The sequence below is a fragment of the Pseudomonas gingeri genome (assembly GCF_013386115.1).
Classification (GTDB): domain Bacteria; phylum Pseudomonadota; class Gammaproteobacteria; order Pseudomonadales; family Pseudomonadaceae; genus Aquipseudomonas; species Aquipseudomonas gingeri.
Genome location: NZ_JACAOR010000016.1, coordinates 1 through 88,113, shown reverse-complemented (window position 1 = coordinate 88,113; position 88,113 = coordinate 1). Strand labels below are relative to the sequence as shown.

Annotated in this window: 82 protein-coding genes, 1 tRNA gene and 1 pseudogene; 51 read left to right on the top strand and 33 right to left on the bottom strand. The window is 62.4% G+C overall.

The features are described 5' to 3' along the window. On the bottom strand, window positions 1-634 hold a 634-nt coding region (locus tag HX881_RS30620; protein ID WP_177088311.1), incomplete at its 3' end, for a filamentous hemagglutinin N-terminal domain-containing protein. 123 nt (window positions 635-757) lie between these two features. After that, window positions 758-1,297, bottom strand: a complete 540-nt coding sequence (locus tag HX881_RS30615; protein ID WP_177088309.1) for a GNAT family N-acetyltransferase — start codon at window positions 1,295-1,297, stop codon at window positions 758-760. A gap of 129 nt (window positions 1,298-1,426) precedes the next feature. Between HX881_RS30615 and HX881_RS30610 the strand changes: the two genes are divergently transcribed. Beyond that, complete coding sequence (locus HX881_RS30610) at window positions 1,427-2,050, top strand: trimeric intracellular cation channel family protein (protein WP_177088307.1); 624 nt, start codon at window positions 1,427-1,429, stop codon at window positions 2,048-2,050. A 3-nt stretch (window positions 2,051-2,053) separates the two neighbouring features. Here HX881_RS30610 and HX881_RS30605 read toward each other — a convergent pair whose 3' ends face one another. Continuing rightward, window positions 2,054-2,338: a hypothetical protein gene (locus tag HX881_RS30605; RefSeq protein WP_177088306.1), complete on the bottom strand. Its 285-nt coding sequence runs from the start codon at window positions 2,336-2,338 to the stop codon at window positions 2,054-2,056. Window positions 2,339-2,546: 208 nt separating this feature from the next. Between HX881_RS30605 and HX881_RS30600 the strand changes: the two genes are divergently transcribed. Beyond that, window positions 2,547-3,125: a DUF4337 domain-containing protein gene (locus HX881_RS30600; RefSeq protein WP_017123897.1), complete on the top strand. Its 579-nt coding sequence runs from the start codon at window positions 2,547-2,549 to the stop codon at window positions 3,123-3,125. 130 nt (window positions 3,126-3,255) lie between these two features. Here HX881_RS30600 and HX881_RS30595 read toward each other — a convergent pair whose 3' ends face one another. Both HX881_RS30595 and HX881_RS30590 read right to left on the bottom strand, forming a co-directional pair. Next, window positions 3,256-4,578 carry an ABC transporter ATP-binding protein gene (locus HX881_RS30595; protein WP_177088304.1) on the bottom strand — a complete coding sequence of 441 codons (1,323 nt, stop codon included), beginning with the start codon at window positions 4,576-4,578 and terminating at the stop codon, window positions 3,256-3,258. 14 nt (window positions 4,579-4,592) lie between these two features. Next, entirely contained in the window at window positions 4,593-6,341 is a 1,749-nt protein-coding gene (locus HX881_RS30590) for an ABC transporter permease (RefSeq protein WP_177088302.1), read from the bottom strand. A gap of 198 nt (window positions 6,342-6,539) precedes the next feature. Here HX881_RS30590 and HX881_RS30585 point away from each other — a divergent pair, with 198 nt between their 5' ends. From HX881_RS30585 to HX881_RS30575, 3 genes are all read left to right on the top strand, one after another. Next, window positions 6,540-7,229 (top strand): response regulator, encoded by a 690-nt coding sequence (locus HX881_RS30585; RefSeq protein ID WP_177088300.1) that lies wholly within the window; start codon window positions 6,540-6,542, stop codon window positions 7,227-7,229. Then, complete coding sequence (locus tag HX881_RS30580) at window positions 7,222-8,517, top strand: ATP-binding protein (RefSeq protein WP_042934456.1); 1,296 nt, start codon at window positions 7,222-7,224, stop codon at window positions 8,515-8,517. Before HX881_RS30585 ends, HX881_RS30580 begins: the two co-directional genes overlap by 8 nt. A gap of 112 nt (window positions 8,518-8,629) precedes the next feature. Then, window positions 8,630-8,863: a hypothetical protein gene (locus tag HX881_RS30575; RefSeq protein ID WP_177088299.1), complete on the top strand. Its 234-nt coding sequence runs from the start codon at window positions 8,630-8,632 to the stop codon at window positions 8,861-8,863. Between the two features lie 36 nt (window positions 8,864-8,899). On the opposite strand, the gene HX881_RS30570 is transcribed toward HX881_RS30575, so the two are convergent. From HX881_RS30570 to HX881_RS30550, 5 genes are read right to left on the bottom strand one after another with little or no spacing between them, the layout of a single operon-like run. Further along, window positions 8,900-9,664 (bottom strand): ABC transporter permease, encoded by a 765-nt coding sequence (locus HX881_RS30570; protein WP_017123891.1) that lies wholly within the window; start codon window positions 9,662-9,664, stop codon window positions 8,900-8,902. Then, entirely contained in the window at window positions 9,664-10,863 is a 1,200-nt protein-coding gene (locus HX881_RS30565; RefSeq protein WP_177088297.1) for an ABC transporter substrate-binding protein, read from the bottom strand. The genes HX881_RS30570 and HX881_RS30565 overlap by 1 nt, the downstream gene beginning before the upstream one ends. Next, window positions 10,829-11,671 (bottom strand): ABC transporter ATP-binding protein, encoded by an 843-nt coding sequence (locus tag HX881_RS30560; RefSeq protein ID WP_017123889.1) that lies wholly within the window; start codon window positions 11,669-11,671, stop codon window positions 10,829-10,831. Before HX881_RS30560 ends, HX881_RS30565 begins: the two co-directional genes overlap by 35 nt. Then, the gene (locus tag HX881_RS30555) at window positions 11,668-12,738 is read right to left on the bottom strand and encodes an acyl-CoA dehydrogenase family protein (protein WP_177088295.1); all 1,071 of its coding nucleotides are present in this window, start codon (window positions 12,736-12,738) and stop codon (window positions 11,668-11,670) included. The genes HX881_RS30560 and HX881_RS30555 overlap by 4 nt, the downstream gene beginning before the upstream one ends. Before the next feature lie 49 nt (window positions 12,739-12,787). After that, window positions 12,788-13,348: a carboxymuconolactone decarboxylase family protein gene (locus tag HX881_RS30550; RefSeq protein WP_177088293.1), complete on the bottom strand. Its 561-nt coding sequence runs from the start codon at window positions 13,346-13,348 to the stop codon at window positions 12,788-12,790. Between the two features lie 104 nt (window positions 13,349-13,452). Here HX881_RS30550 and HX881_RS30545 point away from each other — a divergent pair, with 104 nt between their 5' ends. Further along, the gene (locus HX881_RS30545) at window positions 13,453-14,367 is read left to right on the top strand and encodes an AraC family transcriptional regulator (RefSeq protein WP_177088291.1); all 915 of its coding nucleotides are present in this window, start codon (window positions 13,453-13,455) and stop codon (window positions 14,365-14,367) included. Between the two features lie 126 nt (window positions 14,368-14,493). Here HX881_RS30545 and HX881_RS30540 read toward each other — a convergent pair whose 3' ends face one another. Further along, window positions 14,494-15,054, bottom strand: coding sequence for a hypothetical protein (locus HX881_RS30540; protein WP_177088289.1), 561 nt, complete (start codon window positions 15,052-15,054; stop codon window positions 14,494-14,496). A 67-nt stretch (window positions 15,055-15,121) separates the two neighbouring features. Continuing rightward, entirely contained in the window at window positions 15,122-16,993 is a 1,872-nt protein-coding gene (locus HX881_RS30535; protein WP_177062697.1) for an ATP-binding protein, read from the bottom strand. 255 nt (window positions 16,994-17,248) lie between these two features. Here HX881_RS30535 and HX881_RS30530 point away from each other — a divergent pair, with 255 nt between their 5' ends. Then, entirely contained in the window at window positions 17,249-18,556 is a 1,308-nt protein-coding gene (locus HX881_RS30530) for a family 8 glycosyl hydrolase (RefSeq protein ID WP_343054871.1), read from the top strand. Beyond that, the gene (locus HX881_RS30525) at window positions 18,556-18,765 is read left to right on the top strand and encodes a hypothetical protein (protein WP_017123882.1); all 210 of its coding nucleotides are present in this window, start codon (window positions 18,556-18,558) and stop codon (window positions 18,763-18,765) included. The genes HX881_RS30530 and HX881_RS30525 overlap by 1 nt, the downstream gene beginning before the upstream one ends. Window positions 18,766-18,775: 10 nt before the next feature. On the opposite strand, the gene HX881_RS30520 is transcribed toward HX881_RS30525, so the two are convergent. Next, a complete protein-coding gene (locus tag HX881_RS30520) occupies window positions 18,776-19,738 on the bottom strand; it encodes an NAD-dependent epimerase/dehydratase family protein (protein ID WP_177088287.1) in 963 nt (320 codons plus the stop codon). Between the two features lie 95 nt (window positions 19,739-19,833). Between HX881_RS30520 and HX881_RS30515 the strand changes: the two genes are divergently transcribed. Continuing rightward, the gene (locus tag HX881_RS30515; protein WP_177088285.1) at window positions 19,834-20,739 is read left to right on the top strand and encodes a LysR family transcriptional regulator; all 906 of its coding nucleotides are present in this window, start codon (window positions 19,834-19,836) and stop codon (window positions 20,737-20,739) included. Between the two features lie 47 nt (window positions 20,740-20,786). On the opposite strand, the gene HX881_RS30510 is transcribed toward HX881_RS30515, so the two are convergent. From HX881_RS30510 to HX881_RS33080, 3 genes are all read right to left on the bottom strand, one after another. Continuing rightward, complete coding sequence (locus tag HX881_RS30510) at window positions 20,787-22,025, bottom strand: hypothetical protein (protein ID WP_177088282.1); 1,239 nt, start codon at window positions 22,023-22,025, stop codon at window positions 20,787-20,789. A gap of 213 nt (window positions 22,026-22,238) precedes the next feature. Beyond that, the gene (locus HX881_RS30505) at window positions 22,239-23,057 is read right to left on the bottom strand and encodes an alpha/beta fold hydrolase (protein WP_177088280.1); all 819 of its coding nucleotides are present in this window, start codon (window positions 23,055-23,057) and stop codon (window positions 22,239-22,241) included. Window positions 23,058-23,236: 179 nt separating this feature from the next. Then, window positions 23,237-24,169 carry a class I SAM-dependent methyltransferase gene (locus tag HX881_RS33080; protein ID WP_177088278.1) on the bottom strand — a complete coding sequence of 311 codons (933 nt, stop codon included), beginning with the start codon at window positions 24,167-24,169 and terminating at the stop codon, window positions 23,237-23,239. A 198-nt stretch (window positions 24,170-24,367) separates the two neighbouring features. On the opposite strand from HX881_RS33080, the gene HX881_RS30495 reads away from it, so the two are divergent. The 3 genes from HX881_RS30495 (at window position 24,368) to HX881_RS30485 (ending at window position 28,119) form a co-directional block, all read left to right on the top strand. Continuing rightward, the gene (locus HX881_RS30495) at window positions 24,368-25,972 is read left to right on the top strand and encodes a tyrosinase family protein (protein WP_177088276.1); all 1,605 of its coding nucleotides are present in this window, start codon (window positions 24,368-24,370) and stop codon (window positions 25,970-25,972) included. A 272-nt stretch (window positions 25,973-26,244) separates the two neighbouring features. Next, the gene (locus HX881_RS30490; RefSeq protein WP_177088274.1) at window positions 26,245-27,645 is read left to right on the top strand and encodes a glycerophosphodiester phosphodiesterase family protein; all 1,401 of its coding nucleotides are present in this window, start codon (window positions 26,245-26,247) and stop codon (window positions 27,643-27,645) included. Between the two features lie 213 nt (window positions 27,646-27,858). Continuing rightward, on the top strand, window positions 27,859-28,119 hold the full coding sequence (locus HX881_RS30485) for a hypothetical protein (RefSeq protein WP_177088272.1): 261 nt from the start codon (window positions 27,859-27,861) through the stop codon (window positions 28,117-28,119). Window positions 28,120-28,226: 107 nt separating this feature from the next. Here the strand turns inward: HX881_RS30485 and HX881_RS30480 are convergent. Next, window positions 28,227-28,314: transfer RNA gene (locus tag HX881_RS30480), tRNA-Ser, on the bottom strand. A gap of 122 nt (window positions 28,315-28,436) precedes the next feature. On the opposite strand from HX881_RS30480, the gene HX881_RS30475 reads away from it, so the two are divergent. From HX881_RS30475 to HX881_RS30445, 7 genes are all read left to right on the top strand, one after another. Further along, a complete protein-coding gene (locus HX881_RS30475; protein ID WP_177066249.1) occupies window positions 28,437-29,108 on the top strand; it encodes a Bax inhibitor-1/YccA family protein in 672 nt (223 codons plus the stop codon). Window positions 29,109-29,219: 111 nt separating this feature from the next. Next, entirely contained in the window at window positions 29,220-29,612 is a 393-nt protein-coding gene (tusD, locus tag HX881_RS30470; protein WP_017123865.1) for a sulfurtransferase complex subunit TusD, read from the top strand. 1 nt (window position 29,613) lies between these two features. Then, on the top strand, window positions 29,614-29,976 hold the full coding sequence (gene tusC, locus HX881_RS30465) for a sulfurtransferase complex subunit TusC (RefSeq protein ID WP_017123864.1): 363 nt from the start codon (window positions 29,614-29,616) through the stop codon (window positions 29,974-29,976). Continuing rightward, complete coding sequence (gene tusB / locus HX881_RS30460; RefSeq protein WP_017123863.1) at window positions 29,976-30,275, top strand: sulfurtransferase complex subunit TusB; 300 nt, start codon at window positions 29,976-29,978, stop codon at window positions 30,273-30,275. The genes tusC and tusB overlap by 1 nt, the downstream gene beginning before the upstream one ends. Then, a complete protein-coding gene (locus tag HX881_RS30455) occupies window positions 30,272-30,607 on the top strand; it encodes a TusE/DsrC/DsvC family sulfur relay protein (RefSeq protein ID WP_017123862.1) in 336 nt (111 codons plus the stop codon). The genes tusB and HX881_RS30455 overlap by 4 nt, the downstream gene beginning before the upstream one ends. Next, window positions 30,604-31,605 (top strand): glycosyl transferase family protein, encoded by a 1,002-nt coding sequence (locus HX881_RS30450; protein ID WP_177088270.1) that lies wholly within the window; start codon window positions 30,604-30,606, stop codon window positions 31,603-31,605. Before HX881_RS30455 ends, HX881_RS30450 begins: the two co-directional genes overlap by 4 nt. Window positions 31,606-31,693: 88 nt before the next feature. Next, the gene (locus tag HX881_RS30445) at window positions 31,694-32,692 is read left to right on the top strand and encodes a glutathione S-transferase family protein (protein WP_177088268.1); all 999 of its coding nucleotides are present in this window, start codon (window positions 31,694-31,696) and stop codon (window positions 32,690-32,692) included. A 159-nt stretch (window positions 32,693-32,851) separates the two neighbouring features. On the opposite strand, the gene cysG is transcribed toward HX881_RS30445, so the two are convergent. From cysG to HX881_RS30415, 6 genes are read right to left on the bottom strand one after another with little or no spacing between them, the layout of a single operon-like run. Continuing rightward, window positions 32,852-34,246, bottom strand: coding sequence for a siroheme synthase CysG (gene cysG / locus HX881_RS30440; RefSeq protein ID WP_177088266.1), 1,395 nt, complete (start codon window positions 34,244-34,246; stop codon window positions 32,852-32,854). Next, the gene (serS, locus tag HX881_RS30435; protein WP_177088264.1) at window positions 34,246-35,526 is read right to left on the bottom strand and encodes a serine--tRNA ligase; all 1,281 of its coding nucleotides are present in this window, start codon (window positions 35,524-35,526) and stop codon (window positions 34,246-34,248) included. The genes cysG and serS overlap by 1 nt, the downstream gene beginning before the upstream one ends. 16 nt (window positions 35,527-35,542) lie before the next feature. Next, window positions 35,543-35,917, bottom strand: coding sequence for a fluoride efflux transporter CrcB (gene crcB, locus HX881_RS30430; RefSeq protein WP_177088262.1), 375 nt, complete (start codon window positions 35,915-35,917; stop codon window positions 35,543-35,545). Continuing rightward, the gene (locus tag HX881_RS30425) at window positions 35,914-37,239 is read right to left on the bottom strand and encodes a replication-associated recombination protein A (protein WP_177088260.1); all 1,326 of its coding nucleotides are present in this window, start codon (window positions 37,237-37,239) and stop codon (window positions 35,914-35,916) included. The genes crcB and HX881_RS30425 overlap by 4 nt, the downstream gene beginning before the upstream one ends. 19 nt (window positions 37,240-37,258) lie before the next feature. Further along, window positions 37,259-37,882, bottom strand: coding sequence for an outer membrane lipoprotein periplasmic chaperone LolA (gene lolA, locus HX881_RS30420; RefSeq protein WP_017123855.1), 624 nt, complete (start codon window positions 37,880-37,882; stop codon window positions 37,259-37,261). 58 nt (window positions 37,883-37,940) lie between these two features. After that, window positions 37,941-40,415, bottom strand: a complete 2,475-nt coding sequence (locus HX881_RS30415; protein WP_370591000.1) for a DNA translocase FtsK — start codon at window positions 40,413-40,415, stop codon at window positions 37,941-37,943. Window positions 40,416-40,651: 236 nt separating this feature from the next. Between HX881_RS30415 and trxB the strand changes: the two genes are divergently transcribed. The 4 genes from trxB (at window position 40,652) to infA (ending at window position 43,454) form a co-directional block, all read left to right on the top strand. Beyond that, entirely contained in the window at window positions 40,652-41,602 is a 951-nt protein-coding gene (gene trxB / locus HX881_RS30410) for a thioredoxin-disulfide reductase (protein ID WP_177088258.1), read from the top strand. Window positions 41,603-41,611: 9 nt separating this feature from the next. After that, window positions 41,612-42,292, top strand: coding sequence for a leucyl/phenylalanyl-tRNA--protein transferase (gene aat, locus HX881_RS30405; RefSeq protein ID WP_177088256.1), 681 nt, complete (start codon window positions 41,612-41,614; stop codon window positions 42,290-42,292). A gap of 55 nt (window positions 42,293-42,347) precedes the next feature. Beyond that, a complete protein-coding gene (locus HX881_RS30400) occupies window positions 42,348-43,055 on the top strand; it encodes an arginyltransferase (RefSeq protein WP_042934459.1) in 708 nt (235 codons plus the stop codon). 180 nt (window positions 43,056-43,235) lie between these two features. Beyond that, window positions 43,236-43,454 carry a translation initiation factor IF-1 gene (infA, locus tag HX881_RS30395; RefSeq protein WP_002553999.1) on the top strand — a complete coding sequence of 73 codons (219 nt, stop codon included), beginning with the start codon at window positions 43,236-43,238 and terminating at the stop codon, window positions 43,452-43,454. Window positions 43,455-43,695: 241 nt separating this feature from the next. On the opposite strand, the gene clpA is transcribed toward infA, so the two are convergent. Both clpA and clpS read right to left on the bottom strand, forming a co-directional pair. Beyond that, a complete protein-coding gene (gene clpA, locus HX881_RS30390) occupies window positions 43,696-45,966 on the bottom strand; it encodes an ATP-dependent Clp protease ATP-binding subunit ClpA (RefSeq protein ID WP_017123850.1) in 2,271 nt (756 codons plus the stop codon). A gap of 28 nt (window positions 45,967-45,994) precedes the next feature. Then, window positions 45,995-46,357, bottom strand: a complete 363-nt coding sequence (gene clpS / locus HX881_RS30385) for an ATP-dependent Clp protease adapter ClpS (RefSeq protein ID WP_017123849.1) — start codon at window positions 46,355-46,357, stop codon at window positions 45,995-45,997. Window positions 46,358-46,584: 227 nt separating this feature from the next. On the opposite strand from clpS, the gene cspD reads away from it, so the two are divergent. After that, window positions 46,585-46,884, top strand: a complete 300-nt coding sequence (cspD, locus tag HX881_RS30380) for a cold shock domain-containing protein CspD (protein WP_244861833.1) — start codon at window positions 46,585-46,587, stop codon at window positions 46,882-46,884. 49 nt (window positions 46,885-46,933) lie between these two features. Here the strand turns inward: cspD and icd are convergent, their stop codons facing one another. Next, a complete protein-coding gene (gene icd / locus HX881_RS30375) occupies window positions 46,934-48,190 on the bottom strand; it encodes an NADP-dependent isocitrate dehydrogenase (RefSeq protein ID WP_017123847.1) in 1,257 nt (418 codons plus the stop codon). Window positions 48,191-48,693: 503 nt separating this feature from the next. Between icd and HX881_RS30370 the strand changes: the two genes are divergently transcribed. The 23 genes from HX881_RS30370 (at window position 48,694) to HX881_RS30260 (ending at window position 76,931) form a co-directional block, all read left to right on the top strand. After that, window positions 48,694-50,919: an NADP-dependent isocitrate dehydrogenase gene (locus HX881_RS30370; RefSeq protein WP_017123846.1), complete on the top strand. Its 2,226-nt coding sequence runs from the start codon at window positions 48,694-48,696 to the stop codon at window positions 50,917-50,919. Window positions 50,920-51,075: 156 nt separating this feature from the next. After that, window positions 51,076-51,522: an NUDIX hydrolase gene (locus HX881_RS30365; RefSeq protein WP_017123845.1), complete on the top strand. Its 447-nt coding sequence runs from the start codon at window positions 51,076-51,078 to the stop codon at window positions 51,520-51,522. A 60-nt stretch (window positions 51,523-51,582) separates the two neighbouring features. Then, window positions 51,583-52,713 carry a tRNA 2-thiouridine(34) synthase MnmA gene (gene mnmA, locus HX881_RS30360; RefSeq protein WP_017123844.1) on the top strand — a complete coding sequence of 377 codons (1,131 nt, stop codon included), beginning with the start codon at window positions 51,583-51,585 and terminating at the stop codon, window positions 52,711-52,713. Further along, a complete protein-coding gene (gene hflD, locus HX881_RS30355; protein ID WP_017123843.1) occupies window positions 52,710-53,333 on the top strand; it encodes a high frequency lysogenization protein HflD in 624 nt (207 codons plus the stop codon). The genes mnmA and hflD overlap by 4 nt, the downstream gene beginning before the upstream one ends. Before the next feature lie 115 nt (window positions 53,334-53,448). Beyond that, a complete protein-coding gene (gene purB / locus HX881_RS30350) occupies window positions 53,449-54,819 on the top strand; it encodes an adenylosuccinate lyase (protein WP_177088254.1) in 1,371 nt (456 codons plus the stop codon). Between the two features lie 84 nt (window positions 54,820-54,903). Next, window positions 54,904-56,070 (top strand): ribosomal protein uL16 3-hydroxylase, encoded by a 1,167-nt coding sequence (locus tag HX881_RS30345; RefSeq protein ID WP_017123841.1) that lies wholly within the window; start codon window positions 54,904-54,906, stop codon window positions 56,068-56,070. Continuing rightward, complete coding sequence (locus HX881_RS30340; RefSeq protein ID WP_177088252.1) at window positions 56,063-56,488, top strand: GNAT family N-acetyltransferase; 426 nt, start codon at window positions 56,063-56,065, stop codon at window positions 56,486-56,488. Before HX881_RS30345 ends, HX881_RS30340 begins: the two co-directional genes overlap by 8 nt. Before the next feature lie 138 nt (window positions 56,489-56,626). Further along, window positions 56,627-57,388, top strand: coding sequence for a secretin N-terminal domain-containing protein (locus HX881_RS30335; RefSeq protein WP_017123839.1), 762 nt, complete (start codon window positions 56,627-56,629; stop codon window positions 57,386-57,388). Between the two features lie 508 nt (window positions 57,389-57,896). After that, on the top strand, window positions 57,897-59,222 hold the full coding sequence (aceA, locus tag HX881_RS30330; protein WP_017123838.1) for an isocitrate lyase: 1,326 nt from the start codon (window positions 57,897-57,899) through the stop codon (window positions 59,220-59,222). Between the two features lie 502 nt (window positions 59,223-59,724). Continuing rightward, window positions 59,725-60,138 carry an NADH-quinone oxidoreductase subunit A gene (locus HX881_RS30325; protein WP_010444610.1) on the top strand — a complete coding sequence of 138 codons (414 nt, stop codon included), beginning with the start codon at window positions 59,725-59,727 and terminating at the stop codon, window positions 60,136-60,138. Between the two features lie 10 nt (window positions 60,139-60,148). Further along, complete coding sequence (locus tag HX881_RS30320) at window positions 60,149-60,823, top strand: NuoB/complex I 20 kDa subunit family protein (protein ID WP_017123836.1); 675 nt, start codon at window positions 60,149-60,151, stop codon at window positions 60,821-60,823. Between the two features lie 73 nt (window positions 60,824-60,896). After that, window positions 60,897-62,678: an NADH-quinone oxidoreductase subunit C/D gene (nuoC, locus tag HX881_RS30315; RefSeq protein ID WP_017123835.1), complete on the top strand. Its 1,782-nt coding sequence runs from the start codon at window positions 60,897-60,899 to the stop codon at window positions 62,676-62,678. 2 nt (window positions 62,679-62,680) lie between these two features. Continuing rightward, window positions 62,681-63,178, top strand: a complete 498-nt coding sequence (nuoE, locus tag HX881_RS30310) for an NADH-quinone oxidoreductase subunit NuoE (RefSeq protein WP_007970445.1) — start codon at window positions 62,681-62,683, stop codon at window positions 63,176-63,178. Next, a complete protein-coding gene (gene nuoF / locus HX881_RS30305) occupies window positions 63,175-64,530 on the top strand; it encodes an NADH-quinone oxidoreductase subunit NuoF (RefSeq protein WP_017123834.1) in 1,356 nt (451 codons plus the stop codon). Before nuoE ends, nuoF begins: the two co-directional genes overlap by 4 nt. 128 nt (window positions 64,531-64,658) lie before the next feature. Continuing rightward, a complete protein-coding gene (gene nuoG, locus HX881_RS30300) occupies window positions 64,659-67,373 on the top strand; it encodes an NADH-quinone oxidoreductase subunit NuoG (RefSeq protein ID WP_177088250.1) in 2,715 nt (904 codons plus the stop codon). Further along, the gene (gene nuoH, locus HX881_RS30295; RefSeq protein WP_017123832.1) at window positions 67,370-68,377 is read left to right on the top strand and encodes an NADH-quinone oxidoreductase subunit NuoH; all 1,008 of its coding nucleotides are present in this window, start codon (window positions 67,370-67,372) and stop codon (window positions 68,375-68,377) included. Before nuoG ends, nuoH begins: the two co-directional genes overlap by 4 nt. Before the next feature lie 11 nt (window positions 68,378-68,388). Then, window positions 68,389-68,937, top strand: coding sequence for an NADH-quinone oxidoreductase subunit NuoI (gene nuoI / locus HX881_RS30290; protein WP_017123831.1), 549 nt, complete (start codon window positions 68,389-68,391; stop codon window positions 68,935-68,937). Window positions 68,938-68,946: 9 nt separating this feature from the next. Then, window positions 68,947-69,447, top strand: a complete 501-nt coding sequence (gene nuoJ / locus HX881_RS30285) for an NADH-quinone oxidoreductase subunit J (protein WP_017123830.1) — start codon at window positions 68,947-68,949, stop codon at window positions 69,445-69,447. Window positions 69,448-69,451: 4 nt separating this feature from the next. After that, window positions 69,452-69,760: an NADH-quinone oxidoreductase subunit NuoK gene (gene nuoK, locus HX881_RS30280; RefSeq protein WP_010444593.1), complete on the top strand. Its 309-nt coding sequence runs from the start codon at window positions 69,452-69,454 to the stop codon at window positions 69,758-69,760. Continuing rightward, complete coding sequence (gene nuoL, locus HX881_RS30275; RefSeq protein ID WP_177088248.1) at window positions 69,757-71,610, top strand: NADH-quinone oxidoreductase subunit L; 1,854 nt, start codon at window positions 69,757-69,759, stop codon at window positions 71,608-71,610. Before nuoK ends, nuoL begins: the two co-directional genes overlap by 4 nt. A 40-nt stretch (window positions 71,611-71,650) precedes the next feature. Beyond that, window positions 71,651-73,183, top strand: coding sequence for an NADH-quinone oxidoreductase subunit M (gene nuoM / locus HX881_RS30270; protein ID WP_017123828.1), 1,533 nt, complete (start codon window positions 71,651-71,653; stop codon window positions 73,181-73,183). Window positions 73,184-73,190: 7 nt separating this feature from the next. Next, window positions 73,191-74,654, top strand: coding sequence for an NADH-quinone oxidoreductase subunit NuoN (gene nuoN / locus HX881_RS30265; protein ID WP_017123827.1), 1,464 nt, complete (start codon window positions 73,191-73,193; stop codon window positions 74,652-74,654). 138 nt (window positions 74,655-74,792) lie between these two features. Beyond that, entirely contained in the window at window positions 74,793-76,931 is a 2,139-nt protein-coding gene (locus tag HX881_RS30260; RefSeq protein WP_177088246.1) for a TonB-dependent receptor family protein, read from the top strand. A gap of 5 nt (window positions 76,932-76,936) precedes the next feature. Here the strand turns inward: HX881_RS30260 and HX881_RS30255 are convergent, their stop codons facing one another. Continuing rightward, on the bottom strand, window positions 76,937-78,001 hold the full coding sequence (locus HX881_RS30255) for an AI-2E family transporter (protein ID WP_177088244.1): 1,065 nt from the start codon (window positions 77,999-78,001) through the stop codon (window positions 76,937-76,939). A 154-nt stretch (window positions 78,002-78,155) separates the two neighbouring features. Here HX881_RS30255 and trhP point away from each other — a divergent pair, with 154 nt between their 5' ends. After that, window positions 78,156-79,493, top strand: coding sequence for a prephenate-dependent tRNA uridine(34) hydroxylase TrhP (trhP, locus tag HX881_RS30250; RefSeq protein WP_177088242.1), 1,338 nt, complete (start codon window positions 78,156-78,158; stop codon window positions 79,491-79,493). Window positions 79,494-79,575: 82 nt separating this feature from the next. Here the strand turns inward: trhP and HX881_RS33340 are convergent, their stop codons facing one another. Together HX881_RS33340 and HX881_RS33335 are read right to left on the bottom strand one after the other, a co-directional pair. Next, a complete protein-coding gene (locus HX881_RS33340) occupies window positions 79,576-80,331 on the bottom strand; it encodes a methyl-accepting chemotaxis protein (RefSeq protein ID WP_370590999.1) in 756 nt (251 codons plus the stop codon). A gap of 102 nt (window positions 80,332-80,433) precedes the next feature. Then, window positions 80,434-81,258: pseudogene (locus HX881_RS33335) on the bottom strand (cache domain-containing protein); the annotation flags it as partial. 294 nt (window positions 81,259-81,552) lie between these two features. On the opposite strand from HX881_RS33335, the gene HX881_RS30240 reads away from it, so the two are divergent. Continuing rightward, window positions 81,553-83,700, top strand: a complete 2,148-nt coding sequence (locus HX881_RS30240) for a methyl-accepting chemotaxis protein (protein WP_177088240.1) — start codon at window positions 81,553-81,555, stop codon at window positions 83,698-83,700. Window positions 83,701-83,719: 19 nt separating this feature from the next. On the opposite strand, the gene HX881_RS30235 is transcribed toward HX881_RS30240, so the two are convergent. Genes HX881_RS30235 through HX881_RS30220 form a run of 4 tightly spaced genes read right to left on the bottom strand, consistent with a single transcriptional unit; the run spans window position 83,720 to window position 86,317 of the window. Continuing rightward, a complete protein-coding gene (locus tag HX881_RS30235; RefSeq protein WP_017123821.1) occupies window positions 83,720-85,036 on the bottom strand; it encodes a sensor histidine kinase in 1,317 nt (438 codons plus the stop codon). Continuing rightward, window positions 85,033-85,701 (bottom strand): response regulator transcription factor, encoded by a 669-nt coding sequence (locus tag HX881_RS30230; protein ID WP_017123820.1) that lies wholly within the window; start codon window positions 85,699-85,701, stop codon window positions 85,033-85,035. Before HX881_RS30230 ends, HX881_RS30235 begins: the two co-directional genes overlap by 4 nt. After that, window positions 85,701-86,009 (bottom strand): PepSY domain-containing protein, encoded by a 309-nt coding sequence (locus tag HX881_RS30225; RefSeq protein WP_177088238.1) that lies wholly within the window; start codon window positions 86,007-86,009, stop codon window positions 85,701-85,703. The genes HX881_RS30230 and HX881_RS30225 overlap by 1 nt, the downstream gene beginning before the upstream one ends. Continuing rightward, complete coding sequence (locus tag HX881_RS30220) at window positions 86,009-86,317, bottom strand: PepSY domain-containing protein (protein WP_042934458.1); 309 nt, start codon at window positions 86,315-86,317, stop codon at window positions 86,009-86,011. The genes HX881_RS30225 and HX881_RS30220 overlap by 1 nt, the downstream gene beginning before the upstream one ends. 183 nt (window positions 86,318-86,500) lie before the next feature. Between HX881_RS30220 and HX881_RS30215 the strand changes: the two genes are divergently transcribed. Beyond that, window positions 86,501-87,580, top strand: a complete 1,080-nt coding sequence (locus tag HX881_RS30215; protein WP_017123817.1) for a hypothetical protein — start codon at window positions 86,501-86,503, stop codon at window positions 87,578-87,580. 85 nt (window positions 87,581-87,665) lie between these two features. Continuing rightward, a complete protein-coding gene (queD, locus tag HX881_RS30210) occupies window positions 87,666-88,022 on the top strand; it encodes a 6-carboxytetrahydropterin synthase QueD (RefSeq protein WP_017123816.1) in 357 nt (118 codons plus the stop codon). The last annotated feature ends 91 nt before the right edge of the window (window positions 88,023-88,113 follow it).

Sequence of the window (88,113 nt, the reverse complement as noted above, 5' to 3'; positions counted from 1 at the left end):
ACTGGTCGATATTGTTGGCGTTAAGCCCGGCGCCTTCGATGGACACGCTGCCCTGGTCGACCTGATAACCCGACACCTGGCCGTTCTCGACAATAGGTTTGCCGGTGGTCAGGGTCGCCTGCGGCGTGTTGATAAAGCCGCAGCCACTGCAACTGATGCCGTAAGGGTTGGCGACGATCACATGGGCCGACTGCCCCGCCACTTCGGTGTAGCCGCGCAACTGGCTGGGGCTGCCGCCATTGACTTCGTTGAGGATGGTGGTGGCGGCTCGGCCGTTGAGGTTGCTGTTGCCGAGGATGATGCCGCCCAGTTGCGTGGACTGGGTCCGGTCGATGGCGTTGTTGAGGATGACGCCGTTGGCGCCGACGTTGTAGTCGTGGAACTGGTTATGGGACAGGCCGCTGCCATTGGGCGCGGCGATATTGATGATGGGTACGCCATTGCCTGCCTGACCGAGCGTGGTCCCCGGCGCGCTGACCACGATGCCGTCCGCCTGGGCCCACAGCGGCTGCCAGAACATGACGTTCGCCAACAGGAACGCCAGGCCGCGCTTGGGCAATCCCAGGAAGTGCTCACGGTTTTTCAGGGCAGCAGAAGGTTGGCGCGCAAGGAAGGCGAACTGGCGGACGTCCATGTCAAAAATCTCGGCGATCCGCACAAAAAAAACGGGCGCCCTGTTTTGTCTATGAAAGACGCAGGCGACCCGTTTCCTTTGCACGAAGTGATATCAAAATGATTACAAGATATTAAATAGCCATCATTCTGGCGTCAACAACCCGTTGAGCGGCTTCAAATACTTGACCATCACACACCGCAACGCCGCCTCATGCCCCACCGCAACTTCATGCTGCAACTGCGCGACATGCTCTTCTCCAAGACTGCCCGCCTCGACCTCGACAAACCCCAGCCGGGCATAGAACGGCGCGTTCCAGCGCAGGTGCCGATAGGTCGTCAGGCTGACGGTCGCGAACTGCTCGGCCTTCGCACAAGCAATTGCCGCCGCCATCAGTTGCGCGCCGAGGCCGCGTTTCTGGTGCGCGGCATGGACGGACAGTTCGACGATAAAGAACGATCGGTCCATCGTCTCCGCCGCCAGGAAGCCCACCGGCTGGTCTGCCCCATCCACCGCGACCCACAGGGTGTGATGCCGGCATAACTGCTCCAGGTAATCACCCGGCAACGGCTCGCCCTCGGCCACCCAGGCCAGTCCGATCTCGCGGAAGATCGACGCAGCGGAACGCTCGACCGCTGCCAGGGCGGGAATATCATCGGGACGTGCGGGGCGGACGGCAGGCATCGGGCTCTCGGGTTCGGCAACAAAGGGCCAACGATAGCAAAATCACGCCGGGTTTCATCGGCAACACGACTCGCAGGGTCTACTGTTGTCGTATCGTCCAGCACGGTCCCTGACGGAAGCCCCGCCTTCATGAAAACCCGAGTCGAGCATGTGGTGTTGGTCGCGGACCTGGTCGGTACCGCCGTGTTCGCCATCGAAGGCGCGGTCAGCGCCATGCGCAGTGGCCTGGACCTGCTCGGGGTAATGGTGATCGCCTTTATCGTCGCCCTCGGCGGTGGAGTCACCCGCGACCTGCTGATCGGCGCCACTCCCCCCAATGCTGTATGCGACTGGCGCTACCCGGCGCTGGCCTTTGCCATGGGCCTGTTGGCGTTCGTCTTCCATGCGCAGGTGTTCAACCTGTCGACATCGCTGCTCATCCTGCTGGACACCGCCGGCCTGGCGCTGTTCGCCGTGGCCGGTGCACAGAAAGCCTTGAACTTCGGTATTTCGCCCTTTGTGGCGATGCTGATGGGCACTATTACCGGGGTCGGCGGTGGGGTCGTGCGCGATATCGTCCTGGCACGGATTCCGCTGGTGCTGCAGGCTGATCTATACGCGACTTCGGCCTTTACCGGCGCCGCCGTGCTGATCATCGCCCGGCGCCTGGGGGCGCCACCGGTGGCCGCCGCCCTGCTGGCTGGCGCTGCCTGCGTGGCCCTGCGCCTGCTGTCGCTCAGCGGCGGCTGGCAGTTGCCGAAAGTCATCGGCTGAACATCACCGCGCATAGCCGAAGCGGGTGAGGAATTCGGCCTCGATGCTGCTGCAGTTTTCCTGCAGTGTCGCCCGGAACTGCGGGCTGGAAAGGGTGTTCAGGCGCTGTTCGCGGCAGCGCACCAACCGTTCGGCCAGGGCTTCGCGCTCGCGATCCACTTCCAGGTTGAGACGGACGAAATACACCCCCAGAAATACCGCCGTGCACACGATGAACGTGACCAGGAAGGCAAACCAGTTCCGGCCCTGTTCAGGTTCGGGAGCGTTATGGTCAGACGTGTGGGGCATTCCAGCTTCCTGCCGAGGTCAAGCGCAACAGGCACTGCTTGCGCGGCGGCCAATGTAGCACTTCAGGACTGTCGAACGCATGTTCATCGTCACTGCGCATCGTTGCCGGATAACCGTGTATTTGAATCTTCATCTTTGAACTAGAGCCTTCTGCCAGCACTGGCCTTACACTGCGCTCCCCGCACTTTCCACCCAAAGACCAGCGTTTATGAGCGAAGCCTTCGAAGTCCCCAGCCCTCACGAAAAACACGTTGAACACACCACCGAGCACGCCCATGCCCGCGGCGACGGTTTTGCCAGTCGGATCGCGGTGATGACCGCCATCATGGCGACCATCGGCGCCATGCTCAGCTACCAGGCGGGCTCCACGGAAAGCGAAGCGGCGATGGACAAGAACAACGCCGCGATCATCAAGACCGAAGCCGCCAACCAGTGGAACTACTACCAGGCCAAGTCCAGCCGCCAGAACCTCTCGGAAATGGCCAGCCATATCCCGGGACTGGATGCCGCGCACTACAACGCCGAAGCCGAACGCTACAAGAAGGAAAAGGAAGCGGTGCGGCAGAAAGCCGAGGGGCTGGAAACCCAGAGCCGTGAATGGGATGCCAGGTCGGAGGAAGCCCTGCATCAGCATCATCGCTGGGCCCAGGCAATGACGGCCATCCAGATCGCCATTTCGATGGCGGCCATTACCTTGCTGACCCGCCGCGAATGGCTCAAGCGCCTGTCCTACACCGCAGCGGCAGCGAGCGTGGTACTCGGCTCGCTGGCCTGGCTGCATATCTGACGGTAAGTTGTGCCGGAACACCGATCTGCAGGAGCCGGCTTGCTGGCGATGAAGGCATGGAGCCTTGCATCGCCCTTGCGGACGCTATCGCCGGCAAACCAGCTCCTAGAGGTTTCGCGGCGTACGGGTATCAGCTCTCGCCCTCCACGTCGTCCAGGCTGAAGGTCTCGGTGCTGTCGTTGTAGGAGAAGATTTCGGCGTAGCGGCCCCAACTGATCACGCTTTCCAGGGTCTGCTCGACGAAGTCTTCGCTGAGGGAGTCCTCCAGTTCCTGTTCGAAACGCACCCGCGGCGCCCAGTGGCCGCGCCGCTCCTGCAGGACCTGGCGGATACGCGCCGCCAACGGCACCTGGCGCAGCAGATGGTCGGCGAACATGACCTTGCGCTCCTGGGTGCCGTACTCGGCAAACAGCTTGCCCGCCTCGGTCAGGGAGATATCGGCGCCGCGCAGTTCGGCAAAGCCCAGGTGCTCCAGCATCTCGGCCACCGGGAACAGATCGTCGACCTCCAGCAACAACCGCTCCGCCACGTTCGGCAAGCCTGCCCGACCGTGGTAGGGCTCGGCCGCCAGCGCCTCGATCAGGCCGGCCATCAGGTTGGTCGGCACTTCCTGCAGACGGCTGCCCAGTTGCAGTTCGGCCTTGCCGGTACGGGCATCGGCACTGCGCCGGTCGGTCATCAGCGCGTAGATATCGTCGACCATCTTGCGAAAGATCGGGTCCAGGCGGTTGCGCGGATGGGCAAAGGGAACCTTGATCTGCGCCACCACCCGCCCGGGGTTCGAGGACAGCACCATGATGCGGTCGCACATCAGCACCGCTTCCTCGATGTTGTGGGTGACGATCAGGATCGACTTGATCGGCAGTTGTCCGCCACTCCACAGTTCCAGCAGGTCGGTCCGCAGGTTTTCCGCGGTCAGCACGTCAAGGGCGGAAAACGGCTCGTCCATCAGCAACAGGGTCGGGTTGACCACCAGCCCGCGGGCGAAACCCACGCGCTGGCGCATGCCGCCGGACAGCTCGCGCGGGTAGGCGTTTTCGAAACCGTCGAGACCGATCAGGTCGATGGCGGCCAGGGCCCGTTTGCGCGCTTCCCTGGGCTCGACCTGCAGCGCCTGCAGACCCGCCTCGACGTTTTCCAGCACCGTCAGCCAGGGGAACAGGGCAAAGGTCTGGAACACCATGGCCACGCCCTTCGCCGGTCCGGCCAGGGGCGTGCCGTTGTAGAGCACGTCACCGGAGGTCGGCTGGATCAGCCCGGCGATGATTCGCAGCAGCGTCGACTTGCCCGAACCGGAGCGTCCCAGCAGGCCGACGATCTCGCCTTCGTGCAGGCTCAGGTCCACCTCGCTGAGCACCTGCCGTTCATCCTTGCCCTTGCCAAAGCCCTTGCTCACGTTGGTCAGCGAGTAGATTTCACGGGAAGCGCTGGTGTATTCGGTATGACTATTCATGAGACCGACTCGGGTTAATTCATACGGAGTTTGTTTTCGGCAATGGCGTACATCGGCCGCCAGACCAGACGATTGAACAGCACGACGAACAACGACATGACCACCACCCCGAGGGTGATTTTCGGGAAGTCGCCGGCGGCGGTGGTCTGGGCGATATAGGCGCCCAGGCCGTGGGCGACCACCTTGTCCTGGCCCCAGGAGACGAACTCGGAGACGATGCTGGCGTTCCAGGCACCACCGGAGGCGGTGATCGCACCGGTCACGTAGTAGGGAAAAATGCCCGGCAGCATGACCTTGCGCCACCACTGCCAGCCACGGATATGGAAGTTCGCCGCGGCTTCGCGAAAGTCATTGGGGAAGGCGCTGGCCCCGGCGATCACGTTGAACAGGATGTACCACTGGGTGCCGAGCACGATCAGCGGACTGAGCCAGATATCCGGGTTCAACTGGAAGTGCAGGATCACGATGACGAACACCGGAAACAGCAGGTTCGCCGGAAACGCGGCGAGAAACTGCGCCAGCGGCTGGATCTTTTCCGCCAGGTGCGGACGCAGGCCGATCATCACCCCCAGCGGCACCCAGATCAGCGACGCGACACCGATCAACACCACCACCCGCAGCAGCGTGATCAAGCCCAGGCCGAGTACATGGCCGACGTCGCCGAGGGTCACTTCGCTGCTGACATACAGCACGATGTGGTACAGCGCATAGAGCGTCAGCGCGCCGATACAGACGCCCCAGACCCAGTCGACCACCCGCGAGGCGGTCGGGTTGGCGGCAGCGCCCCCGGCATGGCGGCGGGGCCGGTTCAGGCTCAGGCGCAGATGCCCGAGCCGGGTGACGGCACGCACCACCGGACGAATCAGGCGCTGGATCACCCGGGTCCGCTGGATCAGCCGCAGCACCCAGGACTCCGGGGCACCGCCCTGGGACGAGGTGTCCTCCATGCGGAACTTGTCCGCCCAGGCCACCAGGGGTCGGAACAGGAACTGGTCGTAGATCAGGATCACCACGATCATCGCCAGGATCACGTAGCCCACCGCCGAGAGGTCGCGCTGGTCGATGGCCAGCGCCAGGTACGACCCGATCCCCGGCAGCGTGATGGTCTTGTCGCCGACGGTGATGGCTTCCGAGGCCACCACGAAGAACCAGCCGCCGGACATGCTCATCATCATGTTCCATACCAATCCGGGGATGGCGAACGGCACGTCGAGCTTCCAGAACTTCTGCCAGCCGGACAGTTGCAGGCTGCTGGATACTTCTTCCAGGTCGCGGGGCAACATGCGTAGCGACTGGTAGAAGCTGAACGTCATGTTCCAGGCCTGGCTGGTGAAGATCGCGAAGATCGCCGCGCACTCCGCCCCCAGCACCCGCCCGGGGAACAACAGGAGGAAAAAGGTCACCGTAAAGGAGATGTAGCCCAGCACCGGCACCGATTGCAGGATGTCGAGCACCGGCACCAGGAGCTTTTCCGCACGCCGGCTCTTGGCAGCCAGGGTGCCGTAGATAAAGGTGAAGACCAGCGCCGCGACCATGGCCGCGAGCATGCGCAGGGTGGTGCGGATCGCGTATTCCGGCAGGTTGGCCGGATCCAGGGAGATCACCTGGCTCTGCAAGGTGGAAATCGGCGCCCAGGTTTCCCGTGCGCCGATCGACAGGAACAGCAGGAAACCGACCACCAGCGGCATGGCCATCAGGTCCCAGCGATTGGGCAGCAGGCGCCGGGTGCTGGCTGGAATGTAGTGACGAAATACCTTGTTCATAGTCAGCGATTCCAGCAATGTTCCGAAGGGAGACTAGACCAGCCACATGAAATTCATGTCATTTTCGGGGGGAGAATTGCACAGCCCACCCCAACCGCGGCTGAACGATATGACGTTGTCATCACTGTGTTACATTTCCCACCGTGCTCACCCCTTCGAGCCGTGCCTGCTTTCAAAAACCCGACGACCTTGCCGACGATGTCAGACACCCTGCTGCTGATCGAAGACGATCGCCCCCTGGCCCAGCTCACGGCGGAGTTCCTGCGCTCCGAGGGCTTTGACGTGTCCATCGAGCACCGCGGCGACCGGGCCGTCCGGCGCATCCGCGAAGAGCAACCGGCGCTGCTGATCCTCGACGTCATGCTGCCCGGCCTGGACGGCTTCAGCCTGTGTCGGGAAATCCGCGCCGAGTATCCGGGGCTGATCCTGATGATGACCGCCCTGGATGAGAACACCGAGCAACTGGTCGGCTTCGATGTCGGGGCCGACGACTATGTGGTCAAGCCGATCGACCCGCTGTTGCTGCTGGCCCGTATTCGTGCCCTGCTGCGACGCCATCGCCAGGCGCCACCGCAAGGCTATGAGTTCGGTGCGTTCAAGCTGGATGCAAAAAACCGCCGGGCGTGGCTCAACGACACCGCCTTGGCGTTCTCCGCCAGCGAGTACGAACTGCTGGATATCTTCTCGCGCCAGCCGGGCGTGCCGCTGACCCGGGAAAAGCTGCTGCAGCAACTGCGAGGCCTCGAGTACGACGGACTGAACCGTTCGATCGACATGCGTGTGTCACGGCTGCGCAAGAAGCTGGTCGGCCTGGAATGCCCGGTGACCATCCAGACCGTTCCGGCCCAGGGCTATCTGTTCGTCGAAATCGGGCCGAGCCATGTTTGAACCCAGGCGCTGGATGGCCATTGTCGCCGGCCTGCTCTGGACCGCGCTGACCCTGTACCTGCTGTGGCTGTCGGCCGGTGCCTCGGTGGCCGTCAGCGAGGCCAGCTTCCGGCGCCTGATGACCGGCCCCGGCTACCTGATCGCGCAGCAACTCAAGCCACTGTCCGCCAAGCAGCGCGAGGTCAGGCTCGATGTGCTGCGCCAGCACTTCCAGTACCCGGTGAACCTGGTCGAGCGCGACAGCATCGACGTACCGCCGGAAGCGGACACCATGCTCGAACACCACGAGGCGGTGCAGGATGTCGATGAAGAGATCGCCTATTACCCGCTGGACGACGAGACGCTGATCCAGTTCGGTCCCATGTGGGTCAGCGCTTCGCTCGATGACTTTTTCGTCACGCCGATCTACTGGTTTACCGCCTTCGCCGCCGGGGCACCGGTCCTGGTGTTCCTGGGCCTGGGTTGGAGACGCCGACGCCAGCACCAGCGCGACATGACCGCCCTCGCCGCCTGCCTGGGCGGCATGGTCCGCACGCCCACCGTCACCCTGCCCCCCGTGGGCAAGGAGTGGCGACCGTTGCTGCTGACCCTGCAGCAGCATGCCCAGGACATCGCCGCCATGAGCGAGCGGCACAAGGAAGTGTCCCAGGCGGTGTCCCACGAATTGCGCACGCCGCTGGCACGGCTGCGCTTCGCCCTGGTGCTGTTGACCCGCAGCGAAGACGAAGCCACCCGCAAGCGCCTGCAGGAACGCTTGCAGGTCGACATCGAGGAACTCGAATCGCTGGTCCGCGCCAGCCTGACCTTCGCCAAGCTGGCCGGCGCACCGGCCAACCTGAACAATGAGCCGATCCTGATCCAGAGCTGGCTGCAAAACGAATTCGCCCTGCTCGACGGCAACCGGCATCGCCTGGAACTGGAAACCGATCCACCGGGACTCGAGCTGATTGGCGACAGCGCCCTGCTGCACCTGATCGTGCGCAACCTGCTGGGCAATGCCGTGGCCTATGCCCGCTCCCATGTGCGGATCAGCGCCCTGCGCCAGGGTGAAAATCACTTGGTCCTGCACGTCGACGACGATGGTCCGGGCATCCTCGCCGAAGACCGGGAGAAGATTTTCGAGCCCTTCGTGCGACTGTCCAGCGGTCCCGAACAGCCGGGCGGGTTCGGCCTGGGCCTGGCGCTGGCGCAACGGGCGGCACACTGGCATCGCGGCGAGCTGTCGGTGTCCCGTGGCCCGCTGGGCGGTGCCCGCTTCAGCCTGGTCCTGCCACTGCGGCCCGACTGAGACCACAGCCGCCGCGTTACAGCCCGTTACAGCAGCGCTTGCCGGCCATCGCTACCCTGCCTCTATCGACAGGGCACGGATGCTCTCCCTCAACCCAGGCAGGAGTGTGCGCATGGCTTCTTTCAGACAGCGACTGTTGCTTCCCTTGATCATTGCCGGACTCGGCACCGTGGCGCTGAGTGCCAAGGGCCAGCCCGTGGGCACCGAAGTCGACCGGCCCGGGCCGGCACGACACGACGCCCGGTCCCCGGTCCCCGATCTGCTACTGCCGGGAAAAAACGGCACGCTGATCGCGCTCTCGTTCAAGAGAACCTTCGGCCGACGCGCCCCGGGCAGGGTTATCTGATCGCAGGAACGCCTGGGCGCTGGCAAGCGGTAACGCTCAGGCATGCGCCCAGCGCCGATGCAGGCCACGCGCCAGGGCATCGAGGGCAAAGCCCAGCACGCCGATCAGCAGCACCATTGCCATCAGTTCCGAATAGGCCAGCCGGTCGCGGGTGTCGAGGATGAAGTAGCCCAGCCCCGCACTGACGCCAAGCATTTCGCACGGCACCAACACGATCCAGAGAATGCCGATGGACAGGCGCACGCCGGTCAGCACATGGCCCAGGACACCCGGCAGGATCACCTTGCGCAGGGTTTCCCAACGGGTGGCGCTGAGGCTGCGGCTCAACTGCAACCAGCGTGGGTCGAGCTGACGTACCCCGGCCACGGTGTTGAGCAGGATCGGCCAGACCGCCGCGAACGCCAGCAGGAAGTAGATCGGCTGGTCGCCCACGCCCATCAGCATCACCACCACCGGCATCCACGACAGCGGGGAAATCATCCGCAGGAACTGGAACGCCGGCGTGGTCGCAGCCTCCAGGTGACGATAGCTGCCGATCAGCAGGCCCAGGGGCACGCCGATCAGCAACGCCAGCAACAGGCCGACGAGGATGCGCTTGAGGCTGACCAGTACATGCTCGTACAGCTCGGCCCGACCGAGCAGTTCGACCAGGCTGGTCAGGGTCGCCTCGGGCGAGAAACGCGCCGCCAGCCCGTCCGCGCTGCCGAACAGGTGCACGCCGAGCCACCAGGCCAGCAGCAGGCTCAACAATCCGGCGATACCCAGTACCCAGTTCCACAACGGTGAAGACGCCTTGCCCATCAGAGACTGAACTCCTCGCTGCGCTCGAAGCTGTCGGGCAGACCGAACGCCTTGAGCCCACCCACGGCGGCGATGCTGTTGCGCACGAAGCGGTCGTCCACCAGGTCGCGGGCGGTCTGCTGCGGATCGAGGTTGGCAAGGAAGCCCTTGTCGCCCTCGATCAGCGTGTCCTTCAGGCGCCGCACCAGTTCCTCGGTGTAGCTGGGAAACGGATAAGGCTGGAAGTCGATGCGTTGCTCATCCCAGTTGCCATGCTGGATCGCCCCGCTGGCGAGGTAGGCATCACGCTCGACGGCGTTGGGCACCAGCACCCGGCCGAGCACTTGCGGCGTGTGCGGGGTGTAGCGGTTGGTGCCGTCCTTGGACAGCAGCCTGGCGGCCTCGGCGCGGTTGTCGCGGGTCCAGAGCTGCGCCTTGACGATGGCGTTGACCACCTTCTGCGACCAATCGGGACGGTTGTTGAGGTCCTGCTCGTGCATGAACACCACGCAGCAGGCATGGTTGCGCCAGATATCGCCGGTGAAGCGCTGGACCCGGCCGACCTTGAGTTCCTCGGCCAGGGCATTGAACGGCTCGGCGACGATATAGCCGGCGATCCGCTTGCTGGCCAGGGCCGGCGGCATGTCCGAGGGCGGCAACACCACCAGGTTGACCTCGTTGGCCGCCAGCACGCCGTTGGCGGGCTTGCTCACCGGTTGCAGGCCATGATCGCGGAACAACTGCTGCACCACCACGTTGTGGATCGAATACCAGAACGGAATCGCCACCGATTGTCCGCCCAGTTGCTTGACCTCGGTGATCCCCGGAGCCACGGTCAGGCCCGAGCCGCCGACATGGTTCCAGGCCACCACCTTGGCCGGGACCTTGCTGCCGTAGCGGGCCCAGACCGTCATCGGCGACAGCAGGTGGATCACATTGACCTGCCCGGAAATGAACGCCTCGATCACCTGGGCCCAGCTGCGCAGCAGGACCGGGCGCTCGGCCTTGATCCCTTCGGCTTCGAACAGGCCATTGTTATGGGCCACCAGCAAGGGCGTGGCATCGGTGATCGGCAGGTAGCCGATGCGTACCGGTGCGTCAGGCTCCGAGGCCGCGCGGGCCTGCAGGCTGTTGAGCAGCGGCAAGGCACCGCCAGCGGTCAGCAAGGCGCTGAGTTTGAGGAAGTCACGACGTGTGTGGGTGAAGTCGTCCAGGCACATGATCCATCTCCGACGGTTCGGGCTGCGTTGAGTTGAGGGGGTTGCGGCTCGCCCGCCGAAGGGTTTTGAGAATATCGATACGCAGGGCACCCAGTTCATCCACCAGTTCGGCACGTGGCTGCGGCAGGTCGATGCGCCATTCGCCGAGCGTCCGCGCCGGGCTGTTACCCAGTAGCAGGATGCGCTCGGAGAGCAGCAGGGCTTCATCAATGTCATGGGTGATCAGCACCGCCGCGGTGCGGTGTTCGGCAATCACCCGCAGCAACAGTTGCTGCATGTCGGCGCGGGTGACTTCGTCCAGCGCGCCGAACGGTTCGTCCAGCAGCAGCACCTGCGGGTGGCGCGCCAGGCAGCGGGCCAGCGCCGTGCGCTGGGCCATGCCGCCGGAAAGCTGCGCCGGGTACTGGTCGCGGGCGTGCAACAGGCCGACCGAGGCAATCGCATGACTGATCCGCGCCTGGCGCTGTTCCTGGCTCAACGAGGGCTGTCGGGCAAAGTCCAGGCCAAAGGCAACGTTCTTTTCCAGACTCAGCCAGGGCAGCAGGCTCGGGTCCTGGAAGGCCACCGCCACCCGCGGGTGCGGGCCGTTCAGGGATTCCCCGAGCAGGCTCACCTGGCCGCCATGGGGCGCCTGCAAGCCCGCCAGGACCCGCAAAAGGCTCGACTTGCCGACCCCGCTCGGACCGAGGATCGATACCACTTCCCCCGGTTTCAGGTCGAGATCGAAACCCTCCAGCACGGTGTGCCAACCCTGCTCACGGGGGTAACCGAGGCTGATCTGCCGGGCTTGCAGCAAGGAGGTGCTCATGCCGCCGCTTCCCGCGCCTGACGTTGCAGTTCGGCGCGCAGTTGCACCAGGCTCGGGGTGACGATCGGCACGAACGCCGACTCGCGCCAGCGCCGGGCAAAACCGCTGCCGTGCTCGCTCAGGTAGGCCTTGCCGCCGCTGGCCTGCAATTCCAGTTGCACCGCCTGGGCGGCGGACTCGGCGAGGGTGATGCGGATCTGGAACAGGTCGGCGGGACGGGTGAGGAAACGGCCATCGAGCAGACCGTTCTTCAGGGCTTCCACCGCCTGCTCCAGCACATGGCGTTGCTCCAGCAGGGGCTCGCGCAGAATCGAGCGGCCGTCCTGCAGATGGCCGGCGACCTCACTCAGGGCGCGCCGGCTCAGGCCGATCGCCATGCCGCATTGCAGGCCGAGAAACGCCGGGCGTACCGCCGGCAGAAAACGCTTGGCATCTTCGTGCAGCAACCAGTCGCTGCTCACGCTGACCTGTTGCAGGTCGATGGCCGCAGTATTGCTCGATTGCAGGCCCATCAGTTGCAGGTCGGCAGAGCGCCTGACGCCCTCCAGTCCATCTGGAATCGCCAGTACAAAGGGCACCCCGCCCTCCTCGCGCTCGATCGCCGCGGCCACGACAAACCCGCTCTTGCGCAGGTTGGTCACCCAATGCAGGCGACCGTCGAGTTGCCAGCCATCGGCCTGGGAGCGCGCACGCACCTGCAGCGACTCGATGCCCGAAAGGAACTTCATCGCGTTCGACAGCCCGGTCGCCCCGGCCAGCTCGCCACTGAGCAACGATGGCAGCAGGCGTTCACGCAGGCCACGATTCGGGCTCTGCAGCAGGTATTCGATAAAGGCCCGCTGGCCCCAGAAGACAAAGGCCGCCGCCAGGGAATGACTGGCAACGCCGGCGAGCGTTTCCACGGCATCGGCGATATCGCCACCGCTGCCACCCTGGGCTTCTTCGACACCGACGCGCAGCACCCGCGCGGCGGCCAGCCGCGACAGCACCGACTGCGGGTCGCATTGCCCCAGGTCCAGGGCCTGGGCGTGTTCGTCCAGCCATTGGCTCAATGCCGGATCAAGCATGTGGTTCTCTCCTCGAACGCGGCGCCCGGCCATTGCCGACGCCGTTGAATCATTGACCCGCCGCTTGCCAGCGGTACTTGGCCAGCTCGGGATTGAGCGGCGTGCGGGCGAAGACATTGGCGAAGTTGCACAGGGTCGCCAGACTGACGCCGAGAATCACTTCCAGGGCATTGCCCTCGGTGTAGCCGGCCGCCGTGAAGGCGCTGAAGGTCTCGTCGCTGACATTGCCGCGGGTGGCGATGACTTCCCGGGTAAAGCTAGCCAGTACTTCGAGTTTTTCCTCGGGCAGTTCGCTTTGCCCGCGCAAGGCACTGACCACCTCGTCCGGCAGCCTGGCCTTGTTCACCGCCACCGCGGTATGCCCGGCGACACAGAAATCGCAACCGTGGGTGGTGGCGGCAATCAACTGCACCACTTCGCGCTCGGCCAGGCTCAGCTCGGCTTTGCCATTGAGCCCCGATACCGTAACGTAGGTTTCCAGGGCCGCCGGTGCGTTGGCGAGCACGCCGAGCAGGTTCGGGATAAACCCGGAGTTCTTCTGAGCGTTCTCCAGAAAAGGCCTGGCCGCTTCAGGGGCGCTTTGCAGAGTGTGTAAAGTGACGCGCGACATGGCGTGGACTCCAGTTGATGAGATGTCCGGCAAGTCTGTTGGTTATAAGAATTCCGATCCATATTCTAAAGTAGCGTTTACTTGCTCCTGAGTGTTTCCATTAGATGATTTCGTCCAGCCCACTGGTTGATTGGTTATTAGAGAGCCTCGAGCTCGACACCAGCCTGTTTCATGTCGGGCGCTACTGCGGTGGCTGGCACGCCAGCACCCATGGCCTGGCGCGGGCCAGCTTCCACCTGATCGTGCAGGGACATTGCTGGCTGCATATTGATGGAGCGCAAGCCGGCGTGCGTTTGCATGCCGGGGACGCGGTGTTTCTGCTGCGCGACCTGGACTATCGGCTCTCGAGCGCCGAGGACAGCACCCGGGCCAGGGACCTTCCACGCATGGCGATGACCGCGCTGGACGGCGAGGCCCAGGATGGCGTGGGCCTGGTCTGCGGCTTCTTCCATTTCCGCTCGGGGCTGTCGTCGCTGATCATCGACGGGCTGCCGGACTGGATCGTCCTGCGCGCCGGCGATCCGTCATCGACGGCGGCCCGGGCCCTGTTCGAACTGATCCTGGACGAGTGCCAGCGGCAACCGGCGCCCTCCCCGGCATTGCTGGAGCGCTTGAGTCACCTGCTGTTCCTGTATGTCCTGCGCCAGCAGGTGGCGGGCAACCAGGACCTCGGCGGACTGGTGGCGCTGGCCCGGCACCCGGGATTCGCGCCGCTGCTGGAACAGTTGATCGAGCGCCCCGGCGAAAGCTGGTCGCTGGAAAGCATGGCGGCCTGTACCGGGATGTCGCGCTCGGCGTTTTTCAAGCGCTTCAACGAACTGGCCCGACAGTCGCCGGGCCAGGTGCTGCTGGCCTTGCGCATCCGCCATGCCTGCCAGTTGCTCAAGGCCAACAACACCGTGGAACAGGTCTGCGCGGCGGTGGGCTATCAGTCGATCGCGGCATTTACCCGGGCCTTTGCCAAGTCGGTCGGGGTGCAACCGGGGGCTTATCGCAGGCAGCATGAAGGACGGGGCTAGAGGTCGGTATAACCAGCTGAAACTTTCTGGCCAAGGTATCAACTGACGACCGCTGACGCCCTACCCTACGAGCAATTTTTTTCCAGCAGACTGGAACAACAATAACGCGGCTTGGCCTCAAGATGCTCAGTGCTCCGACTGCCCAGTATCAATTTCATCAAAAATGCTTTTTCTACGAACCTGCTTTATGTTTCTTACTTCGCCGATTTTATTGAGCGCCTCAATAAGCAGATCAGACAGCTCTATCCTGCTTACCACAAGTTTATTACTCAAGATCCAGCACACACCTTCAGGACGAGCAATAGCGACTCTTGCAATCGGTAGGTTCCCCTTGAATTTCCTTGGACTCTCAAGCTTGGCCAATGGCATTCTAACTTTCTCAAAATCCTCCACAAGCTTTCTGAACGTCTTGGCATGCGGATGCTTTCCCTCATTCAATTGCTGCCAGATGGTTCTTATCAGTTCATAGGCTCCCAACACCCATAAATAACTATGGGTATAATGATCTTTTTCACGATCACTATCACCTCTTGATACCCCTTCGGGAAAACTCGTCATCCAGTGGTCTTCAGCAACGAGCTTTGCGTCCATGCGTGCCAAGCCATTCAATACCTCATAGAACCACATATCAAACCCCTGAACATAAATCAGTGGCATCATCCATTTTTGATAGCGGCTATCATCCATCACAATACCCAATCAACCATTAAACGTTAAAATAAAAAAATACTCACATCGTGATCCCGACTATCGATCACTCAATCACGGAAACACGGCCCTGAAGCTGGTGCCGGTAATCCGCTGAACGCTGAAGCACCTCGGCGAAGCCCAGGAAGTTCGCCGGCTTGGTCAGAATATCGTTGGCACCCGCGCGTCTGAAACGCTCGATCTCATTCGAAAAAGCGCTCGCGGTGAAAGCCACGATGTAGCAGGTATCACCCGCGGGCAACTCACGAATTCTACGGATGGCTTCGAGCCCATCCATACCGGGCATATTGATATCCATCAAGATCACATCCGGGGTCGAAGTCATACAGTGGTCGAGTGCCTCAAAGCCATCGGACGCCAGATCAGGCTCATAGCCCAAGGTTTGCAGCATCGCCATGGCCACCTTCTGGTTCAGCAGATGATTCTCAACCAACAGAATATCGAGTGGGTAATCACGCGCGAAAGATGCGTCAAAAACCAAGGCGGGATGGTCCTTGGCAACGGGTATCTCAGAGACAGGGAAGGGCTCGATGGGAAGTGAGAAGGAGAAAATCGAACCGACCCCGAACAGACTGCTGAAGGACAGCACGCCATTTTGAGCTTCGATCAGGCTCTTGCAAATGGACAGGCCAAGGCCGCTCCCGGTAAAGCGTTGGTCAACCGGGCCGTTGAACTGGGTGAAGGGCCTGAATAGACTGACCTGCTGCTCCTTGGAGATGCCGATACCGGTATCACGTATTGAAAAGTCGAGCCGAGGGTCAGAGTCACTGCCATTGGCACTGATCGTAAGCGAGATCTTTCCTGTTTCGGTAAATTTCACCGCATTGCCCAACAGGTTGATCAATATCTGACGCAGGCGATCAGCATCGGTTTTGACCCACAAGGGAACATTGCTTGAAACACTGGCCTCAAGCTCAATCGGTTTGTCCTGGATATTTTGCCGGACCAGTTCAGCACTGGATGTAACCAGTTCTCGCAGGTCGAACACACGGGGCTTGAGATCCGGCTTTCCCGACTCGATCTTTGCCAGATCAAGAATATCGTTGATCAGGGATAACAGGGCTTTGCCACTGATCTGAATCGTGCTCAGCAGTTCCCTTTGCTCCGGACTCAGCGAAGTCCCGGCCAGAAGGTCGGTCGCACCGATGACGCCATACATGGGTGTACGAATCTCATGGCTCATGGAGGCGAGGAATTTGGTCTTGGAGCGATCAGCATGCTCAGCAGCACTCTTGGCCTTGTTCAAGGCCTCGTTTATCTGCAATTGACGCAAATGAGCACGCATACGCAAGGAATCGACCACGAATAAAAGGCTAAAGGCAACAAGGACCAAAATGGCCAGAACAATATGATAAAGCGACTCTTGGCCAAGCTGCTGATAATAGTCGGCCAGCCTTATCTCCGCGCCAGCGATATAAGAGCTTCCATCCTGGGATTTCAGCGGAATGAAAACAGCGCGAAAGTCCCCCCATCGATCAGAGTAGTCGATCCAGGTAGGTTCGGTCCGGTCAAAACTATCAAGCAGCGCCTGGCTGGCATCAGGGTAAGGATCGAAGAAACGCACGAAGTTCTTGTCCTGAATCTCCTGAGCCGAGGCGCTGGAACTGACCAGATAAGCGGCACCTGCCTGTTTCACCACTGTATAGATAAACGCCGTGCCCATTGACTCATTGAATCTGGAAAGACGCTGGATGGCGTTCAAGTCGTCCGCTTCCGACTTTGAATTTTTGTCGATCAAATGGTCATGATAACGATCCCCGAGAATAGCCGACGCACCCAACGCGGCATGGAGAAGTTTGTCATTGATACTCTGCGTCAGAATATCCCGGGCCTGGGAGTGCAGATAATAGATATAACCACTGACACCGAAAATATAGACAAACAATAAAATCCATATATTTCTTCTGGCTTTGAACATATGCCGCGGCCTCCATTGCCGCCAAATCAGAGTATCTGAAGCCGCGCTCCATGCGTTTTTTCAAAATATCCCAAAGACCACAGAAGGACGAATCCTGTCCCTGATATCAGGCCACTTTACCGCAGCCTCATTAAAAGCGGAAACGCTGGTTACAGCCCGTTACAGCAGCCTGGCGAGCCGAACATTACGCTGCCGCCCATCTGCAATAGCGCCAGCGGATGTCATCCGCACCGGATCAGGCTGGAGAGTCATTTCGTGCATCGCCTTACCCTGCAACTGTTCGTCCTGTTGATGGCGGCCTGCCTGGCTACCGCCGCCCTGGGCGCCGATACCCCGGCGCGGCCCGCCTTTGCCGCCGCGAGCTACTTTCCGGGCACGATCCAGCCCGACCATCTGCCCAGAGCAGAGCTGGACCGGCAACTGATCGCCTTCTACAACGACTGGAAAACCACCTACCTGACCCAGGCCTGCGGAACCGGTCGTTACCTGGTCAAGGTCGGCGCCGACGGCAAACCCGTGGGTGGCGGTACCGCGCCCGGGACCCTGACGGTCTCCGAAGCGCATGGCTACGGGATGCTGATCAGCGTGATGATGGCCGGCGCCGATCCCCAGGCGAAAACCGTTTTCGACGGCATGTTCCGCTACTTCCAGGATCATCCGGCCAGATCGGATCGCGGCCTGATGGCCTGGAACCAGGTCCATGGCTGCGGCAATGCCGGCGCCCCGTTCGGCGGGGAAAACAGTGCCACCGACGGTGACCTGGACATCGCCTACGCCCTGTTGCTGGCCGACAAGACCTGGGGCAGCAAGGGCCAGATCGACTACCTGGGCGAAGCGAAAACGGTGATAAAGGCCGTCCTCGAACACGAGGTGCATCCCCATGCCAGCCACCTGCTGCTCGGCGACTGGGTCGGCGCCGACGACAACCCGCAGATCGAGTTCAGCACCCGTTCCTCCGATTTCATGACCTCGCATCTGTATGCCTTTTTTCTCGCGACCCAGGACCGCCGCTGGCTGAGCGTGCGCGACAGAACCTACTTCATTATCAAGAGCATCCTACGCAATCATGCGAAGGACACCGGCCTGATGCCGGACTTTATCAGCCGTCTCAACCAGTCGCCGTCTCCCGCCCGCGGCGAACTGCTCGAGGGCGCGCACGACGGTGACTATTCCTGGAACGCGGCCCGTTATCCCTGGCGGGTCGGCCTGGACTACCTGCTGTACGGCGATCAACGGGCCTTCCGCGCACTCGTACCGTTCAACCGCTGGGCCCGGAACAGCACCACCAACCGCCCGAAGGCCTTTCACGACGGCTACCTGCTCGACGGCAAGCCCCTGGCCGACGAAGGCAGCAACAGCCCTGCCCTCATCGCCGCACTGGGCGTCAGCGCGATGATCAGTGGCGACAACCAGGCCTGGTTGAACGGTATATGGGATGACCTCCAGCAACAGTCGCTGTCGAGCAATGACTACTACGCCAATACCTTGAAGCTGCTGGGCATGCTGGTCATGTCCGGACACTGGCAGAAGCCCCTGACTCCCGTGTGGTTCGACAGCCCGTGATGAAGCCGGTGAACACCTTCAATGTCAGCTACCGGCTGCATCGGCAGCGCCTGTCCGCCCAGTTGAAAGCCTGCGTGCACAAGCTGTCCGGCAAGCATGCGCTGATCCTGATCTGCGCCCATCACGGTGCGCTCTTTACCGACGACACCCGGTTGGAGGAGGTCGCCCGGGCACTGGGCGTGCATGACATCAAGATCCACAAGCGTTGAGCCCCGCGGGCTAGAGACAACCCTGGCCCACCAGTGTCGCGACCACCGCCTGGTCCAGCGGCGTGTGCGGCTCCTTGCCCAGCACCGCCAGCAGCCTGGCGTTGCCCATGCGCACCGGTTGCTGCCACAGGTAGCGCATTTCCAGCAGCTCGCGGAAGGTCGGCACCACGGGCGCGGCCAGGCGCACCAGCCACCAGGGAAATGCCCGTCGCTTCACCGCCCCACCCGTGCGCTCGACCACCCGCCGGATCGCCTCGGCCATCTGGGTGCCATCGGCATCCCAATGGCCGGCGAACTGAAAGGTCGCGAAGGGGGCCAGCCGCTCCCGCCGGGCCAGCAACTCGACCATGGTCCGGGCCACATCCGGCAGGTAGGCCCATTGATGACCAACACCCGTCGCCCCCGGCAGATGAACGACCCTGACCGCCCTTCCCCGCTTGATCAGGCCCTGGGAAAACCAGGTGTTGCCGGCCCGGGGTCCGAAAAAGTCGCCCGCTCGCACCACGATCACCCGTACGCCGTCGTCGGTGGCGGCCCGCAGCCGCGCCTCGAGTTCGACACGGATCAGGCCCTTGCGGGTCAATGGCCGCTGGGGGGACTCCTCATCCAGGACGGGAAAGGCATCCGGACCATAGTTGTAGACCGTGCCGGGCAACACCACGGTAGCGCCTTCGGCCCGTGCCGCGGCGATGCTGTTGTCGATCATCGGCAGCACCAGTGTCGCCCAGTTGCGATAGCCCGGCGGGTTGACGCCATGGACGATCACACTGCAGCCCTGGGCAGCGCGCAGGACATCCCCGCGGTTCATCGCATCGCCACGCAGCCAGGTCATGCCATCGCGCTGCTCGCACTCGAGGGCCAGCCCACGCTGCAACGCCACCACCTGCCAACCACCGTCGCGCAGCTGCCGTGCCACTTCACCGCCGATACCGCCGCTGGCCCCGAGGACCAGTACCTTGTTGTTCATTGCCATGTCCGCTCTCCGGAAAAGTCGTGGTGAGCAAAGTCTGGGCCCGATCCTTCATCAAATAAATTGCACAAGAGAAGCGATCAGCCATACATTTATGCATGGACAAATCGATAGGTTGGGAGCTCTACCGTACTTTTCTGGCCGTGCTGACAGAGGGCTCGCTCTCGGGCGCGGCACGGGCGCTGGGCATTACCCAACCCACCGCCGGCAGGCATATCGCCGCGCTTGAGGCCTCGTTCAGGCAGCCGCTGTTCATCCGCTCGCAAACCGGCCTGCTGCCGACCGAAACAGCCCTGGGCCTGCGTGGCTACGCCGAGTCGATGCGCGATACCGCCGCCGCCCTGGAACGCGCGGCCACGGCCCAGGGTGCGCAGGTCAACGGCACGGTGCGGATCTCGGCCAGCGAAGTGATCGCGGTGGAGGTGCTACCGGCGATGCTCGCCCACCTGCGGCAGGTCCATCCGCAACTGAGGATCGAACTGCTGGCTACGGACCGGGTTCTCGACCTCCTCCAGCGGGAAGCCGACATTGCCGTGCGCATGACCACGCCGCGCCAGGACGCCCTGATTGCCCGCAGGGTCGGTGAGGTGGAACTGGGGTTCTATGCCCATCGCGAGTATCTGCAACGGCAAGGCACACCCCACCTCCCGGCGGATCTCGCCCGACACGCGCTGATCGGCTTCGACAGTGAAACACCCTTCGTGCGTTCCGCGAGCAAGCGGCTCCCCAGCTGGCAGCGAAAAACCTTCACCCTCCGCACCGACAACAACCTGGCGCAACTGGCAATGATCCGCGCCGGTTGTGGCATCGGCATCTGCCAGAGCGCCCTGGCCCAGCGCGATGCGAACCTGGTGCGGATCCTCGGCGAGCATTTCACCTTCCAGCTGGAAACCTGGGTGACCATGCACGAGGACCTGCGGGCCAGCGCGAGCTGCAAGGCGGTGTTCGATGCCCTGGTGCAGTGCCTGCAGGCCCACACCAGGATGACGCCCGGCGGACATTGACGACTCGCCGGGCAGCAGCCGGGCGAACCGGCAAAAGCCCGGGACCGCTAGCGGCGCATGACCGCCACCGGCGGCGATACGGCAGTCATTCCCAACGCCGCGAGCAATTGCACGCGGGGCAACGGCGTGTGATCGACAAGCAGGGCCCTCAATGCACTGGCATCGGCTTCAAGCGGCATGTCCAGCGTCCTGCGCACCGACCTGGGCAGGGCCGCCCGCAAGGCCGTGACCATATCCACCGCCTCACCCAGTGTCTGGCCCCGGCCGTTGTAGACCCGATAGCGCCCATCCGCCCGTACCAGCACCCGCTGCAACTCGGCCTGCTCAAGACCGATGCTGTCCAGCAAGGTCCCCGCGGGGCTATCCTGGCGCACCTCGATCCGCATGCAGCCGGGCCAGCAAGGCAAGGTTTCCAGGGTGTGCAGCACCAGCACATCGCTGTCCTCTCCAGCCGCCGAGGCCAGGTAGAGCCCCTCGTACGCGCGGTTCAAGCGCAACTGCTGGCGATACCACTGCGCATCCCGGAGCATCCGCGGGGGGGCCACCTGTGCCGTGGATAACTGACCAAGCTCGTCCTCGTCAGCCCGGGCGATCAGTTCCCGTACCATGGAGGTCGGCAGATCGGCAAAGAATCTTCTGACCTGCCCCACCTGGGGATCGCCCGACTGCTGCCGGAACTGATAACAGATGTCGAACACTTCGTGCCGGTGCCGGGCAAGGGCTTCGCCGGCTTTGCGCCTCAACGCCAACAGGCGGTCTGCGGCCGAGGCGTAGTCGGCCCCCAGCCACTCCCTGATCTGCTCGTCATCCAGATGATTCAGCACGCTGATCCACAGGTCGCCGGCCATCAATTGAGCCTCGCTGACCGAGATTCGCGGCAAGTTCTCGGCGCTGTCCCGCGGGTACTCGACCCGGTTGGCGGTTCCTGCTTCGAACAGCTGCAAGACCCGTGACGTGGGCCAGATCAGTTGCAGCCCCACTTGTTGCAGATAGCGTTGTACGTCGGCATCTTTTGCCGGTGTCTCGTCTTCGGGATGCTCGATAAAGCGCCTGATCTCCCGGTCCAGCCGGAAACGCTCCACGGTATCGAGCAAAAATGCCGGGGGCTGCCGTGCCTGGGGATAGACCTGGTGCAGCACAGGTTCGTCGATACCGCTGGCCACGCAAATCGGCTCGATGTCGGCGTCATCAAACTCAATGAGCAGCGTGTCGATCAACCATTCGAAGTACGCCCCCGTCTCCTCGGGAGGTTCAAGGGAAACTTCGCTGTCAGTGGATGTAGGCATGTAGGTGTGTTCTCCGCGTTTGCTGACCACCGCACTTGGCGGCCTTGCAGAACGATGGAGCAAACCGGCAACCGCGAGGGGCCACCCCACTACCACACACTGGCGGATCTTCGCTCCGTTCTGGCCGTCGACGCCCGGGGACCACCGCTGGCCCCGGGCATCAGCCGCGACCCTGGCCAGGTTGACGATGGTCACCCGCCGTGTCGCGGTGGATCAGCCCGCGAGGAAGGCCAGCAGGTCCTCGTTCAGCGCCTGCCCATGGGTCGCGGCGAAACCGTGGGGGGCGCCGGCGTAGACCTTGAGCCGCGCGCCCGGAATCATCGCGGCGGCCAGCTTGCCGGTGGCCTCGAATGGCACGATCTGGTCATCGTCGCCATGGATCACCAGGGTCGGCACATCGATCCTGGCCATGTCCGCGCGAAAGTCGGTTTCCGAGAACGCGGTCACGCAATCCACGGTGCCCTTGAGCGAAGCCATCAGGGCGATATTCAGGGTCTGGGTCAACACACCCTGGGAAACCACCTGGCCGTGGTTGGTGCCATAGAACGGGCTGGCGAAATCGGCGATGAACTGCGCACGATCCTTGAGCAGGCCGGCCCTGATGCCATCGAACACGGCTTTCGGCACGCCCTGCGGATGGTCGTCGGTCTGGATGAACAACGGGGTCACCGCCCCTAGCAATACCAGGCCGGCAACCCGGCGGCTGCCGTGGCGGGCGATGTAGCGACTGACATCGCCGCCGCCCATGGAGAACCCCACCAGCGTGACCGCTTCAAGATCGAGGTGCTCGATCAGCCCGGCCAGGTCATCGGCAAAGGTGTCGTAGTCATAGCCGTCCCAGGGCTGGCTGGAGCGACCGAAACCGCGCCGGTCGAAGGCAATGGTGCGATAACCGCGGCTGCTCAGGTACTCCATCTGGTATTCCCACATGTCGGCATCCAGCGGCCAGCCGTGGCTGAACACTACCGGTTTGCCGGAGCCCCAGTCCTTGTAATAGATCTCGGTGCCATCGCGTGTCACGAACGTGCTCATGAACAACTCCTGTTGTGCTTGCAGTCGCAGGAAGGGAAGTAGCGGGCCGCTGGCGGGAATGCCGGGGACCTGCGTCACTATCCCCGTCGCTGGACGACAGGAATTGCAGATATGTGCTGTCTGTTGCCGCCGGACGTATTCAAGACTCCGGTGGCTTGCGGGCAGAGCGTTTGATGATTCTATTGGCGCCCATCGTATTCGAACCAGAAACTGCCACCGCCACTTTCATAGCGACCGTGCATGAGGCTGTCCAACAGATCGGCGTTGAAATGCTTGTGGTAGGCACTGCCAAACAACAACCTGGCCCGCGGGTTATCAATCAACAGCGCCAGGAGAAGATATTGCTCCGTCCAATAGATCTGGTGATCGATCAGCCATCGCTGCGGCAGGCCGAATGGAAGAAAGACATCGTGAACATGCACGAATATTTTCCGGGTGATTCGGGGCAGCAGCCGAAGGTAGATGTGCAGGCAATCACTGCCGGTCTTTACCGTATGCGTGGAGTCGATAAACAGGATATCGCCATCTTCCAGAGTGGCGTTCAATGCCTCTATGGTGATGTCCTGGGCACGTTGCACCTGCAAGTCGAGTGCCCCTTCACGGCCAAGCGAGGCGATGAAAGACCTCGGAAAGGGCTCGATGCAACTCAGCGTGCCCGCGCCATTTTTCCGCAGCGCCTCGAGGGCAATCAATGATGAAAACCCGCTGCCGATTTCCACGATGCGCCGGGGCCGGATACGCCTGACGTAAGCGTAATAAGACATGGCATCACTGTAGGAAAACTGGCTGTTTTTCCAGAAGTACGCGGTGCACGTCTCCTCGTTCCCGGCTTCTACAGGGGAAAAATCGACCGCATAGGGAACCAGTTCGGCGAGCTCCATGCGCAGCTTCTGCTGATCGAATATCCCACAGGCCAGATACGGAGGATCCGGCTCACTGTATTCGTAGGAACCCAGCGTCTCGGAAATCGAAGGCGTGTTGGAGTAGAAATTGGCGGGAATGATATTGAGCGCATGCCCCTGCAACCGCTCCCTGTCTTTCTGATCGGCCCATAGCAGCTTTTGCATGACCGGCAACGCTGCGTTGAACTCCTTATCCGTCACATTGACCACTGGCGCAACTCCTGCCCACGTTGATTATCAGCACACACTGACCGTGCATGCGGGAAATCCGCGTGCCTTGGACCCGTCAATCTAACCTATCCATGACCGTTTGGCGCCCATACTGGCACGTTGCCAGATCCCGGATATGCTGCATCAGGCAGTAGTCCCCCGAAGTTTTTCGGGATACCCGGCAACAAGGAGGTCACCATGTCATCCACCCCGCGTGTACGCCGTTCTCTCAGTGATATCCAGTACGACTATGACCACGACAAGAAAGATGAACTTGAAGCCCTGATCCTTGCCTGGAAAGGCATCAAGGATCTTCCCGCCAGCCACCCCAACTCCTTCTTCTCCATCGGCGGCCTGCATGGCGAGCCGTTCCGTGGCAAAGGCAAGACCGACGCCAAATGGTGGGGCGGCTACTGCCAGCACGGCACGGTGCTCTTCCCGAGCTGGCACCGCGCCTATCTCTGGCGCCTGGAAGAGGCATTGCGCAGTATTCCCGGATGTAGCAACGTCACCCTGCCGTTCTGGGATGAATGCAGCGAGCATTCGCGGGAAAACGGTCTTCCTTCGGCCCTGACCCAGGAATCCTTCGTGATCAACGGGCAGAAGATCGACAACCCGCTGCGCTCCTTCGTGTTTCCGCAGGCCATCACCGATGAGCTCCCGGTGACACCGGACAACCCCATCATCTACAGCAAGCCCGAAGGCTACGAGACCGTGCGCTATCCGCTGTCCGGGCTGGTAGGCACCGACGCGGACCGCGCGGCCACCGCATTGCACAACGCCCAGTTCAAGGACCCGAAGAAAAACACCACCTACCTCAATGAAAACGTCAGCACCTGGCTGAGTGGCAAGATCAAGATCGGTGGCAAGTGGCGCGGCGAAGTATTCAGTCGCTTCGAAAGCTGCCTCGATGCCCCTGACTACACCCTGTTCTCCAACACGACTTCGGCAGGCGCGAAGAACAAGGCAGACCCGACGGGGCCCCACCATGTGTCACTGGAGGAGCCACACAACTTCATGCACCTCGCGGTCGGCGGTTTCGACTATCCGGGCGCAGGCGACAGCTCGGCGATTCCTGGAGCCAACGGCGATATGGGCGAGAACGAAACCGCCGGCCTGGACCCGGTGTTCTTCTTCCATCACTGCTTTATCGACTACGTGTTCTGGACCTGGCAGCGTCGGCAAGGGGCCACCGATGAGTTCAGCATCGATCCCACGGATCCCGGAGCCGGCTACAAAGACGCGCAACCTCCGGCGGGCGACGCGGGCCGGGATCCAGACGCCATATTGGGCCTGGACACCTCCCTGGATCCCTTCGTCAAGGCTGACGGCAAAGCCTTCACCACCCGTGACTGCATCAATATCGAGAAGCAACTGGGCTACGTCTATGGCAAGGGTTCCCTGGATGCCTACGCCCAGCCCGCCAAGCAGTTGCTGTTCAAGGCCGAGGCCGTGCAACCCGCCGGCAAGACGCTGCGGGTCAGCCGTATCAACCGGGCGAAAATCCGTGGTTCGTTCCTGATCTCGGCCTACGCCGAAGTCGATGGCAAGCGCGAGTACCTGGGGACCCAACCGGTGCTCAGTCGCTGGCACGTCGAAGGGTGCATGAACTGCCAGACGCACCTGGAAGCCACGGCCACCTTCAAACTGCCCCTCAACGCCGACAACTCGGCCATTGAAGACAGCAGCATCGAGGTGCAAGTGCAGACCCGCGACAAGATCCTGAAACGGCCGAAGACCGCGGACCTGCTGAGCACCGGCAACGCCGTCGCGGACACGCCGTTCCAGCTGGAAATCTACTGATCCAGGGCGGGCCCTGCCCACCCCTGGCGCGACGGCCGAAGGCAATCTTCGGTCGCTGCGCCTGACCGGCCCTGCTCCGACGCGGTTGGTGTCGTTTTTTCCAGTCGGTAACGCTCGGCAACTGCGATGTACTTTATCCAGGCCCGCAACGCCTCCCCCGATGAATCCCAGGTAACGAAGACCTCACCGGTCATACCGGTCCCGCCATGATTTCGTCACGCGCCTGCAGTACCGTTGGAGATCACCGCTCTTGCCCTCTTGAAGGACTGCACATGCATACTCACCCAGGCCTGCCCCTTGCCACAAAGTGTCTTGCCCGCTTTATCGTTGTTGGATGCAGCCTGTTGATGAGTGCCTGTAACAGTACGAACGGGAACTCGCCCGGCACCGGATCAACCGCCGCGGCTTCGTTCAAGACCCTTGACGGTGCAGCACCGCTGATCATCGGGCATCGTGGCCTGCCAGGCCTGTATCCGGAAGAAACGCGAGCCTCCTACGAGAAGGCCGCCGAGGCGGGCGCAGATTCGCTCGAACTGGACCTGCACATGACCCGGGACTGCGTCCTGGTGGCTCGACACAATCCGTGGTTGAGCGACAACACCAACATCAGCGAAGTCGCCAGGACAAACGCCGAAGTTGCCCGCCGCAAGCGCACGGTTCCAGGTGTGCTGGTCAACGTCAGCTACCCTGCCACGGCAGAAAATGGCCCATCCCGCTACCTGAATGACCTGACCGATCCCAAGGATCCGAAATCAGTCCTGAAATCCTTGGTCGTTGATGGCGAAGACCATACCAACGACTGGTCAATCAGCGATTTCACCATGGCCGAACTGCGGCAGTGGATCGGCGGCACCACGTACGATGCCCGCGACCAGCGCCCAGGCGAATTGAACGGCAAGTTGCCGATCTTGAGTTTTCAGGACGTGATCGATATTGCAAAGGCTGAAAGCGCAGCGACGGGTCGTGTCATTACGGTCTATCCGGAAAGTAAAAATCCGATCTGGAACAACGCCCAGGCCATTGCCAATGGTTGCGGCGCACCGGGCAGCCGTCCGTTCGAGAAGGCGATCCTCAAAGCCCTCGACGACAACGATCTCAATCGCAAGGAAGCCCCGGTCTTTGTGCAAAGCTTTGACCCGGCCAGCCTGAAATACCTGCGCTCCATCGGCCTGAAATCCAGGGCAGTTCAACTGGTCGATGGAAACGGCGTCAACTTCAAGACGGGCGAAACCATTTTCATCACGGACAAACCCAACACGTTCGTCAGCGGCCGCCCCTACAGCTGGACCGTAGCAGGCGACCCACGCTCCTTCGGGGCGATGCTGACGCCGGCAGGCTTGGCCGAGGTCAGGACCTACGCCGACGGTATCGGTCCGTGGAAGCCACAGGCAATGGCCCTCACCGTCGCCGGGGGGGCATCGTCCGACGCCGGCCTGGACAAGGCCGACACCCTCAAACCGACCAACCTGATCAGCGATGCTCACAAGGCCAATCTGTTCGTCCATATATTCACCTTCCGCAACGAAGCGAAATACCTGGCAGGTGCCTACAAGGGCGACCCAACGGCGGAATACCTGGCCTTTTTCCGAGCCGGGGTCGACGGCGTATTTACAGACTTCACGCCGACCGCATTCGCTGCCCGCAAGCTCTATCTCAAGGAAGTCGTGCGTTAAACGACGCGACTCCGCCCCTGCTGATGGGTGCTCATTCCCGTCCCGCCTTCATGGGGGACGTTCGGAGAAAGGCAGGTTTTTCCGTGCGGGTTGCCCGTGGTGCGCAGACACAAGGCATTTGGCGCCTCATCAAGGTCGCGACATCATCGGATAATTGGTGCACCGTGTCGCACCTACCCAGGCATCGCAGCCCCACTTTTACCCGGACGTCACATGACACCCAACGCAGAGCGCTACAACCCTTCCACCGAATATGCCGACAAGCTGATTTCGCGTATCGGACAAACACCGTCATGGATTGCCAAACGCATCGGAGTGACCGACAAGCGCATCCGATACATCCTCGATGGCGAAAGAACCGTCAAGGGCGAAACTACCCCCATTCAGATGACCTACACCGAGCAGTTTGCCCTTGAGTGCCTTGCCGCGGAGGCGGCTGCCAGGAAGAAGCAGGAACGGGTCCGGACTGAATGACGAGGCGGTACCCCGGCTGCCTAACGCGTGCGTTACCTGCTGATTGGACAATGCCTGCGCCAGAAACGACAAAGCCCCGAATTATCGGGGCTTTGTGGTGTGTAGTATGGCGGAGGCGCAGAGATTCGAACTCTGGGACCTGTTACAGTCGGCAGTTTTCAAGACTGCTGCCTTAAACCACTCGGCCACACCTCCTATGCATTGCGGGCGCCATAATACCGTAATGAAACACACTGTCAAACTCTCGTGATAGCTTGTTACAGAGCCTCTGTTATGATCTTTGCGACTGAACATTTCAAACCCGAAGGAGTTTCGCCATGCGCGAACAGGATTACGCCGTTAACAACAGCGTGCAGGCTGAGCAGCTAGAGGTTAGCCGCGTCCTGCGCAACACTTACAGCCTTCTGGCCCTCACCCTGGCCTTCAGTGGCGTGATGGCTTTCGTCGCCCAGCAGATGCGTGTCGGCTACCCGAACATCTTCGTCGTGCTGATCGGCTTCTACGGACTGTTCTTCCTCACCAACAAGCTGCGCGACTCGGCCTGGGGCCTGGTGTCCGCCTTCGCCCTGACCGGTTTCATGGGCTTCCTGCTCGGCCCTATCCTCAACCGCTACCTGGGCATGCAGGGCGGCGCTGAAGTGGTCAGCTCGGCATTCGCCATGACCGCCCTGGTCTTCGGCGGCCTGTCGGCCTATGTGCTGATCACCCGCAAGGACATGAGCTTCCTCAGCGGCTTCATCACCGCCGGTTTCTTCGTCCTGCTGGGCGCAATGCTGGCCAGCATCTTCTTCAACATCAGCGGCTTGCAGCTGGCGATCAGCGCCGGTTTCGTGCTGTTCTCCTCGGTCTGCATCCTGTTCCAGACCAGCGCCATCATCCATGGCGGCGAGCGCAACTACATCATGGCGACCATCAGCCTGTATGTATCGATCTACAACCTGTTTATCAGCCTGTTGCAGATCTTCGGCATCATGGGTCGCGACGACTGATCGCACCGCTCAGACAAAAAGCCCGCTTCGGCGGGCTTTTTGTTGTCGGCGATTTAGCTTCCTGGCGTTTCTGGCCTTATCATGACGGCAGATTTGCTGACAGAGTCCCCCATGAAGTTTGCCATTGCGCTGTTTTCCGCGCCCCACGCGCCCTCCTCCCGCCGCGCCCTGCTGTTCGCCCAGGCAGTGCTCGCTGGTGGACATGAGATTGTGCGGCTGTTCTTTTACCAGGATGGCGTGCACAGCGCGTCGAGCAATGTGGTCACCCCCCAGGACGAACAGGACCTGCCGCAAGACTGGGCTGCCTTCGTCAGTGAGCACCAGCTCGACGGTGTGGTCTGCATCGCCGCGGCGCTGCGACGTGGCGTACTCAACAGTGAAGAAGCCCAACGCTACCAACGCGCGGCGGTGAACCTGGGCGGCCCCTGGGAGCTCTCCGGGCTGGGGCAATTGCACGATGCCGTGCAGGCCGCCGACCGACTGATCTGTTTCGGAGGGCCTTGAAATGCCCAAGTCCCTGTTGATTATCAGCCGTCAGGCACCGTGGTCCGGGCCGGGCGCCCGCGAGGCACTGGATATCGTGCTGGCCGGTGGCGCCTTCGACCTGCCCATCGGCCTGCTGTTCATGGATGACGGGGTGTTCCAGCTGACGTCCGGGCAGAACGCCAAGGCCCTGCAGCAGAAAGACCTGACCGCCAACCTCCAGGCGCTGTCACTGTTCGGCGTCGAAGACCTGTACGCCTGTCGCGACAGCCTGGCCGACCGGGGGCTCTTTGCCAGCCAGGTCGCCGGCGAGGACCTGAGCCTGCTCACGGCCGAAGAAATCGTCGCCCTCGTTAATCGTTATGACCAGGTGATCACGCTCTGATGTCGACCTTGCATGTGTTGTCTCACTCCCCGTTTACCGACAGCCGCCTGGGCAGTTGCCTGCGCCTGCTGGGTAGCGAAGATGCGCTGTTGCTCACTGGTGACGCGGTCTACGCCTTGCAACCGCGCAGCCTGCCGCTCGAAGCCCTGGAAGAACGTGCCGCCGAGCTGCGCCTGTTCGCGCTCGACGAAGACCTGCTGGCCCGCGGCCTGGAATGCCCGGACTGGGCGACGCGCGTGGACTATCCGGGGTTCGTCGAGCTGTCGGTCCGCTACGACAAGGTCAATACCTGGCTATGAACACCCTGACTGTGAACGGCCAGGACATCGCCCTGGACAAGGACGGCTACCTGGTGGAGCTGAGCGATTGGTCGCCCGAGGTCGCCAGCGCCCTCGCCGCCCGGGAAACCATCGAGCTGAGCGCCGAGCACTGGGAGATTCTCGAATTGCTGCGCGGTTTCTACCAGGAGTTCGACCTATCGCCGGCCACGCGCCCACTGATCAAGTACACCGCCTTGAAACTGGGTGCCGAAAAAGGCAACAGCCTGCACCTCAACCGCCTGTTCAACGGCACTCCCGCCAAACTCGCCGCCAAGCTGGCGGGCCTGCCCAAGCCGACGAATTGTCTATGACCAATCCTGCTCCCCTGATCACCGAAACGCCCGCCGAACACCCGTTTGCGTCCTTCGTGCGAATTCTCGGCAAGGGCAAGCGCGGCGCCCGCAACCTGACCCGCGAGGAAGCCCGCGAAGCCATGGGCATGCTGCTCGACGAGAAGGTCGAGGACACCCAGCTCGGCGCCTTCCTGATGCTGCTGCGCCACAAGGAAGAAAGCCCGGAGGAACTGGCCGGTTTCACCGAGGCCCTGCGCGAGCGACTCAATGCGCCGGCCCTGCCGATCGACCTGGACTGGCCGACCTACGCCGGCAAGAAGCGCCACCTGCCCTGGTATCTGCTAGCCGCCAAGTGCCTGGCCCAGAACGGCGTGAAGATCCTCATGCACGGCGGCGGCGCCCATACCGCGGGCCGGCTGTACACCGAGCACTTGCTGGACACCCTGCAGATTCCATTGTGCCGCGACTGGCAGTCCGTCGAACAGGCCCTGGCCAGCGGCAATATCGCCTTTTTTCCCCTGGGTGACTGGGCGCCGCAATTGCAGCGGATGATCGACCTGCGCAATACCCTGGGCCTGCGCTCACCGATCCACTCCCTGGCGCGCATTCTCAATCCGCTGGGCGCCCGCTGCGGCCTGCAAAGCATCTTCCACCCCGGCTACCAGGCCGTGCATCGCGATGCCAGTGGCCTGCTGGGCGATACGGCCATTGTGATCAAAGGCGATGGTGGTGAGATCGAGGTCAATCCCGACAGCCCCAGCCATCTCTACGGGACGGCCAACGGCGAAAGCTGGGATGAAGAATGGCCCGCCCTGTCCGAGCAGCGCCATGTCAAACCGGCGACGCTGGAACCCGAGCACCTCAAGGCGCTATGGCGTGGCGACGTCGAAGACAGCTATCCGCAACTGGCCCTGCTGTCGACCATGGCCCTGGCCCTGCGCGGCCTTGGCCTGCCTCGCGAACAAGCCTTCGAACAGGCGCGACGGTACTGGGATGCCCGCAATAGATCGATTTAGTCGATCATTCACCCCGGGGATTTGCGCTATTTCTTCGAACGAATCACTTTAGACTGGACTCCAACGCACATCTGCCGAGGAGTTTCCGATGGGTCTCTTGATCGAAGGCCGCTGGCATGACCAGTGGTATGAAAGCAGCAAGGACGGCGCCTTCCAGCGCGAACAGGCGCAACGCCGTCACTGGGTCACCGCCGACGGCAAACCGGGCCCCAGTGGCGAAGGCGGTTTTGCCGCCGAGGCCGGGCGCTATCACCTGTATGTCTCCCTGGCCTGCCCCTGGGCCCATCGCACCCTGATCCTGCGCAAGCTCAAGGGCCTGGAAGCGCTGGTCGGCGTCTCGGTGGTCAGTTGGCTGATGCTGGAAAACGGCTGGACCTTCGACCGGGAGCATGGCTCCAGCGGCGATCAACTCGACAACCTTACCTTCATGCACCAGCGCTATACCGCTGACACCGCCGACTACACCGGACGCGTGACCGTGCCGGTGCTGTGGGACAAAAAGCTGCAGCGCATCGTCAGCAACGAGTCGGCGGAGATCATCCGCATGTTCAACAGCGCGTTCGACGGGCTGACCGGCAACCGGCTGGACTTCTACCCCGAAACCTTGCGCGGGTTGATCGACAGCTGGAACGAACGGATCTACCCGGCGGTGAACAACGGCGTCTACCGGGCCGGCTTCGCGACCTCACAGGAGGCCTACGAAACCGCGTTCGACGATGTGTTTGCCGAGCTCGACCATCTGGAACGGCATCTGGCGGAACACCGTTACCTGGCGGGCGAGTACCTGACCGAGGCCGATGTGCGCCTGTTCACCACGCTGATTCGTTTCGATGCGGTCTACCACGGGCACTTCAAATGCAATCTGCGGCGCATTGCCGACTATCCGAACCTGTCGAACTGGCTGCGCGAGCTGTATCAGTGGCCGGGGGTGGCCGGGACGGTGGACTTTGCCCATATCAAGGGGCACTACTACGCCAGTCATCGCACTATCAATCCCACGGGGATTGTGCCCAAGGGACCGCGGCAGGACTTTATGGCCGCGCATGATCGCGGGCGGTTGCCGGGGCGTGGGGTATGGAAAATCTGACGGACGCAACGCGAAAACCTGTGGGAGCTGGCTTGCCGGCGATGGCGTCCTCAAGGGCCCATCGCCGGCAAGCCAGCTCCCACATTGGAGCGGTGTTCGCTGCAGATGTCGTCGAGCCTGGCTCCCACAGTTGGGATTGGCATCAATCGTAAATCGGTGTCACACCTGCGATTGCGCACCTTCGAACCAGGCCAGTTTCTCGCGCAACTGAACCACTTCTCCGACAATCACCAGCGTCGGGGCATGGACTTCATGCTCCGCCACCAGTTGCGGCAGATTGGCCAGCGTGCCGGTGAATACCCGCTGATTCGACGTGGTGCCCTGCTGGATCAGGGCCGCCGGCGTGTCCGCCGAACGACCATGCTTGATCAGCTGTTCGCAGATGATCGGTAACCCCACCAGGCCCATGTAGAACACCAGGGTCTGTGCCGGTGCCACCAGGTCGACCCACGGCAGGTCGGTGCTGCCATCCTTCAGGTGACCGGTGACAAAGCGCACGGACTGCGCATAGTCGCGGTGCGTCAGCGGAATTCCGGCATAGGCCGAGCAACCGCTGGCCGCCGTGATCCCTGGCACCACCTGGAAAGGAATGCCGTGAGCCGCCAGTTCCTCGATCTCTTCGCCGCCGCGCCCGAAGATGAACGGATCACCGCCCTTCAGACGCAGCACCCGCTTGCCCTGCTTCGCCAGATCCACCAGTTGCTGGTTGATCTGGTCCTGGGGCACGGCATGATCGGCGCGACGCTTGCCGACATAGATACGGTCGGCATCACGCCGGCACAGCTCGAGAATCGCCGGGGCGACAAGGCGGTCGTAGAGCACCACGTCAGCCTGCTGCATCAGGCGCAGCGCGCGGAAGGTCAACAGGTCGGGATCACCCGGCCCCGCGCCCACCAGATACACTTCGCCTGGCGCATTGGGGGCCGCGCCATTGATCTTCTCCAGCAACAGGCGCTCGGCCTCGGCACCCTGCCCGGCCAACTGCCGGTCGGCAATCGGCCCCTGGAACACGTCTTCCCAGAATGCGCGGCGTTGCTGCACGCCGGGAAACAGGGTTTTCACCTGGGTCCGGAAACGCGCCGCCAACCCGGCCAGCTGGCCATAGGTCGAAGGAATCCAGGTTTCCATCTTGGCCCGGATCAACCGCGCCAGCACCGGCGCATCGCCGCCGCTGGACACCGCGATCACCAGTGGCGAACGGTCGACAATGGCCGGGAAGATCACGCTGCACAAGGCCGGCGCATCCACCACATTGACTGGCACGCAACGCCGATGGGCGTCGGCGGAGACCTGGGCATTGAGCGACTCGTCGTCGGTGGCGGCAATGATCAGCACACAACCGTCCAGGTCGGATTCGCCATAACCACGCAGCAGCATTTCGCCGCCACTGCCACTGATCAACTCACTCAACTGGCTCTCGATCTCGGGAGCGACCACCCGCAGCAGCGCGCCGGCATCGGCCAGCAGGCGGGACTTGCGCAAGGCAATCTCCCCGCCGCCGACGACCAGCACACGGCTGCCGCGCAGGTTGTGAAACAGCGGCAGGAACTCCATCAGCCGATGACCTCGAGGCCGCCCATGTAGGGCTTGAGCACTTCAGGCACACGGATCGAACCGTCAGCCTGCTGGTAGTTCTCCAGCACGGCCACCAGTGTGCGACCCACGGCCAGGCCGGAACCGTTCAGGGTGTGGAGCAGCTCGGGCTTGCCGGTTTCCGGGTTGCGGAAACGCGCCTGCATGCGCCGGGCCTGGAAGTCGCCGCAGTTGGAGCACGACGAGATCTCGCGGTATTTGTCCTGGCTCGGCACCCACACTTCCAGGTCATAGGTCTTCACGGCACTGAAGCCCATGTCGCCGGTGCACAGGGCCAGGACGCGGTAAGGCAGCTCCAGCAGTTGCAGGACCTTCTCGGCGTTGGCGGTCAGGCTTTCCAGGGCTTGCATGGAGGTCGACGGCTCGACGATCTGGACCATCTCGACCTTGTCAAACTGGTGCTGGCGGATCATCCCGCGGGTGTCACGGCCCGAAGCACCGGCCTCGCTGCGGAAGCATGGCGTGTGCGCCACGAACTTCAACGGCAGTTGTTTGGCATCGATGATCTCGCCGGAGACGATATTGGTCAGCGACACTTCGGCGGTCGGGATCAGGTACAGATCGGCCTCGCCTTCGCGGGAGATCTTGAACAGGTCTTCCTCGAACTTCGGCAACTGGCCGGTGCCCTGCAACGCAGGTGCCTGGACCAGGTAAGGCGTGTAGGCCTCTTCGTAGCCGTGTTCGCTGGTGTGCAGGTTGATCATGAACTGCGCGAGTGCGCGGTGCAGCCGAGCAATCGGCCCACGCAGCAGGGCGAAACGCGCACCGGACAGCTTGGCGGCGGTTTCGAAATCCAGCCAGCCGAACTTCTCGCCCAGAGCGACGTGGTCCTGGATCGGGAAATCGAAGGCGGTCGGCGTGCCCCAGCGGCGCACTTCGACGTTGCCGTCCTCATCGGCGCCGACCGGCACGGACTCGTGGGGCAGGTTCGGGATACCCAGCAGGATCTGGTCCAGCTCGGACTGGATGGCATCCAGCGCCACCTTGCCTTCGCTCAACTCGGAGCCCATGGTTTCGACACTGGCCATCAACGGCGCGATGTCTTCGCCGCGCTGCTTGGCCTGGCCGATACTTTTGGAAACCGCATTGCGCTCGGCCTGCAATTGTTCGGTGCGGGTCTGCACCACCTTGCGCTGGCTTTCCAGCTCTTCGATGCGGGCAACATCGAGGCTGAAGCCACGGGAGGCCAGACGATCCGCTACGTCCTGGAGGTTGCTACGTAACAGTTTGGAATCGAGCATGTCGGTTTCTCGTTATTCAGAGTTTGGTCAAGGACAGGCCGGCCCAGGTCGCGAGCAGCCCGCCGAATACGCTGAGGGCCACATAGCCCAGGGCCAGGAGGCCCTGCCCGCTTTCCAGCAGGCGCACCGTATCCAGTGAAAAGGATGAAAATGTGGTCAGGCCGCCGACAAACCCCACGATCAGGCCGGCGCGGATTTCAACCGGGACCTCGGGGCGCAGCAAAAACAGGCCGTAGAGCACGCCAATCACCAGGCAGCCCACGATATTAACGGCCAACGTCGCGGTATAGAAGTGCTTCGGCCAATTGGCGTTGATCAGATTGCCCGTGGCAAAGCGCACCAGGGTGCCGACGATACCGGCGACGGACACGGCAAGTACGGTACGAATCAAGTCTTTCTCCGTTGTTTCGGGCTTTTGCGATCGAGCTCGGCAAGATGGTTGAGCTTTTCGCCGATCTTCAGTTCCAGGCCACGCGGGACCGGCTGGTAGAAGGGTTGCGGTTCGAGTTCTTCGGGAAAATAGTCTTCGCCGGCCGCATAGGCGTCGGGCTCGTCATGGGCATAACGGTACTCGTCACCATAACCCAGCTGTTTCATCAGCTTGGTCGGGGCATTGCGCAAGTGCAGCGGCACTTCCAGCGAACCGTGCTCGGCGGCGCTGCGCATGGCGGCCTTGAAGCCCATGTACACCGCGTTGCTTTTCGGCGCGCAGGCCAGATAGGTAATGGCCTGGGCCACCGCCAGCTCGCCTTCGGGGCTGCCGAGCCGTTCCTGCACATCCCAGGCCGCCAGGCACAGGCTCAACGCCCGCGGATCGGCATTGCCGATATCCTCGCTGGCCATGCGCACCACGCGCCGCGCCAGGTACAGCGGATCGCAACCGCCGTCGAGCATCCGCGCGAACCAGTACAGCGCGCCGTCCGGGTTGGAGCCGCGCACCGATTTGTGCAAGGCGGAAATCTGGTCGTAGAAGGCCTCGCCCCCCTTGTCGAAACGCCGCCGGGTATCGCCCAGCAGGCTTTGCAGCAGTTCGACGCCGATCTCGCTGCCGTCCTCGGCCAGGTCGGAGGCATTTTCCAGCAGGTTGAGCAGGCGCCGGCCATCGCCGTCCGCCGCCGACAACAGCATCTTGAAACCTTCGTCGCCCAGGCTCAGCTGACGCTTGCCCAAGCCACGTTCTTCCGTCAGCGCCCGCTGCACCAGCTTGTTCAGGGCGGCTTCGTCGAGGCTCTTGAGCACATAGACACGGGCCCGGGACAACAGCGCGTTGTTGAGTTCGAACGACGGGTTTTCGGTGGTGGCGCCGATAAAGATCAGCGTGCCGTCCTCGACATAAGGCAGGAAGGCATCCTGCTGGGATTTGTTGAACCGATGGACTTCGTCGACAAACAGGATGGTGCGCTTGCCGTACTGCCCGGCCTGCTGCTTGGCGACTTCCACCGCCTGGCGGATCTCCTTGACCCCGGCCAACACCGCCGACACGGTTTCGAAGTGCGCATCCGAGACTTCCGCCAGCAACCGCGCCAGGGTGGTCTTGCCCACCCCTGGCGGCCCCCAGAAGATCATCGAATGCAGCGCGCCCTGCTCCAGGGCTTCGCGCAACGGCTTGCCCCGGGCCAGCAGGTGTTCCTGGCCGACGTACTCATCCAGGTTGGTCGCCCGCAGACGGGCGGCCAGGGGCTGAGCGATCGGGGCACGGCTAAACAGATCCATGGGCTGCGTTTGAAACCTCTTATTCCTGGATGACGTCAGCACCCTTGGGGATGTCGAACTTGAACTTGGAAGCCGCAATCGGCTCGTTGGCCTTGACCCCGGTGAACAGCAGGTTGGTGCGCTGGCCGACGCTGTCGATCAGTTGCATGTCATTGACCAGGCCGTTGCGGAACGACAGGCGCAGGCTGTCGAACAGAGTGTCCTTGGTTTTCGGCTTGAGAATGAAGTCGATCACGCCGCCGGCTTCCTTGGCGCTGATATCGAAGCTTTCGCTGATCTTCGACACATCACCGGACAACAGCAGGGCCGGGGTCTGGGTCAGGCGCAGGTCAAGCTTCTTGATGGTCACCTGTTCCAGGTCCGGGTCCCACAGGGTGACCTTCTGGCCATCGGAGATCATGGTCTGTTCCTGGGGCGCATCGGTGTGCCAGTAGAACAGGCCCGGGCGCTGCAGGGACATCTCACCGGCGGTTTCCTGCAACTGGGTGCCGCTGCCATCCAGGGTCAGCTGGGAGAACCGCGCCGTCAGGGTCTGAGACTTTTCGAGCAACTGTGTCAGGCGCGCCACATCCTTCTGGTCGGCATGGGCCGACAAGGTGGTCAACGCCAGAACCGGCAACAACAGCATGCGGATAAGACGCATGGGAGTCCTCATGGAATTCGTTTGAAAGGCATGCCGCGTGACCTCACGCGGCACAGGATCAGTCGCGCATCGGCCCTGGCGCAAGCACTTCGCGCGAGCCGTTGGTGTTCATGGCTGTCACCACCCCGGCCATTTCCATGGCCTCGATCATGCGGGCAGCCCGGTTGTAGCCGATCTTCAGCTTGCGCTGGACCGCGGAAATCGAGGCCCGGCGGCTTTCCAGGACGAACTGCACGGCTTCGTCGTACAGCGCATCGGTCTCGGCATCATCGTCACCGCCGCCACCGCCGCCATTTTCAAAGCCGCTGCCGGCTTCTTCGACGCCGTTGAGGATATCGTCGTTGTACTCCGGCGCACCGCGCAGCTTCCAGGCTTCGACCACCCGGTGTACCTCGTCGTCGGACACGAACGCGCCGTGGACCCGGATCGGCAGGCTGGTGCCCGGCGGCATGTAGAGCATGTCACCATGCCCCAGCAACTGCTCGGCGCCGCCCTGGTCGATAATGGTCCGGGAGTCGATCTTGCTCGACACCTGGAAGGCCATGCGGGTCGGGATGTTGGCCTTGATCAGACCGGTGATCACGTCCACCGAGGGCCGCTGGGTCGCGAGGATCAGGTGGATACCAGCCGCCCGCGCCTTCTGCGCGATACGGGCGATCAGTTCCTCGACCTTCTTGCCGACGATCATCATCATGTCGGCGAATTCGTCGACCACCACGACGATGGTCGGCAGCTTGGTCAGCAACGGTGCTTCGTCGTGGATGCTTTCGCGGTTGTACAGCGGGTCGGCAATCGGCTCGCCGCGCTCCTGGGCTTCCTTGATCTTGGCATTGAAGCCCGACAGGTTGCGCACGCCCATCTTCGCCATCAGCTTGTAGCGCCGCTCCATCTCGGCGACGCTCCAGCGCAGGGCGTTGGCGGCGTCCTTCATGTCGGTGACCACCGGGCACAGCAGGTGCGGAATGCCTTCGTAGATCGACAGTTCGAGCATCTTCGGGTCGATCATGATCAGCTTGGCGTCTTCCGGGCCGGACTTGAACAGGATCGACAGGATCATCGCGTTCACACCCACCGACTTACCGGAACCGGTGGTACCGGCCACCAGCAGGTGCGGCATCTTCGCCAGGTCGGTGATCACCGGCCGGCCGCCGATATCGTGGCCCAGGGCCAGGGTGACCGGCGACTTGAAGTTGTCGTACTCGGGGGTCGACAACACCTCGGAGAAGCGCACGATCTGCCGGTCTTCGTTGGGAATCTCGATACCGACGGTGGTCTTGCCGGGAATCACTTCCACCACCCGCACGCTGGTCACCGCCAGCGAACGCGCCAGGTCCTTGGCCAGGTTGGCGATACGGCTGACCTTGACGCCAGCGGCCGGCTGGATTTCGTAACGGGTGATCACCGGGCCGGGGTGGATCGAATCCACCGACACTTCGACCCCGAATTCCTTGAGCTTGATTTCCAGCAGGTGGCCGACGGCCGCCAGTGATTCCGGGGAGTAATTGAGCTGTTTCTTCTCGGCCGGGTCGAGAATCGAGATCGGCGGCAAGGTGCCTTCGACCGCGCTGTCGATGAACAGCGGCGCCTGTTTCTCTTTCTCCACGCGCTTGCTCGGCTGCGGCGGCTTGACCGGTGCCGGGGCGATCACCGGCGGAACGTGTTTCTCCCGCTCGGACATGTGCTTGCTCAAGGCCTGCTCACGCTCGATCAGTCGTTCCTTGGCCTTGGCCTGCTCGCGCTTGTCGGCGATGCTCGGAGCCACCACTTCCTCGACCCGGGTATCGACTTCCCGCAGTTGCGCCACCAGTTGCTTGCGCTCGGTACGCGCTGCCCACCAGCGATTCAGCGCGCCCTGGAACAGCTCGAAGAGGTCCAGGGTGATCTTGCCGGTAACGTCCATGACCTTGAACCATGACAGGTCGGTAAACACCGTCAGGCCGAACAGGAAAAGGGCAATGAACAGCAGCGTGCTGCCCTGGATGTTCAGGGCATTGCGGGCCAGGTCGCCCAGGCTTTCGCCCAGCGCGCCGCCAGCACCGGCCGGCAGGCCGGTCGGTGAATGGAAATGGATGTGCGCCAGCGCGGCGCCGGACAGGACCAGGAACACCAGACCGATCAACCGCCAGGAAAACAGCCAGCCGCTCCACTGCCAGGGCTCATGGCGCTGACGGAAGATCTGCCAGGTCTTGATCGCCAGCAACAGCGGGAACACGTAGGCGAAGTAACCCAACACCATGAACAGGATATCGGCGCTGTAGGAACCGGCAGGCCCGCCGAAGTTCTGCACATCGTCGATCTTGCTGTTGTGACTCCAACCCGGATCGTCCTTGCCATAGGTAAGCAAGGCCATCATCAGGAACAGGCACAAGGCACCGATGGCAATCAGCGCGCCTTCCTTGAGACGATAGTGCAGTTGCTGACGCCAGAGCGGCACGACTGCTTTAGGGGGTGTAGCGGTGGATTTCTTCAAAACGCGTCTTTTCCTGCGCCCAAGGCGCGCCCAGCTGTTGATTGACGACAAAATACTGCCCATTCGGGGCAGGTGAACAGTTCTCTGGCTCTACCTGGACTATTTTCAATATCAGTCCTTTGTATGATCGGCACTTGCCACTTCAGAAACTATCATCGTTACATGATGGACATTGTACGGGTTTACACGCCCGATGCCACGCCGTTGCCGCTTGGGTGTAGCATAGCCAACGGCGCTTTTCATGCTCTTCAATTTGAGCATGCATTCTCTTTTGTGACAAAGGCTTATGAGGTGTTTTTATGAGCGAAGCCAAGCATTCACGCCTGATCATCCTGGGCTCCGGCCCCGCCGGTTACAGCGCTGCCGTTTATGCCGCCCGCGCCAACCTCAAGCCTGTCGTCATTACCGGCCTGCAAGCCGGCGGTCAGCTGACCACCACCACCGAAGTCGACAACTGGCCAGGCGATGTCGAGGGCCTGACCGGTCCGGTCCTGATGGAGCGCATGCAGAAACACGCCGAGCGTTTCGATACCGAGATCGTCTACGACCACATTCACACCGCGGAGTTGCAGCAGCGGCCGTTTATCCTCAAGGGTGACAACGGTATCTACAGCTGCGATGCCCTGATCATCGCCACCGGCGCCTCCGCGCAGTACCTGGGCCTGCCCTCCGAGGAGGCCTTTGCCGGCAAGGGCGTCTCGGCCTGCGCCACCTGCGACGGCTTTTTCTATCGCAATCAGGTGGTCGCCGTCGTCGGCGGCGGCAATACCGCCGTCGAGGAAGCGCTTTACCTGGCCAATATCGCCAAGGAAGTGCACCTGGTGCACCGGCGTGACAAATTGCGTTCGGAGAAGATCCTCCAGGACAAGCTCTTTGAAAAGGCCGCCAACGGCAATATCCGCCTGCACTGGAACCAGAACCTGGACGAGGTGCTCGGCGACGCGAGCGGCGTGACCGGTGCCCGCCTGCGCGACAGCCTGAGCGGCGAAACCAGCGAGTTGTCGCTGGCCGGCGTGTTCATCGCCATCGGCCACAAGCCCAATACCGATCTGTTCCAGGGCCAGCTGGCCATGCGTGACGGCTATCTGCAGGTGCGGGGTGGCAGCGAAGGCAATGCCACGGCGACGGAAATCCCCGGGGTGTTCGCCGCCGGCGATGTCGCCGACCATGTCTATCGCCAGGCCATCACGTCGGCGGGTGCCGGCTGCATGGCGGCGCTGGATGCCGAGAAGTACCTGGACGATAACTGATTGAATGCCATGCTGACCTGGTTACAACGCGACTCCCTGACATTCCCCCCGCTGGCCAAGGCCATGCGCGAACCCAACGGGCTGCTGGCCGCTGGCGGCGACCTATCCGCCGATCGGCTGATCCAGGCCTATCGCCACGGCTGTTTTCCGTGGTTTTCCGAGGGCCAGCCGATTCTCTGGTGGTCACCGGACCCGCGGACCGTGCTGTTTCCCGACGAACTGCATGTCTCGCGCAGCCTGGGCAAGCTGCTGCGCCAGCAGCGCTATCAGGTTACCTTCGATCGCGACTTCGCCGCCGTCATCCAGGCCTGTGCGGCGCCACGCGCCTACGCCGACGGTACCTGGATCACCGGGGCGATGCAGAATGCCTACCTGCAACTGCATGAGCGCGGTTTCGCCCATTCGGTCGAGGTCTGGGACCAGGACCAACTGGTCGGCGGCCTGTACGGCCTGGCGATGGGCCAGCTGTTTTTCGGCGAATCCATGTTCAGCCGCGCCGACAACGCCTCGAAAGTCGGCTTCGCGACCCTGGTCAACCACCTGAAGGCCGCGGGCTTTGTCCTGATCGACTGCCAGATGCCCACCGACCACCTGCACAGTCTCGGCGCCCGGGCGATTCCCCGCAGCACTTTTGCCGACTACCTGCGCCACCATCTCGACCAGCCCAACACGGCCCTGTGGGTTTCCTAGGCGAGTTCCACAGGCTGGCTTACACTTAATTCAAAGCTTATTCCGAGGGTTGATCATGACCGAGCTGGCGCGTTTGAAGTTTTATGCCACTCAACCCCACTCTTGCAGCTATCTGCCCGAAGAGCAGGCCACCACGCTGTTCCTCGACCCTAGCCAGCCCATGGACGTGCATGTCTACGCAGACCTGTCGGAGATGGGATTTCGTCGCAGCGGCGATCACCTCTACCGGCCCCATTGCCAGAATTGCAACGCCTGCGTGCCGGCGCGCATCCCCGTGGCGCAGTTCCTGCCCAACCGCCAGCAGAAACGCATCCTCAAGCGCAACATGGATCTCCAGGTGCGGGCCGCCAAGCCCGGGTTCAGCGAAGAGTACTTCGACCTGTACCAGCGCTATATCGAGCAACGCCACGCCGATGGCGACATGTTCCCGCCCAGTCGGGACCAGTTCTCGACTTTCCTGGTGCGTGACCTGCCCTTTTCACGGTTCTACGAGTTTCGCCTGGAAGGCCGGCTGGTCGCCGTGGCGGTGACCGACCTGCTGCCCAACGGCCTCTCGGCGGTCTACACCTTCTACGAACCGAACGAAGAACGCCGCAGCCTCGGTCGCTACGCGATTCTCTGGCAGATCGGCGAAGCCCATCGGATGGGCCTGGACGCGGTCTATCTCGGGTACTGGATCAAGAACTGCAAGAAAATGAACTACAAGACCCAGTATCGCCCGATCGAACTGCTGATCAACCAGCGTTGGGTGACCCTCAGTTAACCCCCCTCCCCTCGCAAAAACACCCGCATTCCGGCGACAGACGTCGCCGGAAACGCCTGGTTATTTTCGCCGGCACCACTAACCACTTGGCGTGAAGGTGGTTTTTCGGGCACAATGCACGCCGCTTTTGCCTGGCGCAGTTGCACCGGGCCATTCACTGGACACCGAGGGCTTTACTGCATGTCGAAAGAAGACAGCTTCGAAATGGAAGGCACTGTCGTCGACACCCTGCCCAACACCATGTTTCGCGTGGAGTTGGAAAATGGGCACGTCGTAACCGCGCATATCTCCGGCAAGATGCGCAAGAACTACATCCGTATTCTTACCGGTGACAAAGTGCGCGTCGAGCTGACGCCCTATGACTTGAGCAAAGGGCGCATCACCTACCGCGCCCGCTAATCAGGTCAATACAAGACGCCCGGCACTGCCGGGCGTTTTTGTTTGCGCATTTTTTGCCCCCCCCTGAAATCTTTCTTCTGTGGAAGCCGGCTTGCCGGCGATGAGGCCTGTGAGCCTTGCAGCGCCTGATCGGCCAACATCGCCAGCAAGCCGGCTCCTACAGGATCCATGGCATTTTCAGGGTCGCGAAGACGACAAAGGCGCCCGAAGGCGCCTTTGTCTGGTACTGCATCAGCCCGGATCAGGCCATTTCAGCCGTGGTTTCGAAGTCGAAGGTCAGCTCGCCATCCTTGATGTCGATGTGTACCACACCGCCATGGTCGGACAACTCGCCAAACAGGATCTCCTCGGCCAGTGGACGCTTGATCTTGTCCTGGATCAGGCGTGCCATCGGACGTGCACCCATCGCCGCATCGTAGCCACCTTCGGCCAGCCAGCTGCGAGCCGCGTCGGTCACTTCCAGCTGTACGCGCTTGTCTTCCAGCTGCGCCTGAAGCTCGGTAAGGAACTTGTCCACCACGCTCTTGATAACCTCATGGCTGAGGCGACCAAATTGGATAATGGTGTCCAGGCGGTTGCGGAACTCCGGCGTGAAGCTCTTCTTGATCACTTCCATCGCATCGGACGAGTGGTCCTGATGCGTGAAGCCGATCGACGCCCGGGCCGCGGTTTCAGCACCGGCGTTGGTGGTCATGATCACGATCACGTTGCGGAAGTCGGCCTTGCGCCCGTTGTTGTCGGTCAGGGTCCCGTGGTCCATGACCTGCAGCAGCAGGTTGAAGACTTCCGGGTGGGCCTTCTCGATTTCATCGAGCAGCAGCACGCAATGCGGTTGTTTGGTAATCGCTTCGGTCAGCAAGCCACCCTGGTCGAAACCGACATAGCCTGGAGGCGCACCGATCAGACGCGATACGGTGTGACGCTCCATGTACTCGGACATGTCGAAACGTACCAGCTCGATACCCATCGCCTTGGCCAACTGCCGTGCCGCTTCGGTCTTGCCGACACCGGTAGGACCGGCGAACAGGAACGAACCGACCGGCTTGTCCGGAGATTTCAGCCCGGCACGGGACAGCTTGATGGCTGTCGACAGCGAGTCGATGGCCGCATCCTGGCCGAATACGGTGAGCTTCAGGTCGCGCTCGAGGTTACGCAGCAGTTCCTTGTCGGAGCTGGTGACGTGTTTCGGCGGAATCCGCGCGATTTTCGCGACGATATCCTCGACCTGGGGCACTTCGATGCGCTTCACCCGCTTCTCGACCGGCTGCAGGCGCTGGTAGGCCCCCGCCTCGTCGATCACGTCGATGGCCTTGTCCGGCATATGCCGATCATTGATGTAGCGCGAAGCCAGCTCGGCCGCCGCACGCAACGCCTCGTCGCTGTATTCGATGTTGTGGTGCTGCTCGAAACGGCCTTTCAGGCCGCGCAGGATACCGATGGTGTCTTCGACCGAAGGTTCGGACACGTCGACCTTCTGGAAGCGCCGGGCCAGGGCACGGTCCTTCTCGAAGATGCCGCGGAATTCCTGGAAGGTGGTCGAGCCGATGCAACGGATATCACCCGAGGACAGCAGCGGCTTGAGCAGGTTCGAGGCATCCATGACGCCACCGGACGCAGCACCCGCACCGATGATGGTGTGGATCTCGTCGATGAACAGGATCGCCTGCGGACGTTTTTTCAGCTCGCCGAGCAACGCCTTGAAGCGCTTCTCGAAGTCGCCGCGATATTTGGTACCGGCCAGCAGGGCCCCCAGGTCGAGGGAATAGACGACGCTGTTGGCCAGCAGGTCCGGCACCTGGTTGTCGACGATGCGCTTGGCGAGGCCTTCAGCGATCGCGGTCTTGCCCACGCCCGCCTCACCCACCAGCAACGGGTTGTTCTTGCGTCGGCGCGCAAGGATCTGCGCCACGCGCTCGACTTCCATCTCGCGGCCGACCAGTGGATCGATACGCCCCTGGCGTGCCAGCTCGTTGAGGTTGCTGGCATACGCATCCAGGGGATTGCCTGAAGATGAAGACTCACCGCCCTCTTCGTCCTGCATATCCTGCTCGCCTTCGGAGTGATCGCCGTGCCCGGGCACCTTGGAGATGCCATGGGCGATGTAGTTGACGACATCGATACGCGCAACGCTTTGCTGCTTGAGCAGGAACACCGCCTGGCTTTCCTGTTCGCTGAAGATTGCGACAAGCACGTTGGCGCCCGTCACTTCGCGCTTACCGGAGCTCTGCACATGGAATACGGCACGTTGCAGGACACGCTGGAAGCCCAGGGTCGGCTGGGTTTCGCGATCTTCGTCATGAACGGGGATCAACGGCGTGGTGGAGTCGATGAACTCCTGCAGGTCGTGCTTGAGTTTGTCGAGGTTCGCACCACAGGCCCGTAGAACGGTTGCGGCGGCCTCATTATCCAAAAGGGCCAGCAGGAGATGCTCGACCGTCATGAATTCATGACGCTTCGAACGGGCCTCCTTGAAGGCTAGATTGAGGGTGACTTCGAGCTCGCGGTTTAACATAGTTCACCTCATACCCAAGTGGTCGGCGTTAACCGTCCTTCTCGATTTCACAGAGTAGCGGATGCTGGCTTTCCCTGGCGTACTGGTTGACCTGCATGGCCTTGGTCTCGGCGATGTCGCGGGTAAACACTCCACATACTGCCCGTCCTTCTGTATGAACTGCCAGCATGACCTTGGTAGCCAGCTCGCGATTCAGGTTAAAAAACACCTCGAGCACTTCGACGACGAAATCCATCGGCGTGTAGTCATCGTTGAACAAAACCACCTTGTACATCGGCGGCGCCTGCAATGCAGGCTTTGCTTCCTGTATGGCAATGCCCGCGGAATCGTCGTCGTGGAAATCCGGGCGATCCTGATTGAATGTTAGTCGAATCTGGCTGATTGCATGCATGGAAAGAAAGGTTCTGTCAGTTGAGCTGTTGCAGTAATGGGGACGTTTCGGACAGTTTCAATACCGACCGAAAGGCCACCTTGACTATCGGCAAATCGGTGTTACAACCAATAGAGCCCACATTGGGTAATAAAGGTCCATATCGTCAACCATTTTTCTGGTTCACGTAGTGAAGGATGAACTGGATGATACTCCAGTGATGGGGTCGTTTGCAGAGGGATATGAGCATGCCGAGCGGTAAGGTCAAGTGGTTCAACAACGCCAAGGGCTATGGTTTCGTCCTGGAAGAAGGCAAGGATGAAGACTTGTTTGCCCATTACTCAGCCATCAAGATGGATGGCTACAAAACCCTTAAGGCTGGCCAGGCAGTGAGCTTTAAGATCATCCAGGGCCCCAAGGGACTGCATGCGGTCGATATCACGGCAGTAGTCGCACCCACCGTGTCGCCCCACGCACATCATCATGACCATGATCACCACCATGAAGACAACAACGTCCAGTCCAAACCGATAAAAGCCAAGGCATAAAAAATACCCGGTTCAATCACTTGAACCGGGTATTTTTTCACCGCTCGATCTACATATGCCTGATCAGCGCATCACCAAAGCCGGAAGAAGACACCAGCGTCGCCCCCTCCATCAGCCGCTCGAAATCATAGGTTACAGTTTTCGCGCCGATCGCGCCGTTGGTCCCCTTGATGATCAGGTCGGCCGCCTCGGTCCAGCCCATGTGACGCAGCATCATTTCCGCGGACAGGATCAGCGAACCAGGGTTTACCTGATCCTTGCCGGCGTACTTGGGCGCGGTGCCATGGGTCGCCTCGAACATGGCGACGGTATCGGACAGGTTGGCCCCTGGCGCGATACCGATACCTCCGACCTCGGCCGCCAGGGCGTCGGACAGGTAGTCACCGTTCAGGTTGAGGGTGGCGATCACGTCGTACTCGGCCGGGCGCAGCAGGATCTGCTGGAGCATGGCGTCGGCGATGGCGTCCTTGACCACGACATTGCGACCGGTCTTCGGATTCTTGAACTGCATCCACGGACCGCCGTCGAGCAGCGTCGCGCCGAACTCCTCGGCCGCCACTTCGTAGGCCCACTCCTTGAAGGCCCCTTCGGTGAACTTCATGATATTGCCCTTGTGGACGATGGTCAGCGACTTGCGATCATTGTCGACAACATATTGCAGGGCTTTGCGCGCCAGGCGCTTGGTGCCCTCTTTCGATACCGGCTTGACGCCGATACCGCAATCCTGGTCGAAACGGATCTTGGTGACGCCCATTTCTTCCTTGAGGAACTTGATGACCTTGTTCGCTTCCGCAGAACCGGCCTTCCACTCGATCCCGGCATAGATGTCTTCGGAGTTTTCGCGAAAGATCGTCATGTCGACATCGCCGGGCTTTTTCACTGGGCTCGGTACGCCTTCGAACCAGCGCACCGGACGCAGGCAGACATACAGGTCGAGTTGCTGGCGCAGAGCCACGTTGAGGGAGCGGATACCCCCACCCACCGGAGTGGTCAGGGGCCCCTTGATGGAAACCACGTAGTCCTTGACCGCATCGAGGGTTTCCTGGGGCAGCCAGGTGTCCTGGTCATAGACCTGGGTGGCCTTTTCGCCGGCATAGACTTCCATCCAGGAGATCTTGCGCTTGCCGCCGTAGGCCTTTTCGACAGCCGCGTCGACGACCTTGATCATCACCGGGCTGATATCGACGCCAATACCGTCACCTTCGATGAAGGGGATGATCGGGTGATCAGGAACATTGAGAGAGTGGTCTGCATTGACGGTGATTTTGTCACCGACGGCCGGAACCTGAATCTTCTTGTATCCCATGTTGTACTCCATCTATGGATTGAACATCTGGCTGCGCTCGAGCCTACCCCAGTTAAATGTAGACGGAAACCTCGACCACCCCCATTTGCGCTGAAACGTCGTCAGTTCGCGGCGTACAAGCCTGAAATCAAAGGGAAAAGCGCCAATCTCCAGCATTTGCCAGCCGCATCCGCCGCTTTTGCCAGTGCGACCTTTAGACCAATGGACGAAAAGAGTTGTTTATGAACCCTCGGCGCTTTGCCAGCAACCTATGTATAATCGCGCCGCTGACCGTAGGGTCACGACGGCCGACCTCTCCCAGCTACCGAAATGTAGCCGAGACTTTCCGCCCAGAAGCCGGGCTGTTACCGCAGTCCGACCGCTTGACGCTCGACTGATGCAACCCAACATCACCGCGAAGAAACCTCGATATTCGGCTCATGGACGACTTTGAACGAACGCGCTTATCCGGCGCATCTCGAGTTTCTGCGCATGCTTTAGCAAAGAAGAGAGTTAATCCGAATATGCCCACCCGCTCGAAGATCATCTACACCTTCACCGACGAAGCTCCCGCCCTCGCCACCTATTCACTGTTGCCTATCGTAGAGGCCTTTACCGCTTCGGCTGATATCGCCGTGGAAACCCGCGATATCTCGCTGGCCGGACGTATTCTTTCGAGCTTCCCTGAACAACTGGGCGCCAAGGCCGTGCCGGATCACCTCGCCGAGCTGGGCGAGCTGGCCATCACGCCAGAAGCCAACATCATCAAGCTGCCGAACATCAGCGCCTCGGTTCCACAACTGCAGGCCGCGATCAAGGAACTGCAAGCCCAGGGCTTCAACATCCCCGACTACCCGGAAACCGTGAGCACCGACGCCGAGAAAGACGCTCGCGCCCGCTACGACAAGGTCAAGGGCAGCGCCGTGAACCCGGTCCTGCGCGAAGGCAACTCCGACCGTCGCGCGCCACTGTCGGTCAAGAACTACGCCCGCAAGCACCCGCACAAGATGGGCGCCTGGGCCGCGGACTCCAAGTCCCACGTCGCGCACATGAGCAACGGCGACTTCTACGGCAGCGAAAAAGCCGCCCTGATCGATGCCGCCGGCAGCGTCAAGATCGAACTGATCGCCCAGGACGGCACCTCCAGCGTCCTGAAAGAGAAGACCAGCGTACAAGCCGGTGAGATCCTCGACTGCGCCGTGCTGAGCAAGAACGCCCTGCGCAGCTTCATCGCCGCCGAAATCGAAGACGCCAAGCAACAAGGCGTCCTGCTGTCGGTTCACCTGAAAGCCACCATGATGAAGGTCTCCGACCCGATCATGTTCGGCCAGATCGTTGCCGAGTTCTACAAGGACGCCCTGGCCAAGCACGCCGACGTCCTGGCCCAGATCGGCTTCAACCTGAACAACGGCATCGGCGACCTGTACGCCCGCATCAAGGCCCTGCCGGCCGAGCAGCAGGCACAGATCGAAGCGGACATCCAGGCGGTCTACGCCGTTCGTCCGGCGCTGGCCATGGTCAACTCCGACAAGGGCATCACCAACCTGCACGTGCCGAGCGACGTCATCGTCGACGCCTCGATGCCGGCCATGATCCGTGACTCCGGCAAGATGTGGGGCACCGACGGCCAGCTGCACGACACCAAGGCCGTGATCCCGGATCGTTGCTACGCCACCATCTACCAGGCGGTGATCGAAGACTGCAAGCAACACGGCGCCTTCGATCCGACCACCATGGGCAGCGTGCCGAACGTTGGCCTGATGGCGAAGAAAGCCGAAGAGTATGGCTCCCACGACAAGACCTTCCAGATCAAGGCCGACGGCGTGGTCCGGGTTTCCGACAGCACCGGTCGCACCCTGCTGGAACAGGCCGTGGAAGCTGGCGACATCTTCCGCATGTGCCAGACCAAGGACGCGCCGATCCAGGACTGGGTCAAGCTGGCCGTCAACCGCGCCCGCGCAAGCAGCACCCCGGCGATCTTCTGGCTCGACCCGATGCGCGCCCACGACGGCGTGGTGATCGAGAAGGTCCAGACCTACCTGAAGGATCACGACACCAGCGGCCTGGACATCCAGATCATGTCGCCGGTCGACGCGATGAAGTTCACCCTGGCCCGCACCCGCGAAGGCAAGGACACCATCTCGGTGACCGGTAACGTCCTGCGCGACTACCTGACCGACCTGTTCCCGATCATGGAACTGGGCACCAGCGCGAAGATGCTGTCGATCGTTCCGCTGATGAATGGCGGCGGCCTGTTCGAAACCGGCGCCGGCGGTTCGGCACCCAAGCACGTTCAGCAACTGGTGGAAGAGAACTTCCTGCGCTGGGACTCCCTGGGTGAATTCCTGGCCCTGGCCGCTTCCCTGGAACACCTGGGCGTGACCTACAACAACCCGAAAGCCCTGGTGCTGTCGAAGACCCTGGACCAGGCCACCGGCCTGTTCCTCGACAACAACAAGTCGCCATCGCGTAAAGTCGGCAACATCGACAACCGCGGCAGCCACTTCTACCTGGCGCTGTACTGGGCCCAGGCCCTGGCCGCCCAGAGCGAAGACACCGCGCTGCAAGGCCAGTTCACCCAGCTGGCCAAGACCCTGACCGAGAACGAGGCGACCATCGTTGCCGAACTCAACGCCGTGCAGGGCAAGCCAGTCGACATCGGCGGCTACTACCACGCCAGCGCCGAGCTGATCAGCAAGGCCATGCGTCCGAGCGCTACCCTCAACGCGGCGATTGCCGCGCTGGTGTAAGCGTTCAGGAAACATCACAAACCCCGGCCTGGTGCCGGGGTTTGTGTTTGCGGCCCGAGCATTCATCGATCCGTGAATACAAATCCTGTGGAAGCCGGCTCCTGCACGGGACCGCGCTCGCCTTATGATGGCCTCCCACCCAACGGAGCACTCCCTATGGAATGGCAACCCCATATCACCGTCGCCACCGTTGTCGAAGACAACGGGCGCTTCCTGCTCGTCGAAGAACTGCAAAACGGACGGGCGGTCTTCAACCAGCCGGCCGGTCACCTCGATCCCGACGAGAGCCTGAACGAGGCGGCTATCCGCGAAACCCTGGAAGAAACCGGTTGGGATGTCGAACTGACCGGCGTCATCGGCATCTACCTGTACACCGCTCCCAGCAACGGCGTGACCTACCAGCGCGTGTGCTTTGCCGCCAAGCCACTGCGGCACCGCCCCGATTACCAACTGGACGACGGTATCATCGGCCCGCGCTGGCTGACCCGCGACGAATTGCTGGCCCTGCGCCCGCAATGGCGCAGCGAGCTGATCATCCGCTGTATCGACGATTATCGGGCCGGCCCGCTGCACAGTCTCGAACTGATCCGCCCTTCTCTTTAGCCTTGCGGGCGCGGGCCTGTTAGAATCGCGTCCTTTTTCGAAGACACTCATTGAATCCCTATGCGTGATCCAGCTTCCCTCGCCCCAGAAAACCTGCGCGTCATTGTCGGCATGTCCGGCGGCGTGGACTCTTCCGTTTCCGCCGTCCTGCTGATGGAGCAGGGTTACCAGGTGGAAGGCCTGTTCATGAAGAACTGGGAGGAAGACGACGGAACGGAGTACTGCACCGCCATGGACGACCTGGCGGACGCCCAGGCCGTGTGCGACAAGATCGGCATCAAGCTGCACACCGCCAACTTCGCCGCCGAGTACTGGGACAACGTGTTCGAGCACTTCCTGGCCGAATACAAGGCCGGCCGCACGCCGAACCCGGACATCCTCTGCAACCGCGAAATCAAGTTCAAGGCGTTCCTCGACTACGCCCTGATGCTCGGTGCCGACCTGATCGCCACCGGCCACTACGTGCGCCGCCGCGATATCGACGGGCGCACCGAACTGCTCAAGGGCCTGGACCCGAACAAGGACCAGAGCTACTTCCTGCACGCCGTCGGCGGCGAACAGATCGCCAAGACGCTGTTCCCGGTCGGCGAACTGGAAAAGCCCGCCGTGCGCGCTATTGCCGAGAAACATGGCCTGGCGACCGCCAAGAAAAAGGATTCCACCGGGATCTGCTTTATCGGCGAGCGGCGCTTCAGCGACTTCCTCAAGCAGTACCTGCCGGCCCAGCCCGGCGAGATCAAGACCACCGACGGTGAAGTCATCGGCCGTCACCACGGCCTGATGTACCACACCATCGGCCAACGCCAGGGCCTGGGCATCGGCGGCCTCAAGGACGCCGGCGACGAGCCGTGGTATGTGCTGGTCAAGGACCTGGAACACAACGAGCTGATCGTCGGCCAGGGTAACGAGCACCCGCTGCTGTTCTCCCGCGCCCTGCTCGCCTCCGAGATCTTCTGGGTCAACCCGGTCGACCTGAGCAGCCCGCGCAAGCTGACCGCCAAGGTCCGTTACCGCCAGGGCGACCAGCACTGCACCCTGGAAAAAACCGCCGGCGGCTATCGCGCGGTGTTCGAGGAGCCCCAGCGTGCCGTGACGCCGGGCCAGTCCGTGGTGTTCTACGACGGGGAAATCTGCCTGGGTGGCGGCGTGATCGAAGTCGCCGAGCCCTGGACCAGCGGAGCGCGCCCATGAGCCCGACCCAGGAGCAACTGACAGCACTGGGCGGTGTGTTTCTCGCGGCGGTTCTGGTGGACAAGATTGCCAAGACCGGCCAGTCCAGCGAGGCCGGCCTGAGCTGCATGCTCGGCAGCCTGCTGATCCGTGACCCCAAGGACACCCTGGAAGTCTACGGTGGTGACGACATCAACCTGCGCGACGGCTACCGCGCGCTGATCGGCGCCCTCGAGCGCGACCCGAGCGCCCTGCAGCGCGAGCCGCTGCGCTACGCCCTGTCGATGCTCGGCCTGGAGCGCCAGCTGGCCAAGCGCGACGACATGCTGGAAATCATCGGCAAGCGCCTGCCGCAGATCCAGTCCCAGGTCGAACACTTCGGCCCGGCCCATGAAAACGTGGTGGCCGCCTGTGGCGCGCTGTACCAGGATACCCTGAGCACCCTGCGCCAGCGGATCCAGGTACACGGCGACATGCGCAACCTGCAACAGCCGAGCAACGCCTCGAAGATCCGCGCCCTGCTGCTGGCCGGTATCCGCTCGGCCCGCCTGTGGCGCCAGTTGGGTGGCCATCGCTGGCAGCTGGTGATCAGCCGGCGCAAGCTGCTCAAGGAACTCTATCCGTTGATGCGTAGCGCCTGAGGCCATCGACGGAGCTGTAAAAGCGCGATACGCCGGTCAGTTGGCAACGGACCGGCGGATTTTTTCATGTATGATACGCGCCCCATTTCGTTGCCCGACTGTCCGAGAACACCCCATGCAGCTTTCTTCGCTCACTGCGGTTTCCCCTGTTGACGGCCGCTACGCCGGCAAAACCCAGGCCCTGCGCCCTATTTTCAGCGAATACGGCCTGATCCGTGCTCGCGTCCTGGTGGAAGTACGCTGGCTCCAGCGCCTGGCCGCCCACCCTGCGATCACTGAAGTCCCGGCATTTTCCGCCGAAGCCAACGCGGTATTGAATACCCTGGCCGAGAACTTCTCCCTGGAGCACGCCGAGCGCGTCAAGGAAATCGAGCGCACCACCAACCACGACGTCAAGGCGATCGAGTACCTGCTCAAGGAACAGGCCGCCAAGCTGCCTGAACTGGCCGCCGTCAGTGAGTTCATCCACTTCGCCTGCACCAGCGAGGACATCAACAACCTGTCCCACGCCCTGATGCTGCGCGAAGGCCGTGACGACGTGCTGCTGCCGCTGATGCGCCAGATCGCCGAGGCCATCCGCGAACTGGCCCAGCGCTTCGCCACCGTGCCGATGCTGTCGCGCACCCACGGCCAGCCGGCTTCGCCGACCACCCTGGGCAAGGAACTGGCGAACGTCGTCTACCGCCTGGAGCGCCAGATCGCCCAGGTTGCCGCCGTGCCGCTGCTGGGCAAGATCAACGGCGCCGTGGGCAACTACAACGCCCACCTGTCGGCCTACCCGCAGGTCGACTGGGAAGCCAACGCCCGCGCCTTCATCGAAGACGAACTGGGCCTGGGCTTCAACCCCTACACCACCCAGATCGAACCGCACGACTACATCGCCGAGCTGTTCGATGCGATCGCGCGCTTCAACACCATCCTGATCGACTTCGACCGCGATATCTGGGGCTACATCTCCCTGGGCTACTTCAAGCAGCGCACCATCGCCGGCGAAATCGGTTCCTCGACCATGCCGCACAAGGTCAACCCGATCGACTTCGAAAACTCCGAAGGCAACCTGGGTATCGCCAACGCGCTGTTCCAGCACCTGGCCAGCAAGCTGCCGATCTCCCGCTGGCAGCGCGACCTGACCGACTCCACCGTGCTGCGCAACCTCGGCGTCGGCTTCGCCCACAGCGTCATCGCCTACGAAGCCAGCCTCAAGGGCATCGGCAAGCTGGAGCTGAACGAGCAGAAGATCGCCGCCGACCTGGACGCCTGCTGGGAAGTCCTGGCCGAGCCGATCCAGACCGTGATGCGCCGCTACAACATCGAAAACCCGTACGAAAAACTGAAAGAGTTGACTCGCGGCAAGGGCATCAGCCCTGAAGCGCTGCAAACTTTCATCGACGGGCTCGACATGCCTGCCGACGCCAAGGCCGAGCTGAAACAGCTGACCCCGGCCAACTACATCGGCAACGCCGTGGCCCAAGCCCAGCGTATCTGATCGTACGGCACCCGCTCTGAACGCCCGGCCGAGCCGGGCGTTTTTATTCCCGTATGGAAAACGCTTTTTTTCAATAGGTTACACATGAATCCTGATACTCCTCTTCAACTCCTGGGCGGCATCACTGCACGCGAATTCCTGCGCGACTACTGGCAGAAGAAACCGCTGCTGATCCGCCAGGCCATTCCTGACTTCGAAAGCCCGATCGACGCCGACGAACTGGCCGGCCTGGCCCTGGAAGAAGAAGTCGAATCGCGCCTGATCATCGAACACGGCGAACGCCCCTGGGAACTGCGCCGCGGCCCGTTCGCCGAAGACGCCTTCAGCCAGTTGCCGGAGCGTGAGTGGACCCTGCTGGTGCAGGCGGTCGACCAGTTCGTACCGGAAGTCGCCGAGCTGCTGGAAAACTTCCGCTTCCTGCCGAGCTGGCGCATCGACGATGTGATGATCAGCTTTGCCGCCCCCGGTGGCAGCGTCGGTCCGCATTTCGACAACTACGACGTATTCCTGCTCCAGGGCCACGGCAAGCGCCACTGGAAGATCGGCCAGATGTGCGATTCCGACAGCGCGCTGCTGGAACACGCCGACCTGCGCATCCTCGCCGACTTCCAGGAAACCGCCGAGTGGACCCTGGAGCCGGGCGACATGCTCTACCTGCCGCCGCGCTTGGCCCACTGCGGCGTCGCCGTGGATGACTGCCTGACCTACTCGGTAGGCTTCCGCGCCCCGAGCGCCGCTGAAGTGCTGACCCACTTCACCGACTTCCTCAGTCAGTTCCTGCCGGACGAAGATCGCTACACCGACGCCGACGCACAGCCGGCCGCCGACCCGCACCAGATCCAGCACGACGCCCTCGACCGCCTGAAAAGCCTGCTGGCCGAACACATGAGCGACGAGCGCCTGCTGCTGACCTGGTTCGGCCAGTTCATGACCGAGCCACGTTATCCGGAACTGGTGGTGGGCCCTGAACTCGAAGAAGAAGACCTGCTCGCCGGCCTGCAGGATGGCGCGGTGCTGATCCGCAACCCGAGTGCGCGCCTGGCCTGGTCGGAAGTCGATGACGACCTGCTGCTGTTCGCCAGCGGCCAGAGCCGCTACCTGCCGGGCAAGCTGCGCGAGCTGCTGAAAATGATCTGCGCGGCGGATGCCCTGCATGTCGACAACCTCGGCCACTGGCTGGACGATGAAGATGGACGCGGCCTGCTCTGCGAGCTGGTCAAACAAGGAAGCCTGGGATTTGCCGATGAATAGAATTCACGTACGTGTCGCGGACTGGCAAAAGGATAACGCCGAGATTCGGCGCATTCGTGAATCGGTCTTCATTGCCGAACAAGCCGTGCCGCCGGAACTCGAGTGGGACGCCGAAGACGCCAGCGCCGTGCATTTCCTGGCGTTCGAGGGCGACTTCCCGATCGGTACCGCGCGCCTGCTGCCCGACGGGCACATCGGGCGCGTCTCGGTCCTGCGCGACTGGCGCGGGTTGAAGGTCGGTGACGCACTGCTGCAGGCGACGATCGGCGAAGCCGAGAAACGCGGCCTCAAGCAACAGATGCTCAGCGCCCAGGTGCAGGCCACGGCGTTCTATGAACGGCATGGCTTCAGCATCGTCAGCGAGGAGTTTCTCGAAGCCGGGATTCCCCACGTCGACATGGTGCGCGGTTCCGCCTGAGACTCCCACCGATAACACTCTCCCCAAAAACGCCCCGTCTCCGGGGCGTTTTGCCGTGGGCGATTCAACTTGACCCACCAACAGCCGAGAAACTGTCAAACTCAATGCATTGCCCAGTCCAACGCGGAGATAACGGACATGTCCCTACGCACCCTCTTCAGCGGCCTGCTGCTGGCCTGTGCCTTCAGCGCCCAGGCAGCCACTGAAATCATCCCCCTGAACTACCGCACCAGCAGCGACCTGCTGCCTGTCGCGCAGAATTTCCTCGGCCAGGACGGCAAGGTCAGCGCCTATCAGAACCAGCTGATCGTCAACGCCGAGCCCGGCAAGATCAACGAACTGCGTGATTTCCTCGGCCAACTGGACAAGCCCGCCAAACGCCTGCTGATCAGCGTCGATACCAGCGAGAACAACGACCAGGGCGCCCAGGGCTACTCGATCAACGGCCAGGGCCAGACCCGCATCATCAGCCGCAGCACCGACAGCCGCGACGGCGGCATCCAGCAGGTTCAGGCCAGCGAAGGCACCCCGGCCCTGATCCAGGTGGGCCAGAGCGTGCCGCTGACCAGCAGTACCGGACAGCTCGACGCCTATGGCCGGCCACAGACCCAGACCCAGTATCGCAACGTCACCCAGGGGTTCTACGTCACCGCCAGCGTCACCGGAAACGTCGTGCACCTGGCCATCAGTACCAATCGTGACCGGATGAGCCAGGAGCGTCAGGATGTAGTGAACGTGCAAAGCACCGACACAACCGTCAGCGGACCGCTCGGCCAGTGGATCACCCTGGCGGGCGTCAACGGCCAGAGCCAGGCCGACCGCCAGGCGCTAACCCGCAGCTACTCTACCTCCAGCCGTAACGACATGACTTTGCGGGTGAAAGTCGACACCCTGGACTGAAGCCCCGAAAACTGACCGACGAGTCGTATTAGACCAAAGATGTAGTGCTTTGAAAAAAGCACTACAAAACGTTTGACGAGCCAAAAAACCGAAGGCATGATGGCCTCGCTCCCGCTAATCAGGGGCCCTGGCAAGGGCCTTCGGATCGCCGCTCTAACCTACCCACCTGAGCCGATTCGTGTCTGTACCGCCCACAAGGCGTGTTTGACGAGGTTGCGACTGGAACGAAGTTGTCCCGAGGGACGGAAGCGTAATAGGTAGAACGGCAAGAACTCCGAAGTCCGCACGAAGGCCCACGACGCCCCAATGCGCCCGAAGGATCGCCCTCGCCTCGCTCACTTTCCCCCTTGAGCCCATCGTTCAATCGTCGCCTTCCCCGCCAGACCGCACCTGAGCGCCTAAGCTTCTGGTCAGCGAGCAGCCGTCTGCACATGTCGTGCCTGCGGCGGAGCATGAATTTCCCACCCAAGAACGACTTTTTACAAAAGACGCGACGAGGTTTATCTCCATGGCACTGACACGCGAACAGCAAATTGCAGCCCTTGAAAAAGACTGGGCTGAAAACCCGCGCTGGAAAGGCGTGACACGCACTTACTCCGCCGCTGACGTGGTCCGCCTGCGTGGTTCGGTTCAACCCGAGCACACCCTGGCCCGCATGGGCGCCGAGAAGCTGTGGAACCTGGTCACCCAGGGCGCCAAGCCGTCCTTCCGTCCGGACAAGGACTTCGTCAACTGCATGGGCGCCCTGACCGGCGGCCAGGCCGTGCAACAAGTCAAGGCCGGTATCCAGGCGATCTACCTGTCGGGCTGGCAAGTGGCCGCGGACAACAACTCCGCCGAGTCGATGTACCCTGACCAGTCGCTGTACCCGGTGGACTCCGTACCGACCGTGGTCAAGCGCATCAACAACTCGTTCCGTCGCGCCGACCAGATCCAGTGGAAAGCCGGCAAGAACCCGGGCGACGATGGCTACATCGACTACTTCGCACCGATCGTGGCCGACGCCGAGGCCGGTTTCGGCGGTGTCCTGAACGCCTACGAGCTGATGAAGAGCATGATCGAGGCGGGCGCCGCTGGCGTGCACTTCGAAGACCAGCTGGCCTCCGTGAAGAAATGCGGCCACATGGGCGGCAAGGTCCTGGTACCGACCCAGGAAGCCGTGCAGAAGCTGACTGCTGCCCGCCTAGCCGCTGACGTCGCCGGCGTACCGACCATCATCCTGGCCCGTACCGACGCCAACGCAGCCGACCTGCTGACCTCCGACTGCGACCCGTACGATCAGCCGTTCGTGACCGGTACCCGCACCCAGGAAGGCTTCTACAAGGTCCGTGCCGGCCTCGACCAGGCCATCGCTCGCGGCCTGGCCTACGCGCCGTACGCCGACCTGATCTGGTGCGAAACCGCCAAGCCGGACCTGGACGAGGCCCGTCGCTTCGCCGAAGCGATCAAGAAGGAATACCCGGACCAGATCCTGTCCTACAACTGCTCGCCTTCCTTCAACTGGAAGAAGAACCTGGACGACGCGACCATCGCCAAGTTCCAGCGCGAACTGTCGGCCATGGGCTACAAGCACCAGTTCATCACCCTGGCGGGTATCCACAACATGTGGCACAGCATGTTCAACCTGGCGCACGACTACGCCCGCAACGACATGACCGCCTACGTCAAGCTGCAGGAGCAGGAGTTCGCCGACGCCGCCAAGGGCTACACCTTCGTGGCGCACCAGCAGGAAGTGGGCACCGGCTACTTCGACGACATGACCACCGTGATCCAGGGCGGATCGTCCTCGGTGACCGCGCTGACCGGTTCGACCGAAGAAGAGCAGTTCCACTGAGTGACCGAGCAAGCGGCCATTCCAGGCCTTGTAAAACCTAACTGGAATGCCTGAAAAACTGATGCCCCGACTGGTTCGGGGCATTTTTTTGCGCAAGGTATTGATCCAGGGCAGCCCGTACACCGACAGAACTCGCTAAAACAGCCCTCCCCGCAACTTTCATCGGTCTACTATATAAGGCAACTGGAAACATCAGGGCCGCCGGTGACTGTTATCAAGACCACCCTAAACGATATTAATTATCATTTAACAAACGCTTTGTTCATTACAGCCCGGATAAAACATAATTAACCAAAAGCCACCTAATGCCCGCAGCGTATGGCCTGCGGGCCCTCCAGAGGTCGTTATGTCCTTATTCCATTAAATAATTTCGCTATAGGAATTTTACTTGCCGGGTGTTTAGCCATAAAATCACCGGGATTGATCGCGCTGCGACATATCGTCACTGCTTTGTTTCTTTTTCAAGCTCAGAGACCCTTGCTCTCTGTTAAGGATTACCCGCATGACCGAAGCGACCGGACTCATGGCCCACAACTGGGGCTTTGCCATTTTCCTGCTCGGCGTCGTCGGCCTCTGTGCCTTCATGCTCGGTCTTTCCAGCCTTCTCGGGTCAAAAGCCTGGGGACGCAGCAAAAACGAACCGTTCGAGTCCGGCATGCTGCCTACCGGTAGCGCCCGCTTGCGGCTCTCAGCCAAATTCTATCTGGTCGCGATGCTGTTCGTGATCTTCGATATCGAAGCCCTCTTTCTCTTTGCATGGTCTGTGTCCGTCCGCGAAAGCGGCTGGACCGGATTCGTCGAAGCTCTCGTTTTCATAGCAATTCTGTTGGCAGGTCTTGTCTACCTTTACCGAGTGGGGGCGCTTGATTGGGCTCCGCAAGCTCGTCAGAAGCGGCAGGCGAAGCTGAAACAATGAGGCTTTGGCAATGCAATACAATCTCACCAGAATCGACCCGGACGCTCCTAACGAGCAGTATCCGATCGGCGAACGGGAAACCGTTTCCGATCCGTTAGAAGATCAAGTCCACAAGAACATTTTCATGGGCAAGCTGGAAGACGTGCTGAGCGGCGCGGTCAACTGGGGGCGCAAGAACTCCCTGTGGCCGTACAACTTCGGCCTGTCCTGCTGCTACGTGGAAATGACCACTGCCTTCACGGCACCCCACGATATCGCACGCTTCGGCGCCGAAGTTATCCGGGCATCACCACGCCAGGCCGACTTCATGGTTATTGCCGGGACCTGCTTCGTGAAGATGGCCCCGATCATCCAGCGCCTGTACGAGCAGATGCTCGAACCGAAGTGGGTGATTTCCATGGGTTCGTGTGCCAACTCCGGTGGCATGTACGACATCTACTCCGTCGTTCAGGGGGTGGACAAGTTCCTGCCCGTGGACGTCTACGTGCCTGGCTGCCCGCCCCGCCCCGAGGCTTTCCTGCAAGGCTTGATGCTCTTGCAAGAGTCGATTGGCCAGGAGCGTCGCCCACTTTCCTGGGTCGTCGGTGACCAAGGCGTGTATCGCGCCGAGATGCCGTCGCAAAAGGAACAGCGCCGCGAACAGCGTATTCAGGTAACCAACCTGCGCAGCCCCGACGAAGTCTGATCCAGTCCTGCTTCTTATAAAGAAACGAGTACCTGGCTTCATTCTTTACGTTGACCGAAAGCGATAAAAAACCATGACTACAGGCAGTGCTCTGTACATCCCGCCTTACAAGGCAGACGACCAGGATGTGGTCGTCGAACTGAACAACCGTTTTGGCCCCGAGGCGTTCACCGCCCAGGCCACCCGCACCGGCATGCCGGTACTGTGGGTAAGCCGTGCCAAACTCGTCGAAGTCCTGACCTTCCTGCGCAACCTGCCCAAGCCGTACGTCATGCTCTATGACCTGCACGGCGTGGACGAGCGTCTGCGCACCAAGCGTCAGGGCCTGCCGGCCGCCGATTTCAGCGTCTTCTATCACCTGCTCTCGATCGAGCGTAATAGTGACGTGATGATCAAGGTCGCCTTGTCCGAAAGCGACCTCAGCCTGCCGAGCGTCACCAGCATCTGGCCGAATGCCAACTGGAACGAACGTGAAGTCTGGGACATGTTCGGCATCGACTTCAAAGGTCACCCGCACCTGTCGCGCATCATGATGCCGCCGACCTGGGAAGGTCACCCGCTGCGCAAGGACTTCCCTGCCCGCGCGACCGAATTCGATCCGTACAGCCTGACCCTGGCCAAGCAGCAGCTTGAAGAAGAAGCCGCGCGCTTCCGTCCGGAAGACTGGGGCATGAAGCGGTCTGGCGCCAACGAGGACTACATGTTCCTCAACCTCGGCCCGAACCACCCTTCGGCCCACGGTGCCTTCCGTATCATCCTGCAGCTGGACGGTGAAGAGATCGTCGACTGCGTGCCGGACATCGGTTACCACCACCGTGGCGCCGAGAAGATGGCCGAGCGCCAGTCCTGGCACAGCTTCATCCCCTACACCGACCGTATCGACTACCTCGGCGGGGTGATGAACAACCTGCCGTACGTGCTCTCGGTCGAGAAACTGGCCGGGATCAAGGTGCCGGACCGCGTCGACACCATCCGCATCATGATGGCCGAGTTCTTCCGGATCACCAGCCACCTGCTGTTCCTGGGTACCTATATCCAGGACGTCGGCGCCATGACCCCGGTGTTCTTCACCTTCACCGACCGCCAGCGCGCCTACAAGGTGATCGAAGCCATCACCGGTTTCCGCCTGCACCCGGCCTGGTACCGCATCGGCGGTGTCGCCCACGACTTGCCGCGCGGCTGGGACAAGCTGGTCAAGGAGTTCGTCGACTGGCTGCCAAAACGCCTCGACGAGTACACCAAGGCCGCCCTGCAGAATAGTATCCTCAAGGGCCGGACCATCGGTGTCGCCGCCTACAACACCAAGGAAGCCCTGGAGTGGGGCGTCACCGGTGCCGGCCTGCGTTCCACCGGTTGCGATTTCGACCTGCGCAAGGCGCGTCCGTACTCCGGCTACGAGAACTTCGAGTTCGAAGTACCGCTGGCGGCCAACGGTGATGCCTACGATCGCTGCATGGTTCGCGTCGAAGAGATGCGCCAGAGCATCAAGATCATCGACCAGTGCATGCGCAACATGCCGGAAGGCCCGTACAAGGCGGATCACCCGCTGACCACGCCGCCGCCGAAAGAGCGCACGCTGCAGCACATCGAGACCCTGATCACGCACTTCCTGCAAGTTTCGTGGGGCCCGGTCATGCCGGCCAACGAATCCTTCCAGATGATCGAAGCGACCAAGGGCATCAACAGTTATTACCTGACGAGCGATGGCGGCACCATGAGCTACCGCACCCGGATTCGCACCCCAAGCTTCCCGCACCTGCAGCAGATCCCTTCGGTGATCCGCGGCAGCATGGTCGCGGACTTGATCGCGTACCTGGGTAGTATCGACTTCGTTATGGCCGACGTGGACCGCTAAGCATGAACAGCACGCTTATCCAGACAGACCGTTTCGCCCTCAGCGAAACCGAGCGCTCGGCCATCGAGCACGAGCTGCATCACTACGAAGACCCGCGCGCGGCGTCCATCGAAGCCCTGAAGATCGTCCAGAAGGAACGTGGCTGGGTGCCTGACGGCGCGCTCTACGCCATCGGCGAGATCCTCGGCATCCCGGCCAGCGACGTCGAGGGCGTAGCAACCTTCTACAGCCAGATCTTCCGCCAGCCGGTAGGTCGTCACATCATTCGCGTCTGCGACAGCATGGTCTGCTACATCGGCGGCCACGAGTCGGTGGTCAGCGAGATCCAGAGCAAGCTCGGCATCGGCCTGGGTCAGACCACCGCCGACGGCCGCTTCACCCTGCTGCCCGTCTGCTGCCTCGGCAACTGCGACAAGGCCCCGGCACTGATGATCGACGACGACACTTTCGGCGACGTCCAGCCAGCCGGCGTTGCCAAACTGCTGGAGGGCTACGTATGACCCTGACTTCCTTCGGCCCTGCCAACCGCATTGCGCGCTCGGCAGAAACCCATCCGCTGACCTGGCGCCTGCGCGACGACGCCGAGCCGGTGTGGCTCGACGAATACCAGGCGAAGGACGGCTATGCCGCCGCGCGCAAGGCCTTCGCCGACCTGTCCCAGGACGATATCGTCCAGACGGTCAAGGACGCCGGCCTCAAGGGTCGCGGCGGTGCGGGCTTCCCCACCGGCGTGAAATGGGGCCTGATGCCCAAAGACGAATCCATGAACATCCGCTACCTGCTGTGCAACGCGGATGAGATGGAGCCCAACACCTGGAAAGACCGCATGCTGATGGAGCAACTGCCCCATCTGCTGATCGAAGGCATGCTGATCAGTGCCCGTGCACTGAAGACCTACCGCGGCTACATCTTCCTGCGTGGCGAATACACCACCGCCGCCAGGCACCTCAACCGTGCCGTGGAAGAAGCCAAGGCCGCCGGTCTCCTGGGCAAGAACATCCTCGGCAGCGGCTTCGACTTCGAGCTGTTCGTCCACACCGGTGCCGGGCGCTACATCTGCGGTGAAGAAACCGCACTGATCAACTCCCTCGAAGGCCGTCGTGCCAACCCGCGCTCCAAGCCGCCCTTCCCCGCCGCCGTCGGCGTCTGGGGCAAGCCGACCTGCGTGAACAACGTCGAGACCCTGTGCAACGTACCGGCGATCATCGGCAACGGCACCGACTGGTACAAGTCCCTCGCCCGCGAAGGCAGCGAAGACCACGGCACCAAGCTGATGGGCTTCTCCGGCAAGGTGAAGAACCCGGGCCTGTGGGAACTGCCATTCGGCGTGACCGCCCGCGAGCTGTTCGAAGACTACGCCGGTGGCATGCGCGACGGCTTCAAGCTCAAGTGCTGGCAGCCTGGTGGCGCCGGTACCGGCTTCCTGCTGCCGGAGCACCTGGACGCCCAGATGTATGCCGGCGGCATCGCCAAGGTCGGCACCCGGATGGGGACGGGCCTGGCCATGGCGGTGGACGACAGCGTCAACATGGTTTCGCTGCTGCGCAACATGGAAGAGTTCTTCGCCCGTGAGTCGTGCGGTTTCTGCACCCCTTGCCGCGACGGCCTGCCATGGAGCGTCAAGCTCCTGCGCGCCATCGAGAAAGGCGAAGGCCAGGCCGGCGACATCGAGACCCTGCTGGGTCTGGTCGGCTTCCTCGGCCCAGGCAAGACCTTCTGTGCTCACGCACCGGGCGCCGTGGAGCCATTGGGCAGCGCAATCAAGTATTTCCGTCCGGAGTTCGAGGCTGGCATCGCACCTACCAGTGCGGCCATCCCGCCTCTGGCGCGGCCGATCGTAGTCGGCGCATAAGAACGTATCGAAGGGGGGCGGTCCGTGCCGCCCTCTTCCTCGTCTGAAGACGCACCCGATGCGCCAGGCGAGCACCAGGATTCCATTAGCCACGCCCGCAGACGCGGGCCAACGAAGAACTTTGAACCATGGCCACTATCCACGTAGACGGCAAAGCGCTCGAAGTCGATGGGGCAGACAACCTGTTACAGGCATGTCTGTCGCTAGGCCTCGACATCCCTTATTTCTGCTGGCACCCCGCGCTCGGTAGCGTCGGTGCCTGTCGCCAGTGCGCGGTCAAGCAGTACAACGACGAGAACGACACCCGTGGTCGTATCGTCATGTCCTGCATGACCCCGGCCACCGACAACACCTGGATCTCCATCGACGATGAGGAATCCAAGGCGTTCCGCGCCAGTGTCGTGGAATGGCTGATGACCAACCACCCGCACGACTGCCCGGTCTGCGAGGAAGGCGGTCACTGCCACCTGCAGGACATGACCGTGATGACCGGCCACAACGAGCGCCGTTATCGCTTCACCAAGCGTACCCACCAGAACCAGGAACTGGGCCCGTTCATTTCCCACGAAATGAACCGCTGCATCGCCTGCTACCGCTGCGTACGCTTCTACAAGGACTACGCCGGCGGCACCGACCTCGGTGTGTTCGGCGCCCACGACAACGTGTACTTCGGTCGCGTCGAAGACGGCACCCTGGAAAGCGAGTTCTCCGGTAACCTCACCGAGGTCTGCCCGACCGGTGTGTTCACCGACAAGACCCACTCCGAGCGCTACAACCGCAAGTGGGACATGCAGTTCTCGCCGAGCATCTGCCATGGCTGCTCCAGCGGTTGCAACATCAGCCCGGGTGAACGCTACGGCGAACTGCGTCGTATCGAGAACCGCTTCAACGGTTCGGTGAACCAGTACTTCCTGTGCGACCGTGGCCGTTTCGGCTATGGCTACGTCAACCGCACCGACCGTCCACGCCAGCCGCTGCTGGCCAACGGCGCCAAGCTGAGCCTGGACGAAGCCCTGGATAAAGCGGCCGAGCTGCTGCGTGGTCGCAATATCGTCGGTATCGGTTCGCCCCGTGCCAGCCTGGAAAGCAACTACGCCCTGCGCGAGCTGGTCGGTGCCGAGCACTTCTACTCGGGTATCGAGGCGTCCGAGCTGGAGCGTATCCGCCTGGCCCTGCAGGTACTCAAGGACAGCCCGCTGCCCGTACCGAACATGCGCGACATCGAGGACCACGACGCCGTGTTCGTCCTCGGTGAAGACCTGACCCAGACCGCCGCCCGCATGGCCCTGGCCCTGCGCCAGTCGGTCAAGGGCAAGGCCGAAGCCATGGCCGACGCCATGCGTGTCCAGCCCTGGCTCGATGCCGCGGTGAAGAACATCGGTCAGCACGCGCTGAACCCGCTGTTCATCGCCAGCCTTGCCGAAACCAAGCTCGACGACATCGCCGAAGAGTGCGTGCACGCCGCGCCTGACGACCTGGCCCGCCTCGGTTTCGCCGTGGCCCACGCCCTCGACGCCAGCGCACCGGCTGTCGAAGGCCTGGACGCTGAAGCCGTGGAACTGGCCAAGCGCATCGCCGACGCCCTGCTCGCCGCCAAGCGCCCATTGATCATCGCCGGCACCTCCCTGGGTTCCAAGGCGCTGATCGAAGCCGCCGCGAACATTGCCAAGGCCCTGAAGCTGCGCGAAAAAGCCGGCTCCATCAGCCTGATCGTGCCGGAAGCCAACAGCCTCGGCCTGGCCATGCTCGGTGGTGAGTCGCTGGACGCCGCGCTGCAGGCGGTCATCTCTGGCCGTGCCGACGCCATCGTCGTGCTGGAAAACGATCTGTTCACCCGCACCGACGCCGCCACGGTCGACGCTGCGCTGAACGCCGCCAAAGTGCTGATCGTCGCCGACCACCAGAAGACCGCCACCACCGACCGCGCCCACCTGGTGCTGCCGGCGGCGAGCTTCGCCGAAGGCGACGGCACCCTGGTCAGCCAGGAAGGTCGCGCCCAGCGCTTCTTCCAGGTCTTCGATCCGAAGTACCTCGACGCGAGCATCCTGGTCCACGAAGGCTGGCGCTGGCTGCATGCCCTGCGCGCTACCCTGCTGAACCAGCCGATCGACTGGACCCAGCTGGACCATGTCACCGCCGCCTGCGCCGCGAGCACTCCACAACTGGCCGGTATCGTCGATGCCGCACCGTCCGCCGCGTTCCGCATCAAGGGCATGAAGCTGGCCCGCGAACCGCTGCGCTACTCCGGTCGTACCGCCATGCGCGCCAATATCAGCGTGCACGAACCGCGTACCTCCCAGGACGTCGACACCGCGTTCGCCTTCTCCATGGAAGGTTACTCGGGCTCCGTCGAACCGCGTCAACAGGTGCCGTTCGCCTGGTCGCCGGGCTGGAACTCGCCGCAGGCCTGGAACAAGTTCCAGGACGAAGTCGGCGGGCATATCCGCGCCGGCGACCCGGGCACCCGCCTGATCGAAACCCAGGGCGACTCGCTGAACTGGTTCGCCAGTGTTCCACGCGCCTTCAACCCGGCACAGGGCACCTGGCAAGTGGTGCCGTTCTTCCACCTGTTCGGCAGTGAAGAGAACTCTTCCAAGGCCGCTCCGGTTCAAGAGCGCATCCCCGCGGCCTACGTCGCGCTGGCCAAGTCCGAAGCGGACCGCCTGGGCGTCAACGACGGCGCGCTGCTCAGCCTCAACGTGGCCGGCACCCAGCTGCGCCTGCCGCTACGCATCAATGAACAACTGGGCGCCGGCCTGGTGGCCCTGCCGGCCGGTCTGGCCGGGATTCCACCAGCGATTTTCGGCAAATCCGTCGACGGTCTGCAGGAGGCAGCTCAATGACCTGGTTCACACCTGAAGTGATTGACGTGATCCTCACGGTCATCAAGGCCATTGTCATCCTGCTGGCCGTGGTGGTCTGCGGCGCCCTGCTGAGCTTCGTCGAACGTCGCCTGCTGGGCTGGTGGCAGGACCGCTACGGTCCGAACCGTGTCGGCCCGTTCGGCATGTTCCAGATCGCCGCGGACATGCTGAAGATGTTCTTCAAGGAAGACTGGACGCCACCGTTCGCCGACAAGGTGATCTTCACCCTGGCGCCGGTTGTCGCCATGAGTGCCTTGCTGATCGCCTTCGCGGTCATCCCGATCACCCCGACCTGGGGTGTCGCGGACCTGAACATCGGCCTGCTGTTCTTCTTCGCCATGGCCGGCCTGTCGGTCTACGCGGTGCTGTTCGCCGGTTGGTCGAGCAACAACAAGTTCGCCCTGCTGGGCAGCTTGCGGGCCTCGGCCCAGACCGTGTCGTACGAAGTGTTCATGGGCCTGTCGCTGATGGGCATCGTGGTCCAGGTCGGCTCGTTCAACATGCGCGACATCGTCGACTACCAGGCCCAGCACCTGTGGTTCATCATCCCGCAGATCTTCGGTTTCCTGACCTTCTTCATCGCCGGCGTGGCCGTGACTCACCGTCACCCCTTCGACCAGCCGGAAGCGGAACAGGAACTGGCCGACGGTTACCACATTGAATATGCCGGCATGAAATGGGGCATGTTCTTCGTTGGCGAGTACATCGGCATCATCCTGATCTCGGCGCTGCTGGTCACCCTGTTCTTCGGTGGCTGGCACGGTCCGTTCGGCATCCTGCCGCAGATTCCATTCATCTGGTTCGCCCTGAAGACCGCGTTCTTCATCATGCTGTTCATCCTGCTGCGCGCTTCGATCCCGCGCCCACGGTATGACCAGGTGATGGACTTCAGCTGGAAATTCTGCCTGCCGCTGACCCTGATCAATTTGCTGGTGACCGCTGCGCTTGTGTTGTTGAACACGCCTGCGGGCGCGGTTCAGTGAGGATTTGACCCATGTTCAAATATATTGGCGACATCGTTAAGGGTACCGGTACCCAGTTGCGAAGCCTGGTGATGGTTTTCGGCCATGGCTTTCGCAAACGCGACACCCTGCAATATCCCGAGGAAGCGGTGTACCTGCCGCCGCGCTATCGCGGTCGCATCGTCCTGACCCGCGACCCCGATGGCGAAGAGCGCTGTGTAGCCTGCAACCTGTGCGCCGTGGCGTGCCCGGTGGGCTGCATCTCGCTGCAGAAAGCCGAAACCGACGACGGTCGTTGGTATCCGGAGTTCTTCCGCATCAACTTCTCGCGCTGCATTTTCTGCGGCCTCTGCGAGGAAGCCTGCCCGACCACCGCGATCCAGCTGACACCGGATTTCGAGATGGCCGAGTTCAAACGTCAGGACCTGGTCTACGAGAAAGAAGATCTGCTGATCTCCGGCCCCGGCAAGAACCCTGATTACAACTTCTATCGTGTTGCAGGTATGGCTGTTGCCGGGAAGCCGAAAGGCTCCGCCCAGAACGAAGCCGAGCCGATCAACGTGAAGAGCTTGCTGCCTTAAGGAAGAACGATGGAATTCGCTTTCTATTTCGCATCGGGTATCGCGGTTGTGTCCACGCTTCGCGTGGTCACCAACACCAATCCCGTGCACGCCCTGCTCTACCTGATCATTTCGCTGATCGCCGTGGCCATGACCTTCTTCAGCCTCGGCGCACCGTTCGCCGGTGCCCTGGAAGTGATCGCCTACGCCGGCGCCATCATGGTGCTGTTCGTGTTCGTGGTGATGATGCTGAACCTCGGCCCGGCCGCGGTCCAGCAGGAGCGCGTCTGGCTCAAGCCCGGTATCTGGGGTGGGCCGGCCGTACTGTCGTTGCTGCTGCTGATCGAACTGCTGTACGTACTGTTCAGCCACAGCAGCGGTGCCGCGATCGGTCAAACCACCGTGGGTGCCAAGGCCGTAGGCATCAGCCTGTTCGGTCCGTACCTGCTGGTGGTCGAACTTGCCTCGATGCTGCTGCTCGCCGCAGCCATCACGGCATTCCACTTGGGCCGCAACGAGGCGAAGGAGTAATACCATGCCTGCTATCCCTCTTGAGCATGGACTGGCCGTCGCCGGCATCCTGTTCTGCCTCGGTCTGGTCGGCCTGATGGTCCGCCGCAACATCCTCTTCGTGCTGATGAGCCTGGAGGTGATGATGAACGCCGCCGCCCTGGCCTTCGTCGTCGCGGGCGCACGCTGGGCGCAACCGGATGGACAGATCATGTTCATCCTGGTGATCAGCCTGGCAGCCGCCGAGGCCAGTATCGGCCTGGCGATCCTGCTGCAACTGTATCGCCGCTTCCACACGCTCGATATCGACGCTGCCAGTGAGATGCGCGGATGAACATGATCTTTCTGACTTTCGTATTCCCCCTGATCGGTTTCCTGCTGCTGTCGTTCTCCCGGGGACGCCTCTCGGAAAACCTCTCGGCGCTGATCGGTGTCGGCTCCATCGGCCTGTCGGCGATTGTCGCCGCCTACGTGATCTGGCAATTCAATGTCGCACCGCCCGAGGGTGGTCACTACACCCTGGTGCTGTGGCAGTGGATGTCGGTGGACGGTTTCGCCCCGAACTTCGCCCTGTACATCGACGGCCTGTCGATCACCATGCTCGGCGTCGTGGTCGGCGTGGGTTTCCTGATCCACCTGTTCGCGTCCTGGTACATGCGCGGTGAAGACGGCTACTCGCGTTTCTTCGCCTACACCAACCTGTTTATCGCCAGCATGCTGTTCCTGGTCCTGGGCGATAACCTGTTGTTCCTGTACTTCGGCTGGGAAGGCGTGGGCCTGTGCTCCTACCTGTTGATCGGTTTCTACTACAGCAACCGCAACAACGGTAACGCGGCATTGAAGGCCTTTATCGTCACCCGCATCGGCGACGTGTTCATGGCCATCGGCCTGTTCATCCTGTTCCAGCAACTGGGTACGCTGAATATCCAGGAACTGCTGGTCAAGGCGCCCGAGCATTTCAAGGTCGGCGACTTCTGGATCGTCCTGGCGACCCTGATGCTGCTGGGCGGTGCGGTCGGCAAGTCGGCCCAGCTGCCACTGCAGACCTGGCTGGCGGATGCGATGGCCGGTCCTACCCCGGTTTCGGCACTGATCCACGCCGCGACCATGGTGACCGCCGGTGTCTACCTGATCGCCCGTACCCACGGTCTGTTCGCCCTGGCGCCGGATATCCTGCACCTGGTCGGCATCGTCGGTGGCGTGACCCTGGTCCTGGCCGGTTTCGCCGCCCTGGTCCAGACCGACATCAAGCGTATCCTCGCCTACTCGACCATGAGCCAGATCGGCTACATGTTCCTGGCCCTGGGCGTCGGTGCCTGGGAAGGCGCGATCTTCCACCTGATGACCCACGCCTTCTTCAAGGCCCTGCTGTTCCTTGCCTCCGGTGCGGTGATCGTTGCCTGCCACCACGAGCAGAACATCTTCAAGATGGGTGGCCTGTGGAAGAAACTGCCGTTGGCCTACGCCAGCTTCATCGTCGGTGGTGCCGCCCTGGCCGCCCTGCCGATCGTCACCGTCGGTTTCTACTCGAAGGACGAAATCCTCTGGGAAGCCTTCGCCAGCGGCAACCACGGCCTGCTGTACGCCGGCCTGGTCGGTGCGTTCATGACCTCGCTGTACACCTTCCGCCTGATCTTCATCACCTTCCACGGTGAAGCCAAGACCGAAGCCCACGCCGGCCACGGGATTTCCCACTGGCTGCCGCTGGGCGTGCTGATCGTGCTGTCGACCTTCATCGGCGCCTGGATTCATCCGCCACTGGCCGGTGTCCTGCCGGAAAGCGCCGGTCATGCCGGCGGCGAAGCCAAGCACAGCCTGGAAATCGCCTCGGGTGCCATCGCCCTGGCCGGTATCCTGCTGGCGGCCGTGCTGTTCCTCGGCAAGCGTCGTTTCGTCACCGCCGTCGCCAACAGCGGTATCGGGCGCTTCCTGTCGGCCTGGTGGTTCGCCGCCTGGGGCTTCGACTGGATCTACGACAAGCTGTTCGTCAAGCCGTACCTGGCGATCAGTCATGTGCTGCGCAAAGACCCGCTCGACCAGACCATCGGCCTGATCCCGCGTATGGCCAAAGGCGGTCACACCGCCCTGAGCCGCACCGAGACCGGTCAGCTGCGTTGGTATGCCGCGTCGATCGCCGCTGGTGCCGTGCTGGTGCTTGGCGCCATCGTACTGGTAGCGGTCTGACTATGAACCTTGCGACATTGCGAAAGGAATTGAGCCCGTCATGATTCTGCCTTGGCTAATCCTGATCCCCTTTATCGGTGGCCTGCTGTGCTGGCTGGGTGAGCGTTTCGGCTCTACCCTCCCCCGCTGGATTGCGCTGCTGACCATGTCCCTCGAACTCGCCCTCGGCCTCTGGCTGTGGGCCCACGGGGATTACTCGTTCGCGCCGGCACCCGGCGCCGATCCCACCTGGGCGATTGAGTTCAAGCACGTCTGGATCCAGCGCTTCGGCATCAACGTGCACCTGGCCCTCGACGGCCTGTCGCTGTTGATGATCCTGCTGACCGGCCTGCTGGGTATCCTCTCGGTACTCTGCTCGTGGAAAGAGATCCAGCGTCACGTGGGCTTCTTCCACCTGAACCTGATGTGGATCCTGGGCGGTGTCGTCGGCGTGTTCCTGGCCCTCGACCTGTTCATGTTCTTCTTCTTCTGGGAAATGATGCTGGTGCCGATGTACTTCCTCATCGCGCTCTGGGGTCACAGTTCTTCGGACGGCAAGAAGACCCGGATCTACGCGGCGACCAAGTTCTTCATCTTCACCCAGGCTTCCGGCCTGATCATGCTGGTGGCGATCCTCGGCCTGGTACTGGTCAACTTCAACAACACCGGCGTGATCACTTTCAACTACGCCGACCTGTTGAAGACCAAGATGTCGCTGACCACCGAGTACATCCTGATGCTCGGTTTCTTCATCGCCTTCGCGGTCAAGCTGCCGGTGGTACCGTTCCACTCCTGGCTGCCGGACGCCCACGCCCAGGCGCCGACCGCCGGTTCCGTCGACCTGGCCGGTATCCTGTTGAAGACCGCTGCCTATGGTCTGCTGCGTTTCGCCCTGCCGCTGTTCCCGAATGCCTCGGCCGAGTTCGCGCCGATCGCCATGACCCTGGGTCTGATCGGGATCTTCTACGGTGCCTTCCTGGCCTTCGCCCAAACCGACATCAAGCGCCTGATCGCCTTCTCCAGCGTCTCGCACATGGGCTTCGTACTGATCGGGATCTACTCCGGCAGCCAGCAGGCCCTGCAAGGCGCGGTGATCCAGATGCTCGCCCACGGCCTGTCGGCGGCGGCACTGTTTATCCTCAGCGGCCAGCTCTACGAGCGCACCCACACCCGCGACATGCGTGAAATGGGTGGCCTGTGGTCGAAGATCGCCTACCTGCCGGCCATCAGCCTGTTCTTCGCCGCCGCCTCGCTGGGGCTGCCGGGAACCGGCAACTTCGTCGGCGAGTTCCTGATCCTCATCGGCACCTTCGTCAGTGCGCCATGGATCACCGCGATTGCCACTTCCGGCCTGGTGTTCGGTTCGGTCTACTCGCTGATCATGATCCACCGCGCCTACTTCGGTCCGGCCAAGTCGGACGAAGTGCTGCACGGCATGGACGGTCGCGAACTGGCCATGGTGCTCGGTCTTGCGGCACTGCTGATCTACATCGGCGTGTACCCGCAACCGTTCCTCGACACCTCTGCCGCCACCATGCATGGCGTGCAGCAGTGGCTCGGCACCGCCTTCACTCAACTCGCTTCGGCCCGGTAAGAGCGCTATGGAATTCACGATCCAACACTTTATCGCGCTGGCGCCGCTGCTGATCACCAGCCTCACCATTATCGTGGTGATGCTGGCAATCGCCTGGCGCCGCAACCACTCACAGACCTTCCTGCTCTCGGTGGCCGGTCTCAACCTGGCGCTGCTGTCGATTCTGCCGGCGCTGAAAGTCGCCCCCCTGGTGGTGACACCGCTGATCCAGATCGACGATTTCGCCTGCCTGTACATGGCGTTGATCCTGGTGGCGACGCTGGCTTGCGTCACCCTCGCCCACGCCTACCTGGGTGATGGCGGCTCGGGTTACCCGGGCAACCGCGAAGAACTGTACCTGCTGATCCTGATGGCCGCCGCCGGCGGCCTGGTCCTGGTCAGCGCGCAGCACCTGGCCAGCCTGTTCATCGGCCTGGAACTGCTCTCGGTACCGGTCTACGGCCTGGTGGCCTATGCCTTCTTCAACAAGCGCTCGCTGGAAGCCGGTATCAAGTACATGGTGCTGTCGGCTGCCGGTTCCGCGTTCCTGCTGTTCGGCATGGCCCTGCTCTACGCCGAAGCCGGCACCCTGAGCTTCACCGGTATCGGCCACGCCCTGGCCGCCACCGGCCTGCCAAGCCCGATTGCCCAGCTGGGCCTGGGCATGATGCTGGTCGGCCTGGCGTTCAAGCTGTCGCTGGTGCCGTTCCACCTCTGGACCCCGGACGTCTACGAAGGCGCCCCGGCGCCGGTGGCGGCCTTCCTGGCCACCGCCAGCAAGGTGGCCGTGTTCGCGGTGATGATCCGCCTGTTCCAGATCTCGCCGGTCGCCAGCAGTGGCGTCCTGAGCAATGTGCTGGCGGTGATTGCCGTCGCGTCGATCCTGGTCGGCAACCTGCTGGCGCTGACCCAGAGCAACCTCAAGCGTCTGCTCGGTTACTCGTCCATCGCCCACTTCGGCTACCTGCTGATCGCCCTGGTGGCGAGCAAGGGCCTGGCGCTGGAAGCCATGGGCGTGTACCTGGTCACCTACGTGATCACCAGCCTCGGCGCCTTCGGCGTGATCACCCTGATGTCCTCGCCGTACAACGGCCGTGACATGGATGCCCTGTACGAATACCGCGGCCTGTTCTGGCGCCGTCCGTACCTGACCGCCGTGCTGACCGTGATGATGCTGTCCCTGGCCGGTATCCCGCTGACCGCCGGCTTCATCGGCAAGTTCTACATCATCGCGACCGGTGTCGAATCCCAGCACTGGTGGTTGATCGGTTCCCTGGTGATCGGTAGCGCCATCGGCGTCTTCTACTACCTGCGCGTGATGGTCACCCTGTACCTGATCGAGCCGAACCTGCGTCGCCACGATGCCCAGTTGCATTGGGAACAACGTGCAGGCGGCGTGATGCTGCTGGCAATCGCGGTCCTGGCCTTCTTCCTCGGCCTGTACCCGCAGCCATTGCTGGAGCTGGTGCAACACGCGGTACTGGCTAGCTAAGCAAGCAGCCAGAAGGACCCGACACCCCGCCCGAGGCAACTCCGGCGGGGTGTTTTGTTTTCAGCGCACCGTCAATTCATTGCGAACGATTCTCGACTTCTATAGGCTGGCGCGCCCTGTTCCGCCGAGCCCCGATTGATGCGCATCGCCCTGCCCTCCTCCCTGCTGCCCTCTTCCCTGTTGCCGCTGGCGGCGCTGTTCTGCGCCGCACCGTTGCAAGCCGCGCCCGCCCCACTGGAACTCGGCGAGGTGGACGTACGCAGCGAAGAGATCAGCGAGCTCGACAATGCCCGTGCGCAACTGCACGAGATTCCCGGTGCCAGCAACCTGATCGATCTCGAACGCGTCGAAAACGGCCGCACCGCCAGCAACCAGGACGTGCTGGCCTACCAACCCGGGGTTTATGCCCAGTCGGCCGGCAATGACGGCACCAAGGTGTCGATTCGCGGCTCGGGCATCAACCGCGCACCCGGTGCCCACGGCTCAGGGATCTACACACTGTTCGACGGCCTGCCACTGACCGGTCCCGGTGGCACGCCCTATGAACTGTTCGAACCGCTGTGGCTCAGCCGTGCCGAAGTGCTGCGTGGTGCCAACGGCTTCGACCGGGGCTCCCTGGCCCTCGGCGGAGCCATCGACTATGTGACCCACACCGGACGGGATGCCGCGCCGCTGCAGGTGCGTTATGAAACCGGCAGCCATGGTTATCGCAAGCGCCAGGTCAGTTCCGGCCAGGTCCTCGGCGACCTGGATTATTACCTCGCCCTGACCGACTCGGACGATGATGGCTATCAGGACCATACCCGGGGCAGCAGCAAAGGCCTCGCGGCCAATGTCGGCTATCGCTTCAGCCCGGAACTGGAGACCCGCCTGTACCTGCGTTATCGCGAAACCGACAACGAGCTGGCCGGACGTGTGACCCAGGACCAGATCAAGCATCACCCGCGCGCCGCCAACCCGCTCTATGTCAGTCGTGACGCCAGTCGCCCGCAGCCGGGCAGTACCTGGCTGGGCAGCAAGACCACGATGTATCTGGACGATGATTCGCAGCTCGAGATCGGACTGGTCTACCACGACTACCCGATGGACCTGCGCGAAGGTCCCAACCGCCTGAAGGTGGCCTACACCGATGTCAGTGGCACCTTGAATTACACCCGCCGCGACACGCTGTTCGGCCTGGAAAGCAAAAGCACCCTGGGCTGGCGCAGCACCAGGCACCTGCCCAATAGCGGCGCCTCGGAATTTGTCCGGGTCCAGACCAACCCGCTCTACCCGGTCGGCACCAGGACCCGCGATTTCAGTTACCAGGGCTCGGACAATGTGCTGCACGCCGGCAATGACCTGGAAGTGCTGCCCGATCTCTGGCTGACCACCGGCCTGGCGATGATCTATACCCGCCGCGAAAGCGATGTGAGTTACCCGGCCAGCGGCGGCAAGGTCAGCCAGCACGACTGGGACTACGCGCCACGGGTAGGCCTGCGCTACGAGTTCAGCCCGCGCTTGCAGGTCTATGGCAATCTCGGCCGCTCGGTCGAGCCACCGCATCCATGGGCGCTGATCTGGAGTTCGGGGACCCGCTTCAGCGCGGGCAATGGTGCGGCCACCGGCCTGCAAAGCACGCCGGTGGAACTGAAGAACCAGACCGCGACCACCCTCGAACTGGGTAGCCGCGGCGAAGCCTGGCTCGGTAAATGGGACCTGGCCTGGTACTACTCAGCAGTCCGTCATGAACTGCTGACGGTGGAGATGCAGGCCGCCACGCAGACCCAGGCGCAGATCACCGGCGAGGTGAATGCCAGTCCCACCGTGCACCAGGGCATCGAGGCCGGGCTGGAAAGCCTGTTGTGGGAACGTCCGGAGCTGGGCCAGGTATCCTTGCGCCAGGCCTACACCCTCAGCGACTTCCATTATCGCGACGACGCGGCGTTCGGCGACAATCGCCTGCCGGGCATCCCGCAGCATTACTACCAGGCACAAATCCGTTACGCCCATCCGAGCGGTGTCTATGTCGGCCTGAACACGCAGATGGCCTCACGCATCGCCGTGGACTACGCCAATTCACGCTACGCCTCGTCCTACGCCCTGCTCGGTGCAACCCTGGGTTATGCCTCGCCCAGGCAGGACTGGCAGACCTGGCTGGACTTGCGCAACCTGGGCAACGAGCGCTATGCCGCCGTGGTGGTGCCGGGCTACGACGACAAGGGCGCCGATGCGGCCCGTTCGGTGCCTGGCGAGGGCATGGGGGTGTACGCCGGGGTTTCCTACAGTTTCAGGTGATGGGCTCAGGCGGGCAGCTTCACCCGTCTCTTGCTCTCGGTGAAGATGCCCCAGCTGGACAGGAACAAGGCCGCGATCAGCGGGCCGATGACAAAGCCGTTCAGGCCGAATACCGACAACCCGCCCAGGGTACTGATCAGGATCAGGTAGTCGGGCATGCGCGTGTCCTTGCCCACCAGGATCGGACGCAGGACATTGTCCACCAGACCGATCACCAGCACCCCGAACAGCGCCAGCACCACGCCTTGCCAGATGGCCCCGGTCATCAGGAAATACACCGCCACCGGTGCCCAGACGATCCCCGCGCCCACCGCCGGCAACAGCGACAGAAAGGCCATGGTCACCGCCCAGAGCAAGGCGCTGGGGATATCCAGCAGCCAGAAGATCACGCCGCCCAGGGCACCCTGGGTCACCGCCACCAGCAGGTTGCCCTTCACCGTGGCCCGCACCACGCGGTTGAACTTCAGTTGCAGGCGGCGCTTCTGCTGCTCGGCCAGGGGCACGGCCGCGCGGATCCGGCGCACCAGCTCCGGACCGTCGCGCAGGAAGAAAAACAGCAGGTAGAGCATGATGAAAAAGCTCACCACGAACTCGAAGGTGCCCTGCCCGACGCTGACGGCCTGGCTGGCAAGCAACTGGCTGCCTTGCGTCATCCCCTGGACCACCTTGGCCTGGAGCCCGTTGAGGTCACCCAGCCCGAACCGATCGAGCCCGCGCTGGATCGCCCCCGGTAGCAGATGCTTGAACTGCGCGACATGACCGGCGATATCCAGCTGGCCGCTTTCGATACTCCGGTACAGCGTCGTGCCTTCCTGCACCAGCAAGGCAGAGATGACGATCACCGGCAGCACCGCGATCACCAGGCAGATCCCCAGGGTGCACAGCGCCGCCAGGTTGCGCCGGGCATTCAGGCGCAGCAGCAGGCGACGTTGCAAGGGGGCGAAGATGATGCCGAGAATGACCGCCCAGAACACCGCGCCGTAGAACGGCTGGAGAATCCACAGGAAGGCGATCGTCACCAACGCCAGCAGGATCAGCAGGGATTTGTTGTGCAAGAAAGTTTCGCTCATGGCCGGTCCACCTGGAAAAAAACGCCGGGGACACTCAGGCCCTCGCACATTAGTCCGCGGGCGACGATCATTCGTTCACCCAGTCTGGACCCAGATCAATAAACGCCGGGCCCGGGCGGTTTAACCTCGCGACTTTTTTGCGAACGATCCGACCATGTCCCTTTCCGCCCCTGAACTGCTGGCCCCCGCCGGCACCCTCAAGAACATGCGCTATGCCTTTGCCTACGGCGCCGACGCGGTGTACGCCGGCCAGCCGCGCTACAGCCTGCGGGTGCGCAACAACGAATTCGACCATGCCAACCTGGCCCTCGGCATCCGCGAAGCCCAGGCCCAGGGCAAGCGCTTCTACGTGGTGGTGAACATCGCCCCGCACAATGCCAAGCTCAAGACCTTCCTCAAGGATCTGGCACCGGTGGTCGCGATGGCGCCGGACGCACTGATCATGTCCGATCCGGGCCTGATCATGCTGGTGCGCGAGCATTTCCCGCAGATGCCGATTCACCTGTCGGTGCAGGCCAATACAGTGAACTGGGCCAGCGTGCGGTTCTGGCAGCAACTGGGGTTGACGCGGATCATCCTGTCGCGGGAGCTGTCCCTGGAAGAGATCGCCGAGATCCGTGAGCAGGTGCCGGACATGGAGCTGGAAGTCTTCGTCCATGGCGCCTTGTGCATGGCCTATTCGGGGCGCTGCCTGTTGTCCGGCTACCTGAACCGGCGTGACGCCAACCAGGGCAGTTGCACCAACGCCTGCCGCTGGAAGTACACGGCACAACCGGCCGGGGAAAACGTCACGGGCGAGATCGTCAGGGCCTTCACTCCCGAACCGGTCGAGCCGACCCTGGGCGCGGGCGCACCCACCGACCAGGTGTTCCTGCTGCAGGAAGCCAATCGTCCCGAGGAGTCGATGCCCGCCTTCGAAGACGAACACGGCACCTACATCATGAATGCCAAGGACCTGCGCGCGGTGCAGCATGTCGAGCGCCTGGCGCGCATGGGCGTGCACTCGCTGAAGATCGAAGGCCGGACCAAATCGCACTTCTACTGCGCACGGACCACCCAGGTCTATCGCCAAGCCATCGACGATGCGGTGGCCGGGCGCGAATTCGACCGCAGCCTGATGCACAACCTCGAGTCACTGGCCCAACGCGGCTATACCGAGGGCTTCCTGCGCCGGCATGTGCATGACGAATACCAGAACTACCAGAACGGCAGTTCGGTCTCCGAGCGCCAGCAGTTTGTCGGCGAATTGACGGGAGTACGCCGTGACCGGCTGGCCGAGGTCAAGGTGAAGAACCGCTTCGGGCTGGGCGACCACCTGGAATTGATGACCCCCAGGGGCAACTTTCATTTCGATCTGCATGAACTGCGCAATGGCAGCGGCGGCGCGATTGCAGTGGCGCCGGGAGATGGGCATACGGTGTACCTGCCGATCCCGGATCAGGTCGATCTGCGCTTCGGCTTGTTGATGCGCGATATTCAGGTCAGCTCGTAGGGTTGTGCTGCCCGGGCCGGCCTCTTCGCCGGCCTGCCAGCTCCCACAGGGGATGGGGGGAGCCGGCTGGCCGACGATGCCTTCAGATCCGGAACTGCCCCACCAGCTTGCCCAACCGCTGCCCCAGCTCGGCCAGGCTGCGGGAGGTCTGGGCCCCCCGCTGGGTTTCATCGGCCACGCTGTCCACCGCCGTGGCGATCTGGTGCACGCTGCGGTTGATCTCCTCGGCCACCGCCGTCTGTTCCTCGGCGGCGCTGGCGATCTGCGCGTTCATCGCATTGATGGTGCCGATCAACTGCGCCATGGTATCCAGCGAAGCCCCCGCTTCGTTGGCCCGTACCGAGGTACCGTCGCCGGCCTCGCTGGAACGACGCATGGCCTCGACCGCCAACTGCGTGCCCGACTGCAGGCGATCGATCATCCCCTGGATTTCCTGGGTGCTCTGCTGGGTCCGGCTGGCGAGTGCGCGGACCTCGTCGGCGACCACCGCGAAACCACGCCCGGCTTCACCGGCCCGGGCCGCCTCGATGGCCGCGTTGAGCGCCAGCAGGTTGGTCTGCTCGGCAATCGAACGGATCACCCCCAGCACGCTGACAATCGACGTCACGTCCTGCTGCAGGCTGTCCAGGGACGTACCACTGCTGCGGATATCATTCACCAGCGCGTGGATCTGCTGGATGCTGCCATCCACCACGCGCTTGGCGGTCTGGCCTTCGGCATCGGTCTGCTGGGCCGCGACCGCCGCGCCCTGGGCACTGCGCGCGACTTCCTGGGCGGCTGACGACATCTGGTTGATCGCCGTGGCGACCTGATCGGTTTCGTGGCGCTGGCGCTCCATCGCCTGTTCCGAGCGGTTGGCCTGCTCGGAGACCTGGCCGACCAGTCCGGTCAACTGGCCGGTCATCTCGGTGATCTGCCGGACCAGGCTGTGGATCTTGTCGACAAAGCGGTTGAACGAGCCGGCCAGTTGCCCCAGTTCGTCCTGGCTGGTGATCGCCAGGCGGTGCGTGAGGTCACCCTCGCCGGCGGCGATATCGTCGAGGTTGGCTTTCATCAGGATCAGCGGCCGCAGAATGGTATTGGCGACGATCATCCCGACCACGGCAATCACCAGCAGTACCAGCACGGCAATCCCGACAATGCTCAGCACCACGCCTTCCATGCGCTCGTTGACCTTGCCCTGGACCACCGCGACCTGGGCTTCGATGCCATCGAGGTTGACCGAGGAGCCGATGGCCATGTCCCACTTGGCCAGGTATTCGGTGTATCCGAGCTTGGGCACCAGCACCGTTTCGTTGCCCGGCAGCGGCGAGCTGTATTGCAGGTAGTGGGTTCCGTCCTTGGCGACCTGCACCAGGTCACGATTCACATAGACGCCGTTGGGGTCGCGGGCATCCTTGAAGCTCTTGCCAAGGCCTTCCGGACTGTTGCTCTTGAACAGCCGGACGATCTGCGAATCGTAGCCGAAGAAGTAACCGTCCTTGCCGTACTTGATGCTCGACAACAGTTTGATCACCTGGTCACGGGACGCCTGGTCCCCCGGCGCGGCGGCATCGTAGAGCGGCTTGATCGCCGTCATGGCCACCGCCACGTAGCTCTGCAAGGTGGCCTTGGCCTCGGAGATCAGTCGCTCGCGGGTTTCCTCGACTTCGTTGCGGGCCTGGTTCCGCAGGATCAGCACCGTAGTCAGGCTGATCACGACCGCGAACAGCAGGACCGGCAATACCGCGAGGGACAGGACTTTGGCCTTCAGGCTCAGGCGCATGGTGGTGTTCTCTTATTGTCGGCAGGTAAGGGGTTAACGGCCCCGCCGGCGGAAAGTTGAGGACCATCGACGCCCGTGGAAACCGCACAAACCGTGGGGGCGATGGCTGCGGCCGGCATGAAATCGACCGTCAACGACGTATTGTCGATTTCAATCGACAATCGTTCGATGGGATAAAACCCGCCTTTTCCTGACACAGGTCATTGTTTTTTATTTGTTCGTTCAAATAAAGAAAAAACCGATCATGCCGTTAAACTTCCAAACCTCTGCAGTTCAAGATTAAGGACGTCTTTCATGTCGCTCAGACAACTTTCCATCCAATGGAAAATCACCCTGCTCGCCGGACTCAGCCTGCTGGGGGTCGTCACCCTGCTGGTCGGCCTTTCACTCTATCGTATGGAGCACAGCTCGGAGCTGGTCAAGGCATCGAGCATGGAAATGCTCAACGAGGCCGCCCAGGCGCGCATCGAGGCCCAGGGTGAAGTCCAGGCGCTGATCATTCGTCGGCAGTTCATGGATGCCTACCAGTACGGCAACGGCTTTGCCCGCCAGGTGCTATTCCTGCGCGAACAGGCACAGAAGCGCTTTCTCGATGCCTTCGATCTGCGCGAAGACCTGACCCGCCAGGTCAAGGCCGCACTCCAGGCCAACCCGGACCTGCTCGGCCTGTCCCTGGTCTTCGAAGCCAACGCACTGGACAGCAAGGACGAGCTGTTCGCCGGCCAGAAGGAACTGGGCAGCAACGACAAGGGCCGCTTTGCCCTCTACTGGTCGCAACCGACCCCGGGCCAGTTGACCTCCATGTCGCTGCCGGAAAGCGATATGAGCGACACCAGCACCGGCCCCAGCGGCGAGCCGAACAACGCCTGGTTCACCTGCCCGCGCAGCACCCTCAAGCCCTGCGTGATCGAGCCCTACTTCTACGAGATCGATGGCCACAATGTGCTGATGACCAGCATCGTGTTTCCGCTGATCGTCGAGGGCAACGTCATCGCCTCGCTGTCCGTGGATATCAACCTCAACAGCCTGCAAGCGGTCAGCCAGCAGGCGAGCAAGAAGCTCTACGACGGCCAGACCAGCGTCAGTATCCTCAGCCCGGTGGGCCTGCTGGCCGGCTACAGCCCGGATGCCAGCAAACTCAGCCAGCGCCTCGACCAGGTCGACAGCCACAACGGTGCCGCGCTGATCCGCCAACTGGCCAGCAGCACCGAGACGCAGGTGCTGCGCAATGATGCGCAACTGAAGATTCTCGCGCCGTTCCAGCCGATTCCCGGCGGCAAGCCGTGGGGCGTGTTGCTCGATGTGCCGGAAAAGGTCCTGGTCGGGCCGGCCGAAACCCTGAAGAGCCAGCTCGATGCGCGCAACGCCGCCGGCACCCTGATCGAGCTGGGCCTGGGCCTGCTCGGTGCCGTGATCGGACTGTTGCTGGTCTGGCTGATGGCCCGCAGCGTGACCCGACCGATTCTCGGCGTGGCGCGCATGCTCGAAGACATCGCCAGCGGCGAAGGCGACCTGACCCGCCGCCTGCATTACGACAAGAAGGACGAACTGGGCCAACTGGCTGGCTGGTTCAACCGTTTCCTCGACAAACTGCAGCCGGTGATTGCCGACGTCAAGCGGTCGGTCCAGGACGCCCGCGGTACTGCCGACCAGTCGGCGTCCATCGCGACCGAAACCAGCGCCGGCATGGAACAGCAGTACCGCCAGGTCGACCAGGTCGCCACCGCCTCCCACGAAATGAGCGCCACCGCCCAGGATGTCGCCCGCAGCGCGGCCCAGGCCGCCCAGGCCGCGCGCGATGCCGACCAGGCGACCCGTCAGGGGCTGACCGTGATCGATCGCACCACCGCGAGCATCGGTCACCTGGCCGCCGACATGAGCGACGCCATGGGCCAGGTCGAAGGGCTGGCGGCCAACAGCGAGAAAATCGGCTCCGTACTGGAGGTCATCCGGGCGATTGCCGAGCAGACCAATCTGCTGGCACTCAACGCCGCCATCGAAGCTGCCCGAGCTGGTGAGGCCGGGCGTGGTTTCGCCGTGGTCGCCGATGAAGTGCGCAACCTCGCGCGGCGCACCCAGGAGTCAGTGGAGGAAACCCGCCAGGTCATCGAAGAGTTGCAGACCGGTACCCGCGAAGTGGTGACTTCCATGGGCAACAGTCACCGCCAGGCCCAGGGCAGTGTCGAGCAGGTCAGCCAGGCCGTGACGGCGTTGCGGCAGATCGGCGACGCGGTGACGGTGATCACCGACATGAACCTGCAGATTGCCAGTGCGGCGGAAGAACAGAGCGCGGTGGCCGAGGAGATCAACAACAACGTGGCGACCATTCGCGATGTCACCGAATCGCTGTCCGGCCAGGCCAATGAATCGGCACGGGTCAGTCAGTCGCTGAACCAGTTGGCCAACCAGCAACAGGGACTGATGGATCAGTTCCGGGTGTAAGGTTTCGCGCGCAGGGGCTTCAGCTTCTGCGCGGCAGCTCGATCGTCACCAGCAGCCCGCCCAGCGGGCTGCCCGACAAGGCCATCTGCGCCCCCCAGGCGTCGACGATATCGCGCACGATGCCCAATCCCAGCCCATGCCCGATGGTCTGTTCATCCAGCCGCGCCCCCCGGCTGAACACCTCGTCCCGGCTCTGCTCGGGAATCCCCGGACCGTCATCCTCGACACTCAGGCGATAGCCTCCCGCCGTCTCGACGATACCCAGGCGTACCTCGGCATCGGCCCACTTGCAGGCGTTGTCCAGCAGGTTGCCCAGCAGTTCGAGCAGATCTTCCCGATCCCAGGGCAGTTGCAGGCCGGGGGGTGAGCTGTGGCTCAACAGCAGGTGCTCGCCGTGGATCATCCTCAGGGTCGAGAGCAACCCGGGCAGTTCCGCATCGCAATCGAAGGGCACGCCCGGCAGCGCCTCGCCGGCGAGACGGGCACGGTTCAATTCGCGGCTCAGGCGCTGTTCGATCTGCTCCAGCTGTTCGCGCAACACCTTGCGCAAGGCCGGCTGGCCCTCCAGCTGGGCGCTCGACGCCAGGCTGAGCAGCACCGCCAGCGGGGTTTTCAGGGCATGGCCGAGGTTGCCCAGGGCATTGCGTGAACGCTTGAGGCTGTCTTCGGTATGGGCCAACAGATGGTTGATCTGCGCCACCAGGGGTTCAAGCTCCAGCGGCACCCGGGTTTCCAGTTGCGAGCGCTGTCCCTGCTGCAATTGCGCGATCTGTTCCCGGGCATTTTCCAGGGGGCGCAAGGCCCGGCGAACGGTAACCCGTTGCAGCAACAGGATCACGATCAGCGCCGCGAGTCCGATCCCCAGGCCGATGCGCTGCATCAGCTGGAAGCTTTCCCGCACCGGTGTGTAGTCCTGGGCCACGCTGATACTGATCGACTGCCCCAGGCGCCGGTAGTCCGAACGCAGGACCAGCAGCATCTGCCCCTCGGGTCCCAGTTGCAGGTTGGCATGCAGGCCCGGTTGCGCCGGGACCGGCAGGTCCTGGTCCCAGAGCGAGCGGGAACGCCAGTGATGGTCGGCGAAGTCGATCCGGAAGTAATGCCCGGAGAACGGTCGCTGATAGGCCGGGGACAACCGCCGCTCATCCAGTTGCAGCCCCTGGGGGCCACGTACCAGGGCGACCAGCAGGTTCTCGCTGTCGGCGTGCAGGCCATCCTCCAGATAGCGCTGCAGGCCCAGTTCGAACAGCCACAGGCTGGTTTGCGCAACGATCAGGCCGACCACCAGCAGTACGCTGACCAGGCCCAGGCTCAGACGCCGCTGGATCGACCTCACCCGGCGGTTCCGCCGAATCGGTAACCCTGGCCGCGGCGGGTCTCGATCACCGCGCGGCCGAGCTTGCGGCGCAGGTGATTGACATGCACCTCCAGCACATTCGAATCACGTTCGGTTTCACCGTTGTAGAGATGTTCGGCCAGATGTCCCTTGGAAAGAATCTGCTCCGGGTGCAGCATGAAATAGCGCAACAGGCGGAACTCGGCCGCGGTCAGCTGGATCTCCGCACCATCGCGGCTGACGCACTGGCGGCCTTCGTCCAGATGCAGCCCCGCGGCCTTCAGGGTCGGCTGGTTGGGTTGGCCGTGGGCACGACGCAGCAATGACTGCACCCGCAGTTGCAGTTCTTCCGGATGGAAAGGTTTGGTCAGGTAGTCGTCGGCCCCGGCCTTGAGTCCCTCGATGCGTTCGGCCCAGGAGTCCCGCGCGGTCAGGATCAGCACCGGCACCGTCAGGCCACCGGTCCGCCATTGCCGCAGGACCTCCAGGCCCGGCAAGCCCGGCAGCCCGAGATCGAGGATGACCAGGTCATAGGGTTCCGTCGCCCCCTGATACGCCGCATCACGCCCATCGGCCAGCCAATCGACGGCGTAGCCCTGGCGTGCAAGGCCGGCCAGCAGCTCATCGGCCAGGGGCACGTTATCTTCCACCAGCAGCAGCCTCATCAGTTGTCCTCCTCGTCTTTCAATAAGTCACCATTGCTGGCGTCCAGCTTGAGTTCCCGGACCACACCGGCCTGGGTCAGCAATTCGACCTCGTAGACATAGAGGCCATGCTTGCTCTCCAGTTCAGCCTCCAGCAGCTTCGCCCCGGGGTAATGCCCCATGGCCTGTTGCAGCAGGCGCTCGAGCGGCAGGATCACCCCCTGCTGACGCAGATGCAGGGCTTCGTCCTGGTCCAGATCCCTGGCCGATGCCAGGGAGCAGAAGGTGGCCAGCGCCAGCAGAGCGCAGGCGCGCAAATTGAAAATCATTACCTGTCCTGATGGTCCTTGAGAACCTGACCGCTGATGGCGTCCAATTCAATCTCCCACTCAATTCCCTGAGCATCGCGCAGTTCTACCTGATAAATGTAGTGACCGTATTTCTCGTCCAGTTCGGTATCGCCCAGCACAGCGCCGGGGTGCCGGGCCAAGGCAACGGCCGTCAGTCGATCAAGAGGCTGGATTGTACCTGCCGCTTGCAGTTTCGCCGCTTCGTCACTGGCAATATCACGACCCGATACATTACAGGTGGTGACTGCCACAGCAAAAAAGGCCAAGGCAGCGCCCAGGGCTTTCATCATAGGTCTCCATGGCAAATGGCCAGTTATGCCCGTCACGGTAACCGCCCCAACTTAAGCGAAGCTGAATTTCCCCGGCGGTCATCTATCCATCCCTATTCACAAGCCCGCTCTTTTCCCGACGCCGACAGCCATTCGCGGCAACCTTCCCTATAATTCGCCGACCCAGAGAACGAGGGCTGTATGACTGCGATTCACATCAAATTCCCCGCGCTGACCCTCAAGGCCGGCAAGCGTGCATTCCAACGCATCCGTGAAGGCGGCCTGAAGGCCGCCGACGTCGGCACGCTGCCGGGCGCGGCAGGCGGACCGAAAGCCCTGGGCATCCAGGGCCTGGACCTGGCGCTGTTCGGTGAATGGCTGCCGGCGAGCCCACGGGAGCGCTCATTGATCGGCGCCTCGATCGGTGCCTGGCGGTTTGCCAGCGCCTGCCTGCCGAATGCCGCGCAAGGCATCGAGCGCCTGGGGCAGCTGTACAACGAACAGAGCTTCGCCAAGGGCGTGACCATGGCCGAGGTCAGCCAGAGCTGCCAGCGCATGCTGCACGACCTGCTCGATGGCCGGGACGCCTCGATCCTGACGAACGAGCACTATCGCTTGAACGTGGTGATCGTGAAGAGCCATGGCCTGCTGGCGGACGATCATCGGGGCCGCCTCGGCCTCGGATTGTCCTCGGTCATCGCCGACAACCTGGTCGGACGTGGGCGCCTGGCTCGTCACTTCGAGCGGGTGATCCTGCATGACCCACGCCTGTCCCCTCCCCTGCTGCCCCTGAAGGACTTTCCGTCACGCCTGCTGCCACTGGCCTCGGAGAACCTGCGCCAGGGACTGCTGGCCTCCGGCTCGATCCCGATGGTGATGGAAGGTGTACGGGACATCGTCGGCGTCGGCCAGGGCACCTATCGCGATGGCGGCCTGCTCGACTATCACCTTGACCTGCCCTACAGCGGCGAGGACGTGGTGCTCTACCCGCACTTCACGGACAAGGTCATTCCCGGCTGGTTCGACAAGACCCTGCCGTGGCGACGCGGCAACCCGGACCGGCTACAGGATGTCCTGCTGCTGGCCCCTTCGCGCGAATACCTGGCCCGGCTGCCCCACGGCAAGCTGCCGGACCGCAATGATTTCAAGCGCTACATGGGCGATGACAAGGGCCGCCAGGCCTACTGGCGCGAGGCAATGGCGCAGAGCCGGCGCCTGGGTGACGAATTCCTCGAGCTGGCCGATCACGGCAGGCTGGGAGAGCGCCTGCTGGCGCTTTGAGTCGGTCATCGCGCACCGGAGCTGTTAAACTGCCGAGCTGCACTTATCGCTCACGCGATAGCCACCCTTCAGAGCTGACAATACTGTGGAAATCTTCAAAGAGTTTACGTTCGAATCCGCCCACCGCCTGCCTCACGTGCCGGACGGACACAAGTGTGGCCGCCTGCATGGTCACTCCTTCAAGGTGGCGATCCATCTGAGCGGTGAAATCGATCAGCATACCGGCTGGATTCGCGACTTCTCCGAGATCAAGGCGATCTTCAAGCCGTTGTATGAGCGCCTGGACCACAACTACCTGAACGACATCCCCGGCCTGGAAAACCCGACCAGCGAAAACCTGGCGAAGTGGATCTGGCAGGAACTGAAGCCACTGCTGCCAGAACTGTCGGCGATCCGCATCCATGAGACCTGCACCAGCGGATGCATCTATCGCGGGGAGTGAGTCCCGGGCATAAAAAAACCACCTCAGGCAGGTGGTTTTTTTATGCCCGATCACTGCGAGTTTTCCGCGGCGCAAAAACAAAACCCCAACT

Bases quoted from the DNA above. Each gene is read 5' to 3' on its own strand.
- aat (WP_177088256.1), top strand. From the start codon at position 41,612: ATGCTGACCTGGTTACAACGCGACTCCCTGACATTCCCCCCGCTGGCC.
- HX881_RS30550 (WP_177088293.1), bottom strand. From the start codon at position 13,348: ATGTCGCGCGTCACTTTACACACTCTGCAAAGCGCCCCTGAAGCGGCC.
- trhP (WP_177088242.1), top strand. From the start codon at position 78,156: ATGTCCCTTTCCGCCCCTGAACTGCTGGCCCCCGCCGGCACCCTCAAG.
- HX881_RS30425 (WP_177088260.1), bottom strand. From the start codon at position 37,239: ATGGATCTGTTTAGCCGTGCCCCGATCGCTCAGCCCCTGGCCGCCCGT.
- HX881_RS30615 (WP_177088309.1), bottom strand. From the start codon at position 1,297: ATGCCTGCCGTCCGCCCCGCACGTCCCGATGATATTCCCGCCCTGGCA.
- HX881_RS30505 (WP_177088280.1), bottom strand. From the start codon at position 23,057: ATGAGCACGTTCGTGACACGCGATGGCACCGAGATCTATTACAAGGAC.
- cysG (WP_177088266.1), bottom strand. From the start codon at position 34,246: ATGGAGTTCCTGCCGCTGTTTCACAACCTGCGCGGCAGCCGTGTGCTG.
- cspD (WP_244861833.1), top strand. From the start codon at position 46,585: ATGCCGAGCGGTAAGGTCAAGTGGTTCAACAACGCCAAGGGCTATGGT.
- HX881_RS30560 (WP_017123889.1), bottom strand. From the start codon at position 11,671: ATGAGCACCTCCTTGCTGCAAGCCCGGCAGATCAGCCTCGGTTACCCC.
- HX881_RS30255 (WP_177088244.1), bottom strand. From the start codon at position 78,001: ATGAGCGAAACTTTCTTGCACAACAAATCCCTGCTGATCCTGCTGGCG.
- HX881_RS30215 (WP_017123817.1), top strand. From the start codon at position 86,501: ATGACTGCGATTCACATCAAATTCCCCGCGCTGACCCTCAAGGCCGGC.
- HX881_RS30475 (WP_177066249.1), top strand. From the start codon at position 28,437: ATGCGCGAACAGGATTACGCCGTTAACAACAGCGTGCAGGCTGAGCAG.
- HX881_RS30445 (WP_177088268.1), top strand. From the start codon at position 31,694: ATGGGTCTCTTGATCGAAGGCCGCTGGCATGACCAGTGGTATGAAAGC.
- HX881_RS30525 (WP_017123882.1), top strand. From the start codon at position 18,556: ATGAAGCCGGTGAACACCTTCAATGTCAGCTACCGGCTGCATCGGCAG.
- HX881_RS30370 (WP_017123846.1), top strand. From the start codon at position 48,694: ATGCCCACCCGCTCGAAGATCATCTACACCTTCACCGACGAAGCTCCC.
- clpS (WP_017123849.1), bottom strand. From the start codon at position 46,357: ATGCATGCAATCAGCCAGATTCGACTAACATTCAATCAGGATCGCCCG.
- HX881_RS30225 (WP_177088238.1), bottom strand. From the start codon at position 86,009: ATGATTTTCAATTTGCGCGCCTGCGCTCTGCTGGCGCTGGCCACCTTC.
- tusC (WP_017123864.1), top strand. From the start codon at position 29,614: ATGCCCAAGTCCCTGTTGATTATCAGCCGTCAGGCACCGTGGTCCGGG.
- HX881_RS30570 (WP_017123891.1), bottom strand. From the start codon at position 9,664: ATGGGCAAGGCGTCTTCACCGTTGTGGAACTGGGTACTGGGTATCGCC.
- HX881_RS30540 (WP_177088289.1), bottom strand. From the start codon at position 15,054: ATGGATGATAGCCGCTATCAAAAATGGATGATGCCACTGATTTATGTT.
- HX881_RS30240 (WP_177088240.1), top strand. From the start codon at position 81,553: ATGTCGCTCAGACAACTTTCCATCCAATGGAAAATCACCCTGCTCGCC.
- HX881_RS30345 (WP_017123841.1), top strand. From the start codon at position 54,904: ATGAATCCTGATACTCCTCTTCAACTCCTGGGCGGCATCACTGCACGC.
- purB (WP_177088254.1), top strand. From the start codon at position 53,449: ATGCAGCTTTCTTCGCTCACTGCGGTTTCCCCTGTTGACGGCCGCTAC.
- HX881_RS30450 (WP_177088270.1), top strand. From the start codon at position 30,604: ATGACCAATCCTGCTCCCCTGATCACCGAAACGCCCGCCGAACACCCG.
- nuoC (WP_017123835.1), top strand. From the start codon at position 60,897: ATGACTACAGGCAGTGCTCTGTACATCCCGCCTTACAAGGCAGACGAC.
- HX881_RS30520 (WP_177088287.1), bottom strand. From the start codon at position 19,738: ATGGCAATGAACAACAAGGTACTGGTCCTCGGGGCCAGCGGCGGTATC.
- HX881_RS30610 (WP_177088307.1), top strand. From the start codon at position 1,427: ATGAAAACCCGAGTCGAGCATGTGGTGTTGGTCGCGGACCTGGTCGGT.
- HX881_RS30490 (WP_177088274.1), top strand. From the start codon at position 26,245: ATGCATACTCACCCAGGCCTGCCCCTTGCCACAAAGTGTCTTGCCCGC.
- infA (WP_002553999.1), top strand. From the start codon at position 43,236: ATGTCGAAAGAAGACAGCTTCGAAATGGAAGGCACTGTCGTCGACACC.
- trxB (WP_177088258.1), top strand. From the start codon at position 40,652: ATGAGCGAAGCCAAGCATTCACGCCTGATCATCCTGGGCTCCGGCCCC.
- HX881_RS30555 (WP_177088295.1), bottom strand. From the start codon at position 12,738: ATGCTTGATCCGGCATTGAGCCAATGGCTGGACGAACACGCCCAGGCC.
- HX881_RS30580 (WP_042934456.1), top strand. From the start codon at position 7,222: ATGTTTGAACCCAGGCGCTGGATGGCCATTGTCGCCGGCCTGCTCTGG.
- HX881_RS30510 (WP_177088282.1), bottom strand. From the start codon at position 22,025: ATGCCTACATCCACTGACAGCGAAGTTTCCCTTGAACCTCCCGAGGAG.
- nuoM (WP_017123828.1), top strand. From the start codon at position 71,651: ATGATTCTGCCTTGGCTAATCCTGATCCCCTTTATCGGTGGCCTGCTG.
- HX881_RS30575 (WP_177088299.1), top strand. From the start codon at position 8,630: ATGGCTTCTTTCAGACAGCGACTGTTGCTTCCCTTGATCATTGCCGGA.
- serS (WP_177088264.1), bottom strand. From the start codon at position 35,526: ATGCTCGATTCCAAACTGTTACGTAGCAACCTCCAGGACGTAGCGGAT.
- HX881_RS30605 (WP_177088306.1), bottom strand. From the start codon at position 2,338: ATGCCCCACACGTCTGACCATAACGCTCCCGAACCTGAACAGGGCCGG.
- HX881_RS30585 (WP_177088300.1), top strand. From the start codon at position 6,540: ATGTCAGACACCCTGCTGCTGATCGAAGACGATCGCCCCCTGGCCCAG.
- hflD (WP_017123843.1), top strand. From the start codon at position 52,710: ATGAGCCCGACCCAGGAGCAACTGACAGCACTGGGCGGTGTGTTTCTC.
- HX881_RS30595 (WP_177088304.1), bottom strand. From the start codon at position 4,578: ATGAATAGTCATACCGAATACACCAGCGCTTCCCGTGAAATCTACTCG.
- HX881_RS30455 (WP_017123862.1), top strand. From the start codon at position 30,272: ATGAACACCCTGACTGTGAACGGCCAGGACATCGCCCTGGACAAGGAC.
- HX881_RS30230 (WP_017123820.1), bottom strand. From the start codon at position 85,701: ATGAGGCTGCTGCTGGTGGAAGATAACGTGCCCCTGGCCGATGAGCTG.
- nuoN (WP_017123827.1), top strand. From the start codon at position 73,191: ATGGAATTCACGATCCAACACTTTATCGCGCTGGCGCCGCTGCTGATC.
- mnmA (WP_017123844.1), top strand. From the start codon at position 51,583: ATGCGTGATCCAGCTTCCCTCGCCCCAGAAAACCTGCGCGTCATTGTC.
- nuoG (WP_177088250.1), top strand. From the start codon at position 64,659: ATGGCCACTATCCACGTAGACGGCAAAGCGCTCGAAGTCGATGGGGCA.
- HX881_RS30545 (WP_177088291.1), top strand. From the start codon at position 13,453: ATGATTTCGTCCAGCCCACTGGTTGATTGGTTATTAGAGAGCCTCGAG.
- aceA (WP_017123838.1), top strand. From the start codon at position 57,897: ATGGCACTGACACGCGAACAGCAAATTGCAGCCCTTGAAAAAGACTGG.
- HX881_RS30415 (WP_370591000.1), bottom strand. From the start codon at position 40,415: ATGGGCAGTATTTTGTCGTCAATCAACAGCTGGGCGCGCCTTGGGCGC.
- HX881_RS30515 (WP_177088285.1), top strand. From the start codon at position 19,834: ATGGACAAATCGATAGGTTGGGAGCTCTACCGTACTTTTCTGGCCGTG.
- nuoI (WP_017123831.1), top strand. From the start codon at position 68,389: ATGTTCAAATATATTGGCGACATCGTTAAGGGTACCGGTACCCAGTTG.
- HX881_RS30495 (WP_177088276.1), top strand. From the start codon at position 24,368: ATGTCATCCACCCCGCGTGTACGCCGTTCTCTCAGTGATATCCAGTAC.
- HX881_RS30485 (WP_177088272.1), top strand. From the start codon at position 27,859: ATGACACCCAACGCAGAGCGCTACAACCCTTCCACCGAATATGCCGAC.
- nuoL (WP_177088248.1), top strand. From the start codon at position 69,757: ATGAACATGATCTTTCTGACTTTCGTATTCCCCCTGATCGGTTTCCTG.
- HX881_RS30565 (WP_177088297.1), bottom strand. From the start codon at position 10,863: ATGTGCCTGGACGACTTCACCCACACACGTCGTGACTTCCTCAAACTC.
- tusB (WP_017123863.1), top strand. From the start codon at position 29,976: ATGTCGACCTTGCATGTGTTGTCTCACTCCCCGTTTACCGACAGCCGC.
- clpA (WP_017123850.1), bottom strand. From the start codon at position 45,966: ATGTTAAACCGCGAGCTCGAAGTCACCCTCAATCTAGCCTTCAAGGAG.
- HX881_RS30535 (WP_177062697.1), bottom strand. From the start codon at position 16,993: ATGTTCAAAGCCAGAAGAAATATATGGATTTTATTGTTTGTCTATATT.
- HX881_RS30220 (WP_042934458.1), bottom strand. From the start codon at position 86,317: ATGAAAGCCCTGGGCGCTGCCTTGGCCTTTTTTGCTGTGGCAGTCACC.
- HX881_RS30600 (WP_017123897.1), top strand. From the start codon at position 2,547: ATGAGCGAAGCCTTCGAAGTCCCCAGCCCTCACGAAAAACACGTTGAA.
- HX881_RS30400 (WP_042934459.1), top strand. From the start codon at position 42,348: ATGACCGAGCTGGCGCGTTTGAAGTTTTATGCCACTCAACCCCACTCT.
- HX881_RS30260 (WP_177088246.1), top strand. From the start codon at position 74,793: ATGCGCATCGCCCTGCCCTCCTCCCTGCTGCCCTCTTCCCTGTTGCCG.
- nuoH (WP_017123832.1), top strand. From the start codon at position 67,370: ATGACCTGGTTCACACCTGAAGTGATTGACGTGATCCTCACGGTCATC.
- nuoE (WP_007970445.1), top strand. From the start codon at position 62,681: ATGAACAGCACGCTTATCCAGACAGACCGTTTCGCCCTCAGCGAAACC.
- HX881_RS30320 (WP_017123836.1), top strand. From the start codon at position 60,149: ATGCAATACAATCTCACCAGAATCGACCCGGACGCTCCTAACGAGCAG.
- icd (WP_017123847.1), bottom strand. From the start codon at position 48,190: ATGGGATACAAGAAGATTCAGGTTCCGGCCGTCGGTGACAAAATCACC.
- nuoK (WP_010444593.1), top strand. From the start codon at position 69,452: ATGCCTGCTATCCCTCTTGAGCATGGACTGGCCGTCGCCGGCATCCTG.
- HX881_RS30325 (WP_010444610.1), top strand. From the start codon at position 59,725: ATGACCGAAGCGACCGGACTCATGGCCCACAACTGGGGCTTTGCCATT.
- HX881_RS33340 (WP_370590999.1), bottom strand. From the start codon at position 80,331: ATGGAGCGCCAGCGCCACGAAACCGATCAGGTCGCCACGGCGATCAAC.
- HX881_RS30365 (WP_017123845.1), top strand. From the start codon at position 51,076: ATGGAATGGCAACCCCATATCACCGTCGCCACCGTTGTCGAAGACAAC.
- nuoJ (WP_017123830.1), top strand. From the start codon at position 68,947: ATGGAATTCGCTTTCTATTTCGCATCGGGTATCGCGGTTGTGTCCACG.
- tusD (WP_017123865.1), top strand. From the start codon at position 29,220: ATGAAGTTTGCCATTGCGCTGTTTTCCGCGCCCCACGCGCCCTCCTCC.
- lolA (WP_017123855.1), bottom strand. From the start codon at position 37,882: ATGCGTCTTATCCGCATGCTGTTGTTGCCGGTTCTGGCGTTGACCACC.
- HX881_RS30590 (WP_177088302.1), bottom strand. From the start codon at position 6,341: ATGAACAAGGTATTTCGTCACTACATTCCAGCCAGCACCCGGCGCCTG.
- HX881_RS30335 (WP_017123839.1), top strand. From the start codon at position 56,627: ATGTCCCTACGCACCCTCTTCAGCGGCCTGCTGCTGGCCTGTGCCTTC.
- nuoF (WP_017123834.1), top strand. From the start codon at position 63,175: ATGACCCTGACTTCCTTCGGCCCTGCCAACCGCATTGCGCGCTCGGCA.
- HX881_RS30340 (WP_177088252.1), top strand. From the start codon at position 56,063: ATGAATAGAATTCACGTACGTGTCGCGGACTGGCAAAAGGATAACGCC.